The sequence below is a fragment of the Halorubrum laminariae genome (genome assembly GCF_024494655.1).
Classification (GTDB): domain Archaea; phylum Halobacteriota; class Halobacteria; order Halobacteriales; family Haloferacaceae; genus Halorubrum; species Halorubrum laminariae.
On record NZ_JANHDL010000006.1, the window covers coordinates 56,008 to 166,469 of the forward strand.

Below are 110,462 nucleotides of genomic sequence, written 5' to 3' on the forward strand. Positions count from 1 at the left end.
GTGATCGTCGGACTGTTCACCGACAACGTCGGCGGGCTCCTCGTCGGTGCGGGCTTCCTAGGTATCGTGGTCGGCATGGCAGCCAGACAGACGCTCGGCGCGGTGCTGGCGGGGTTCGTGCTGATGTTCTCCCGGCCGTTCGAGGTCGGCGACTGGGTCGAGGTCGGCGACCACGAGGGGACTGTCACGGAGATCTCGATCATGAGCACGCGCCTCCGCTCGTTCGACGGGGAGATGGTCACGCTGCCGAACGACGACGTGCGCGCCGGCTCGATCGTCGACCGATCGCGTCGGAACCGCCTGCGGATCGAAATCGAGGTCGGCGTCGACTACGACACCGACATCGATCGCGCGGCGGAAGTGATCGAGAGTGCGGTCGCCGACGTGGACGACGTCGCCGAGATGCCGGAGCCGAACGCCGTGACGAAGCGGTTCGCCGACTCCGCGGTCGTTCTCGGGCTCCGTTACTGGATCCGAAACCCGAGCATGCGGAAGCGTTGGCGGACCCAGACCGCGGCGATGAGCGCGATGAAGTCCGCTTTGGAGGCGGAGGGGATCCTGATTCCCTTCCCGCAGCAGACGCTCTCGGCTCGGGCCGAGGGCGCGTCCGGCCCCCAACTCGACGCCTCGGTCGAGGAGCGGGCGTCGGTGCGGGGCGGCGACCGTGGAACTGACGCGGACGGAACGACCGATGACGGCGGCGACGGCGACGCCACAGACGGCGATGCGAGCGGAGGATCGGACCGATGACCGACCTCGCCGAGCGACGTGGGCTCGACGACACCGTCGTCTACCAGCCGGCCGAGGACTCGGGGCTGCTCGCGGAGGCGGCGATCGCCGAGGCTGGCGGCCGCGTACTGGAAGTGGGAACGGGGTCGGGATGGGTCGCGGCGCAGATCGCCGACGAGCGCGGCCTTGAGGTGGTCGGCAGCGACCTCAACCCGCACGCCGCTCGACAGGCCGGAGAACGGAGCGTCGAGGCCGTCGTCGCCGACCTCCTCTCGCCGTTCCGAGCCGACGCGTTCGACACGATCTGTTTCAACCCCCCGTACCTCCCGACCGATCCAGACAACGAGTGGGACGACTGGATGGAACACGCGCTCTCTGGCGGGGAGACCGGTCGAGAACTCATCGAGCCGTTCCTCGCCGACGTGGGGCGCGTCCTCGCGCCCGCCGGCGTGGTCCTCCTCCTCGTCTCCTCGCTGACCGGCTACGACGAGGTGCTCGCGCTGGTCGACAACGCGGGGTTCGACCACGAGGTCGTCGACGAGGAGTCGTTTCCGTTCGAGACGCTCACGGTGTTGGCGCTCCGCCGATAATATTACTCAATAGCATAAACTCCATTAGCAAATATTATACGACGGCATATCCAATCGTCGGTGATGACTGAACGAGTCGCGGCCACGCCGGGATTGTATCCGCTCCCGGACTGGGCGAAAGAGACGCTCTCGGACCTCAAGGGTCACCAGAAGGGCGACCTGCTGAGCGGTGACGAGAGCGAGGCGATCGTCGAGGAGTACGACGAGGTGCGCGCCGAGTACGTCGACGACCAGCTGGAGGCCGGCCTCGACCTGATCTCGGAGGGACAGGGCCGCTGGGACGACATGATCGCGCACCCGCTCACTGTCAGTGACGCCGTCGAGACCGGCGGAATCGTCCGGTACTACGACAACAACAACTTCTACCGCGACCCTCGCGTGGTCGACGACCTCGGCTTCTCCGGCGATGTCGCCGCCGAACTGGAGCGGGCGAGAGACCTCGTCGACGGCGACGCTCCGCTCGCGGCGACCCTCCCGGGGCCGTACTCGCTCGCCGACCTCGCGACAGACGAGCACTACGGAGACGACGCCGAGTTCCAGGCCGCGATTGCCGAGTTCCTCGCCGCCGAGGTCGAGGCGTTCCCCGCCCACGAGACGCTGTTCCTTCTGGAGCCGTCGCTCGTGACGAACCCGCCCGCCGAGGGCGACGAGGAGCGCGCGACCGACGCCATCGCGACGGTCTCCGACGCGACCGACGCCGACGTCGTTGTTCAGACCTCGTACGGCGCGCTCGACGAGAAGCTGTACGCCCACCTCGTCGACGAGGCTGGCGCGGATGCGCTCGGCCTCGATCTGGTCGCCGGCGATCGCGATGACACCGTCTACAACGTCCAAGAGTTCGGCTCGACAGATTCGCTGTCGCTCGGCCTTGTCGACGGGCAGAACACGCTTGTCGAGGAGCCGGAAACGGTCGCAGAGCGCGTCGAGTGGTTTGAGTCGCAGATCCCGGCGGAGGGGTTCGACCGGACGTACCTGACGCCGAACACCGAGCTGTTCTACCTGCCTGCTAACAAGTATCGCGCGAAGCTGAACGCGCTCGCCGCCGCCGCGGAGGTGCTCGACTAATGGTCCGAAATCCGTCAGCCAACCGTGAACAGTTCCGCCCGAACGACCACCCGAACGACGCGTTCCTGCTCTCGACCGTCGTCGGCTCGTACCCGAAACCCAAGTGGCTGAACCGCGCGGACGAACTGGTCGACGACCCCGATTCGAAATTCGACGAGGAAGATCTGGAGGAGGCGCACGACGACGCCTGTCGACTCATCACGCACGAGCACGAACGCGCCGGGCTCGACACGGTCGTCGACGGCGAGATGCGCCGCAACGAGATGGTCGAGTTCTTCGCGGACCGCATCGACGGCTACGAGTTCAACGGCCCGGTGAAGGTGTGGGGTCACAACTACTTCGACAAGCCGAGCGTCGTCGAGGAGGTCACCTACGACGAGCCGTGGCTCGTCGACGAATTCGAATTCACCTCAAACGTCGCCGAGAAGCCGGTGAAGGTGCCGATCACGGGGCCGTACACGCTCGGCTTCTGGGCGTTCAACGAGGCGTACCCCTCCACCGAGGATCTCGTCTACGACCTCGCGGACCTCGTGAACGAGGAAGTCGAGAAACTCGTCGAGGCCGGCGCGCGCTACATCCAGATCGACGAGCCCGCGCTGGCGACGACGCCGGAGGACCACGCCATCGTCGGCGAGGCCTTAGAACGGATCGTCTCGGGAATCGACGAGGAGGTCCGGATCGGCCTCCACGTCTGTTACGGCGACTACTCGCGGATCTACCCCGAGATCAACGAGTACCCGATCGACGAGTTCGACGTGGAGCTGTGTAACGGTGACTTCGAACAGATCCCGACATTCACCGATCCCGAGTTCGAGCCAGACCTCGCGCTCGGCGTCGTCGACGCCCACACCGCCGAAATCGAACCCGTCGAGGAGATCAAACAGAACATCCGACAGGGCCTGCGCGTCGTTCCGCCGGAGAAACTCACCATCTCGCCCGACTGCGGGCTGAAGCTGCTCCCCCGTGAGATCGCCTACGGCAAGACCGAGAACATGGTGACTGCGGTCCGCGAGGTCGAAGCCGAGATCGACTCCGGCGAGATCGACATCGACAATCCGCTCGACGACTGAAGCGGGTCTGTTGAGGTTTTATTTCGGTTGATCTCCTACTGAGACAGCCGTGAGAACGCGCTTGCGAAATGAGCAAACTGTTTCTCCTTGGAATGTAACTCTCTCAACGTGATCGATCAGGAGTTACGGAGGAACCTCTGTAGGGTTGGAATCATCGTTGTTGCTTTCTTCGGAGCGGTTTTTGTTTTCGTCTACCTCGATTCGTATTTCCTCAGTTCCCTGTTCTCGTTAATTGCCGTCGCTGGTGTGTTCCTGCTCCTGAATCTTCAGAAGGCGTACTCAGTCATTATGATCGTCGTTGGAGTTCTCGCACTTGCGTTCGCCGTTCTCGGCTATCTGAATCTCGGTCTCGTAAATATGCCCGTTCTGTATGTCCTCCTCGCAGTACTGGGAATCGTTCGTGGAGGTCAGGCGTATCGAGCAACGGAATAACTGTGTTGAGCGATCCGTGATTTTCCTGTACTGAGCGATTGTGGTCCCAAATACGACCAACTGAATTGTAACAGAATCACTACCCCGGCGACACCAGTTATACAAAGACGCCGCACCCACCGCTGCCATGGACATCGGTCTCACGGTCGGCGACGACCTCGACCGGCTCGCAGCGTCGCCCGCGCGGTTCGACTTCTGCGAGCTCGGGGTCGGCGAGCCGACGCTCGTTCCGGGCGATATCGACCCCGATCGGCTCGACGGCGCGCTCGACGGCCGCGACCTGTGCGTTCACCTGCCGTACAGTCAGCGCCTCGCCAGCTACGCGCCCGAGATCAACGACGCGATCGTCGCGTACCAGCGTCGGCTCTTGGAGGCGGCCGGCGACCTCGGGGCGACGAAGGCCGTCCTCCACGCCACCTCCGCCGACCGCGACGACGTGGCCTTTCGCGAAGTGGCCGCGGACCAGCTCCGCCGCGTCGCCGATGCCGGCCGCGGCGCGGGCGTCGATATCGTCGTCGAGAACGTCGGACACCAGCACGAGGGGCTCCAGCTGTCCGTCCTCGCCGACATCGCCGCCGAGACCGACACGCCGATCTGTTTCGATGTCGGCCACGCCTACATGGAGGGCGGCAACGACGCGATACAGCGGTTTCTCCGTCGCCACGGCGACCGCGTCTCCCACCTCCACTGTCACGACGTGCGCCGCCGCGGCGACACCCATCTCCCGATCGGCGCGGGCGAGGTCGACTATGACCACGTCGAGACGCATCTCCCGACGTTCGACGGAACTGTCGCCCTCGAAGTATTTACCGACGACGAGACGCTACTCCTCGACTCCGCAGAACGCATCGCGGACCGGCTCGGCGCGGAGTTTTGAGCCGGGGCGCTCGCCGTCAGGTCGGGTCAGTTCGCGTCGCTTCCGGTGTCGCTCTCGTCCTCGCGTCCGTCTCCGGACTCGCCTTTGTCATCGCTTCCGTCCCCGGACTCGTCTTCGGCCCCACTGTCTCCGGTGTTGCGTGTGCCTTCGGTCCCACGGTCGATATCGGATGTATCGTCTCTCTCGCCGTCCATCTGTCGTTTGATCGACTCCAGTTCTGACTCGACATCGACTTCGGGGCCTGACGGCGTGTCTTCGTCCGCGCCGTTGTCGTCTCTACCCGCGGAACCGCCCTCTGCGTCCGGGTCGGTCACGTCGATCCGGACCGCATCGTCGGTCGTGGATTCGGTCTCCGATTCGTCATCGATCGGTGGCTCGGTCTCCGCATCGACGGCGCGTCGACTCTCGTCGATCCGCGATTCGATCTCCGCGGTGAGGTCTCGCGCGTCGGCGACGATCGAACGAGAAGCCGCGTCCTCGGGGAGGTCAGCCTCCGAGAGCGCAGTCCGCAACTCCGCGAGCGATCGAGAGAGTCCGGCGGTCGCGCCGTCGCGCACGTCTGCGAGGCGGTCACCGGTCGACTCCGCGCCCTCGGCGACGCCCCGCCCCGGGTCGGCCAGCCGAAGGGTCCCCTGCAGCAGTTCGAGCGATTTGATCGTCGTCTCTAACAGCGCGATGACCGTCGGGATGGTGTACTGCTCTGTGAATCGAAGGAGTTCGGACAGTCGGGGGGGACGCGGCGGGCTAGGTAGGCGCGGCGAACCGGGCGGGCCCCGCCGGCCGCGCTCGGTCTCGCGGAGGTCGCGCCGAAGTTCGCTCAGGACGTCTTCGAGCTCGTCGAGGCGCTCTTCGATGTCGTCGTCGCGGCCGTCGCGGGAACTCATGGCCGCTCGTAGGCGACGAGCAAACAAAAACCCCGGCGGGGCGTCGATCTAACCGGGTTGCAGCTGCTCTCTGGCCGCGTACCTGCCGGGATCATCGCTCCTCAGTCGAAGCGACCGCGGCGGTACTGCACCGGCCACTCGATGTCCGCGTCGAGCTCGTGGGCCGCTTCGAGCGCCCAGTACGGGTGCCGGAGCAGTTCCCGTCCGAGCGCGACGAGGTCGGCGCGGTCGTTGCGCACGAGCGCGTCGGCGTGAGTCGGCTCCGTAATCCCGCCGACTGCGGCCACCGGCACGTCGGTACCGTCGCGGATCGCCTCTGCGTAGGGAACTTGATAGCCCGGTCCGGTGTTCGGTAGCTGTTGGGCCGGATGGATCCCGCCGCCGGAGACATCGATCAGGTCCGCGCCGGCCTCGGCGAGCAGGGGTGCCAGCCGGACCGAATCGTCGACGTCCCACGAGTCGCGATCTGGGAGCCAGTCGGTCGCGGAGATCCGGACGAAGACGGGCTTGTCGTCGGGCCAGACCTCGCGGACCGCGGAAACGACCTCGCGGACCAACCGAGTTCGGTCTTCGAAGCTCCCGCCGTACGCGTCGTCGCGGTCGTTGGTGACCGGCGAGAGGAACTGGTGGAGCAGGTATCCGTGCGCGGCGTGGACCTCTGCGATCTCGAAGCCGGCGTCGAGCGACCGCGCCGCCGCGTCGGCGAACGCGTCGATCACCTCGGGAATCTCGTCGGTCGACAGCCGGCGAGTCGCGGCCGGATCGCCTGATTTCTCCGATCGGCCTGATTCGTCCGGTTCATCTCGGTCGGCGTCGGGATACGGATCGTCGGTCGCGGAGACGGTCTCCCAGCCGTTCGGATCGTCGACCGATATCGGTGCGCCCCCCTCGGCGGGCGGACGGTGTGACCCCTTTCGACCGGCGTGTGCCAGTTGAATTCCCGGAACCGCTCCCTGTGATCTGACGAACTCGACCGTCGGCGCGAGCGCCTCGGCGTGCTCGTCGGACCAGATCCCGAGACAGCCCGGCGTGATCCGACCGCGCGGCTCGACGGCGGTCGCTTCGGTCATCACGACGCCCGCGCCCCCGACGGCGCGGCTCCCGAGGTGAACTCGATGCCAGTCGGTCGGAAATCCGTCGTCCGCGGAGTACTGACACATCGGCGACATCATCACGCGGTTCCGGAACTCGGTCCCGCGCAGCGAGAGTGGCGTGAAAAGCGACTCGGTCATGGTCTATCGAACGGCCAGTGTCGGGTAATATGATCCGATCACACCGGTCGATGGCTGCTTTCGAAGGAATTAGCCGCGTCCGATTTAGGTCCACCAAAACCCATATGTGCGCAGGTCGCTGACGGACCGCTAATGAGCACTGGAGATCGGATCGGACGCGACGCCGACGAGCAAACAGACGAGCGGCCGGCCGTCGCGGCGAGCCGCTGTTCACCCGACAGAACCGTCTTCACGGAACACGGCAATACGGACGCGTGGATCGCGACCGACCTGACGGTCGAACTCGAACGCTGACGGAGCCATCTATTACGGAGGATCGAGGAGAAAGCCTCGCGCTTCAGCGCGAGGAGGATGTCAAGGAGCGGACTTCCGATCACTTTGCTCGCCGCTGTGACTGATAGCGTTCATATCATTCGGTGATTTCGCCCACTTCATTCACAAGTTGCCCCGGCCGAGACTCCCGTGAGCGAAGCGAACGGGAGTAAGGGCGGTGTATCTTCGAGCGCAGCGAGAAGATGCACCGGCCGAGATTTGAACTCGGGTTGCAACCATGGCAAGGTTGCGTGATACCACTACACTACCGGTGCGTGCTCTGCACGCTCAGGTTGCGGGGAGAGTCACTTAAACCTGTCACATTCGGGCGACGGCGTGCAGTCGTCGCCGACTGAGCGGCGTGTCCGCGTCCGGTTTTCGGACTACTCTCCGCGGCTTGCGGCGATCGCCTCGCGGTGCGCGTCGACGAGGTCGGCGAAGGCCGCCGCCTCCGCGCGCTGTTGTGCGCCGTCCCTGTGGCGGTCGCGTATCCGACGCTTGATCGTCCGCAGCGCGTCCGGCTTCCCCGAGGCGATCTCCTCGGCGACGGCGCGCGGGTCGTCGACGACGCGGGAGACGAGCCCCGCCCGAAGCGCCTCCTCGGCGTCGAGGACGCGCCCGGAGAGCGCGAAATCCAGCGCGTCACCCTCGCGCATCACTCGGGGAAGCCGGACGGTGCCGCCCCACGCGCCGAACAGCCCGAACGAGACGCCCGGTTCGCCGAAGGTCGCGTCGGGGGTCGCGACCCGAACGTCGGCCGCCAAGGCCATCTCGACGCCGCCGCCCCGTGCGGCCCCGTCGATACCGCAGACGACGACGGTGTCGGCGTCCGCGATCGCCGACGCCGTTCGCTGCCCCCGGCGTGCGAACTCGCTCGGGTCGTCTGTGGCGGCGACGGCGTCGAGATCTGCCCCGGCACAGAAGGCGGTCCCCGCTCCGCGGAGGTACGTCACCGGCGTCTCGGCGGTCTCGACGGCGTCGCGTAGGTCGGCGAGGTCGGCCGGTCGCAGTGCGTTTCGGCTGTCGGGGCGATCGAGCGTTATCATGCGCACGTCACCGTCGTCACGGACGCGAATCATGGCTACGCGTCTCGTTCGTTTCCAAAGGTCTTTGCCCCTCGATCGCCTATCGTACGGTGATGGACGATGCCTCGCGAGCGCGTGACGCAGCCTGTGAAGCGCTCGCGGACGTCGAGCCCGACCGGCTGCGCGAGGCCCTCGAAGATAGGCTTCTCGACGCCGCTGTGACACCGGGCGTGTTGGCGCTGATCACGGCCCGTGCGATCGATCCGGACATCTCCCTTGACGGCGTCCTTGACCGCGCGGCTGGCGTCCAACTCATCTACGAAGGGCTTCGCCTCACCCGCGCCGTGGCTCACGAAGAGCCGTGGGTGACCGAGCCGACTCGGTCGTCCGACATCGACGCGGACATGGACGTGCTCACCGCTGACGTGCTCGTCTCGCGGGGGTTCTCGCTTCTGGCCTGTACCGATGCGGCAGGGGCTGCTGTGGAGGTGGTGCGCGCGTTCGGTCGCGATCAGACGCTCAGGGATCGCGAGGAGACGGACTCGGCGACGGCGACCGCGTTCGACCGAAATCTCGAAGTCGACGCCCTCGAACTGGCCGTCGTCGCCGGGACGACCGCCGTCGGCGGTGACGCCCCCGAGGAACTGCTGGCGTACGCTCGGGAGTTGGCCGCCGACTACGATGGCGAGTTCCCGCCGCCGGGACGCGCACTCCCCGAGGCGACTGCCGACCGGATCGCCGACATCTCCGATCGCACGGTGAGCGTGACGGACCGCTGACCGGCGTCCCTCTCGAACGGCGCGCACCCGGCTTCATCCGGCGATGCGTCGCCGATGGATCGAAACCCCTAAAGTCGAATCCGGGTAACGACTGATTGCGCGCCTGGGTAGCTTAGCGGTAAAGCGCGTCCTTGGTAAGGACGAGAGCCGGGGTTCAAATCCCCGCCTAGGCTCTTTCTGCCGTACACTCCTTGTACGCATACTTTACGGATTAATCTGTCTTGAACACAACGTGGTCAAAACAGCCTTCTCTCACTAAATAGAGGCTGTCACGCCGTCCTGCGATTCGTTAAATTGTCAGGACACACAAACCAAGTCGCAGACTGCGGTGGATTAGACCCGAAATTGACCGGGAGCGCATCCCTCAGGGACACACCTGATTTCGCTAATCCGCGCTCGCAGAGGAACGAGTGAAGCGTAGTCAGGAACCTGATAGAACACCCCTCGATGCGGCTATCCACGACGATTACGCGGCAAATGGGGTTCCGCCGAAACGACTATTGGTAAGACCAGCGTATTACGTCTATATGTCTGAAGCGGCCACAAATGACGACGGCGGGGACGACATCGCCACGGTGAACTTCAAACTCACCGAGTCGTTCCTCGAACAGATAGACGACACGTGGCAGGGACGCGGGTTCAACAGTCGGAGCGAGTTCATCCGGTACACGCTTCGGGATGCCGTCGAGTTCCCGACGTTCGACCGCGACGAACTCGTCGCCCTGCTCGAAGCCGAGGAGGACATCCGCGAGGGGCGAACGACGAGCGCCGAGGAGGCCCGTGAGCGGTTCGGCACGAGCGATGAGTGACGACGGGTGGACGTGGGAACTATCCTCGAAAGCCGAAGACGACCTCGACGGACTATCCCCCGCCGAGCAAGACCGGATACTCGACAAGCTCGATGAGATCGTCTCCTCGCCGTGGCGCGACCCGCCCGACTACGGCGAGCCACTCCATAACAGCCCGCACAAGAAGATTCGCATCGGAGAGTTCCGGCTCTCCGTGACATTCCGTCAGGACGACCAGCGGCTTGTCGTCGCACGTACAAAACGTCGAGACGGCGCGTACACTGCCGACGACGACTAAATAGTTGGCTTTATTGGATAATTATCTTTTATATATGATATTGGATAAAACCGGCGAAAGATACCCCCGCTTACTGAGCGGAGCTACCCTTACTCCTCTGTAGTTAGTCAGAGTCGCTCGAAGTGAAATAGAATTTACATGAGAATGTACGCGTAAGGGATACCAGTCCCGACAGTAACGACGATACTGAGAAACACCAGCCATTGAACCAGTACCGAACGCTTTGACGCCGTTTCAGTCCACGCCGATGAGTGGCGATGGACACTATAGGCGAACAGCGCACTCGCCGAGATGAACACCGCCGGCAGTAGCGCGACCGACAGGGTCGACTCGCCACGGCCCGGGAACAGCCCCAGCTGGCTGAACGGGATGAACAGCGCAAGAAAGGCAACGTTCCACTCTGAACGGAAGTTGAATTTGGGCCTCAATTGTGTCTCATATATGTGTAAGTTATGAAATGTGTTTTATCCACGGGCCGTTTCAAACGAGGTGTGCAGGTACGATCTACCCTCCAGCGAACTATGCGACACGCCGTTAGCCGTCGAATGCTCCAGTTGCAACATCAGTCTACGTCAGAACGGATGGTGGCCCGATGAAGGCTCGCCGACTCCTTCCGGGTTTTCTCGCGGTACTCATGCTCGCCAGCGCGGCGATCGGCGGTGCAACCGTGGTCTCCGCCCAAGAGCAGGGTGTTACTGTATCCGTGGAATCCTCAACAGAAGAGCCGGTCGTCGGTGAGACGGTCACGTTCAACGTCACCGTGACGAATCAAGAAGGCGGCAACGGTGTCGTCGATGTCTCAAGTATCATGCTTCGAACGAACCAAGAACACTACGAGCGGGTTGAAGACATCGGCTCGCTTGCACCGGGCGGTAGCCTGACCGTCCAAATGACGAGCACCTTCGAGGAGGCAGGGCAGAAAAATCTCAAGGCACATGTCTCTGCTGAACGCGCCGCCGGCGGAAATCTCCGTGCATACTACAGTCCTGTGACGGTCGACGTTCAGGAACTCGATATCAACGGCGGGCTCTCGGCGACGACGAACAACTCTGACGAGACCACGGTCTCGTTCACCAACTACGGGAACGTCGAACTTTCCGACATCGAAATAACTGCTTCGGTGGACGACGCGGTGCGTGATCGTCGAGACGCTTTCGATGTCGATCCCAACGAAGCCGACTCGGTGACATTCGATACGGGAGAGTACGGAACGGACAGCGTCACGTTTATGGCGGCATATACTGCGCGCGGCGACCGACACGAAACGACTCGTACAGTCACCCTCGATCAGGAAGTCGCGGGGGAGATCCGGCTGACCGGTATCGACGTAACGGGAAGTGGATCGGCCACATCGATCGACGGAGAGGCAGCGAATGTCGGAGGCACCGATGTCGAATCCGTTCTCGTCAGCATACCAGACACGGACGGTATCTCTCCCTCTGGCGGGTCGGGCGAGTACTTCGTCGGCTCCGTCGACGCTAGTGAATTCGCGACGTTCGAACTTACGGCAAACATTGAGAGCGACACCGTTCCGATCGAGATCGCGTATATTGTTGATAATGAGCGTGTCACATTGACACAGACGATTGATGTTTCGTCCGTCAACACTACCACCGGCACAGCAGGGCAGAATCAGCCAGAGGCCACCTCTACTGGCACTGGACAGGATCCGCCCGGACTACCGATACTTCCAATCGTCGTTGGATTACTGGTTATCGTCAGTCTTGGAGGTGCCGGATTCTATCTGTGGAACCGCGAATGAGCGTAATCCAGCTTGACGATGTGCTCAAGCGGTACGATACCGGGGCTGAGACGATCGAAGCGCTGAAGTATATCGATTTTTATGCCGACCGCGGTGAAATGGTCGTCGTGACCGGCCCGTCAGGGAGTGGAAAGAGCACGATGCTCAACATGATCGGTCTCCTAGACACGCCGACGGAGGGTGAGATATTCCTCGACGGTCGCAACGTTACTGATTTTGGCGAAGACGAACGAACGGAGGAGCGTCGGTCGCAGCTCGGGTTCGTCTTCCAAGACTTCCACTTGCTTCCAATGCTCACGGCCGAAGAGAATGTCGAGTTACCATCGATGTGGGACACTGATGTCGATCGCCGGGAGCGCGCTGTCGATCTGTTAGAACGAGTCGGACTCGGTGACCGACTCACCCACACACCCGACGAGCTCTCTGGTGGCCAACAGCAGCGGGTCGCTATCGCACGGTCGCTCATCAACGAGCCAGATATCCTGCTTGCGGACGAGCCGACCGGAAACCTCGACCAAGACACTGGGAGCACGGTTCTCGACGAGATAACGCGACTGAAACGAGAGGAGAACATCGCGGTTGTCTCGATCACTCACGACGAACAGTTAGTGGAATATGCGGACCGGGTCGTCCGTATCGTTGATGGGGTGGTCCAGTGATGGGGCTTGCAAGCGTCCTCCGTCGTTTTCCGAGCGTTCTCATGGCGTGGCGGAATCTGGGACGTAACCGGACTCGGACTGCGCTTGCGGTGCTCGGCATCGTGATTGGCGTGATCGCAATCGCGTCGCTCGGGATGGCTGGTGTGGCGCTCGAACAACAGGCGACCTCAAGCCTTGGCGGCCTCACAGACGAAGCGAGTATCTCTCCCGGTGACGATATCGATACGGATGGTATCACAGATGAACAGGTCGAAACGGTCCGGAACATCGCACCTGGAACGACGGTTATCCCGCAAAAAACGAATAGCACGGAGCTTTCCGCACGGAACGGCGAAGAAGCGAATGTACAGGTGACCGGCGTGACGAACGCCGCACCGCTGTACGAGATTGCAGTTGGTGACGAACCCACGCGCCTCGAAACTGGGGCCCTCATTTCGGAAAGCACTGCACAGACGCTCGGACTCGAGATAGGTGATCCCGTCGAGTACGAGGGGAAGATCTTCCGCGTTCGCGGGTTCATCGCTTCAGATAGTGGATTCGGTCCGGATGGTGGTGGCGAACTCGTGCTTCCCCTGTCGGCACTTAATGAACAGGACTACTACGACTCTGTCACTGTTATCGCTGAAGACGGGGATGCCGCGACTGAGGCTGCAAACTCGATCGAGGACTACTTCAACGACGAAGACGAGGAAATTCTCAGCGTGACTACGTACGGGAGCGTGCAAGAAGATATTACATCGTTTACTGATACATTAGAACTTGCGCTTCTCGGTATCGGCTCGATTTCGCTGTTCGTGGCCAGCGTCGCCATTTTGAACGTCATGTTAATGAGTACCATCGAGCGACGTGGAGAGATCGGCGTGTTGCGTGCTGTGGGAGTACGCCGCGGAGAAGTGCTCCGTATGATCCTCACCGAGGCTGCTTTCTTGGGTGCGGTCGGTGGGGTCCTCGGAGCTGCTGGATCTCTTGCCGTCGGATTGGTGATCTTCTACGTGTTGGTCGGTGATCCGGTCCTCGCGTTGGGATGGTCGAGTTCAAGGTATCTCCTATACGGATTCACGTTTGCCCTCGTCGCAAGCGTTCTGAGCGGGGTCTATCCCGCGTGGAAGGCCGCCAACGAATCACCGGTCGATGCGCTCCGGGGCTAGCGGTTTCTTTTTGTCCGTGTGGTCTGTTCGCTACCAGAACCTATTCGGTCCTGTGGGCCCTCTTCCGAGCCAACTCGTGACACGCGACGCCGGACCGACGCCGCCCTCCGAACGGATCGTCAGCCTCGACGCGCTCAGAGGCTTCGCCCTGCTCGGCATCTTCCTCATCAACGTCTGGGTGTTTGCGATGCCGGAGCAGACGCTGCTCAATCCGAATATCTACGCCGACTCGACCGTCTACGGCGAGTTCTCCGGCGCGAACTACTGGGCGTGGTTCGCCGGGCACGTGTTCGCCCAGTCGAAGTTCATCACGCTGTTCTCGGCGCTGTTCGGCGCGGGCGTCCTGCTGTTCGTCGAGAGCAAAGAGGAGAAGGGCCAAGACGCGGTGCGGCTCCACTACCGTCGGACCGCGATCCTCATCGCGATCGGACTCCTGCACGCGTACCTCCTCTGGTACGGCGACATTCTCGTCGCGTACGGACTCTCTGGGCTCTTCATCGTCACGCTGCGCGACTGGGACGCGAAACGGCTTGCCGGACTCGCGGTGGTTTTCCTCGCGTTCGTCCCTCTTCTAGAACTGTTCGCGGCCGTCACCGTCGGCGGCGAGGCGATCGCCGGCCAGTGGATGCCGCCCGAATCCGTGCTCCGTCAGGAGGTGGCCACGTACCGCGGCGGCTGGATCGAACAGATGAGCCATCGTGTCTCCTCCTCGTTCCAGCGGCAGACCACCGGATTCATCGGATCGAGCTTCTGGCGGATCGGTGGCGTCATGCTGCTCGGCATGGCGCTGTACCGGAACGGGGTGTTGACCGGCGAGCGGTCGGACCGGCTCTATCGGTGGCTCGTCGGCGGCGGCGTCGTCGGCCTCGCACTCGTCGTCGCCGGTGTCGCGTACATCGAGGCCAACGACTGGAGCGCCGGCGCGGCGCTGTACTGGCGACAGTTCAACTACGTCGGGAGCCTCCTCCTCGCGGGCGGCTATCTCGGAGCCGTCACCCTCTATACCCGCCGCCGATCCGACGGTCCCGTGACGAACGCGCTCGCCGCGGTCGGTCGGACGGCGTTCACGAACTACCTGCTCCAGACCGTCATCGCGACCACGATATTCTACGGCCACGGGCTCGGGCTGTTCGGCTCCGTGAGTCGCGTCGAGCAGTACGCGCTCGTCCTCATCGTGTGGGCGGTCCAGATCGCCTTATCGGTGCTCTGGCTGCGCCGCTACCGGTTCGGCCCCGTCGAGTGGGTCTGGCGGACGCTCACGTACGGGGAGGCACAGCCGATGCGGAAATCGGGGTAGGCGTCAGGCGCGCGGAGGCGTGTACTCGTGCGACGCGCGGCGTGCTGTCGCGGCGGCGATCACCACACCGGCGCGAGCAGTACCGCGACGGTGAGCGAGATGAAGAGGAGCTTCAACGCGGTGTTGACGGCGATCACCTTCGTCCCGAACTCGGCACCCCAGATCCCGTACTGGAAGGGGATCGACCGCCGGAACGTCGAGACGGCGAATGAGAGGATGCCGCCGATGAGAAGCGTCGCGACCGCGGTTCGCGTGGTGAACGTCCCCGGCTCCGCCCCGGCGATCGTCACGGCACCGGCGGTCGTGTCGAGCGTGTAGACGGCGATGACGGGGATCGCCTCTCCGGGGAGTCCGAGCACGCCCGTGACCGGCTCGGCGACGCTCGTCAGCGCACCCACGTCGTAGTTCGTGACGAGTCCGATCACGAGGACGTACACGACTGCGAGCCGCGGGACGATCCGCCGGAGCGTCGACCACGATTTCTCGGCGGCGTCGCGGACGCGCTCGCGGGAGTCGCGGTCGTCGTCTTCGGCTCCGTCGGCGTCGACGTTCGCGAGGGCCGTACGATCTACATTGTGCTCTGAGAGGAGTAGCCCGCCGAGCAGGACGCCCGTGACCGTGATGGCAAGCGCGATGCCGGCGCGCGCCGAGACGTACACGATACCGATCTCGGTGCCGAGGATCGGTATCATCACGGGAACGTAGTAGGTGAACACGTGCTGGACGAATCCGAAGAACGTGTTGATGACCACCGCGACGAGCGTGGCGCGGTCGTCGAGGAGTCCGGTGTCGCGGTACTCGGCGAGCGTCGCGTAGCCCGCGGTCGTCGACGCCGCGGTCGTCAGAATCGCCGTACCGACCTCGTCCGGGAGGTTGGCGGGACGGGTGAGCCACCCGGCGAGCCCGGCGACGTAGCGGACGAGGCCGAACGCGACCGCGACGTTCGCGGCGAAGACCCCGGCCGCGATGAACGCCGTGATGCGCGTCAGCCGCGGAGCAACCTCGGCGAGCAGCGAGAGGAACTCGGCGACGACCGATTGCACGGATACGATCACGCGGCCGCCGGTCAAATGCGCATCGGAACTGCCGGGATGCCGACCCGTCGCGAACGCGGATCCGCACTTCGAAGAGGATAGTCCACGCGGGGCTTATGCCTCCCCCCGCCGAAGCCCCCGCCGATGGCACCCGCGGAAGACGACATCTCGATCGAAGAAAAGCGCGTGTACGCCGGAAACGCGGGTCGAACGGACGCGTTCGTCGCCACTGAGACAGGGATCGTCAGAGTCGCGTTCTCAGCCGACAAGATCGGCGCGTTCGACATGGTCGCGCGCGAACCCGCCCGCGACATCGCCGTGCTCCCGGGAGGCGAGGATCGGGCTCTCATCGGCGTCGCATCCGCCGACGGGCTCCGCGTCGCTCCGGTCGGCGACGAGGTCGACTTCGTCACGGTCACCGACGAACCGACCGTCGCGCTCGGCGTCGACGACGCACGCGACGACGCCTTTCTCGTCGGTACCGCAGACGGCGGGATCGATCGCGTCGCGATCGAGACGACGCCCGGATCGGATGCGGGTGAGGCGGTCGCGAGCGGTGCAGACGCGAGTGGTGCAGACACGATCGATGCAGACGCGAACGATGCGGTCGCGATCGACGGCGATTCGACGACGCTCTCGGCGACGACGACACGGGTTGGCACCGTCTCCGAGCCGCGCGCGATCGACGGTCCGCTCGTCGCGGCCGCGGACGGCATCCACCGCGTCACGAGTGATCGCGCGGCCGCGTCGGCCGGAGATACGGGATACGCCCTCGCGTCGGTCGGCCTCGACGACGCACGCGACGTTGCGGGCACGGGAATGCCGCTCGCCGCGACCGCCTCCGGCCTCTACTGGCTCGGAAACGGCTGGATGACGGTACAGGAGGGCGACGCGACCGCGGTCGCGGCCGACGGCGACGGCCACGCGACGGCGGTCGTGGACGGAGACCTGCTCGTACGCGACGATGCCGGCTCTGGCGGCTGGGACCGAGACGCGTGGCGCGAGACAGCCCTCCCGGTCGACGAGGAGGCAGTCGCGCTCGGCTACGGCCCGGGCGTTGCCGTTGCAGTCACGGCGGCCGGCACGCTCTGCGTCGACGCCGGCGACGGCTGGCGACACCAGGTGATCGGCGTCCGCGACGCGGCGGGCGTCGCGCTCGCGAAACGGGAGTGAGGTCGCTCTCGGTGAACAGGAGCGCGAAACGCGTACACGGCGGAAGCGAGACGACGAGACGGTCAGGCCGTCGGCAGTTCCACCTCGTCGCCGTCGGCGTAGACGGTCGGGTTGCGGATGATCCCGTCGAGGTGGATCGGCGCGTCGGTGTCGCCGCCGATGCCGGCGTTGTCGCCGATTGCGATGTGGACCGTGCCGGCCGCCTTCTCGTCTAAGAGGACCGAGCCGACCAGTTGCTCGACGCCGACGTTGGTTCCGATCCCGAGTTCCGCGAGGTTGCGGGCTGCGTCGCCGACCAATTCGGCTGCGGCCTCGACGTCTGCCCGGACCGCGTCGTCGTCAATGGCCGTGACGAGCCCGTCGTCGACCTCAAACCGCAGCGTCTGGTCCGGATCGAGCAGGCCGTGCGGCATCATCGTCCCGTCGACGACGAACGTCCCGCTGGTCGTCTCCGGGGCGACGAACACCTCGCCGGCCGGAAGGTTCGAGAAGTCGCCCGGATCGCGGACCATGCCGGTGTCCGCGAGCCACTCGCGGTCGCCGATCTGCACGGTGATGTCGGTGCCGGCGGGCGCGGTGACTCGGATCTCGGAGGCGTCGCCGACCCGTTCCATCATCTCGTCGCAGGCGGCGTCGATCGCGGCGTAATCGGCGTCGAGCCCCGTCGTGAACACGTCTTCCGTGATGCCGGGGAGCGTCGCGCCGCGCGAGCCAGCCTCACAGGCCGCCCCCCGAGCGCGCGTGTGACTCAGGCTCTTCGCGGTCGGCGCAAGGAATGCGTCGCTCTCGGCCATCGCGGCTGCGACCGGTGCGGACGGTTCGGTTCCGTGCTGCTCTGCGGGCGGATAGCGGAGGATCGTCGCGTCGTTGGTGACGGCGGTCGCGGCCGCGTACAGCGCCTCGCCGATCGCCTCGCGACTGTCGTCGGTGACCACGACGACGGACTCGCCCGCGGCGACGTTGAGACACTGTTCGACGGCGGTTTCGGCGGCCTCGGCGAGGTCGGCTGACATGTACCGGACTCGACGGTGCCGGGCGTTAGTCCTTGTCATCCCGACGCGGCGGCGGTCGCATCGCGTGCCGGTGATGTTCGATCCCGCAGCGTTGTCGAGCAACGGCGGCTACGCGTTCTCTTTGAGATACGCGCCGATGAGGCCACCGAGCGCGCTCAACGCGACAGTGAACCCGACGGCGATCGCGACGACCGCGAGTACGAGGACGAAGCCGCCGATCGCGACGCCGACGTCTCCCGTCAGGGGGAGGAAGACGAGCGCGACGGCGAGGATCACGGCGACCGGAAGCGAGGCGATCAACCCGGAGAGCGCACCGATCCGAACGCCGTCCTCGCTTTCGCTGCCTTCAAGGTACGCCGCGATCGCGCCGCCGATTATGGGCGAGATTCCGAGAAACGAGAAACCGATCGTCGCGACCGCGCCGATGACGGCGTTGAGGAGGGTGTTGTCCGTGTTCATATGGTAGCCTCTCGCGGCCACGAGATACGTCTTGTGGACGAGTGGTAGCGAAACGGGCCTGATCGGGAGATCGGAGCCTCACGGACGGTCCCGATCGCGGGACGGAGACGCCGCGCCGCGGTGCGAACTTCGTGTGTCGCCGTAACACACTTAAGAGCGGACTCTATACACGTAGTCAGTGGCATCCCGACAGGGCGGGTCGGGGGACGCAGAGCCCCTCGGGCCCGGATCGACGGATCGTCGGACCGCTTCCACGGCCGCTCCCGCGACTCCCGACACGCGGCGGGACGACTCGCCGGCGGACTCGCGGCCGGGCGCACCCCAGCGGCGTCGGTCTCGCTCTCGTTCCCACCCGTATCCCGGCGAGCGCCGGCCATCGGGAGCCGAGCCGTCGAGAGATGCAGTCGCTCGAACGCCTGAGGACCCGCCGCTGCGGGACCCGGGGCTGTACGCGCTGACCGACCACTTCCGCGAGCGGCTCGAACAGCCGGGTCGGTACGTCTCGACGCGGATCGTTAGCGACGCGATCCGGCGCGGCCAACTGCGCTGGAATCGCACCGACGGCTGGCGGTTCGCGCTCGTCGACAGCGGCGTCCGGTTCGTCGTCGTCGTGGGCGACACCGAGACGAACTCGCCGGTCGTCGTCACCGGCTGGACCGAAGTGGCGGACCGCGAGGCCGCTCTCGACGCCTCGCGCTGGGACGCGGTCGACGTTGACACGATCACCGTGCGGACCGCACTGAGCGAGTCCGCGTCATCGCCGATCCCGGACCGGATTCGGCCGCGCGTCGTGACGCGCCCCTTCGAGGTTGGCGACCATCGCCTCGAAACCGCCCCCGGCGATCCGTTCGTCCGCTGTACCGCCTGTGGCTGCCGGTTCCGCTCGAAAGAGGCGATCACGTCTCGCCGATGTCAGGACCGGTCTGTGGGTCGGTAGCGCCCGACGATCGACCGCTTCACGCGTCGACCGCTTCACGCGTCGATTGCTTACCTTTCGGCCGCTTCGCGATCCGGTCGCTGACGCTACCCATTTCCGCGTCGCGGCCAAAGCCTCACCGATGACCGACGACACCGGCGACGCCGCCGGAGACGATCCACCGACCAGTGATGCCGCCGGAGACGATCCACCGTCCAGTGATGCCGCCGGAGACGATCCGTCCGTCAGGGACGACGAAGCCACCGCTGACCTCTCGCTCGACCGGTTTCACGAGGCGCTCGAAGCCGAGGAGCGACCGGTCGCAACCGCGAGCGAGGTCGCGCGGCGACTGGGAACCACGCAGGCGGCCGCCCGCGACGCCCTCGCGACGCTCGTCGACCGCGGTGACGTCGATCGGATCGACGTCGAGACCGACCCGGTCGTCTTCTATCCGTCCGACTGGGGTCGCTTGGCGACCCGTGAGCGCATCGTCGCGTTTCCGGATCGACGCGAGATCGTCGTCGACCGATCGACGCAGTTCACCCGCGCCCGACTCTCGCAGTTCGCGTACCTCGTCGACACGACGGGGACCGAACCCGGAACCCGCGGGTACCTCTACCGGATCCGTCAGGAAGACGTCTGGGCCGCGCCGTTTGAGGACGCCGACGCGCTGATCGCGAGCCTCCGCTCCGTGCTCCCCCGCCGGTATGAGCACCTCGAAGAGTGGATTCGCGACCAGTGGCGGCGCGCGCACCGCTTCCGGCTGTACTCCCATGAGGACGGCTACGTCGTGCTTGAAGCCGCAAACGAGAATCTGCTGGGCAACGTCGCCGATCAGCACCTCGACGACGACCACCTCCGCGCGCCGATATCTGAGACCGAGGCGTGGGTGAACGAATCCGCCGTCGCCGCGGTGAAGCGCGCGCTCTACGACGCCGGCTATCCGGTCGAAGACGACCGCGACCTAGAGACGGGCGACCCGGTCGACATCGAACTCACCACCGACCTCAGAGACTATCAGGAGACGTGGGTCGAGACGTTTCTCGACCGCCGCTCGGGGGTGTACGTCGGTCCGCCGGGATCGGGAAAGACCGTCGCGGCGATCGCGACGATCGCGGCTGTCGGCGGCGAGACGCTCATTCTAGTCCCGTCCCGAGAGCTGGCCGACCAGTGGCGCGCCGAACTCGCGGCGCACTCGACGATCGACCCCGCCGATGTCGGCGTGTACCACGGCGGAACGAAGGAGGTCCGACCGGTTACGATCGCGACCTACCAGATCGCCGGAATGGACCGCCACCGGAGCCTGTTCGACTCCCGGAAGTGGGGCCTGATCTGCTTCGACGAGTGCCATCACGTCACCGCTCCGGTGTACTCGCGTACCGCGGAGCTACAGAGCAAACACCGGCTCGGGCTCTCGGCGACTCCCGTCCGCGAATCCGGGTCCGAAGAGGAGATCTACACCCTGATCGGCCAGCCGATCGGCGCGGACTGGGACGCCCTCTTCGACGCCGGCTTCGTGCAGGAGCCCGAAGTCGAGATACGGTACGTCCCGTGGCGCGACGAACTGGCGCGAAACGAGTACGCGAGCGCAGACGGTCGCGAGCGCCGCCGCCTCGCCGCAGAGAATCCGGCGAAGATAGACGAGATCCGCTCGTTGATCGCGACCCACCGCGACGCGAAGGCGCTCGTCTTCGTCGAGTACCTCGATCAGGGCGAGGTGATCGCCGACGCGCTCGACGTGCCGTTCGTCAGCGGCGAGACCCCTCACCGCGAGCGCCGACAACTGTTCCGTCGGTTCCGCGCGGGCAGCGACGCCGGCACCGACAGCGACGACGACCGCGTCACCGCCGGCACTGACAGAGATGACGACCCCGACGCCGCCGGCACCGACGACGGTCTCGACGCCCTCGTCGTCTCTCGGGTCGGCGACGAGGGGATCGACCTCCCCAACGCCGGACTGGCGGTCGTCGCGAGCGGACTCGGTGGCTCTCGCCGACAGGGCTCACAGCGCGCCGGGCGCACCATGCGGCCTTCGGGATCGGCGCTCGTCTACGTGCTCGCGACGCGGGGGTCGAGCGAGGAGGAATTCGCCCAGCGGCAGATGCGACACCTCGCGCGCAAGGGCGTTCGCGTGCGAGAGACGAATGTCGCGGAGTAACGGACGCGACGCGGACGCCGCGGAAGCGGGTCCGGCGGCTCGCGAGCGGTCGTCGCTGCGGGCGGGTCGCGTTTCACCTCGCTGCAACGAACTCTATATGCTCGGACGAACGAAGTGGTCCATGCGCAACCCATGGGTCCACGACGACATGTCGGACGCGGCCAGCGGCGGATACGACGGCAACGTCCGACTGCTCGCGGTCGGCGTCTGGGGAGTGCTCGCCGCCGCAGTGGGCGGGTTCGTTCTTCTTTCGGCTGGTGGGTTCGTCGACATCGGGACCGACGGCGCTGCGCTGCAGACGGCCGTCACGTCCGTTGTCGCGGGAGTGACGTTCGTGCTCCTCGTTCCGCTTTTGCTGAAGCTTCTCACGATCTCGCGGCTGCTCGCGACGGTCGCGTTCGCCGCGACTGCGCTGGCGCTGGGGCGGTTCGTGTGGGAGCGAGAGGCGGGGCGGATCGAGCGCCTCGCGGCGAGCGGTGAATCCCTTGACGGTTCGGGCGCGGCGGGCGTTCCGAGTGCGTCGGCCGAGAAGCTAGTCGACCTGCTCGACGTGCTGTTCGGGCTCGTTGGCGTCGTGTGATACCGCGGCCGCCGGGCGACCCAGTGCTCGACGCGACCGATGCGTCGACGGCGGCAGTAGACGCCTCTGTCGCCGCCGAGGGGACTCAATCGGGAACAAAGAGTTTTGCCACCGGGGCGACCACGCACGAGGTATGAGCATCGACGAGTACGACGTCGTCGTGGCGGGTGCTGGCACCGCCGGCTGTTACGCGGCCGCGACGATCGCGAACGAGGGGCTCGACGTCGTGATCGTCGAGCGGAAAGACGCCGAGGAGGCGGGCCACATCGCCTGCGGCGACGCGCTGAAGGGCGCGGACGCCTTCCCGGAGGCGATCCCGAAATCGCAGCTCGAACCGGCGTTCACCAACACCGGCGTCGACCACGGGCGCTTCGAGATCCCACAGGAGGACACGGTCCTCGAGATCCCCGTTCCCGGCGAACTCGCCGTCATCGACCGCTGGGAGTACGGCCGTCGGATCATCGAAGGGGCCGAAAACGCTGGCGTCGACTTCCATTACGACACCGTCATCAACGACGTGATACAGACCGACAGCGGCCGCGTCACCGGACTGCGGGCCAAACGGAAGGGCCAGCCGAGAACGTACGCGGCGGACGTCGTCATCGACGGTGCCGGGTCGCTGTCGCTGCTTCAGGACAAGGCAGACTTCTCGGAGACGACGTTCGACACGAACGTGCGGTACTCGCAGTTCTGTTCGGCCTACCGCGAGATCGTCGAGGTGCCGGAGCCGGTGGAGTGGGACGACGCCTTAGTGTTCAAAGCCACCGACCGCGCCGCGGGCTACCTCTGGTACTTCCCGCGGACCGCGACCGAGATCAACGTCGGGCTCGGCTTCCAGATGAACGAGGAGCCGATGCAGCTCGTCGAGGCGCTGAAACGCGACCTCCGGAACCGCCCCGAGTTCGAGGGCGCGGAGGTCCGCGACAAGCTCGGTGCCGCCCTCCCGACGCGCCGCCCGTACGACTCCGCGGTCGCACCGGGATACATGGCGGTCGGCGACGCGGCCGGGCACGTCAATCCCACCACCGGCGGCGGCATCGCCGGGGCGGCGTACGCGGGCAAGTACGCCGGCGAACAGGCGGTGAAGGCGATCGCCGACGGCGACGTGAGCGAGGAGAACCTCTGGCGGTACAACACGCGCGTCATGGACCACTTCGGCGGGCGCTACGCCGGCCTCGACGTGTACAACGTCCTCTCGACCGCGGTCGACGTCGACGACCTGATGGGATTGCTCGCGTCGCTGCCGGGCGAGAAGCTCGCCGAGGCGCTGTACGAGGGGTCGACATCGATGTCGTTCGGGCTGAAGGTGAAGGCGGCTATCCAGAGCTTCGGCTACTGGGGAACCATCCGGAACTTCTATCAGACGAAGTCGCTCGCGGACGAACTGCTCGACCACTACGACTCGTACCCGACCAGTCCGGCCGCGATGGCAAACTGGACGAGCGAGCGCGACGCGATCATGGACCGCGTGTACGAGACGACCGGCGCGGACCCGAAGTACTGAGTGCGATCGGGCTGCGGTCCGAATTTTCCCCAATTAATCCCACGTCACCCACAGCAGGAACGCGAGCGCGAGCGTCTGTAGCGCGTGGACGATGACTCCCGCTCGCCACGCGAGCGGCGGCATGTCGGTGGCGAACCAGCCGGACAACACCGGATGAAACGAGTAGATATACACCGAGATTGCGTTCTGCGCGAGCAAGAGCCCGCCGAACACCGCCAGCCCGGCCGCGTGTTTCGACCGGATTGTGAGGTAGTTGCGCGCCCAAATGTACGTGAGCGCGAACAGCATCGCGACGTTGAGAGCGACGCTGATCCGCGCGACATCTATCCACGGCATCGCAGTAGTCGCCTCCGATGAGCCGCTCCCGCCGTCGGAACGAAATCGCTCACAGCGGTCGTCCCTCCGCGATCTCCTCGACGAGGTCCCAGTGGCGCTGGGTTCCCTCGGTAGGGTAATACACCGTCCCGTAGCCATCACCGGTGCGTGTCACCACGTCGTGGTCGCGGAGTACGTCTAAGTGATGTCGCACCGTCGTGTAGTCCAAATCGAGTCGGTCTGCGAGCTGGTTCGCGTTCCGCGGGCGCTTGTCTATCGCCCGGAGAATCCGGACTCGATTCGGGCCGCCGCGGGTCCCGGTGAGCACGTACCAGAGGACGGCCTCCATACCCGGACAGAAGGGGCTCGCGACGCCTAAACCTACCGCCACGGCGGCTCGATATCCCCCGGATCATGTGGCTAGCTCGCCCCACCGATTCCGTCACCGACACGCCGGATCGCGCCGGCGAGCACGTCGACGCCAATCTCGATGTCGGCCTCGACGACGTCGAACTCGCTCGTGTGGTGTCCGCTCGGGTGGTCCGTCCCGACGCCAACGTAACAGGCGAGTCCACCGCGGTCTTGTACCCGCTGCATCATGTAGGTCGCGTCCTCGGAGCCGCCGAGGTCGCCGCGGTCGCGGACCGACGTGACGCCCTCGACGCCAGCGGCGACCGCGCCGATCACGTCGGCGAGCGCGTCGTCGCTTTTCGCGCTCGGAGCCTCGCCCTTCGTGGCGATCTCCACGTCGCAGTCGTGCATCGCCGCGGCCGAGGTGAGAATTCGATCCGCGTGCTCGGACGCGTACTCGGCCAACTCGGTCGTCGCACCGCGGACCTCACCCTCGATGTACGACTCTGCCGGGATGACGTTCGTCGCCGTGCCGCCGCCGACCAGTCCGGCGTTCACTCGGGTCGGGCCGTCCGCGTGTCGGGGGATTCCGTAGAGATTCTGGATCGCCGCGGCCATCGCCTGTACCGCGTTGCGGCCCGCCTCGGGTCGCGCTCCCGCGTGGGCGGACTCGCCCGTGAAGTCGGCGCGGAAGTGCCGGACCGCGAGGAACCCGTCGATCCCGCAGACGATCTCGCCGGAGGGGTGATCCAACCCGACGTGGACCGCGTAGAGGTAGTCGACATCGTCGAGGTGACCGGACTCGGCCATCGGTCGCCCGCCAGCGACCTGTTCTTCACCCGGCTGGAAGAACACCTTCAGCGTGCCCGAAAACGCCGAATCGAGGACGGCGTCGAGCGTCGCCAGCCCGATGGTCGCGTGGGCGTCGTGGCCGCAGGCGTGCATGTACCCCTCGGTCTCCGAGCGGAACCCTTCCCTCGCGGGGAGGTGGAACTGTTCGTCGGACTCCGTGACCGGCAGCGCGTCGATGTCGACGCGCAGGCCGACCACGGGGCCGTCGCCGCGTTCCGCGACGGCGACGCACCCGGTGTGGCCGCCCGTCATCCGATCGAGGACCGCGGGATCCGCGCCGGCGTCGCGGGCGCGAGCCTCCCACTCGGCGAGCTCGTCGTCGGCGGGGACGTTCATCCGATCGCCGGTTGCGAGCGCGTCGGGACCAACATGTAGTTCGGTCAGATCCCGCTCGCGGAGCGCAGAGACGATCCGGGAGGTCGTGTAGAACTCACACCACGCGGGCTCCGGGTGCCGGTGGAGGTCGCGGCGGAACGCGCAGTACTCGTCGCCGTCGTGGACTGGCATACGTACCTGGTGGCCGGGATGGGGCTTAAATTCTAGTCGCGCCGGTGCCCGAGCGGCTTCTTCTGGTCGACCTCGACCTCGACGTGGATCGAGTCGGGGAAGTCGCGCGCCACCACGTCGCGGGCGATGTCGTCGGAGCCGTGGATCTCCATTGACCGCTTGTACACGTCGTAGCTCCACGGCGAGAACTCGTCGCCGGCGCGCAGCTGTTTATATAGTGGCACGTTGAGCTTCTCGGCTGGCGTGGCGTGCGGCCCTTTACACTCCGCGCCCTTGCGTTCAAGAGTCGTCTTCAGCTCTTGGACGGTCTCAGATAACACGTCTCGGTCGCCGGAGGCGAACGAGAGTTTCGTGACGAAGGTCATGGGGGTTGTGCATGTGTGGTGGCCCGAAGGCTAAAAGCGCACCTACCTGTCTGGCTATCTGTGGTGGATCGTCTGGCTCGGGGGGAGGCGCTAAAAAACGGACACACATCGGCTGCTGCTGGGCACGCAAATCCGCCGATGGCGGCTGAAACGGTCGGTGGGTTCGTGAGTCCGACACCCTCTTTAGGGGTGATTGCTTACCTGACGCTAATGACGGTCGAAGCGACAAGCGCTGGAGCCATCCTCTTCCGCGACACCCGCGGCGAACGGGAGTATTTGCTCCTGAAGAGCCGACCGGGGGACTGGGAGTTCCCGAAAGGCGGGGTCGAGGGGGACGAGGAGCTTCAGCAGACGGCGATCAGAGAAGTCGGCGAGGAGGCCGGAATCGAGGATTTCCGGCTGATAGACGGCTTCCGCGAGGAGTACGACTACGTGTTCGAGGCGAACGGCAACACCATCCACAAGACGGTTCACCTGTTCATCGCGCGCTCGTTCGAGGCCAGCGCCGAGATCTCGAACGAACACCGCGACCTGCAGTGGCGCGACTACGACCAGGCGATCAACACGATCACCCAAGACGGCCCCCGCGAGATCCTCGAAGACGCTCACGAGTACCTCGACGAGCGAAAAGACGACGAGACGGACGAGTACGTCTGACCGACCGCGGCAACCGCGTCGGGCGGACCGTTTTTATCCGCCGGAGCCGACTCCCGAGTCGTGACTCCGGACGCCGAGTTCGGCTACGAACTCCTCGTCTGTCGGTACGCCGAACTGGCGTGGCATCCGGGAGACGGTCCGCGTCCGGCGATCGTCTCCCGCCAGCTCGGCACCCGCGAGCGCCGCTGGGACACCGTCGTCGTCGAGGTGGACCCCGCGTCGCTCGCGGCGCGCCGGAGGTTCGGCGACGAGACCATCGGCTCGGACCTCCTCCACGTCGTCCGGCACGCGCCCGCCGACTGGGCGTGGTACCGCGACGCGCTCCCCGACCCCGGCTACCCGTGGCGATACGTCCGAGAGGCGATCCACCGGGCCGCCGGTCGGGACCTGATCGAGACGCGCCGCGACGGCAACCGGATACAGATCCGTCGGCTGCGACCGTATCCGGACTGGGTCGAGCGGATCGTCGCGGTCGAGAACAAGCCGGACCTCGACGCCAGCGCGGCCGACAGGCTCGCCGACCAGCTCGCACACGATGTGGAGACCGCCCTCGCCGACGAGGTCTGGCTCGCGACCGAGACGACCGGCGACCGGATAGAGCGCGCCCTGCTGCGCGAGATGCCCGTTGAGGCGGGAGTGCTCGCAACAGACTTCTCCGCGGGCGTCGACGTCGAGAGCGGCGACGTGGCGTGGCACCCGAGCGATCTGTCGCCGACGGGCCGCTCCCGAGATGACGCGGCGACGATCCGCCGACTGGAGATCGCGGAGCGGGCGTACGGGAAGGGATGGCGGTCGTTTCACGACACGATGCGGCCCGACTGTCGGGGCTTCGAACTCCGTCGAGAGGGACGCGCGCTGGTGCCCTACTGTACCGCCAAGGAAAAACTCCCGACCGCCCGGGAGTGTTCGGGGTCGTGCCCGCAGTTCTCGCCCGAACCGCCGCAGTGGCGCACGAACGGGTGGCCGATCGAGGGCGGTCCCGGAAAGGGAGTTCGGCAGCTTCTGGACCGTCGCCGCGAGCGGGAGCGCGACGCGGTCGCGGACGCCGGCTCGGACCCCCGTTCGAATGGGACCGGCTTCGATGGCGACGCCTGACGAGATCGGTTCCGATCGCGACGCCGAACGTCCGACAGATTCCGGAGTGACGGATCGCCGCCCGGTCGATGCCGCCGGAGCCGACTACGCCAGCGCCGCCGCCAGCTTTTCGACGGGATGCGGCGGCTCGTCGGCGTCGCCGTCGCGGTCCTTCAGCTGCGTCCGACAGGAGGCTCCGGGCGCGACGACCGCGTCCCCGTCGCTCGCGTCCACCTGCTCGTAGAGCGTCTCGCCGATCGCCTTGCTCATCGCGTAGTGCTCAGCCTCGTAGCCGAAGGATCCGGCCATCCCGCAACACGAGGAGTCGAGCGGGTCGACGCCGTAGCCGGCGCGGCGGAGCACCCCCACCGCGTGGTGGTCCTTCTTCGTCGCCTTCTGGTGGCAGTGGCCGTGATACGTGAGTGACTCCGTCGGCACGTCGAGCGTCAGCGTCTCGTCGAGGCGGTGAGCGTCGACGAACTCCATGATTCCGTAGGTGTTCTCCGAGACGGCCGCAACGTCGTCGTCGGGGACCGGACTGGCGTCACCGTCGAGCAGGTCGTGGTAGTCGGACTGGAGCATGACGGCGTCGGTCGGCTCGACGACCACCACGTCTTTGCCCGCTCGGACCTCGGGCGCGAGCGTCTCGACCGCGTCTCTCGCCGTCGCGCGCGACTTCTCTAACATCCCCTTCGAGTGCGGGGGCCGACCGCTGCCGTCGATGTCCGGAATCCGCACGTGACAGTTCGCGGCCTCCAACACGCGCACCGCGGCCTTGCCGGCACCGGGGTTCGTGTACGTCGTGTACACGTCGGGGAACAACAACACCTCGCGGTCGGCCTCAGCGCGCGGGACGCCCGCCCCGCCGCGGGCCTCGAACCAGTCGGTGAGGCTCTCGGACCGGAACGTGGGGAGGTTCCGCTCTCTGGCGACGCCGAGGAGCTTCTCGCCGATCACGCCCGCGCCCGGCAGCTTGTTCGGGAGGTTCGACAGCGGCGCGAGCTTCGACCCCAGAGGAGCGAGCGACTCGAAGCTCCCCAGCAGCCGGGTCCGGAGGTCGACCCCGTGCTCCTCGTGGTGGGCGTGCTCGACCTCGGCTTTCAGCTTCGCCATGTCGACGCCGCTCGGACAGTCGACCTTACACCCCTTACAGCCGACACACAGGTCCATCACCTCGGTGACGAACTCGTCGTTCGTAGGATCCTCGGGGAGTTCTCCGCTCATCGCCCCACGGAGCAGGTTCGCGCGTCCGCGGGTTGCCTGTATCTCCTCGTCTGCGGCGCGGTAGGTCGGACACATCACGCCCCCGGTCGTCTCCTGTGGACCGCGGCAGCCGCCGCAGCCGTGACAGAGTTCGACCATCCCCTGCATCCCGTTGTCGACGGCCCATTCGAGCGCGGGGTCAAACCCCTCGTCGTACTCGTACTCCGAGTCGAATCGGAGATCCGCGCTCATGTCGTGGTCGCCGCAGACGTTCCCGGGGTTGAGCAGCCAGTCGGGATCGAACGCGGTCTTCAGATCGCGGAAGGCATCCCACAGGTCGTCGCCGTAGAGCTTCCGGTTCCACTGCGTCCGCGCGTGACCGTCGCCGTGCTCGCCCGACACCGACCCGCCGAGTCGGACGACGGCGTCCGTGACCCGGTCCGCGATGTCGACCATTGCGTCCACCTCCTCGACGTTCTTCGTGTTGATCAGCGGACGGATGTGGAGCACGCCGGGACCGGCGTGCGCGTAAAAGGTCGCGAACGTGTCGTTGTCGTCGAGAATCTCTTGGAACTCGCGGGTGTACTCGGGGAGGTGCTCCGGCGGGATCGCGCAGTCCTCGATGAAGGAGATGTGCTTCTCGTCCGTGGTTCGCGAGAGCAAGATCGGGAGCCCGGACTTTCGCATCTTCCAGAAGCGCTCGCGGTCGTCGGGGTCGTGTGCTTCCATCGCGTCGACGGCGCGGCGAGGCTGGCTCGTCTCCTCCGCGGCCCCCGCACTGGGCGTTTCGATCGTCTCCGGGCCGCCCTCGGCCGCCGTCCCAACGCGATCGGCGACGAGGTCCGCGACCTTCTGTCGCCCTTCCGCGTCGCTTTCGGCGTAGAACTCGACCAAGAGCACGGAGTTGGTCCCGTCGGGCAACATGTCGACCACGTCCGCGAACTCCGGCGTGTCGGCCGCGAGCCCGAGCAGCACGTCGTCCATTACCTCGACGGCGGCGGGGTCGTGTTCGAGGATCGGAGCCACGTCCTCCATCGCGTCCAACAGGTCGTCGTAGGTGAGCAGCGCGACCGACTTCGTCTCGGGAATCTCCACGAGTGAGACGGTCGCCTCCGTCACCGTCGCGAGCGTCCCCTCGCTGCCGGCCATGAGTCGGCCGAGATTGACGACGCCCTCCTCGCCGTACTCGCCGCGGTACTCCGCGAGCAGCCGGTCGAGGTTGTAGCCGGAGACGTTGCGTTTCATCTCCGGGTAGCGCTCGTCGATCTCCGACGCTTCCTCGTCGAGGATCTGCACGATCTCGGCGTGGATCCGCGGGAGGAGGTCGTCGCTCTCGGAGTCCGCAGAGTCGCGCAGGTCGTCGACCCGCTCCTCGCCGAAGGTCGTCACGGTGCCGTCCGCGAGCACGACTTCGAGTTCTTCGACGTAGTGGTCCGTCTTCCCGTACTTCAGCGAGTGCGACCCGGTGGAGTTGTTGCCGATCGCACCGCCGACGGCGGACTTGTCGCGCCACGCCGGGTCGGGCGCGAACTTCAGTCCGTCCGACTCGACTGCGGCGTTGAGATCGCCGACGTACGCGCCGGCTTGCACGCGGGCCGTCGCCGCTTCCGCGTCCGTCTCGATCACCGCGTCCATCTCGCCGGAGAGGTCGAGGACGACCGCCTCGTTGACGGTCTGGCCCGCGAGCGACGTGCCGCCGCCGCGCGGGAGCACCGGAATCCCCTCCTCGAAGCAGTACTCGTGGACGGCGGCGATATCGGCGGTCGACTCGGGAATCACCACGCCGATCGGGGTGACCTCGTACGCCGAGGCGTCGGTCGCGTACAGCCGCTTCGAGTACTCGTCGAACCGCACGTCGCCGTCGACCCGGCGGTCCAGCGCGTCGACGAGGTCCGGTCTATCGACCGATCCCCCGGTGTAATCGAAGTCCCCCCCGTCCCGCGGGTCCGGCGTGTTAGTTGCCATGCAGATCTGTCACGGTCGAACGGTCAAAAACCTCCTGACGTCGGCGAGACGACCGCGCCGGAACTGACGGCCGAACGACGGGTTTCGGAATCAGTCACGAACGATCGGCATAACACCCATATGCGTCCCCTCGGAACGTCCGGTATGTCACTCGCCGACCGATCGACGTTCAAACGTCGGCTCGACGATCTCGGGGTCACCGTCAGCGAGGGCCCCGAGAGCGCGTGCCGAGATCTGATAGCCGAGGCCGCAGGCGACCCGGCCGTCGGCGTCTCTGACGCGCCACTTCCCGACGGGATCGAGACGGAGCCGACGACAGCGGATCTACGAGCGGCACACACCGGCGTCACCGACGCCGAACTGGGCGTCGCCGAGTACGGCAGCGTCGCGATCGAAGCCGATGCCGCGGGCACCGAGCCGGTGAGCCTCTTCGTCGACCGCCACGTCGTCGTCCTCCGCGAGCGCGACCTCGTCCCGGACATGCCCGACGCCTTCGACTGGCTTGGTCCCAAGGCCCGCGAGGGGTCTGTCGACGTGGTGTTCGCGACCGGCCCGAGCGCGACCGCCGACATGGGCGGGCTCGTCCACGGCGCGCACGGCCCGAAGGAGGTCCATGTGGTGTTGCTTCGGGAGGAGGCGGCGGACGGCGAGGCGACGGACGAGGGACTGGAGGCCGAGGCGGAGGAAGCCGATGAGTAGCGACGCCGCGAAGGCCGATCGGATCCGGGAGCTGATGGCGACCGAGGGCGACGCGGTCGCCGAGAACACCCGCGGATTCAACAAGGGGCGATACGACTCTACGTCGCGGCTCGACGACTACGAGGAGCTGAAGGGGGCCGCACGAGACATAAAAGAGGACGCGATCGCGCGGCTCCCGGAACTGATCGAGGAGGTCAAAGAGACAGTGGAGGCCAACGGCGGCACCGTCTACGTCGCCGACGACGCCGCGGACGCCAACCGCTACATCACGGAGCTGACCGCCGACGAGCGTGACGCCGACCGCCTCGTAAAATCGAAGTCGATGACCTCGGAGGAGATCGAGGTCAACGAGGCGCTCGAAGCCGAGGGCGTCGAGGTGATCGAGACCGACCTCGGCGAGTGGGTGCTCCAGCTGGCCGACGAGGCCCCGTCGCACATCGTCGCGCCGGCGATTCACAAATCTCGCGAGGGGATCGCGGAGCTGTTCGAAGAGCGGTTCGACCCGGACGACCCGCCGGAGACCGCAGAGGAACTGACGATGTTCGCCCGCGCGCGCCTCGGCGAACTCATCGAGGACGCCGACGTGGGGATGACGGGCGCGAACTTCATCGCGGCCGACTCGGGCACCATGCTCTTGGTCACGAGCGAGGGGAACGCCCGGAAGACGGTGACCGCGACGGACACCCACGTCGCGGTCGCCGGCGTCGAGAAGATCGTCCCAAGCGTCGAGGAGTTCGCCCCCTTCGTCGAGCTGATCGGCCGCTCCGGGACCGGCCAGGACGTGACCTCCTACATCTCGACGCTCACGCCGACGATCGACTCACCGGTGCCGGACTTCCAGAACGACGACGACCCCCTCGCCGACGGCTCCGGCGACGACCGCGACTTCCACCTCGTGTTGATCGACAACGGTCGGCTGGCGATGCGCGACGACGAGGAGCTGAAGGAGACGCTGTACTGCATCCGGTGTTCCGCCTGTTCCAATTCCTGCGGGAACTTCCAGAGCGTCGGCGGCCACGCCTTCGGCGGCGAGACGTACTCCGGGGGCATCGCCACCGGCTGGGAGGCTGGCATCGAGGGGCTCGACACCGCCGCCGAGTTCAACGACCTCTGTACCGGCTGTTCCCGTTGCGTCCCGGCGTGTCCCGTCGAGATCGACATTCCGTGGATCAACACGGTCGTCCGCGACCGGATCAACCGCGGCGAGGCCGACCGGAGCCAAGTCGACTGGATGTTTGAGGAGCTGGTGCCGGACGAGGAGCCGGCCGGCCTCGACATCGGGACCCGGATCGTTGGCAACTACGAGACGCTCGCGAAGTGGGGGAGTCGGACCGCACCGATCGCGAATCGGCTCGCGGACCTCGGCCCGCTGCGGGCGCTCGGCGAACGGGTGGCGGGGATCGACCGCCGCCGCGACCTCCCCGACTTCGCGAGTCAGTCACTCGTCGACTGGTTCGGTTCCCGAGGGGGATCTGCCGTCCCGACCGAAGAAGCGAGCCGCGAGGCCGTCCTCTACCCGGACACCGCGACAAACTACGTCGACGTCGAGCGTGGGAAGGCGGCCGTGCGCGCGCTGGAGGCGCTCGACGTACACGTCGAGATTCCCGATTTGCCGGGAAGCGGTCGTCCGCCGCTCTCGCAGGGTATGGTCGAGACGGCGGAAGCGAAAGCCGAAGACGTGTACGCCGGGCTTGCGCGCCACGTCGACGCCGGCAGCGACGTGGTCGTCATCGAGCCGAGCGACCTCGGTATGTTCCGCCGCGAGTACGAGAAGTTCCTGCCCGCCGCATCCCACGAGCAGCTCTCCGACGCCAGCTACGACGTGATGGAGTACCTCTTCGGCCTGTTAGACAACGGCGGCGATCCCGCCGCGCTGCGCGCGCCGGCCGAGGGGACCGGCCCTGTCGCGTCCGGGGCGCGCGTCGCGTATCACCCGCACTGTCAGGCCCGGACGATCGGCGTCGGCGAGCACGCGACCGCGGTGATGGAGCGGCTCGGCTACGACGTGCGGGTCTCCGACACCGAGTGCTGCGGGATGGCCGGCTCGTTCGGCTACAAACACGACTACTACGAACTGAGCATGGACGTTGGCGAGCCTATCAGAGAGCAGTTCGGCGACACCGACCGGACGGTCGTCGCCGCCGGCACGTCCTGTACCGAACAGATTGACGCGCTGCTCGGGGACGCGCCGATGCACCCGGTCCAGTTGGTCGCGCCGCGGGAGTAAGAACGTCTATCTGCGCCGCGGCTCGTCCCGGCGTCTGACGGGCGTCGTTCGACAACGAACGCTTATTAGGCGCGCTCGTGACCGTATCTGATATGAACGCGGCTCCACAGGAGATCACGTCGCTCGTCGGCCGTGAGGTGTACTCGAACAACGGGGTTTTCGTCGGTGAGATCGAGGACGTGCGCCTCGACTTGGACGCACAGGCGGTGACCGGACTCGCGCTCGCCGAACTCAACCACGAACTGTTCGCCGGGCGCGTCGAGCGGAACACGGGTGTCATCGTCCCGTACCGCTGGGTGCGCGCCGTCGGCGATGTCGTGTTGGTCAACGATGTTATCGAGCGGTTCGACACCGAATCAGACGAACAGGAGGCCGACGCCGGACAGTCGCCCCGGTGAGGGGACGCCAGAGAACGGTCTCAGAACGGTAGCGCGTCGCGCAGGGTCGATAAGACGCCGCCGCTCGTCCGGCGCTTTTCGTCGAACACGGGGTACACCGCGTCGAGCAGTTCCGTCTCGTTCTCGAACCGCCGCTGGGGGAGTTCGTCGAACACCGCGTCGATCGAAACGGTTCGCCCCGCGGCGTCGTACGGGATCTCGGGGTCGTCGAGCGCGCCGACGATCTCCTCGCTCGTCGCGGGGAACGACACGCCAGCCTCCTCGATCCGGGCGTCGAGCACGGCGATCCCGAACTCGATCGCCTCCGGTTCCGAGGATCCGCCGCCGGGTGGGCGTGCTGCCATCGCCGCGGCCTACTCGCCCCGAACGCTTGAAACCCATGCTCTCCGGGAGGGATCTCCCACTCGGACGGCGTCCTCGCCTCACTCCGGCAGCGACTCCTCCGGCGGCGCGGCGTCGAGCACGCCGAGTTCGATCCCGTCGCCGGCGCGGTCGAACGCGGCGACCGCGTCGTCGTCGTACGGCGGGACTGCGACGATCACGACCGCGGCGAGGTCGTCCGTCTTCGAGACGCCGAGGAACCCCTTCGGGTGCGAGAGGAACCGCGCTCCGCCCCGGTCGACTGGCGTCCCGAGGTCGACGCCGAACACGGCGTTCACCGCGCCGCCCACGCTGGCTGGCGTGAAGTGGGTCAGCACGGGCGTCTCCGGATCGAGCCCGGTGTCGGTCTCGAAGTCGCCGGCTCGTGTCGACGAGAGCCGGAGGTTCGTCTCCGCTGGGTCGCGGTCGTCGGCGCGATCGAGCAGGACAGTCAACAGGTCGCGCGTGATGTGAATCACGGTGACCGGAATTCGCCCGCGATGGACGGCGATCGAGTTTCAGTCACGGTCAGATCCCGATCGCGTTGCGGAGCGTCTTCGCGTATAGTCCCGGTGCCTTGCATCTGGACCCGGAGAGCGCGTCCTCGACCGCGATCGCGGCCCGCTCGTGAACGCCGACGCCGTGGCCGACCAGCACGCGGTCGGGGTCGCGGCCGGACAGCGCCACCGTCGGGGGCGTGAGCCGGAGCATCGGGTGGACGCCGAGCCGCTCGCGGTCGCCGCGGAAGTACGACGCCGAACCGAGCGACTCGGGAACGACGAGCGTCTCGCCGTCGAAGAAGCCGACCTCCTGCCACGGCGGCACGGTGCTGTCGCGGATTCGAAACGCCTTGAAGCCGGTGTCGGCCAGCCGAGACCCGAACCGCTCGACGGGCGCGTCGAGACCCTCCGCGACGCCGGTCATCCAGTCCGCGACGTAGACGGAGACCTCGTGGCGGTTCGCGATCTTCGCCGCGTCGCGCTCGTGGCGGTCGAAGCCGACGACGACGCCGGCGACGGTACCGAGGTCCGCGAGGAGGTCGTCGACGCCCGGCGCGTCGACCGGGTCGAACACCCACACGTCGTCCGCGTCGGTCTCGTCGTTCGGTACCGCGACCGCGTGGCTCGCACGCTCCATCGTCTCGTTCGGGTAGGCGATCCAGCCAACGCCGCGATCGTGTCTGTCGATCTCGTGGATGTCAGCCTCGCCGTCCGCTTTCATTCCCATGCCTCTATTCGGGGCCGAATCCCTTTCAACCCGTCTCCGCGGGCGCGGCTTCACCCGTGGTGTCGCAGTCGCGACGCCGAACGCCCTCGGTCCCTACGAGTCCGCCTCGTCGACGATCCGGTCGCGGATGTCGCCGGCGTCGACCGGTGCCCACGCCTCGATGTCGTACGTCACGTCTGCGAGCGTCTCCAGTCGCTCGGTGTCGCTCTCGCCGATGGCTGCGATGGCGTCTGCAGAGAGGCGATCGAGCACCGCTGCAGCGAGCGCTTCGCGGTCGACGCTCCGGTCCGGCACGTCGAGGATGTGCGGGAGGTCCTCAGCGTCGGCCGGCAGTGACGGGAACGCGGCGGGACCGACCGCGAGCGCGACGGCGTCGCGGTCCGCGTCGGGATCGGCAACGGCGTCGGTGTCGCCGCCGTTCGCTCCGCTTGGCGGCGCGACTGTCTCCGGCGTCGCTCCCGCTTCCGAGAGGGCGGCCGGCGGCGCGGGAACGAGCGCGTACTCCGCGACGGCGATATCGATGGCGGCGGCGATGGCTTCGTCGTCGACCGCCGCGCGCTGTTTGAACGCGAGTTCGGAGAGCGCCCGGGAGAGTTCCGCGCGGGTGAGCCAGCCGAACAGGTCGACGACGCCGGCGAGGTCGTCGCGGGCCGCCACGCTCGGCGCGTCGTCCGCCGTCACGTCTCGTCACCCGGCGCTGCGTCCGGTTTGTGGTTCTCGGCGGGCCGGTGACCGTTCTGGTGCTGGCGAACGCTCTGGGTGTCTCTCCTTCCACGGTCGTCGTCGCTGTCTCCGCCGTCGCCGTCGCCGCTGTCGCCGTCGTCCGTCATCGATTCGGCAGCGGCGGCGACCGATGTGGCGTCCGCGTCCGTGACGTCCGCGATGTCGGCGCGGGCCGCGTTCGCGACATCTGTTGGCGATATCGGCGCGTCTCGCCACGCCGGAAGCCGGGTGTCAGGCCCCGGTCGGCCGAGCGCGTCGGCGTACGTCTCGACCTGCGCGCGCTCGTCCTCGCGGTCGTACGCGAGTCCGTTGAACGCGGCGTCGGTCTCGTATCCCCGAATCAGGTCGGCGGCTTCCTCGCGGTAGCGCGCTGCGAGGGTGTCATACTCGACTGCGACGCCCGCGTTCTCGACCGCGCGCAGGGTCGCCGCGCCGACCGCCCGGCTCATGTCGGCGAGTCCGGTCGGGCCGTCGACGGACCGGTGGTCGTGTTCGTACCGCCCGAGGTCGACCTGCGCGCTGTCCGTGAACCCGGCGTGTTCGAACGCCTCGCCGAGCGTTCCGACCTCCAGCCCCCAGCCGCGCTGGAGTCGGAGCCGCGAGACGAGGTCGCTCGTCGCCGCGAACTCGCCGGCGAGCGCGTAGCGGAACGCGTCGAGGTACGCCACGATGCCCGCACCGTTCGCACCGGCCTCGCCATTCGCGTCGGTAGCGCCGCCAGTACCGTCGGTGTCGCCGCTGTCGGCGAGCGCCCGCACGAGCGGGCGGAAGAACAGCCGGAATAGCCGCCCGTACAGCGACCCGTCCTCGACCCGGGCGTAGTATCCCTTCGCGAAGTCGTGGCCGCGGGCGAGCGGGAACAGCAGGCGGTTGACGAACGCCGGCGAGTACGTCTTCGTGTCAGCGTCGTGGACGACGACGTACTCCGAATCGAGGGCGCGTCCGAGGCCGAGCCACACGTCGCGGCCCTTGCCGCGGCTGCCGTCGATCCCATGGTCGCGGAGCAGGTCCGCCAGCCGGGGACCGCCACACCAGAGCGTCTCCACGTCCACGTCGAACCCGTCGAGCCAGCGGACGAAGGGCTCCACGCGCTCCGCCGACGCGCGAAGAGGGACGATCACGCGGGCCGGCGCGACGGTTTCGAGCGCGGTCAGGACGTGTTCGGACGCGAGCGTCCCGTACTCGCGCTCCGTCATCGGCACCACGACCGCCGCCCGGCCGGTGGGGGCGTCCGGCCGGTGATCGGTCAACGCGTGCAGCGTGGTCACGCGTTCTTGCACGTATTCCATTGAGAGTCTGCAGGGACGCGACACCCTAAATAGGTGCGATACCCGCGGAGCGTTCCGGTCTCGGACGGTCGCGGCCCTCGCGTGTCGAGGATCCGGGCAGCCGTCCCCGCGATCGCGTCATGTTGTCGGTTCCGCGCCGGCCGCGCCGCCCGGCACGCGGCCCGCTCGATCGAGGAGCGCGTAGGCGACGACGAGCACGGCGAGCCCGCCGGCGAGCGCGAGGAAGACGGAGTCGTAGGCGGCACCCGCCTCGATCGCCTCGCCGACGACCCACGAGCCGGCCGCCTGCGCAGACATCATGCCCGCCGAGAACACGGCGTACGCTGACGCGCGGGACTCGTCCGGCAGCGACGCGAGGAGGTAGGTGTCGCCCGCGGGAAACAGCATGTGGATCGCGAACCCGACGACGACGCTCGCGGCGACGACCGGCACGATCCCCGACGCGAGGACGACGAATACGACGCCGACGACGAACGTCGAGACGATCCCGAGGAGGTACGGAACGTGCGGGAGCCGGTCGGCGAGGTCGCCGGAGACGAGGAATGCGGGGACTCCCGCGGCGAAGATCACCGTAAGCAGGTTGCGAGCGGTCGTCTGTGGGAGTCCCTTGTCAACCATGTACAGCTCGTAGAAGTTGAACAGCCCCTGCCAGACGAAGCTCGTGAGTCCCATCAGCACGACGCCCGCGAGGATGAGCTTCCACTCTCCCCGCGCGGCACCGGCGAAGTCGGTGTCGCGCGAGCCGGCGTCCGGGAGATCGGTCCGGCTCGCGAGCGCGACGAAGACGAGCGTGCCGGCGGCTGCGACCGCGGCGAGCCCATAGAAGGCGGCGCGCCAGTCGTACCACAGCGCGACGGTGACGACGGGCGCGGCGGCGACGGCCGCCAGCTGGCTCGCCATCCCGTGGACGCCCATCACGCGACCGACGCGGCCGGGAAACAGCTCCGCGATGAACGGGTTCGCGGCCACGAAGTAGACGCCGGAGGCGCAGCCGATGGCGAACGCGGCGACCATCAGCGTCGGCACGCCGGGAGCCAGCGCGACGCCGAGCGCGCCGAGCGTCAACACCGCACCGGACCCGAGGATGACGAACCGGCGAGAGACGCGAGTGAGCGCCCACCCGGCCGGGATCCGGGGCGCGGCCGAACCGAGCCACGCGAGCGTGACGATGAGTCCGGCGGTCCCTTCGCCGATCCCGAACTCGCCGATGAACTCGCCCACGAGCGGGGCGAACACGACCCGCGCGAAGTTCATGAGGAAGACGAGGGCACAGAGCGAACCGAACAGCCGAGTCCGTGACACGAGCGAACTTCTCGGCGACGGGAGACAAGCGTTGCGAAAGGCCGCAACGTCGCGTCGATCGAGGCGCGTGGACGGGGATCGATGCGACCGATCGGCGGCCGCAACTGCCCGCGCCGTCCGACCGGCGTCGTACGGGGTTTTTATACAGCCGCGTGATCAATCCCAACTCATGCAATCGACACGGAAGGGACTCCGGGACGGCGACCTGTTCAAGGACACGTACGAGCGGCTCAACTGCGCCGACTGCGAGATGGTCTTGAAAAAGCAAAACGACCCCGACGAGGTGTTCTCCGTCCGCGTCTGCCCGGAGTGCGGTGCCAAGTACAAGGAACTCCGCTGAGCCCCTCTCGGGATCCGCGAGTCCGGATCGTCAGTCGCCTACGTCCCCGCCGATCCGTCGCGCCGCGGTCAGCGACGGTCCGCCTTCTGCCCTCTCCACCCGCTTCCGATCCACGCGCTACTCGAACACCGCGTCGAACGCGTTCGCACCGAGCGGATCGAACGTGCCGGCCGCGACGTTCTCGCGGACGTGAGCGAGGTCTATCGTCCCGACGAGAGACGACGTGACTCCCGGCGCGCTCCGCGCGAAGTTGAGCGCCCGCTGCGCCGGCGTTTCGCCAGAAAGCGTCGCGTCCACGTCGGCCGGAATCGCGCCGTCAACCGCGAGATCTCCCTGCCCGATGCTCGCGCTCGTCACCACGGAGAGACCGGACTCGTGAGCGAATTCGAGCGCCGAGAGCGGACCGTCGGCGTCGGCACCGGGCGGCGCGGGGTGATTCGCCCGCGTGAACGCGTCGGCCATCGCGACGTTGAAGGGGAGCTGGATCGCCTCGAACCCGTGGGTGTCGTCGGGACCGACGGCCTCGCCGGCGGCCTCGGCGCGCGCGAGCACCTCCCCGAGCGAGAGGTACGCCGCGTCGTCCGTCGGAACGCGGAACGCGTCCCACGTCGCGACGCCGTAGCTCCCCACGTCGCCCGCGACCCGCCGTCGCTCCAACAGCTCGAAGGCGGCCTCCAGCTGGTCGTACACCGCGTCGCGGGAGCGGACCGCGAGCTGCGTCTCCGGGTTGTGGACGTAGTAGCAGTCGACGGCGTCGAGACCGAGCCGCTCCAGCGACCGGTCGAGCGACCACGCCAAGAAATCGACGGAGATCGCGTGCGCCCCGTCTGCGAGGTGAGCACGGTCGACGATTCCCGGATCGAGGAACCGCTCTCGGACGTACGCGCCCGGGTCGTCGGGGCGGTCGCCGTCGAACGGGAGGAACCCGCCCTTCGTCGCCACGACCACCGCCTCGCGGTCTATCGGGGATCCGCGGATCGCCTCGCCGACGACGCGCTCCGCGCGCCCGGCGCGGTAGTTTATCGCGGTGTCGACGTGGTTCACGCCGGACCGGAGCGCGAGCTCGATCGCCTCGCGGGAAGCGTCGTCGACCGCGGGCGTCGGCTCGCCGAGGTACGTGCCGATCCCCACGCTGGCGGCCACGCCGGGGCCGAACCGCCTGAAGTAGGTCCGCCCGAAGGCGTCGCCGAACGCGTTGCGGTAGTCCCAGAGGGCCTCGCGGGTCGACATGCGTGTCGGTTCCGGCTTCTGTGTGATAAGTCGCGCGCACGCCTCGGTCGTGAGTGGTCCTGAAACCTGAACCGCGACGCAGATCGGAAGTATGGCGTCAGACGCCCGTACGACGGTGTCACAACGATTATACGTTGTCCGAGAGTCCGTGAAACAATGGCCTCGCTCACTGACCATCTGTCCGATCTCGTCGAGGACGCGGACGCCGCGCTGCTGTTCTCGCCGACCAGTTCGTTCCACGAGCGGTTCGTCGACGACGGCGGCGACGATCCCGATGTCGTCGTCGTCGCCCCCGACAACGACGTCGACGCCGAGGTGTTCGTCGAGCTACCCCTCCCCTTCGACAACGTCAAAGACCGGATCCGGTTCGGCATCGAGGGTGCGATGGATGCCGACCTCGTGACCGAGGGCGACGAGGTGGTCTGTATCGCGTCCGTCTTCGACGGCGGGTCGGACGCCGTGATCCGCGTCACCGTCAACGAGACAGTCCACACCGGGATCTACGACCTGTTCGTCAACTCCCGAGCCGAACCGAGCGTCATCCGCGATGTCTTCGAGGTCGCGATCGAACTCGGACAGAAGGGACAGAAGGGGAAGCCGGTCGGCGCACTGTTCGTCGTCGGCGACGCGGGCAAGGTGATGAACAAGTCGCGGCCGCTCTCGTACAACCCCTTCGAGAAGTCGCACGTCCACGTCGGCGACCCCATCGTGAACGTCATGCTCAAGGAGTTCTCGCGGCTCGACGGCGCGTTCGTCGTCTCCGACTCCGGGAAGATCGTCTCCGCGTACCGCTACCTCGAACCGGGTGCAGAGGGCGTCGACATCCCGAAGGGGCTCGGCGCGCGCCACATGGCCGGCGGCGCGATCACCCGAGACACGAACGCGACCGCGATCGTGCTCTCGGAGTCCGACGGTCTCGTCCGGGCGTTCAAGGCGGGCGAACTCGTCTTAGAGATTGATCCGGAGGAGTACTGAGACATGTCCACGGTCACGAGCGCGCTCGTCGGGGCGGTCGCGGCCGTCCCCGACCGGCTCTGGCTCGCCCTGTTCGTGCTCGCGTTCGGGCTCGTCGCGGCCTACGTCGTCGGCGTGATCAACCGCCGGCTGCTGACGCGGGCCGGCGTCCCCGAGGTGATCGAGGGGACCGCCTTCGAGCGGACCGCTCGGGAGTTCGACACCTCGACGGTCCATATCCTCGCGCAGCTGTCGAGCTACTTCATTGCCGCCGTCACCGTCATCGTCGCGCTCACGGTCGCCGACGTGAACTACCTCGAACAGTTCTGGTCGGGCGTCGCGGCCTTCCTCCCTCGCGTGTTCGTCGCCGTCATCGTCCTCATCGTTGGCGTCGTCGTCGGCGACAAGGCTGAACTCCTCGTCACGGAGCGGCTCCGCGGGGTGAAGCTCCCCGAACTCGGCGTGTTCCCGCCGCTCGTCAAGTACAGCGTGGTGTATGTCGCCGCGCTCGTCGCTCTCGGACAGATCGGCGTCCAGACGCTTGCGCTCGTCGTGTTGCTCGCGGCGTTCGCGCTGGCTGTCGTGGTGTTCGCCGCGCTGGCGACAAAGGACCTCGTTGCCTCGGCCGCCGCCGGCGTGTTCCTCCTGTTGCGCCAGCCGTACGGCGTCGGCGACGAGGTCCGCGTCGCCGGCGAGCGGGGAATCGTCCAAGAGGTCGACCTGTTCGTCACACGCATCGAGGCCGACGGCGAGGAGCACGTGCTCCCGAACCACTTGGTGTTCCGCGACGGGATCGTCCTGCTCCGAGAGTAGACGAGAACATCCGTTCCCGACGCGCTTATCGCCGTGCGACCGTCAGTGGCGCGTTTGTCACCGACCCTCGTCAGCGCGGCCGTCGGCGCGCACGGGGCGCGCCGTCCCTACGGCGTGATCACGGCTCGGCCGTCGATCTCGCCGTGTTCAAGCTTTTCGGCGACTGCGTTCACGTCGTCGAGGTCGTACCGACTCGTGTGTAAGTCCACGTCGCCCTGCTCGACGAGCGCGACGAGTTCCTGTAGCTCTGCGTACCGCCCGACGATGTTGCCGACGAACGAGAATTCGCCGTTGACGAGCGCCTGTGCCGGCTCGTGGATGTGGCCGCCATAGCCGATGATGTGGTGATCGCCGCCGGCGGCGGTGACATCGGGGGCGTAGGCGGTCGTCTGGTCAGCGCCGACGAAATCGAGTACCTGCGCGGCACCCGTGCCGTCGGTTATCGACTCGACTTCCGCCGGCACGTCGGCCTCGGTCGGGTTGACGAGGTGGTCGGCACCGTACCGGTCGGCGAGGTCCAGCGCGGAGTCTTTCACGTCGACGGCAGTGATCCGCGCCGCGCTCATCGCGTCGAGACACTGGAGCCCGATGTGTCCGAGACCGCCGATGCCGATCACGACCGCGTGATCGCCGGGGTTCAACTCGTCGACCGCCTTCTTTGCCGCGTGGTACGCCGTGATGCCGGCGTCGGCGTGCGGCGCGATGTCGATCGGATCCACGCCGCTCGGCAGCGGGATCACGGAGCGCTCGCTGGTGTGAAGGTAGTCGGCGAAGCCGCCGTCGGTCGTCAGGCCGTTGAACGCGTCGTTCTCGCAGTACATCGTCTCGCCGAGTCGGCAGGGACGACAGGTGCCGCAGGTCTGGACGGGGTGACAGATCACCGAATCGCCCTCGGAAACGATATCGACGTCCTCGCCCGTCTCGACGACGGTCCCAGCGTTCTCGTGACCCAAGGTCATCGGGAGATCTTGGGGTACGTACTCGTTCCACATTCCCTCGATGATGTGGTTGTCAGTCTGACACCATCCCGCGCCCTCGACCTCGACTATCACGTCGCTGGCCCCGGTCGCGTGCGGTCTCTCGACCTCGTCTATCTGCAGCCCCTCCGTCATGTCGTCCGTGTACTCGTGAAGTCGCGCGGCTTGCATGTGCGTCATCGTCCTCGTCCCTCCCGCATAAACGTTCGTTATAGTTCTGTAATTATACTGAATGATCCTTATTGTTATGTGCAGTCACTCCCCACACAAAGACACATGTACGAGAAGGACGGAGAGGAGATCTTCGTTATCGACGGGCACGTTCACCTGTGGGACGCTCGCACGGAGAACATCACTCACGAGGGGGGAGAGCAGTTCATCCAGTGTTTCTACGACTACCATACCGGGTTCACGCCCGAGGAGAAACAGTGGGATATGGATGAGTACAGACACTACGGGGCAGACCGGATGGCGTCGGACCTGTTCGGCAACGCGGCGGCCGACATGGCGATCTTCCAGCCCACGTACCTCACTGAGTTCTACGACGAGGGGTTCAACACGACCGAGCAGAACGCCGAACTCGCGGAGGAGTACCCGGAGCGGTTCGTCTTGAACGGGAGCTTCGACCCCCGCGACGGCGAGGAAGGGCTCCGGTACCTCGAACACCTCAAGGAGGAGTACGACATCCCCGGCGTGAAGCTGTACACGGCCGCGTGGCGCGGCGACTCGAAGGGGTGGCGGCTCGACAGCGACGACGCCTTCGAGTTCTTAGAGAAGTGTTCCGACCTCGGCATCGAGAACATCAACGCCCACAAGGGGCCGACGATCCGCCCGCTCAACCGCGACGCCTTCGACGTGAAGGACATCGACGACGCCGCCTCGTCGTTCCCCGAACTCAACTTCATCGTCAACCACGTCGGCCTCCCGCGGCTCGACGACTTCTGTTGGATCGCGGCGCAGGAACCGAACGTCTACGGCGGGCTCGCGGTCGCGTCGGCGATGTCGACGAACCGGAAGCGCAAGTTCGGCGAGATCATGGGCGAACTGCTCTACTGGCTCGGCGAAGACCGGATCCTGTTCGGCTCCGACTACGCGCTGTGGAACCCCGACTGGCTCGTCGATCAGGTGATGAACGCCGAGCTCACCGACGAACAGCGCGACGAGTACGGCGTCGAACTCGACGTCGACACGATGAAGAAGGTCATGGGCGAGAACGCCGCCCGGCTGTACGACATTGACATCGAGGAGAAGAAACGCCAGTTCCGCGACGACGCGATGACCGAGCGGTTCGATCTGGCCGACCACTACGGCGGCGACGCGGGGGCCGCGGCGGACTGATGTCGGGGAGCCGAACTGACGCCAGCGGGGGCGACGCTGATATGCCTGACACGGGCGACACGACCGATCCTGCCGACACCGCGGAGTCCCCGGCCGAGTCCCCCGATTCGAGCGGGGCGGGGGCAGTCGGCCCGCGCGTCGAGGCGGTTCGGAACAGGCTCGACCGCGTCGAGGACCCCGAGCTGGCCCGGTCGATCGTCGAACTCGACTACGTCGACGCGATCGAGACCGACGGCGGACGCGTGCTCGTGCAGTTCACCCTCCCGACCGCCTGGTGTTCGCCGGCGTTCGCGTGGATGATGGCGACGGACGCCCGCGACGAGGTCGAGTCACTCGCGTGGGTCGACGAGGTGCGGATCGAACTGTGCGATCACATGCACGACGAGGAGATCACGACCGGCGTCAACGCCCGCGACTCCTTCGGCGAGACTTTCCCAGACGCCGACGGCGGCGTCGCGGAAGTCAGGGCAGCCATCGCAGACAAGGCGCGTGTCTCACGCCAGCGGGAAGCGGTCGCGACGCTTCTCGACGCCGGCGTCGACCCGGAACAAATCGTGGCGCTCGACCGCGACGACGTGACGCTTGACGGCGCGGACGCACACGTCGGACTGGATGGGCTCTCGGTCGTCGTCGACCGCGATCCGATCGAGACGTACCTCGGGCGGGCGGCCGAAAGCGACCACGTCACCACCGCCGGCGACACGCTGTTTCTGACGCCCGAAGGCGACTCGATCGCGCCAGAGAGACTCGATCAGGTCCAGAAGCGCTCCCGGCTCGCCGACGTCAACATGAGCGGGCAGGGCGCGGTGTGCGACGCGCTCCACCGGGCTCGTCACGGCGCAGACGACGCGAGCGGGTGACAAACTGCGGCTCCTCTGGGCTCACCGTATCGGGCCGAGCCCGCCGAGTCCGCCCCCGGCTCCACTCGTTTTCCCGTCTTCCTCGGGCTCGCCGTGGCCCTCCGTCTGTAGGCCGTGACGACCGTCGTCTGCCCACTCGTCGCGGCTCCAACCGCACGCCGGACAGTCGCCTTCGTCCCAGTCGAACGGCTTGCCACAGCCGAGACAGGCGGTGTCAGTGTTCACGAGTCACGATCCGAGCCGATCGACAAAAGCGTTCGCCGTGGTCCGTGCGCTCACCGCCGGCCACGCGCGGTAGTCTCACCGCCCGAATCCGGTCGGTGGATCGGCGTGACGGGAGCGACGCTCTCGGCGGGAACGAGGGGCTCGGTCTCGCTGATTCGCCGCGCCGCTTTCCCGCGACGTTTCGCCGCCCGGGTCGCCGCGATCGCCGGCGTGGTTGCGAGCGGTCGCGTACGCCTCGCGGACGCGTCGAAACGCCTCCTCGTCGCCGCCCTGATCCGGGTGCGTCTCCTTGACGCGCTCGCGGTACGCGCGCTTCACCTCGTCGCCGTCGGCGTCGCGCGGAACGTCTAACTCGTCGAACGCGGCCGCGACCGGATCGGGGGTCGGGGCGTCGACGTACCCCTTGCGGGTTCCCCAGTCGGGCTCGGTCACCTCGAAGGGCAACCGCCGGCCGAGCCCGCGGCCGGGCATCTCGTGCTCACAGAGGACGGTGTACACGCCCTCTCCCTCCAGTCTGAAGTAGTCGTGTGCGTCGAAGGTGATGGCCACGTCGCGGTCGGGGAGGTAGAACGGAACTCTCACCTCGCCGAGCGCGTGGTCCTCGGTGAAACGGACCTCTGTCGCGGTCAGATACTCGCGGATCTCGCGGCGGCGGCGCTCATCGCCGGTGTGCCCGCTCTCGTCGTCTGCCGATCCGCCGGGAGCGATGAGCCTGTCGCCGAGATAGAAGACGAGCGCGACGACGACGGAGGCGACGACGCCGGCGGCGACTCCGAGGAGGACCCACGCCGGCAGCGCGGTGACGGATTCGACGACCACGACACCAGTTGCGGCTCGGCGCGTATCAACCCCTCGCTCAGATCAGGCCCTTCGCTTCGAGCCCGTCGAGGATGTCGTCGACGAGGGCATCCGCCGACTCGTACGGAAACTCCTGTTCGCCGCCAAGCTTCGAGGCCAGTTCCATCGCGGTGACGCGCACGTCGCCCGCCTCGAACGTCGTTGTCGGGCCGTCGGGAAGCACGGGCACGAGGTCCATCTGGGACTCGACCGGGTAGTCCGCGCCGTCGAAGGCGTCCAAGAACTGTTCGCGAAGTTCCGATCTCACGTCGCTCATACACGCCTGTCCCGAGAGTGGCCGCAAAAGCGTTGCGACACGCAGAGTCTTTTCGACACGTAGAGACCTCACGACACGCGGTACGCGTGTCTGTGAACCTCAGTCGTCGTCCGCCCGCGGCGTCTTGGCGACCGTCTCCGCGTCAGTCTCCGCTCGCGGGCCGCCCGCGTGCCCCTCGTGGGTGACAGCGGTCGCCGCGAGTTCGGGCGTGATCGCGGGCACCTCGGCGGGGTCGACCGGCCCCTCGCGAGCGATCGACTCCTTCGAGCGGGGGAACTCGCGGATCTCCTTGTGGATCGCGAGCCCGGCTTTCGCGCCCTGCCCCATCGCGACGGGGACCTGGTTGTGACCGGGCGTCACGTCGCCGACGGCGTACACGCCGTCGACGCTCGTGTGGCCGTGGTCGTCGACGTCTATCTCCCCGCCCTCGGTGAGGTCGCAGCCGAGCCCCTTCGCGAGCCCGGTGTTGTAGTCGGAGCCGTACATGGGGAAGCCGCCGCGGTACTCGCGGGTCGTCCCGTCCTCGAATTCCAGCGCGTCGAGCCAGCCGGAGTCGGGGTCGTTCTCGACGCCGACGATGTCCTCGCGGACCACGTCGATCGGATGCGCCTCCAGTTGGGCGGCGGTCTCGTCGCTCCACGTCGGCTCCGCGCCGCGGGTCAGCAGGTCCACCTCGTCGGTGACGTTGAGCATGATCATCGCGACGTGGGCGGCCGCCTCGCCGTGACCCATGACGTACACCGGCTCGTCGACGAACATGTAGGCGTCACAGTGGAGGCAGTAGTGTAGTCCCTTTCCGGTCCGCGGAAGCGGCGGGTCCGGCCGCTCGTCGGAGAACCCGGTCGCGAGCACGACCCGATCGGCGAGCAGTTCGTCGTCGTCGACGGCGAGTCGGAAACGGTCGTCGTCGGTGCGTTCGACATCGGTGACGAACCCGCGCTCGAACGTTCCGCCGTACGACTCCACCTGCTCGCGGCCGGTCGCGAGGAACTCGTTGCCGGAGGTCTCCTCCGTGACGCCGATCACGTTGTGGGTGTCGGCCATCATCGCCGCTCGGCCGCCGCCGCGGTCGACGAGCACCGTGTCGTGGCCGAGTCGCGTGCCGTACAGCGCGGTCGTCAGCCCGGCGGGACCACCGCCGACCACCGCGATATCGTAGTCGTCGTCAGACGAACTCATTACCGGTGATACGGCGTCCTCCGGTTTAAATGGCGTCGTGGTGTGCGCGCGCCGCGGCCAGCCCCGTCTCTCGGGAGTCCGCCCGACAATCGTAACACGCCGTCGGCCGAACCGGCGTACGTGACCCCCTCTCTCGATCCGCTCTTCCCGCTGCCGAGGACGGTAGTCATCGGCCTGCTGGGCGGGCTCGTCTCGCTGTCGGTCGCGAGCGCGCTGTGGCTCCGATTCGGCTTCACGACGCGGACCGCCGGCAACGGTCAGTTCCTGATCTACGTCGGCCTCGGGGCGATCGCTCTCGGTGCGGTCCCGGCCATCCTCGCGGCGGCCTACGGCCTCGTCGCCCCGCTCGTCGTACACCTCGCGATCGGGGGCGCGGCGGCGTACGGAACGTGGACGCGGTACGTGGCTCCGGAGACCCCGCCCGCGCCCGTCGGACCGACGCCGTTCGGGTGGTTCCTTCTCGGGTGGGTCGCGGTCGTCGCCCTCGGCCTCGTGGCCGGCTGGGGAGAACACCGACTGCGGAGACGGCGAGTCACCCGGTGACCTCGGAGCGACAGCGCATCGCTCGGCGACGGAACCCGACCGACGACCCGCCCCGCGTCCCGAAAATCACGCGGCCGGCGACGATCCGCACCGCGTCCCGGAGACTTATTTGCCCGCACTGCGTTCTCCCGCCAGTGCCTTCCCACCTCGCCCTCGCCGTGGTCCTCCTCGTCGTCGGCACCGTCGCCGACGTGGGATCCACGTATCTCGCCATCACCGGCGGCGAGTACGTCGAGGGGTCGCCGGTCGGCGGCGCGCTGATCACCCTGCTCGGCCCGCTTCGCGGGATGCTCGTCACCAAGGCCATCGGCATGGTGCTCATCGGCGTTCCGGTCGCCGTCGCGGGCGGCTCCCGCCGCCTCGTCGCAACGCTGATGTGCGGCGGCGTCGGCCTGCTCTCCCTCCTCGCTGCCCTCCGGAACGCCCTCCTCCTCGCCGGCGTCTGGTGAGCGCGTGTCGACACCGACCCCCCGAACCGCTCACTTTCCTCTGTACAGCCGGTCTGCGGTCCGCTCCGGGAGCCCGGCCTTCGCGACCGCGTCGCGGACGCGGTCGATGTCATAGCCGACGCGGCGGAGGTCGACCTCGTCGCTCGCGGAGTCGAGCATGGCGTAGGCGGCGTCGGGGTCGCCGTCTCGGGGCTGGCCGACGCTCCCGGGATTCACCACGACGCCGCCGGCCACGGCGCGCGCGCCCTGCACGTGGGTGTGCCCGAGCACGATCCCGTCGTAGTCGCCCATGTGGCGGTTCAGATTCTGAAACTCCTCGGGGTAGACGTAGGCGTCTTCGCGCGCTGCCGCGGGATGTGAGTGCGCGAGGAGATACCGCCCACCAGCGATCTCGGCAGTCCGCGGGAGCCCGCGGAGCCACGCGAGTTGGTCGTCCGACAGCGACGCCTTCGCGTGTTCGAGTCCGGCCTCGGCCATCCGGTTCGCCCGGTAGCGCTCTGGTGTCTCGACCATGCGATCGTGGTTGCCGCGAACGGTCGCGGCCGCGACATCCTGCACGCGGTCGACGCACTCGACCGGCCATGGGTTGTAGCCGATCACGTCGCCGCCACAGACAATTCGGTCGACTGCGGGCATGTCGTCGAGGACGGCTTCGAGCGCCGGGAGGTTCGCGTGTACGTCCGAGATGAGCCCCACCTTCATCGGGTCGGCGTTGGAGTCCGAGACCGGAATAGATTGGCCCCGGACACGGGCACATCTGGAGATCCGCGGAGTCGGCCCGAACGACCCGAGAACTAAACGGCATTCTGAAAACTGTTAAGTCCTGTTCGCCACTCGGTCTCAATAATGTACGATCCTGACGAACTGGACGCCATCCGCGAGGCCAAAGCGTCGTGGGAGGAGGGGACCTACGGTGAGACCGTCGACCGATTTGGTGAGCGAAAAGAGACATTCACCACTGACACGGGCGGTCAGGAGGTCGATCCGCTGTACACCCCCGCCGACGTTCCCGACCACGACTACCGCGAGGACGTGGGGAATCCGGGCGAGGAGCCGTACACGCGCGGCGTCTACTCGACGATGCACCGCGGGCGGCTCTGGACGATGCGCCAGTACGCCGGGATGGGAACCGCCGCGGAGACAAACGAGCGGTTCAACTACCTCATCGATCAGGGGTCGTCGGGACTCTCGATGGCGTTCGACCTCCCGACGCAGATGGGGTACGACTCCGACGCCGCGATGGCCGAGGGTGAGGTGGGCCGTTCGGGCGTCGCCATCGACACCTTAGACGACTTCGAGACCGTCTTCGACGGAATCCCCCTCGACGAGGTGTCCACGTCGATGACGATCAACGCCCCGGCCGGGGTCCTGCTCGCGATGTACGTCGCGATGGGCGACAAACAGGGCGTCCCCCGAGAGCAGCTCCGCGGGACGATCCAGAACGATATCATGAAAGAGTACATCGCGCGGAACCTCTACATCTACCCGCCCGAGCACTCGATGCGGCTCATCACGGACATCTTCGAGTTCTGCGCCGCCGAGACGCCGAGTTTCAACACCATCTCCATCTCGGGATACCACATCCGCGAGGCGGGCTCGACCGCGGCCCAAGAGGTCGCGTTCACGCTCGGAAACGGTATCGAGTACGTGCAGGCGGCCATCGACGCCGGGCTCGACGTGGACGACTTCGCCCCGCAGCTCTCCTTCTTTTTCAACGCGCACAACAACATCTTCGAGGAGGCCGCGAAGTTCCGCGCCGCGCGTCGGATGTGGGCACAGATCATGGAAGAGCGATTCGGCGCGGAGAATCCCAAATCGAAACAGCTCAAGTTCCACACGCAGACCGGCGGATCCACCCTGACGGCCCAGCAGATCGAGAACAACGTCGTGCGAGTCGCGTATCAGGCGCTCGCGGCGGTGCTCGGCGGCACGCAGAGCCTCCACACGAACGGCAAAGACGAGGCGCTCGCGCTTCCCACCGAGCAGTCGGTTCGCACCGCCCTCAGAACGCAACAGATACTCGCACACGAGTCGGGCGCGGCGGACACGATCGACCCGCTGGCCGGATCGTATTACGTCGAGAACCTCACCGACGGAATCGAGGAAGACGCCTTCGAGATCTTGGAGGAGGTCGACCGCCGAGGCGGGATGTTAGAGGCGGTCAAGAGCCAGTGGGTCCAGCGACAGATCCAAGACGTCGCCTTCGACCGTCAAGAGGAGATCGAGGAGGGAGACCGGATCATCGTCGGCGTCAACGAGTACGAGGTCGATGAGGAGCCCGAGATGGACCTCGAAGAGGTCGATCCCGAACAGGAGCAGGCCCAGCGCGAGCGACTGCAGGAGGTCAAAGCCGACCGCGACAGCGACGCCGTCGAGGACGCGCTCGGATCGCTGCGCGAGGCGGCGCGGGGATCGGAGAACGTGATGCCACATATCGTCGACGCGGTGAAGGCGTACGCGACGGTGCAAGAGATTTCGGACGTGCTCCGCGAGGAGTTCGGCGAGTACAAGCCGGGGCGGTGAGGCGGCGAGTCGAGCCGATCAGTTCGCCCCGCGAACGACGTGCCCGTACTTCAGCGCGGCGACGAAGATTCCGCCGCCGACCGCGTTGCCGAGGGTCGCGAGCGCGAGGAACTGGAGATAATCGGTTACCGTGATCGCGGGGGAGACGAACAGCCCGAAGAGAACCTCCACGTTGCCCGCGATCGAGTGCGGTAGATGGAGCATCCCGATGGTTCCGGTCACGATCACTACAAGGAGCAGTCGCCCGGTCGTCTCTTGGGCGGCGGTGACGAGCCACGCCAAAAGCCCCATCAGCCACCCGGCGAAGACGCCGCCGACGAACAGCCAGCGGAGGTCGTGGCTGACAAGCTTGTGTGCGATGGCCTCGAAGGCCGCGGGCTCGACGACGCCGAGACCGGGCGTCAAAAGCACCGCGAGCAGAGTGAATAAGATTCCGCCGACGAGGTTTCCGACGTACACCAGCCCCCAGAGCCGACCCAGCTCTCGGACCGACGCCTGCCCGTCTAACACGGGGATCACCGCCAGCATCGTATGCTCGGTGAACAGCTCCGAACGGCCGAGGATCACGAAGATGAAGCCGACGGAGTAGACGCTCGCCAGCAGGAGTTCGGTCGGGAGGTCGCCGAACCCACCCGGTGAGAGCGTGAGAACCACCGCCATCAGCAGCGGGCCGAACCCGATGTCGAGGCCCGCGGACAGCCCTGAGAGGAACAGTCCGGACCGCTCGCGGTGCATCTCGTGGAGCGCGCTGTCAAGGATGGAGTCGAGGATCGTCCGAGAGGATTTCTGCTCCAGTCGCGTGTCGCGTTCTGAATCGCTCACGGCGGTGAATCCTGTGGGATTTGTCCCCGCCACCACCCAAGCCTTTCCCTCTGCGAACCTCGGTTCTGGTATCGGTCCGTCCGGGGCACTTTATACACGCCGGGTCGCGACGTGTCCCCATGGACTTCGATCACATCGGGGTCGCCACGCGCGACGCAACCGACCTCGCGGAGCTGTTCGACGGCCTGCTCGACGCGCCGATCGCCCACGAGGAGACGTTCGACGGGATGGCAGTCGTCTTCCTCAAACTCGACGGCGGCGGCTACTTCGAACTGCTCGAACCGGCTGAGGAGGGCGCGATCGCCGACTACCTCGACCGCGAGGGGCCGGGGATCCACCACGTCGCGCTCGCGACCGACGATCTTCCCGCGGCGCTCGATCGGGCCCGCGAGTTCGGCGTCGATCTCATCGACCACGAGCCCCGTCCCGGCGCGTGGGGCCACGATGTCGCCTTCCTCCACCCGCAGTCGACCGGCGGCGTGCTCGTCGAGTTCGTCGAACACTGATCGCGATTGACGATACGGATCACGGCGGGGCTTACGCCGGCTTTTACCCGGAGCAGTCGTCATTTCCGGTATGTTCCGGGACCTCTCGCGGCCGATCGAGACGGGGATGCCGACCTATCCCGACGATCCCGCGGTGATGCTGTCGCCCGCCGCGACCCACGCGGCGGACGGCTACGCGACGAGCGAATTCCGCACGGGGACCCACGCCGGCACCCACGTCGACGCCCCTCGACACACGCTGGCCGACGGGGAGTCGATCGACGGGGCCGCCGTCGAGTCCTTCGCGCTCGACGCCCGCCTCGTCGACCTCGCGGGCACGATCGGTGCCCGCGAACCGATCACGGCTGCGACGCTGCCGAGTCCCGGATCGGTCCGCGACGAGTGCGGTGTTCTCGTCGTTCACACTGGATGGGCGGACCACTGGGGCACCGATCGGTACCGCGACCACCCGTACCTGACCGAGGCGGCCGCGGAGCTGTGTCGCGAAGCGGGCGTCGGCATTGGACTCGACACCTTCGGGCCGGATCCGACGCCGTCGGCGGGCACGTCGGTCTCGGGAGATCCGTCCACCGAGGAGCCACAGGGAACGCCCGCCCACGACGCACTGTTGGGGGCTGGTCTTCCGATTATCGAGAACCTCTGCTCCCTCGACGGCCTCCCGGAGCGGTTCCGGCTGTACGCCTTTCCCCTCCGCCTTCGCGGCGGCGACGGTTCCCCGGTGCGGGCGGTCGCAGAGTGGGAGGCGTGACCGAGTGAGAACGAGACGTGACCAGCAGGGGACGCGACGTGACCTGCCGCAGACGGGACGTGATCGCCTCACACGGTGATCGCCGGGCGGGGGACAGACCAAACCCGTTTTAAGCGTCGGTGACGAATCGCGTCTCAAGGTCGATATCCATGGAGATGCCACGTCGTTTCAACACGTACTGTCCCAACTGTGACTCCCACCAGGAGCACGAAGTGGAGAAGGTTCGATCGGGTCGGGCGACCGGAATGAAACGCGACGCGCGCCAGCGACGCCGCGCGCTCGCGACGATCGGCAACGCCGGCGGGTACTCGAAGGTCCCCGGTGGCGACAAGCCGACGAAGAAGACCCACCTGAAGTACCGCTGCGGCGACTGCGGCAAGGCCCACATGCGCGAGGGCTGGCGCGCCGGTCGACTCACGTTCCAGGAGTAAGTATGGCAGGAAGCTTCCACCGCGTCGCCTGCGGCGACTGCGAGAACGAACAGGTCGTCTTCGGCAAAGCCTCCTCGACCGTGTCGTGTGCGGTCTGTGGCACGACGCTCGCGACCCCGACCGGGGGAGAGGCCGAGCTCCACGGCGAGATTGTCGAAACCGTTGAGGCACGGTAACCGCCTCACCACCCCGTCATGAAGTACAGCGGCTGGCCCGAACCCGGTGAGTTGGTTGTCGGCGACGTCGACGAGATCGCCGACTTCGGCGTCTTCGTTGACCTCGACGAGTACGAGGACAAACGTGGCCTCTGTCACATCAGCGAGGTCGCCTCCGGCTGGATCAAGAACGTCCGCGACCACGTCCGCGAGGGACAGACGGTCGTCGCGAAGGTGCTCGAAGTCGACGAGTCCGCAAGCCAGATCGATCTGTCGATCAAAGATGTCAACGAGCACCAGCGCAAGGACAAGATACAGGCCTGGAAGAACGCGCAGAAGGCCGACAACTGGATGCTCATCGCGCTCGGCGAGGACGTCGACGACGACCGATACACCGAGGTCGCCAACGCGCTCCTCGACGAGTACGACACGCTCTACGACGCCTTCGAAGCGGCCGCGATCAGCGGAGACGAGGCCTTAGAGGACGTAGATGTCGACGACGACGCCCGAGAGGCGATCGTCGAGGCGGCCCGCGACAACGTCTCCGTCCCGTACGTCGACGTGACCGGATACGTCGATCTCGAATCCACGGCCGCTGACGGCGTCGACGACGTGAAAACGGCGCTCGAAGCTGCCGAAGGAAACGGTGAGATCCCCGACAGCGTCGACCTCGAAGTCGGCTACGTCGGATCCCCGGAATACCGGATAAAAGTCCGCGCTCCCGACTACAAGACGGCCGAGGACCAGCTCGAAGCCGCGGCCGACCGCGCCCGCGAGGCGATCGAGGCCGTCGGTGGCACCGGCGGATACCACCGCGAGCGCCGCGAAGACGACGAGTAACCCGCGTTTTCCGTGTTTTTTCTTGTGAAATCTGACATCCGTGTTTGTGCGAGTTGGGAGACCGTCCACGACCGGCCGGTGTACGCGCTCGGCGACCGCTGTCCGGCGTGCGGCGGCGAGACGGAAAACAGCGCGCCAGCGCCGTTCAGTCCCGAAGACCCTCACGGCGAGTACCGCCGCCGCGTCCGGAAACGGGCGGACGATCGGTAGCGACGAGAGTTGCTTCGCTGCTCGCATCCGGAGCGCGCGCCGTCCGAATAGCCACCCTCTTGTGAACGCCGCCCTGACGGACCCGACATGGACGACATCGAGATCGACGCGGTCGCAACGCCGGAGCTCGACGATCCGGTACTCATCGAGGGACTACCGGGCGTCGGTCACGTGGGGAAGCTCGCGGCCGAACATCTGTTGGAAGAGTTCGACGGCGAGTTGGTGCGGCGCGTGTACGCCACCGAATTCCCGCCGCAGGTGAGCGTCGACGGCGACGGGGTCGCCGGGTTGACCTGTGCGGAGTTCCACGCTATCGAGACCGACGGCGCGGATCTTCTGGTGTTGACCGGCGACCACCAGGCCGGCTCCAACGCGGGTCACTACCGGCTCACCACGACGTTCCTCGACATTGCAGAGGAGTTCGGCGCGGCGCGCGCGTACGCACTCGGCGGCGTCCCGACCGGCGAACTCGTCGAAGAGTACACCGTGCTCGGCGCGGTCTCGAACGCCGATCTCCTCGACGGGCTCGAAGACGCCGGCGTCGAGTTCCGCCCCGACGAGCCGGCCGGCGGAATCGTCGGCGTCTCGGGGCTCGTGCTCGGACTTGGCGACCGTCGCGGCTTCGATGCAGCCTGCCTGATGGGCGAGACGAGCGGCTACCTCGTCGACCCCAAGAGCGCGCGAACTGTCTTGGAGACGCTCGAAGACCTCCTCGATTTCGTCGTCGACTACGAGAGCCTCGAAGAGCGCGCCGAGGAGATGGAGGAGGTCGTCGGGAAAATTCGCGAGATGCAGGACGGCCCGGCGGTGCCCGACGACGACCTGCGGTATATCGGCTAAATTGTTCGGGTTTCGCTGCGTGGTCACCGGTGAGTCGCGTCGGGCCGGTGGCTCGATCGCCTGAGATCTGACTGTTTCCGGCAGGGATAAACCGGTCACGGATCATCGTTCGTGTATGACAGACGTACGCGTCGCGGGGGTCGGGCTCACGCGGTTCGGGGATCACCCGGATCGGACGGGTCGCGACCTCTTCGCGACCGCCGCGCTCCGTGCGTTCGAGGACGCTGGCGTCCCCCGCGAGGATGTCGAGGAACTGAACTACGGCAACTTCATGGGATCGCTCGCCGAGCACCAGGGCCATCAGGCCCCGCTGATGGCGGAAGCGGCGGGCGTTCACTGTCCGGCGACCCGGTACGAGTCGGCCTGCGCCTCGGCCGGCGTCGCCGTCCGCGAGGCGGTTCGAACCGTCCGCGCCGGCGACGCCGACGTGGTGCTGGCTGGCGGGATGGAGCGCATGACGAACCTCCCGACCGCCGAGGTGACCGAGGGGCTCGCCATCGCGGCGGACGACCTCTTCGAGGTCCGCGAGGGAGTGACGTTCCCCGGCGCGTACGCGCTAATGGCTACCGCGTACTTCGACGCGTACGGCGGCGAACGCGAAGATCTCGCGCACATCGCATCGAAGAACCACGCGAACGCGGTCCCGAACGAGTACGCCCAGTTCCGCTCTGCGGTGTCCGTCGAAGAGGCGATGGACGCCCCGCCGGTCGCCGAGCCGCTGCACCTCTACGACGCCTGTCCGATCACCGACGGCGCGAGCGCGCTGGTGATTGTCTCAGAGGAGTACGCCGCCGAACACGATGTGGACGCACCCGTGGCGGTGACGGGCGTCGGTCAGGGAACGGACCGGCTGGCGCTCGCGGACCGCGACCACGTCGCGCGGACGCCCGCCGCGGAAGACGCGGCGGAAACGGCGTACGCGGCCGCCGGCGTGCGTCCTGCCGATGTCGACGTAGCCGAGGTCCACGACTGCTTCACCATCGCGGAGGTGCTCGCGATCGAGTCGCTCGGACTCGTGCCGCGCGGTGAGGGGATCACGGCCGCCCGCGACGGACGCACCACCGCCGACGGCGACGTGCCGGTGAACCTCTCCGGGGGGCTGAAGGCGAAAGGCCATCCGGTCGGCGCGACCGGCGGCTCGCAGATTGCGGAGCTGACACGACTGCTCCGCGGCGATCACCCGAACAGCGACCACGTCGACGACGCAGAGATCGGCGTCGCGCACAACGCTGGGGGAACCGTAGCCAGCGCAGTCGTCCACGTGCTGGAGGTGGCAGAATGAGCGACGACGCGGCCGACGCGGCCGACGCGGGCCCCGTGCCGGCGACGAACGCCGGCTACGACGAGTGGGTCGACGCGATCGCCGACGGCGAGGGGTACGCCCTCGTCTGTTCGAACGGACACGGGTCGCTTCCGCCGCGCCGCGTGTGCCCCGAGTGCGGATCGACCGACCTCTCGCGCGAGCCGCTCGACGCGACGGGCACGGTCGAAACGTACAGCGTCGTGCACGTTCCCGCTCCGCGGTTCGCCGATGACGCGCCCTACGTGACCGCCATCGTCGACTTCGGACCGGTTCGAGTCACGGGCGTCGTGCGGGGGATCGATCCGGAACCGAACGCGATCGAGGCCGGCGACGAACTCGAAGCGTCCGTCGGAACGCGAGAGACGGACGGCGAGCGCATCGTCGTGTTTCGGCCGACGGACGGGGCGTGAGGCGTCGCGGGACGGCAGGGAAGGTGAAACGGACTACTCGGTGACGAGCAGTTCGACCTCGTGGCCGTCCTGATCCTTGGTGAACGCGTAGTTGTGGTCGCACGACTCCGGATCGCGGTAGTCCGGCGCTTCTCGGCGCATGAGCGTCTCCCACGCGTCGTCGAGGTCGTCGACGCGGACGCAGACGTGTCCCCAGCCGTCGCCCATGGTGTACTCGCGGCCGTCGTAGTTGTAGGTGAGTTCCAGTTTCATCGCCTCCTGCGGGGCGTCGTCGGGGGCTACGAAGTAGTTCGAGAAGGAGTCGGCCTCCCAGCGACCGGGGACCTCGGTGTGCTCGAACTTGCGGGTCCAGTAGCCGAGCGCCTCGTCGGCGTCCTCGACGCGGATCATCGTGTGGTCGATGCTCCACGTCGCGCCGTAGTCGCGCTTGACGATCTCGATCTCGTGGCCGTCGGGGTCCTTCACGAACGCGTAGCGGTTCCCGCAGGACTCGGGGTCCCGGTAGTCGTCGACGCCCTCCTCCATCAGCTGGTCGTACGACTCCTGCAGGGCGTCCTCCGGAACGCGGACGGCGATGTGCCCCCACGCGTCGCCGTTCTCGTAGGTGTGGTCGCCGTGGTTGTAGGTTACTTCGAGGAGCGCGCCGTCCTCGTGCATCTCCTCGGGACCGAGGTAGACGTTCGTGAACGTGTCGGCCTCCCAGCGGTCCTTCTCCTCGTAGTTCAGGTGCGTCTGGTACCAGTCGAGACTCTCCTCTAAGTCCTCGACGCGGATCATCACGTGATCGAAGGTTCCGTCCATACACCCCGGATATCGGGCGCTCGCCTCAAAAGCGTACTGAACCCCGTACCCACCCCCACGGGAGGGGGCCGACCGCACCCGGCTCGCGGACCGGTTGCGGTCGCAGGTCGGTGGAAACTTGTCGGTCCCGCTCGTCGTTCCGACATGAACGCCACGTATCTCCCGTACGCCCTACTCGCGATGGGGGCGTACGCGTTCGTCCCCCCGCTCATGCGCGTCGCCACCACGGGTCAGAACGGTGTCCCGAGCGATGTCGCCGTCGTCGTCTCGAATACGGTTCTCGTCGCGATGGCGCTCGGGGTACTGACGTACACGGATCAAGGTGTCACAGAGCCCCTCAGCTCGCCGAAGATTGGGTACGTGCTCGCGGCCGGACTGTTCCTCGGTATTGGTATCCTTGCGTTGTATCGGTCGCTCTCACTCGGACCGGTAAGCGTCGTGAGTCCGATCTTCGCCATGTTCCTCGTCTTCTCGTCGGTGGTCGGGTTCCTCCTCTTGGGAGAGACGTTCACGGCCCGAAAGGCGCTCGGGATCGTTCTCGCGGCCGCGTCGGTCTATCTCGTCTCGGGCGCGTGACGAAATTCCTTTACTCGGCACGGCAGTAGCGTCGACCCCGCAGTGGCCCGCCTCCCGAACCCCTTCCGCGCCGCGATCTGCTACATCGGCTTCGCGCTTGCGCGCGTCGGCCTGATCGACCGCCACCGAGTGGTCCGGACGGCCGACCTCGCGTGGCCGCGGATCGTCACGGGGATCGCCCGCATGTCGAAAAACGCCGTCGACGTGGCGATGGTCGGCGTCGCCGTGGGAACGAGCGCTGTCGCCGGTGTCGGATTCGCCGGTCCCTACTGGGGGCTCGCGTTCGCGATCGGCGGTGGCGTCGCCGGCGGCACCATCGCCCTAGTCTCACAGCGGTACAGCGCCGAGGCGTTCGCAGAACTCGGTGACGCTGTCCGGGCGAGCGTCCTCCTCGTCGTCGCCGTCACCGTCCCCGTCGCGGCCGGCTTCTGGACGTACTCGGCCGCCCTCATCGACGTCCTGAGCAGCAACGAGGTCGCGATCGCGTACGGCTCCGCGTACCTTCGGATCGTCGGGCTGGGCGTCCCTTTCGCCGCGTTGAACCTCGTCGGGAGCCGCGCGCTCGTCGGTTGTGACGACGCCTACACCGCGATGCAGGTCCGCGCCGGGGGCGCGCTCGCGAACATCGTCTTGAGCGCGCTGTTCATCTTCGGTTTCGGGTGGGGCGTCGAGGGGGCCGCGGTCGGGACGGTGCTCTCGAACGTCGTCGCTGCGAGTGCCTTCGCCGTCGGGCTCGTTCGCGGCAGCGTGCCGGGGATCGGGTCGTTCCCGGTCTCGATCGACCCGTTCGGATCGTACCTGTCGCCGGATATGCTCCGTGACCTCGTCGAGATCGGGCTGCCCGTCGGCGCGCGCAACCTCGTATGGACCGTCGCGGAGTTCCCGATGTTAGCCATCCTCGACGTGTTCGGGGAGAACACCGTCGCGGCGTTCGTCATCGCACGGCGCATCTGGGGGATCATGAACGCACCCGGCTGGGGCTTCGGGCTCGCGTCCTCCAGCCTCGTCGGTCAGGAACTCGGCGTCGAGCGCGTTGCCGAAGCGGAGGCGTACGCCCGCGACATCATCCGGTTTTCGGTGGCGACGTACATCGTCTTTGCGGCGCTGACGGCCGTCTTCGCGACCGACATCGTCACGCTGTTCGCCGAGAGCCCCGACAGTCCCGAGATCCCGATCGCCGTCACCCTCGTGTACGCCGCCTGCGTCGCCGTCGTCTTCCAGGGCGTCTCCGGCGGGGCGGCGGGGCCGCTCGACGCCGCGGGCGACACGAAGATACCCTTCGCGAGCCAGTTCCTCGGAATGTTCTGCGTGTCTATCCCGCTCGCGTACGTCGGCGCGCACGACACAACGCCCGCGATCGACGTGCCGCTCGTCGGCATAACTATCCCCGAAATCGCGCTGCCCGCGATCGGGCTGTGGGGGCTCTATCTAGCGTTTCTCGCCGAGACGACGATCCCCGCCGCGATCAACTACTGGCGGTTCCGGTCCGGGAAGTGGAAGAAGATAAGCGAGGCGTACCGGCCCGACGCTGCACCGGATGCTGACGCGGCTTCGGACCCGGCTCCAGACGAGTAGACTCGGCCGGTGATTCACAAATAGTCGCCGTTGGAACCAGAATAGCTTAGATAACATCGCTGGCGGAGCGGCGGTGATCCCCGGAATCCAGCCGGAAGATTGCCGCCGCGAAGCAGCCGCGCCGCACCGTCACACAGCCTCCGCACCTCACGCCTCCCCAGCCTCGCGGTTCGCGCTCTTCGAGCGCTCACCGCGTCCCTCGCGCGGTGCTGCTCGGCCGCGAGACGGCCTCGCAGGCACGCGCCGACCGCATTACCACGCGGCTCGCAACACGCCCTCGATCCCTTTTGGGGTCGCGTCGAGTCCGTCCGGCGCGCGGTCCATGCACCAGTCGTCGACGACGTACTCGGCGATGACCGGCAGGTCGTTCTCGGCGGTCTCCGGGAGCTCGCGCAGTCGCGAGGGGACCGCGAGGTCGTCGCGGACGGCAGCGACCGCGGTGACGACATCCTCGGCGACCGCCTCGTCGGAGCGCCCCTCGGCGGCGACGCCGAGCCCGGCCGCGAGCGCGCGCCGGCTCCCGTCGACCTCCTCGAAGAGGTACGCGAGGACGTGGGGCGCGACGATCGCGTGGACGGCCCCCTGCTGAACGTCGTACCGCCGGGCGAATCCGTGGCCGACCGCGTGGATCACGCTTATCTTGCGGTCGATCTGGACGAGCAGCGCGCCGGCGACGGCGCGGTCCATCGAGGCTTCGGGATCTGGGTGGGAGCGGTCGCCCGCGACGCCCGGCAGAGAGTCAGCGAGAAGCCGCAGCCCGTGAATCGCGGTCGCGTCGCTCACGGGCGTCGCGTCGGCGGCGTAGGGCGTCTCGATCCCCTTGTCGAACCCGTTCATCGCCGACCCCGCGAGCACCGACTCGGGGCTGGTCTCAAACAGCGCCGGGTCTGCTAGGTCCGCGATCGGCATCGGCGCGTCGCCGCTGACGGTCAACGGCTGTCCGGTCGGCGAGGCGTCCGCCGACCGTACCACGAGCGACCCGCCCGTCGAGAGGTCGGCCCCCGCGAACGTCGTCGGGATCACGACGACCGGGATGGTCGCTTCCGCGTCGGGGGCAAGCGGCCCGAGGTCGTCCGGCGACTCCTCGGCGGCCGCCCGGATCCGTTCGAGGTCGCGGCCGTCCGCGTCGAGCATCGGGGCCTGCCGCGCCGTGTCGAGGCTGCTCCCGCCGCCGACGGCGACGAGGACGTCGGCTCCCGCGGCCGCTCGCTCGTCGAGGAGGTCGTACGCGTCCTCGATCCGCTTGTCGGGCGTCGTTCCGTCGAAGACACCGGCGAGCCGGTCGCCGAGCCCCTCGCGGATCGGGTCCATCAGGTCGTCGTTCGCGCCGACGTTCGACCCGCAGACGACGAGCGCGTCGTCGAGGCCGCGGTCGCCGAGGAACGCGCCGAGGTCCGCGGCGCGACCGCGCCCGTACAGTATCTCACAGCCGTGATACCCGTGCTCGAACGAGTCCGCGATCGGTAGCATCGGCGAGGGGTACGGCGGGAACCGGCTTGTAGCTGTGGGAGGGCGCGTGTCGGTGCGGGTCGGACGCGCCGACACACCGCCATCCGGCCGACTGGTCTCGGCCGCGATCGCCTCGGTCGCGTCCGCCGTGTCCCAAAGACCCAACCCGTTCGGGGCCACACCCTTCGAGGATCACGCAGCATGCGCTCGTTTCCCTCGCTTCCGGTCGTCACCGGACCGCACGCTCCCGACGACCTCCTCGACGGCCACCTCTGGATCCTCGAACTGATCGACGGGACTGGGCTCCGCTTCCGGATGGACGAATCCGGGCTGCTCCGATTCGGCGGTCCGGACGCGACGTACGCAGACGACGAGGACGTTCCGCTCGCGCTCCGACCCGCGGTCCGCCATGTCCGCGAGGCGTTCGATCGGGAGGCGCTCCGGGCCGCGGTCGACGACCCCGAAGGCGTCACGTTCCTCGGCGTTGCGACCCACCGCCGCGGCACCAACTACGACTGGGACCGCCTCCCGCCGTTCCTCGGGACCGATGTGTACTCGGCGGACGCGGACGCCTTTCGCCCGCCGGACGCTGTCGCGGCGATCTTCGACGGCGTGGGGGTCACCGCGGTAAACGCCGTCGAGCGCGAGGTGCACGCCCGAGACTTCGACCCGACTGACTACGCGATCCCGGAGTCGGCGTGGCGTGACGGTCCTGCGGCTGGAGTGGATGTCCGGAACAAGCGCGGCGGCCGCGGGAAAATCGCTGGAGACGGCTGCGGTCGGGGCACGGCAGAAGACGAGGAGACAGACGCAGCGACGGACGGCAACGCGCTCGCTGAAACCCACGCGACGCCGGAACGGTTCGACCGCGTCGTCGCCGTCCTCGACCGGCGCGGCGATCCGGTGACGGTCGACGAACTCGCGGACCGAACCGTCGAGTCGATCGCTCGCGAGACCACCGTCAGCGTCGGCGACGGGAACGGAGTCGATACCGAGGCGCTTCGCGTTGCGGTCGTCGAGCGAGCGCGGGCGTATCTCGACGAGCGGACGGAAGAGTGGTGAGCCGGCGGAGCGCCGGTAGCGACTCGGACCAAGGCGACCGATTCGACGGGAATCTGCTAGTTTCTTGCGCTGCTTCTCGCTCACACGCCCGCGCGCGTGCGCCGGCTTTATAAGCAGGCACGAACTACCTCGGGTAAGTTCTATGTCAGAGGAGAGTGAATACGGAGCCGGCCAGATTCAGGTCCTCGAAGGCCTCCAGGCCGTCCGTAAGCGACCGGCGATGTATATCGGTTCCACGGACGGTCGGGGACTCCACCATCTCGTCTACGAGGTCGTCGACAACTCGATCGACGAGGCGCTCGCGGGTTACTGCGACGATATCTCCGTCAAGATCCATGACGACGGTTCCGTCAGCGTCAGCGATGACGGCCGCGGGATCCCGGTTGACACCCACGAGAAGTACGACCGACCGGCTCTCGAAGTGATCATGACCGTCCTCCACGCCGGCGGCAAGTTCGACTCCAAGTCCTACCAAGTCTCCGGCGGCCTCCACGGCGTCGGCGTCAGCGTCGTCAATGCCCTCTCCGAGCGGCTGGAAGTCGAAGTGAAACGCGACGGCGGCGTCTACCACCACGCGTTCGCGCGCGGCGAGCCCGAAGAGGACGGCTTTGAACGCGTCCGCGACATGGCCGACGACGAGGAGACGGGGACCGAGATTCGCTTCTGGCCCGACACGGAGATCTTCGAGGTCACCGAGTTCGCCTTCTCGACGCTGGCGAGTCGGCTGCGCGAACTCGCTTTTCTCAACTCCGGCGTCGCCGTCACGCTCGTCGACCAGCGCGAACCCGATGCGGTCGACGACGCTGGCGACGAGACCACCTTCGAGTACGAGGGCGGCATTCGGGAGTTCGTCTCGTACCTCAACGAGGCCCGCACGCCGATCCACGACGAGGTGATCTACTTCGAGGACGAGGCGGACGACATCCACGTCGAGGTCGCGATGCAGGCGACGGAGGAACTGCAGGGCTCAGTCCACGCATTCGCGAACAACATCAACACCCGCGAGGGCGGCACCCACCTCACCGGGTTCAAGACCGCGCTGACGCGGACCGTCAACGACTACGCCAACGAGCACGGTCTCGTCGACGACCTCGACGCGAATCTCAAGGGCGAAGATGTCCGCGAGGGGCTCACCGCGGTCATTTCGGTGAAACACCCCGACCCGCAGTTCGAGGGGCAGACGAAGACCAAGCTCGGAAACAGCGAGGTCCGCGGTATCGTCGAGTCCGCGACCCACGACAAGCTCGGGACGTTCTTCGAGGAGAACCCCGACACCGCCCGAAAGGTCGTCCACAAGGCCGCGGAGGCCGCGAGAGCGCGCAAGGCGGCGAAGAAGGCTGAGGAGCTGACCCGGCGGAAGTCGGCGCTGGAGTCGACGGCGCTGCCCGGCAAGCTCGCCGACTGTCAGACCCGCGACCCCACCGAGGCGGAGCTGTTCGTCGTCGAGGGAGACAGCGCCGGCGGATGCTTTACTGGTGACACGGAGATCGCACTCGCCTCCGGCCGATCGATCACGTTCGAGGATCTCGTCGAAGAGCACGAATCCGGCCGGACACACTACTGTTACACGGTCGATTCCGATGGGAAAATCGGAATCCAGCAGGTCGCAAATCCACGTGTCACGAAAACAGATGCAGATCTCGTCGAAGTTACTCTCGACAACGGCGAGACGATACGGTGTACTCCCGACCACGAGTTCATGCTCAGAGACGGGAGCTACTGCGAGGCTCGATATCTCGAAGGCGGTCAGTCACTCATGCCTCTGTACCGCAAGACATCAGATACTGACGAGGAGAACATCACAATTGACGGCTACGAAATGGTGAAACAGCCGGTAATGCGTGACTTTTGGGAGTTCACTCATCTTCTCGCAGACCGGTATAATCTGGAACACGGCCGGTACGACGAGGGTGAGGGACAACACAAACACCACGTCGACTTCGACAAGCGAAACAACCGTCCGGACAACATCGAGCGGCTCGCAAAAGACGAACACATGCAGTTACACCGCAAGCACGCGGAACAGACGCTACACACGGAGGAGGTGTTTGAGAAGCTCCGAGAACTCAAACGAACCGAGGAGTTCCGCGAGAAGATGAGCGATCGCATGCAGCGAGAGGAGACGGTGGAGATCCTCCGCGAGAAGGCGATAAAACAGTGGGAAGACGAAGAGTACCGCAAGGAGATGCGGGAAGCGTGGCAGGAGTACTACGATACGCACCCCGAATACAGAGAGCGGGTACGCGAGCGTCTCACCGAGGAAGCTCGGAAGTACTGGGCAGACGAGTCACACCGCGAAGAACAGTCTGAGCGGGTCGAAGCGTATTATAAAAACAACCCAGAGGCAATCAAAAAACGACGGGAAGAGGCGAACGAACAGTGGGACGACGAAGACCTACGCGAATGGCGGAGCCAGAAGACGGAAGAACAGTGGGACGAGGAGTTCCGAGAACAGCGTATGGAGGCGTACAACCAGACGTACTTCGAACACACGATTCCGTTCATGAAGGAGGTCCTCGAAGACGAAGGCGACCTAGGAAACTACGACGAACGTAGACAGGCAGAGGCCGGGCCGAACGTCCTCACGAAATCGACGACGATAGAGAAATTCTTCGAAGACGAATCGGCATTGATCGAGACCGTCCAAACACACAACCACTCGGTTGCGTCCGTGGAACCGATCAGAGAGACTGAAGACGTGTACGATCTCGAAGTACCCGGAACCCACAACTTCGCTCTCGATTCCGGTGTGTTCGTTCACAACAGTGCCAAGCAGGGCCGCAACCGCGAGAATCAGGCGATCCTCCCGCTCAAGGGGAAGATCCTCAACGTCGAGAAACACCGGCTCGACCGCATTCTGGAGAACGACGAGATCCGCGCGTTGATCACCGCGATCGGCGCGGGGATCGGCGAGGAGTTCGACATCGAAGATGTCAGGTATAATAAGATAATTATAATGACAGATGCCGATGTCGACGGGGCTCACATCAGAACGCTCCTGCTCACCCTGCTGTACCGCCACATGAAGCCCCTCTTGGAGGCCGGCTACGTGTACGCGGCGCAGCCGCCGCTGTACCGGGTCCGTTATCGCGGCGAGACGTACGACGCGATGACGGAGGCGGAACGGGACCGGATCGTCGAGGAGGAGTGCGACGGGAACCCGACGCAGGTCCAGCGGTTCAAGGGGCTCGGCGAGATGAACCCCGACCAGCTGTGGGACACGACGATGGATCCGGAGAACCGCCGGCTCAAGCGGATCACGATCGACGACGCGGCCGCGGCTGACCGGATGTTCAACGTGCTGATGGGCGACGCCGTCGAGCCGCGCAAGCAGTTCATCAAGGAACACGCGACTGAAGCGGAGTGGGTGGACATATGAGCTCGGACGTCCCCGACGCCGACCCCGACGACATCCGCGCCGCGCAGGTGACGAACGCCCGGATCGAAGACGAGATGGAGCAGTCGTACATCGACTACGCGATGTCGGTGATCGCGGGTCGGGCGCTCCCGGACGTTCGCGACGGGCTCAAACCCGTCCACCGGCGCATCCTCTACGCGATGCACGAGGCGGGCGTGACGAGCAACTCTGCGCACCGCAAGTCCTCGTCGGTGGTCGGCGAGACGATGGGTGATTACCACCCGCACGGCGACAGCGCCATCTACGACACCCTCGCGCGGATGGCCCAAGACTTCTCGATGCGGTACCCGCTCGTCGACGGGCAGGGGAACTTCGGCTCCGTCGACGGCGACCCGCCCGCGGCGATGCGATACACCGAGGCCCGGATGTCTCCCATCGCGGAGGAGCTTCTGGCCGACATCGAGCGCGACACGGTCGATTTCTCGTCGAACTACGACGACCGACTCGAAGAGCCCGAGGTGTTGCCGTCGGCGTTCCCGAACCTGCTCGTCAACGGCTCGTCGGGGATCGCCGTCGGGATGTCGACGAACATCCCGCCGCACAACCTCGGCGAGGTGATAGACGCCACGGTCGCGCTGATCGACGACCCCGACTGCACCGTCGAGGATCTCATGGAGCACGTCAAGGGCCCAGACTTCCCGACCGGCGCGAACATCGTCGGGCGGAACGCGGTCCACAAGGCGTACAAGACCGGCCGCGGCCGCGTCCGCGTCCGCGCCGAGTTCGAGGTCGACGAGGAGGAGGGTCGGATCGTGATATCGGAGCTTCCCTTCCAGCAGAACAAATCGCGGCTCGTCGAGCGGATCGCCGAGGACGTCAACGAGGGTGCGATCGAGGGTATCCGCGATCTGCGCGACGAGTCCGACCGCGACGGCATCCGCGTCGTCGTCGAACTCAAGCGCGACGCGATGGCCGAAGTGGTGAAAAACCAGCTGCTGGAGAGCCACCTCGAACGGACGTTTGGCGTCATCAACCTCGCCTTAGTCGACGGCTCGCCGCAGGTCTTGGACCTGAAAGAGACGCTCGAACACTACGTCGCACATCGCCGCGACGTGATCCGGCGGCGCTCGGAACACGAACTCGCGGAGCGCGAGGACCGCGCACACATCTTGGAGGGGCGGCTGAAGGCGCTCGACAACGTCGACAGCGTGGTCGAGACCATTCAGAACTCCGACGACCGCGACGCGGCGAAGGCGGCGCTTGAGGCCGACTACGAGTTCAGCGAGGCGCAGGCCGAACACATCGTCCGGATGCAGCTCGGCTCGCTCACCTCGATGGAGACCCAAGAGATCGAGTCGGAGTACGAGGACGTTATCGCTCGGATCGAGCGGCTGGAGGCGATCCTCGACGACCCCGACGAACTCGATCAGGTGATCGTCGATGAGTTGCAGGCGATCAAAGCCGAGTACGACGACGAGCGCCGGACGAGCTTCATCGAAGACGTCGGCGACGTGACCCACGAGGATCTCATCCCCGAAGAGGAGTGCGTCGTCGTGATGAGCGAGGACGACTACATCAAGCGGATGTCGCTCGACACGTTTCGCGCGCAGAACCGCGGCGGGAAGGGGATCATCGGCACCGGACTCAAGGAGGGCGACCGCGTCTCTTCCGTGTTCGCTGCCAACTCTCACGACTACCTCCTCGTCTTCACGAACCACGGACAGATCTACGAACTGAAGACGTACGAGATCCCGGAGATGTCGCGGACGGCCCGCGGCAAGTCTGCGATCAACCTCTTCGATCTCGACGACGGCGAAGAGATCGAGTCGGTGGTCAACACGGAGGACTTGGACGACGACGAGTTCCTCACGATGGTCACCCGCGACGGGTACATCAAACGGACCGCAGTCGACGAGTTCGAAAACATCCGGTCGACGGGAATTCGCGCGATCCGGCTCGAAGACGGCGACGAACTCGTCGACGTGGAGGTAACCGGCGGCGATCGCGACATCGTCATCGGAAGCCGGAACGGGATGGCTATCCGCTTCGAGGAGCCGGATGTGCGGGCGATGGGCCGCACCGCCCGCGGCGTGATCGGTATCGACCTGCGCGACGGCGACGCCGTCGCCGGGGTCGCCGCGATCGACGAGGACCGACACAACTGGGTGCTCACCGTCACCCAGAACGGGTACGGGAAGCGCTCGGACCTCGACGAGTACCGCCCCCAGTCCCGCAACGGAAAGGGGCTCGTCGACATCAAGACCGGCGACCGCAACGGCGAGGTCGTCGCCATCGAGGCGGTCACCTACGGCGATCACCTCCTCGCGATGAGCGCCGACGGGCAGATCATGCGAACCCGCGTCGAGGAGATATCGACCGTCGGACGCAACACGATGGGCGTCATCGTGATGAATCTCGATCCGGACGACGAGGTCGCGTCCGTGGACATCGTGCCCGAATCGGCATACGCCGACGACGGGGACGCCAGCGACGCCGAGAGCGACGACGCCGCCGGCGACGCCGAGTAGGCGCGCCGCCTGAACTACTCATACAACACGCGTCGCGTTCGAAACGCCGCGTGGGCGGGATTCAAGTCCACCAGCGACGAGTCGCCACTATGCATCGGCGTGAACTCCTCACCGCGACGGCCGCGCTCGCGAGCATGGCAGCGGTCGCGGGCTGTCTCGGATCCGATGAGAACGACTCCGGACGACTCGACCTCACGGTCCGCAACGACGGCGACGCACCGGTCGATGTCGACGTGGTCGTGCGAGACGACGACGGGACAACGTACGAGGAGACGACTGACCGCGTCGACGCTGGCGTCGCCCGTGCGTTCGAGGTGACCGTCGGCGCGACGGGACGCCACGAGGTCGTCGTCTCCGGAGGAGATTGGGAGGGACGGCTCGCGTGGGACACCGGCGTCTGCGCCACGTACGCCGGGACCGTCGCGGTCGACGCCGACAACGTCTCGGTCGCCGGCGAGTGTCTCGATCCTCAGTAGGTATCTCCGAGAGTAGTCCGCCTACGACGCCTCCGCGATCGCTGCCGCGACCGCGTCGTAGTCGGGCTCTTGGCCCGAGTGCTCGGCGAGCCAGTGGTAGGTCACGACGCCGTCGGTGTCGATCACGAAGATGGCCCGCTGTGCGACCGTGTCGACGCCGTAGCGCTCGAACTCCTCAATCACGTCGTACGCCTCGATAGCGCGGTGGTCTGGGTCGGCGACGAGCGCGAACGGCAGGTCGTACTGCACTCGGTAGGCTTCGAGTGCGTGCGGGAGGTCGGTGCTCACGCCGAGAAGCGTGCAGCCGTCGCGGTCGAACTCGTCGCGAAACGCCTCCATCTCGTCGGTGCAGGTGTTCGAGAAGGCGGCCGGGAAAAACGCCAACACGACCGGCTCGTCGCCGATGCGGTCGGCCAACTCGAACGACTCGATGTCACCGTCTACGATCGACGCGTCGAAGCTTGGAGCATCGTCGCCGATATCGGTCATACCGTCCGATCGGCGGCGAGGCGTATCACAGTTTCGGCGTCGATCGGAAGGAGAGACGGCCACCGCTCACGATCTGCACCGTCCCGCTCGGCGACGACGACGCACGCTCGGGAGCCTCGAACCTATCGAGGCAAAAAGACTATAGTCGCCAGAGAGCTACGCCCGTATAGAGATGGCAAGCGCGATTCCACTGATCGGCGGCATTCCGGCGGGGCCGGAGCTCCTCATCATCCTGCTCGTCTTGGTTCTCCTGTTCGGAGCGAACAAGATTCCGAAGCTCGCCCGGTCTACCGGGCAGGCGATGGGCGAATTCAAGAAAGGCCGCGAGGAGGTCGAGGACGAACTGAAACAGATGCAGGGCGAAGACGACGAGGCGGACTCGACGCTCGATGACGACGACGAGGAGTTTGAGGACATCGACACCGAAAAAGAGACGAGCGCGTAACCCCGCCTGCGACGCCGACCGATTTCCGGACGCGGCGGTTTTCTCTATTCGGGCGCGTGGCCTAGCGGACAGGGCGAGAGGTTCCTAACCTCTCGATCGCGGGTTCGAATCCCGCCGTGCCCGCTGTCTGCGAACAATGTGAGCAGCAGCGGCACAGGGGTTCGAACCCCGGAAGTCGCAGCGGCCGAGCGAAGCGAGGCCGACCGTCTTCCTCCGGTTCGAATCCCGCCGTGCCCGCTCCCTCACTTCCGTTCAGTCACGTGCGCGGCTGACCCCCGCTCGTTCACTCCGCTCACTCGCGGGGATCCCGCCGTGCCCGCTGTCTGCGAACAATGTGAGCAGCAGCGGCACAGTGGTTCGAACCCCGGAAGTCGCAGCGGCCGAGCGAAGCGAGGCCGACCGTCTTCCTCCGGTTCGAATCCCGCCGTGCCCGCTCCCTCACTTCCGTTCAGTCACGTGCACGGCTGACCCCCGCTCGTTCACTCCGCTCACTCGCGGGGATCCCGCCGTGCCCGCTCTTCGCTCACGCTCGCTCGCGTGGATCCCGTCGCGCGACGGTGTCACTTATCAGTCGTCGTCGCGTTTCGTACCCGTATGGAACTCCGGCAGCTCGTTCGCGGTCGCGTCAACTGGCCCGACATCGAACGGGTCGTCCGCGAGCTGGCGGACCGGTACGACCGCGAGACGATGCGCGTGCGCTTTCTCGACGCCGACAACTGGCTGTCGACTCCCATGGTCGTCGACGACGACCTGTTCGTAAAGGTGATCACGCGGCAGAACACGCTGGTCCATACCCTCTTTACCACCGGACGGAACCTCGGGGCCTTTTCCGCGGGCACCGAGGGCTTTTTCGAGCGCCACGAGACCCCCTATGAGATGGCTCGCCACGAACTAGAGGCCACCCGGAGAGTGCGCGAACTCGGCGTGAACGCGCCCGAGCCGGTCGAGGCGTTCTCGATCGGCGACCTCGGCGTGCTCGTGTTGGAGTATCTCCCCGAATTCCGGACCCTCGACGAACTTGACCGCGAGGACATCAGCGCGCTCGCGCCGTCGCTTTTCGACACCCTCCGAACGATCCACGACGCCGACCTTGCACACGGCGACCTCCGCGCCGAGAACGTCCTCGTCCGCGACGGCGACCTCTACGTCATCGACGCGACGAACGTGAGCGACGACGGTCGCGAGTCGGCGCGCTCGTACGACTTGGCGAGCGCCTTGGCCGCCCTTGAACCGCTCGTCGGCGCGGCCGACGCCGTCGACGCCGCGCTCACCAGCTACTCGACGACGGAACTGCTCGCCGCGCGACGGTTCCTCGACTTCGTCGCCATCCGGCCCGACCACGACTTCGACGCCGCGGCGCTGAACGGGGAATTAGAGAAACGGGCGACCGCGACCGACGCGAGCGACGGCGTGGCTGCCACCGAGGAGTAGCCGGTCCCCGACTGCGCCGTCGCGGAGTGTCTTTTCGGAGGTGATCTTTTGTCCGTACCCGCAGACATCTATCTATGGTAGACTTACACAGACACTACGTCGACGGTGAGTGGATCGACGGTTCGGGCTCGCGGACATTCACGAGCGAGAACCCGGCGACCGGCGAGCCGCTCGGCGAGTTCCGTCGGGGGACGCCGGCCGACGTTGACCGCGCGGTCGAGGCGGCCACCGACGCGTTCGGCGCGTGGCGCGAGAGCTCGCGGATCGACCGTGCCGAGTTCCTCTGGGACGTGTACCGCGAACTCCGCGAGCGGACGAACGAACTCGGTGAGATAGTCACCAGAGAGTGCGGCAAAGAGATCAGCGAGGGGAGAGCCGACGCCGTCGAGGCCGCCCATATGGTCGAGTGGGCCGCGGGCGACGCTCGACACCCGAACGGCGACGTGGTTCCGTCCGAAATCGCCGCGAAAGACGCCTATATGCGGCGGAAGCCGCGGGGCGTCGTCGGCTGTATCACGCCGTGGAACTTCCCGGTCGCGATCCCCTTCTGGCACATGGCCGTCACGCTCGTCGAAGGAAACACGGTCGTGTTCAAGCCCGCCGAACAGACCCCGTGGTGTGCCCAGATCATCGCGGAGCTGTTTGAGGACGCTGGACTGCCGGACGGCGTGTTCAACATGGTTCAGGGGTTCGGCGACGCCGGCGAGGCGATCGTCGAGCACGACGGCGTTTCGACGATCCTCTTCACCGGCTCCGCGGAGGTCGGCCAGCGGATTCAGGAGACGCTCGGGGGCGTCCCGGGTAAGCGCGCCGCCTGCGAGATGGGCGGGAAGAACGCGGTCGTGATAACCGAGAACGCCGACATCGACATCGCGGTCCACTCGGCGGTGATGTCGAGCTTCAAGACGACCGGTCAGCGTTGCGTCTCCTCGGAGCGACTGATCGTCCACGCCGACGTGTACGACGAGTTCAGAGACCGATTCGTCGAGGTGGCGGAGTCGATCGCCGTCGGCGATCCCCTCGACGAGGAGACGTTCATGGGGCCGCTCATCGAGGCGGCACACCGCGAGCGGGTTACCGCGTACAACGACCTCGCCCGCGAGGAGGGGGTGAACGTGCTCGTCGATCGAACCGATCTCGACGACGCGGCGCTCCCCGACGGCCACGAGGAGGGACACTGGATCGGCCCGTTCGTCTACGAAGCCGACCCCGACGCGGATCTTCGGTGTACCAGCGAGGAGGTGTTCGGGCCCCACGTCGCGCTCCTGAAGTACGATGGCGACATCGAGCGCGCGGTCGAGATCCAGAACGACACCGACTACGGACTCGCCGGTGCGATCGTCTCCGAGGATTATCGCCAGATCAACTACTACCGAGACCACGCGGAGTTGGGGCTTGCGTACGGGAATCTGCCGTGTATCGGTGCGGAGGTGCAACTCCCGTTCGGCGGCGTCAAGAAGTCTGGCAACGGGAACCCCTCCGCGCGCGAGATCATCGAGGCGGTCACCGACCGGACCGCTTGGACGCTCAACAACTCGACGGACATCCGGATGGCACAGGGGCTCTCGGCGAACATCAAGACTACCGACGAGTAGTCGCCTCCACTGCCCCTGTTGCCTTATATATTGTTAATATTCATTATCTATTTTCACGAAGGGTTAATGCGGCGTTCGTCGCAAGCGACGTGCAACATGAGCGACCGCGACACGATGAAGACTGTTTCACACACGGCACCGAACGAGACCTCCGCTCACTCCGTCTGGGAGCGAGGGCGCATTCCGGTCGAGGAAGCGGAAGAAGAGGAGTAGCGGCCTCGTACGGTCACTCGTCACGTGACCCGTCGGGCGGTGTCGCGTCCGGTTCAGATAGATCGTCGGGCGGTTGACGGCCGATCATCGCGCGGAGCGACGACCACGCTTCGCTGCGGTCTGCCCCCTTCGAGAGCTGCACGCCGTCGAACGACGCCGCCGGATGCCGCGTCTCGGGGCCGAGGTGATCCATGTGCGCGGCAATCCACGTGAAGCCGCCGGCGAACAGGCTTAAAACGGCGAACGTGAGCCACGATTCCGTAGACGTGAGTCCCATCGCGCCGGTCACGACGCCCGCAACGACGTAGACGAACGCGAGGAAGACCATGAGGACGGTCACGGTTGCGAGCAGGTCGTTGACCGCCATGACGCGGGCGTTGTAGTCGATCCACTCCGCGTAGCTGCGGAGCAGTCGCTCGTCAAAACCGGCCACCGTCTCGTCGTTTGCGTCGCCGTTCGCGACGGTGGCAGCGTCGCGCGTTCGTTCGGCGGCGATCAGAGCGTCGACGTCGGCGATGGTGAGCCCGCCGCGGAGGTCGGACGCGGTGTACGTGACGGCGGCCAGTCCGGTCGAGACGAGCAAGATCGCGCCGCCGGCCAGCGTGAAGGGGTTGAGGAACCCCCCGAGTTCGAATTCGGTCTGGACGACGATCGAGCCGCCTGTGACGACGATGCCGATGAGCACAAGGTTCGCCTTCAGAATCTCGATGGCCTTGGTGTCGATCTCGCGGAGCCGCTCGACTTGGTAGGTAAACGTCGTTCGCAGCTCTTCGCGGGCCGTCGCCGCGACCGCCGGGTCGATGTCAGCCTCGCGTTTCCTACCCGGTTCGGATTCGTCACCAGCCTCGCGGTCGTCACCGGCCTCGCGGTCGGTATCGGCCGCTACGTCTCCGGGCTCCGTCATTGGCATCGGGTTCGTCAAGCGGTCCTGTAAGCGTACCGCTGTTCTCGCCGGCGATAACCGCGGAGGTGGGTTTAACCCGTGGGAGAGCAGAGTGCGGCGCATGATCGAGGTGGCGGGCCTACGGAAAACGTACGGGAACTTCGCTGCCGTCGTCGACAGTACGTTCTCCGTCGGGGAGGGAGAGGTGTTCGGCATCGTCGGCCCGAACGGTGCAGGGAAGACCACGACCCTCAAGGTTCTCTCTGGGCTCGTCGAACCGACCGCCGGCGAGGTGACAGTCGCCGGCTTCGACTCCGGCAATCCCGAGATGCGCCACCGACTCGGCTTTCTTCCCGAGGAGTCGCCGCTGTACGAGGAGATGACGCCGCGCTCGTATCTGCGGTTTTTCGCCGACCTCTACGACGTACCGAGCGATGTCGCAGACGACCGGATCGAAGCCACACTGGACCGGCTTCGACTCGACCACCGCGAGCGCCGGCTGGGAGACATGTCGAAGGGGATGAAACGGAAGGTCGCCATCGCGCGATCGCTCGTCAACGACCCAGACGTGCTCGTGTACGACGAACCGGCCTCCGGGCTCGACCCGGTGACGACCGACTCCGTGCTCCAGTTCACCCGCGAACTGCGCGATGCCGGAAAGACGGTCGTGTTCTCGGCGCACAACCTCTATCACGTCGAGTCCGTCTGCGACCGCGTCGTCGTGATGAACGAGGGACGAATCGTCGCTCGCGGGAGCGTCGACGGGATCCGCGAGCGACACGGCGAGACGACGTACCACGTGTTTTCCGATGTCGCGCCGAATCGGACGGACGCGCTGGCCGATATCGCAGACGCCGACGGTCCGGCGGCCCGCACCGAGGAGGTCGGCGACCGGTTCCGGACCGCGGTTCCGACGATGACGGCGGTCGAGGCGGTTCGCGAGGCGGTGACGGCCGCGGGCGGCGAGGTGGTCGATATTCGCACGCGCGAGCCGAGCCTCGAAGATGTCTTCCTCGACATCGTCGGCCGCCCGATGCCGGGACGGTACACCGCCGGCACGGACGGTGTGCCCTCGGATGACGAGTCCACAGACGACGAAACAGACGGCGGACGGGTATCGGGAGAGCCGGAGGGTGCCAAGTGATCGACCGGCTCCGGAGGGTGCTCCGGGTCGCCCGATGGGAGGCCGCCCGCGCCGGCGGCGGCGTCGACCGCCGGACGCTGCTGGCGGCGCTCGCACTTCTCACCGTCGCGGGCGGCGTGATCGGCGGCGGCCTCGCGGCCGGTGTCGTCGGCCTCGACGTCGACCGCGATGTCTACCGGGTGGCCGTCGACGACGACTCGCCGTATGCGGACGCGGTCGAACGCGCGCCTGCGCTCACCGCGGTCCCGACCGAGGGCGCGTCGCTGGGGACCTCGGCGGACCTGATCGTCCGAGACGTTGACGGTATTCCGGCGAACGACGGGACCGCCGATCGAACGACCGACGGCGAGGCGACCGGCGGCGGGACGACCGACGGTGGCAGATCGTCCGTCATCGGCGTCGTGGTCAGCGCCAGCGACACGCGAAAGGGAGCGGCCGCGGCGGCCGAGTTTCGGAGCGCTGTCGAGGCCCACAACGAACGGTTGATGGCCGCCGAGGAGAACGAGACGGCGGCGTTTCCAGTCGCGGTCACCCTCCGCTACGTGAGTCGGACAGACGGAGTCGACGACGGCGCGACGCTCGGTGGCTCCGGGGACGCCGACACGTCGGAAACCGACGGGACGGACGCCACCGCTGACGCGTCTGATTCCTCCGACACGAGCGGCGACGAGACGGACGGTGTTGATATCGATGCAAGCGGCGGCGACACCGACGCGGGCGGAGACGACGCGGGGAGCACGGACACCGGCGACGGGGACACGGCGACGGATGGGAGCGGTTCCGACGCAACCGATAGCGGTGATGACGACGCGGCGGGAGACGACGGAACGGTATCGGATGACGGCACGAACGCGGGCTCCGCCGGTAGCGACGGCGACGGCACCGGTAGCGACGGCGACGGCACCGGTAGCGACGGCGACGGCCTCGCGGTTCCCTCCGTTGGCGGGGGGACCTTCGGTGCCGACACGGTCGGATCGCCGGGGTCGATTTCGCCGCCGTTCCCGTTCGTCTCGCTGCTTCTAGCGTTCGTCTTCCTCGTCCCGATGAACTTCCTCATCCAAGCTTATGGGTCCTCCATTCTCGACGAGCGGACGAACCGCCGCGGGGAGCCGCTGCTCGTCACCCCGCTGTCGCCGGCCGAGATCGTTGCGGGCAAGACGCTCCCGTACGTCGCGCTCGCGGGAGCGATCACGACGCTGATCGCCGTCGCGGTCGGCGGCGGCCCGCTCTCCGTGGTCGCCGTGTTCCCCGTCGCGATGGCGTTTCTCGGCGCGACGTTCGTTGGCGCAATGTTCGCTCGGTCGTTCAAGGAACTCACCTTCGTCACCGTCGGCGTGAGCGTCCTCCTTACGACCTACGCGTTCGTCCCCGCGATATTCACCAACGTCACGCCGGTCGCGCTCGTGTCGCCGCTCACGCTCGTCGTCTTCGACCTGCAAGGGGAGGCCGTCTCCGCCGGCGACGTGCTCTTCTCGACGACGCCGATGTCGATCGGGGCCGGACTCCTGTTCGCGCTCGGCCTCGGCGTCTACCGCGAGGAGGACATGTTCACGCAGAAGCCGATCGGCCGGAAGTTCCTCGACGCGCTCGCCGTGCGGCTCGCCCCGGTGGGAGTCGCCGGACGGACTGACACGGCCGCGCGAAGTGTGGCCGAAACTGACGCATCTCCACGCCCCCGAACGCGAGTTCGCACGTGGGGCCGGGCGCTCGCTCCGGTGGCGCTGCTCACCGCCTGCACGATACCCTTCGTGTTCGTCGCGGAACTGATGGCTGTCGCGCTGCTTTTCGCGCTGCCGATCACCGTCTCGATACCCGTGTTACTCGTCGCGATCGCTTTCATCGAGGAGGTCGCCAAGAGCGTCCATCTCTACGCCGGCTTCGAGCGCGGTGTGTTCGCCCGCACCGACCGGGTCGCCGTCGCAGTCGGGGTGGCCTCCGCGACGGGATTCTTCCTCGCGGAGAAGGCCACCGCGGTCGTGCAGGCCGTCGGCCTCACGGAGTTGTACGTCGGCCGGGCTGCCTTCGGGAGCGTCGCCGGACTGGAGGGGCTGTCCGCGCCCGTACTGGTTGCGTTGGTGTTCGCGCCGCTCGCGCTCCACAGTGTCGCAACGACGGTGACCGCGGTGGGCGCGAGCAGGGATCGAACCGGGTACGTCCTGACGCTCGCGCTGGCGACGCTGCTCCACGCGGCGTATAACTTCGCGGTGGTGAGCATCCATGGGTAGCCGCCTGACGATCGCCGGCCGCGAGCTGGCGGGGCTGCGCGCGGAGAAGACGATCTTGCTCGCGATCGGCATCCAGCTGTTCATCGCGGCGTTCTCGTCGTTTCTCGTCGTCGGACTCGTCTCCATGTACGACCCCGGCGCGCTCGACGCCGCGGAGATCGAGGTGGCCGCGAGCGGCGACGCGGTCGACGGGCTTGAACGAGCCGCCGCCGAGGTCCCAAGTGTCGGCGTCACGACGTACGCCGACGTCGGGGCCGCGAAACGCGCGTTCGACCGCAACGCCGCCGACGCGGTGGTGGTCGCGGACCGGGTCGACGCCGGGGACGGAGGCGGCGAGCGGATCGCGGTGCGGGTCACCGCGCCGGACGCCACGGTCGAGACGACCGTCCTCGTCGTCCAGCTACGGGAGGTGTTGCGCGCCTACGAGCTGGACGAGCGTCGAGACCGCGCCGCCTACCTCGACGAATCGCCGCTTCCGCTGCCGGAACGGACCGGCTCCAGTCCGTACTTCACGTTCACGTACACCGTGTTGATCCCGGTGTTGGTGTTCCTGCCGGTGTTCATCTCCGGCTCGCTCGTCGTCGACTCGATCACGGAGGAGATCGACGAGGGGACGCTCGAACTCCTCCGCGTCGCGCCCGTGACCCTCGGCGAGATCGTCGACGGGAAGGCGCTCGCGGCGGTCGCCATCGCGCCCGCACAGGCGCTGCTGTGGCTGCTGTTGCTCCGCGCGAACGGGACGCCCGTGGCGAACGTCCCCTCGATCCTCGCGCTGATGACCGCGCTCACGGCGCTCGTCGTCGCACTCGCGGTCGCCCTCTCGGCACTCGCGCCCGATCGTCGGGCCGCGCAGTTCCTCTACTCGATCGGCGTCCTCGCGCTCTTCGGCGGCGCGACGGCCATGGACGGCGGCCCCGCCAACGCGGTCGCGCGGCTCGCGATCGACAGCGCAGATGTGACGACCACGGCGCTCGTCGTCACGTACGTGGCTATCGCGGCCGTCGCGTACGTCGGCGTCAGGCGGATCGTCGCCGAGAACGGGTTCGATCGGTGAGGCGCGTTCTGGAGCCGCTGTCTCTACAGGTCGCCGACCACGGCGGCGACGCGGTCGACCGCGGCATCGATGTCCGCTGCGTCGACATCGCGGTGCGTCGTGAACCGCGTGGTATGCGTGTCGAACTCGACGCAGCCGACACCGGCGTCCTCGCAGGCCGCGACGAGGTCGGCGGCCGCGATATCGGCCGCCTCGGTGTCGGCGACGACGATGTTCGTGTCCGGTTCAGGGGCGTCGACGCCCGCTATCGCGTCCAACCCCGCGGCCAGCCGCTCGGCGTTGGCGTGGTCGTCAGCGAGGCGATCGACGCTTTCCAACGCCAGTAGTCCGGGAGCGGCGATGATCCCGGCCTGTCGCATGCCGCCGCCGAACAGCTTCCGGACCCGTCGCGCCTCCTCGATGAACGCCGCCTCGCCCGCGAGTATCGAGCCGACGGGCGCGCCGAGCCCCTTCGAGAGACAGAACGCCACGCTGTCGACGGGCGCGACGATGTCGCTCGCGTCGACGCCGAGCGCGACCGCAGCGTTGAACACCCGCGCGCCGTCGAGGTGGACGGGAATCTCGGACTCGTGTGCCGCCTCTGCGGCCGCGGCGATCCGGTCAGCGGGGACCGCCGTCCCGCCGCGGTAGTTGTGCGTGTTCTCCAGTGCCAGCAGGCCGGTTCCGGGACGATGAAGGTCCTCTGTCACGGTCTCCGACCGCACTCGATCCGCGGACGGCACACAGCGCGCGCCGGCGTCGACCAGCCGGGTCTGGACGCCGGAGAGCGTCGCCGCGCCCGCAAGCTCCCACCGGTAGAGGTGCGACTCCCGGTCCAGTAAGAGCTCCTGACCGGGGTCGGTGTGCACGCGAACGGCGATCTGGTTGGCCATCGTTCCCGAGGGGACGTACAGCGCCGCCTCGGTCCCGACCGCGTCGGCGGCGCGTCGCTCCAACTCGTTGACGGTGGGATCGTCGCGGTACACGTCGTCGCCGACCTCGGCGGTCGCGGCCGCCTCGCGCATCGCCTCGGAGGGTCGCGTGACGGTGTCTGATCGCAGGTCGATAAAATCGTCGTCTGTCATTCGTTGGCGGCGATTCGGCGGCCGGAGAGAAATAGGTCGCGCTCGTCGCCGAGGCGACTGGACGAATTCACCCGCGCCGGCGCGGCCGACGCCGGCGGTCAGTTCTTATGTCGCGCGATCCATCCGTGTCGTATGGGAACGGAAGCCGTCGAAGACGACGCAGACGACGCCGACACGTCAGACGCCCACGACGCGTACGACGCCCTGCTCGATCGCGTTCGGCGCTGGAACACGGTCGGGAGCGCGGCCGGCGTGCTCGGCTGGGACCAGCAGGTGATGATGCCGGAGGGCGGCACGCCCGCCCGATCGAGACAGCTCTCCACGCTCTCGTCGATCCGTCACGAGATGATCACCGACGCGGAGACCGGTGACCTGCTCGACACGCTCGCCGACGCCGACCTCACGGACGAGCAGGCGGCCGTCGTGCGGGAGGTCTCACGCGAGTACGAGCGCGCGGACGCCGTTCCGCGACGGCTCGTCGAGGAGATTTCGGAGGCGAGCACCGAAGCGCTACAGGCGTGGGAGAAAGCGAAAGACGAGAACGACTTCGACCGGTTCGCGCCGCATCTCCAACGGCACGTGGAGTTGAAACGCGAGTACGCCGACCACATCGACCCCGATCGGGACCCCTACGAGGTGCTGTTCGAGGAGTACGAGCCGTGTCTCTCGATGGAGCGCACGGAGGCGATCCTCGACGAACTCCGGGAGACGCTCGTCCCGCTCATCGACGCGATCCGCGCGTCCGACGCCGACCTCGCCGTCGACACCTTCGAGGGGAAGTTCCCGGAGGACGAGCAGGAGGCGCTCGCGCGCGACGCCTTGGATCTGGTTGGCTACGACTTCGACCGCGGCCGGCTCGACGTCTCCTCGCACCCGTTCACGTCGGGCAACCAGTTTGACTGCCGGATCACGACCAGATTCGACGAGTCGGACCCGCTCGCCGCGGTGGGCTCGACGATCCACGAGTACGGCCACGCGCAGTACGCCCTCGGACTTCCACAGAAGCACTTCGGCACGCCCCTCGGCGACGACCGCGACCTGTCCGTCCACGAGTCGCAGTCGCGGCTCTTTGAGAACCACGTCGGCCGGAGTCGGGCGTTCTGGGAGCGGTTCCTCCCGACGTTTCAGGAGCAGTTCCCCGAAACGGATGACGCGACCGTCGAGGACGCCTACGAGGCCGTAAACCAAGTGTACGAGGACAACCTCATCCGCGTCGAGGCCGACGAGCTGACCTACCACCTCCACATCGTCGTCCGCTTCGAGATCGAACGCGACCTGGTCCGCGGCGATCTCGCGGTCGAGGACGTGCCCGAGACGTGGAACGACAAGTACGAACAGTACCTCGGGATCCGCCCCGACACCGACAGCGAGGGCTGTCTCCAGGACATCCACTGGAGCCACGGGAACTTCGGCTACTTCCCGACCTACTCGCTGGGCTCCGTGATGGCCGCCCAGCTGTACGCGGCCGCCGAACACGACATCGACGACCTCGACGACAAAATCACCGCGGGCGAGTTCGAGCCGCTTCAGGAGTGGCTCGCCGAGAACGTCCATCAGCACGGCTCCCGCTACGAGACGAACGAGCTCGTGAAACGCGCCACCGGCGAGGCGCTCTCCGCGGACGCCTTCACCGACTACGTCGAGGCGAAGTACGGCGAGCTGTACGGCGTATAAGCTACGTCGATCAGTTCCACCGATCGCGTCTAAACAGACCCACCGATCGCGTCTAAACAGACCCACCGATCGCGTCTAAACAGACCCACCGATCGCGTCTAAACAGACCCACCGATCGCGTCTAAACAGACGAGCGGTGCGGTGGCGCGTGCCGGTTCGGCCCTTTATAAAGGGCCGAATCGACCGCGCGAGGGAGGGCAGGGGCGGCCGCGATGCGGTGCGGTCCGGCGGCCGCCTCTGACCGAGGCTGGGGAGGTGTGAGGCTGCGGGGACGGAGCGGTTCGGGATCTAGATCTCGATTGCCAAAACCGATCGGACCGCGGTCGCCGTTCTCACAGCCTGAACCCGGTCATCAGCGCGATGAGAACGAGCATCACGGCCGTCTCGAACAGGCCGACGACGAGGTTCTTCTTCTCGATCGATTCGAGCCGCGAGGTGTCCGGATCCGGCGACTGACTCTCGTAGTACGCGCTGAGTTGGAGCCGGTGCGGGACCGCGAGCCCGAAGGCGAACAGCCCCCAGCCGACCCCGAGGGCGGCCGACGACAACGTGCTCGAAAAGCCGTAGCCGAGTCCGAGACCGCCGGTCAACAGCACCGTTCCCGACAGCACCGTCGTGAGCGAGAAGCCGACGAGGAAGAAGACGGCCTTCGGCACCAAGGTCCCCATTACGGCGGCCGAGGACTCGTCGTCGAGGCCACCGAGCGTCGGCCCGATGAGCGCGGGGAAGATCAGCGCGAACCCAAACCACACCGCGCCGGCGGCGACGTGGGTATAAAAGAGCAGCGTGGTGCTCGACGCGATCACACTCGCCGCGAGGACCGCGAGCGGGACGAGAAGACATCCGGCCGCGAACGCCGGATTCGCGGCGTCCGCGAGATGACGGACTCGGTCGAAAAAGCCCTGCTCCGGGACGCGGCGACTCTCGTTCGCGACTGCCATGTGCCCCGATTCCGAGTGACACAAATATCCCTTACGGTTGACACAATATGCTGTGGCTGAGCTTCGGTCTCCGCCTGTCGTACGGCCACATCACCCACTCTCGGCCACACCACCCACTCCGGACCGCGCCTCTCAAACGGTCGCGTTACTTCTCGATGATGCTCTCCTCGACGGCCTCGCCGAAGTGGCGTGCCACGTCTTCGTAGTAGACGAGCACCTCGTCGCCGGCCTCTAGGTCGGTAACGGCGGTTTTTCCCTCGCTCGTCGCGACCTTCACCGTCTCGGCGTTCTGGATGAGCGTCTCGACGCGGTCAACGCCGTCGTCGGTCTCGACTTCCGCCTGCAGCCGGAACATCGGCCGCTTCTCGATTTTCACCCGCCCGACGATCGCCTCGCGGGTGTGACCGTCGGTGTCGACGACCTGGACCTCGTCGCCGCTCGACAGTTCGGCGAGGTAGTTCGTGCCGCCCTCGGGGTTGCGGACGTACGCGTGGACCGCGCCAGCGTTCACGCGGAACGGCCGCGACTCGACGTACGGCGATTCGGCGGTCTCGGCGTGGACGAAGAAGAGCCCGCGCGACATCGACCCGATCAACATCCCCTCGTCGTCGTCCATCAGCGAGCCGGTGTCGATGCAGACGCGGTCCGCCATCCCCGTCTGCTCGACCGCCGTCACCTCGGCGTGTCGGAGATCAAGCGTCTCGCGGTCGGCAGCGTCGCGAGCGTCGACTGCGCCGCGGATCTCGTCGGGCGCGTCCGCATCGAGCAGGACGCCGTCGGCACCGATCTCCAGCGTCTCGAAGGCGGTCTTCGCCTCGGCCGCGGTCGTCGCACCGGCGACGAGGTGCGTCTCCTCGCCGACGCGGGCGATCAGGTTTTCGAGGGGAATGATCGACCAGTCCTCGCCGACGATGATAGTGAATTCAGCGTCCGTTGCGGCGGTCTCGGCGAACCGCTCGTACTCGGTCCCGAGCACGCGGACGTACGCCCCCTGCGCGCGGTCGTCTCGCCGCCGAATCGTCGAGAGGTCGGCGGAGCCGGAGAAGTCGTCGGGGAGGTCGATCGTCCCGTCGCCCTCGCCCCCTTTGCCGACGAAGTAGGCATCGGCCTCCGCGTCGCTCTCGGCGTCGTCGATGACGTCTGCCTCCGAGCGGAACGCGGCGATGTTCACGTCGCCAAGCTCGCGGACGCGTCCGACGTCGCCCTCGTCAACGAGAACCCAGTCCGCGCCGGCCTCGATGGCGGCCGTGATCCGTCGTTTACGCGCCTCCCAGTCGCCGACGCTTCCATCGGCTTTTACCCAGACCGTGCGTGTCATTGTCGGAGTCTCACGGCGCGCGGGCTTGAAAACTGCGAAAGGGTCGGGCGTTGCGGGCGACGGTGAACGCCGAAGACGACAAAGCACTTATCGCTGAGATCGTATCGTACGACGTACGCATCCGAATGACGACACCACGCCAGCGGCTCTCGAACGCGGGCTCCCGATACGCGGCGGCGCGCGAGTCCCTCCGCGAGCGCGCCACGCCACACCTCGGGATTGATTCGCGAGCGCTCGGCGCGTTCCGGATCGCGCTGGCGCTCGTCCTCCTCGGCGATCTGCTGGCCTATCGGCTTCCGGGGATAGAGGCGTTTTACACCGACGACGGGGTTCTTCCACGTTCGGCGCTCGCCGAGGCCTATCCGCTGCTAGAGACTGTCTCGCTCCACGCGATCTCCGGCTCGGCGCGGGTACAAACTGGGCTGATCGCGGTCGCCGCCTGTATCGCCGTCTGCCTGCTCGTCGGGTATCGAACGCGGGCGTCGACGGGTCTCTCCCTCGTCTTGCTCGCGTCGCTGTACGCTCGGAACCCGTACGTGATCAACGGCGGAAACACGATTCTCGTCGTGTTCCTCTTTTTGAGCCTCTTCCTCCCGCTCGACGCTCGCTGGTCGCTCGACGGGTCCCACCGGAGCGGCGGTAGCGCTCGCGATGATGTCGGTGGACGCGGATCCGACGAACGGGGACCTGACGATTGTGCTGACGAGCGAAAAGACGGCGTTGATCGGCGACTCTGTTCGGTCGGGACGGCTGTCCTTCTCCTGACGCTCGTGTCGATCTACGCGGGGAACGCGGTCTCCAAGTACCGGAGCGACCCGTGGATGTCGGGCACTGCGGTCCCTCGGATCTTCCATTTGGAGGAGTTCATCGTGCGGCTGGGGCCGTTCGTTTCGGACCACGTCGCAGTCCTCACGATGGTAAACTGGCTCTGGATCGCGCTGCTTTCCTCGTCCGTTCTGCTGATCGTCGCGACCGGACGGCTCAGGGTCGGACTGGTCGTTGCGTTCGTCTCTGCACACCTCGGCATGGCCGCGACGATGCGGCTCGGCGTGTTCCCGTTCGTCATGGTCGCGATCCTCCTCCTGTTTTTGCCGACTGAAGTCTGGAACCGCGTCGAGGCCGTCACGTCGACGCTCCCCGCCCCCTCTCGACCGACGGTGGACGCGTACCGAAGTGACGGCGGGAACGCGAACGAGACCGTGTCTCCGGCTCCGTCACGGACTCGGCGCGGGATCCGGGTCGGAGCCACCTTACTGCTCGTGGGGGCCTTCGTGGCGCTCGTGTGGTGGCAGGCCGCAGGGGTCGGACTCGTCGACCTCCCGGCGGCGGAGTCGAGCGGCGAGCTGTCGGAGGTGAGCTGGTCGTTCTTCGCGCCGAACCCACCGGACGCCTCAAGCTGGTACGTCGTCCGCGGAACGCTCGAATCGGGCGACGCGATCGACGTGCGCGACGGACAGGCGGTCACGTACGATCGGCCGCCGGACGCGGCGGAGACGTATCCGACGACCCTCTGGCATCAGTTCGGGTTCAGGATGAAAAGTGCCGGCGAGTCACAGTATCGACCGGTGGCGGCGTACGCCTGCGCGCGATCGGACCGCGACGTGACATCTGTGACTGTCTTCCACGTCGAGCAGCCGGTCGGTCCGCACGGACCGGTCGGAGAGCCTGAAAAACAGGAACGGACACACACCGCCTGCTAACCCGGTATCCGGGGTCGTGCGAGCCGCTACACCTCGATGAACCCGCCTGCGGCGAGTGCCTCGTCGACCGTCGCGTCATCGTGAACGATCGCCGAGACCGCCCGAGCGATACCCTCGGGGTCGTCGTGCTGGAATATCGATCGACCCATCGAAACACCGGCGGCGTCGCCGTCCATCGCGCCGCGGACCATCTCGACCGTCTCGCGGTCGGACCCCTTCGAACCGCCGGCGATCACGACCGGCAGCCGAGTCGACTCCGTGACGCGCTCGAAGGAGTCGCCGTCGCCCGAATAGCCCGTCTTCACCACGTCCGCACCGAGTTCCTCTGCGAGCCGGACGGCGTGACCGAGCGACTCGGGATCGCTTTCGTCGACGCCGGGACCGCGGGCGTACGCCATCGCGAGCACGGGGAGGCCGAGCCGTTCGGCGTCCGCGGTGAGTTCGGCGAGCCCTTCGATCTGATCCGGCTCGTGGTCCGAGCCGACGTTGATGTGGAAGGAGACGGCGTCCGCGCCGGCCCGGACGGCGTCCTCTACTGTGCCGGTGACGCGCTTGTCGTTCTCGTCGGGCCCGATCGTCGTCGAGCCGTTGAGGTGGACGATGTACCCCGCGTCGTTCTTGTTGGGATGGACGCGTCCCGCGATGCCGCGCTGCGTCAGTACCGCGTCCGCGCCGCCGCTCGTCACGCCGTCGATGGTCGATTCGATGTCGACGAGCCCCTCGACCGCGCCCATCGTGATCCCGTGGTCCATCGGGACGATGAGAAATCGGTCGTTCGTGGAGATGCGCCGGAGTCGTGCTGTGAGTCCTGCTGTCATTGTGAGGTCAGTCGTTGTGTGAACGTGTGGCAATCGAAGGTAAGTCGGTTTCGTTCGGGGACGTATTGGCTCGAACCGGTCCGCCGGCCGGGCCAGTTGGCAGATTGGTGGGGTGGTGTCCGTCAGGTGGACTCCGCGGGCTCGATCCGAGCGGCGTAGCCGCGCTCTGCACCGGCTTTCAGCTCTCGTGAGAGCGCTTCCAGCTGTTCGGCGACCGCGTCGGTCGCGAGGTCGTTCTCGACGCCGTCGGCGACGATGTCGACCAGCGCCGAGCCGACGATGATCCCGTCGGCACCGCCGGCGACGATCCGCTCGGCGTGGTCCCCGGTCGAGATGCCGAATCCGACGGCCTTCGGCACGTCGTAGTCCGCGAGTCGGCCGAGGCTCTCCGTGGTCTGGTCGGAGACATCCTCGCGCGCGCCGGTCGTGCCGAGGCGCGCCTGCACGTAGACGTAGCCGGAGACCTGATTCAGGATCCGATCGAGTCGATCGCCGACGGTGGTGGGCGCGACGATAAAGACGAGATCCAGCCCGAACTCGTCGCACGCCGCGCGCAACGGCTCCGCCTCCTCCGCGGGGAGGTCCGGGACGACGAGCCCCTCGATGCCGGCGGCGGCCGCGCGCTCGACGAAGGGGCGGGGACCGGCGCTCCCGGCGTCCCCGTTCGCGTCCGAGACGCCCTGTCCGTCGCCCGACCCGTACTGGTAGATCAGGTTGTAGTACGTCATGCAGACGAGCGGCGCGTCCACGTCGAGCTCCTCCGCGAACTCGAAGAACCGATCGGGCGTCATCCCGGCGTCGAGCGCGCGCACGAGCGCCCCCTGGATCGTCGGCCCCTCCGCGATCGGCTCCGAGAAGGGGAGCCCGAGTTCGATCACGTCCGCACCGCCGCGGTCGAGCGCCTCGACGTACGCCTTCGACGACTCGTAATCGGGGTCGCCGACGGCGAGGTACGGGATGTACGCGGGGCCGTCGGCGAAGGCCGCGGCGATGGCCGCGGAGTTGCCCGTTTTCGTCTCTGTCTCCGTCTCCTCGTCTGAGTTCGCGTCCGACTTCCCGCGTCCGCCCGCCATCTCAGATCCCCCCCGTGAACATCGACATGTCGGGAGCCTCTGGCACGTCGCGTTTGTCCGTCTCCTCGATGGCGGCGTCGAGGTCCTTGTCGCCACGGCCGGAGACGGTGACGACGACGCGGTCGCCCAGTTCCTCGTGGTGCTCCTCCAGGAATCCAAAGGCGTGTGCCGTCTCCAACGCGGGGATGATCCCCTCGGTCCGCGAGAGGCGATGGAACCCGGCCAGCGCGTCGTCGTCGTCGACGGCGACGGGGCTCACACGCCCCTCGTCGACGAGGTAGGCGAGCTCGGGGCCGACGCCGGCGTAGTCGAGCCCGGAGGAGATCGAGTGGCTCTCCATGATCTGGCCGTCCGAGTCCTGCAGGAGCTTCGTCCGCGCGCCGTGAAGGACACCCTCCTCGCCCGCGTACAGCGACGCGGAGTTCGGCGCGACGCCGGCCTCCTCGTCGACTTCGAGGGTGGAGCCGCCCGCCTCGACGGCGTGGAGCGCCACGTCCTCGTCATCGACGAACGCCGCGAACGACCCCATCGTGTTCGAGCCGCCGCCCGCGCAGGCGACCACGTCAGTCGGGAGTTCGCCGGCCTTCTCGATCGCCTGTTCGCGGGCCTCCTCGGAGATGACCGCTTGGAAGTCGCGGACCATCACCGGGAACGGGTGTGGGCCGACGACGGACCCGATCACGTAGTGGGTCGTCTCGACGGTCGTCGCCCAGTCGCGCATCGTCTCCGAGATGGCCTCCTTCAGCGTGCCGCGACCGGCCGTGACCGGATTCACCTCCGAGCCGTTGAGCTTCATCCGGAAGACGTTGGGGCGCTGGCGGTTGATGTCGCGCTCGCCCATGTAGATCTCGCAGGGCATGTCAAGGTGGGCGGCCGCCATCGCGGTCGCGGTGCCGTGCTGGCCCGCGCCGGTCTCCGCGATGATCCGCTCTTTGTCCATGTACTTCGCCAAGAGAACCTGCCCGAGGGCGTTGTTCAGCTTGTGCGCGCCGCCGTGGAGCAGGTCCTCGCGTTTGAGATACACCTCGCGATTGTACCGCTCCGAGAGCCGGTCGGCGCGTTGGAGCGGTGTCGGTCGGCCGCCGAAGTCTGCGAGCCGCTCGCGCAGTTCGTCCATGAACCCGTCCTCGTTGCGGAGGACGTAGCGCTCGTAGGCGTCGGTCAGTTCTTCGATCGCCGGCATCAACGCCTCCGGAACGTACTGGCCGCCGTAGCGGCCGAACTTCCCATCGTCGCGGCCGCGCTCGCGACCTTGGCGTCGCGACGGTACCGCCGCGTCCGGTTCGTCAGTCGTTCGCGTGTCGGATTCGCTCATGTGGATGTCTCCGTGGGGTCCGCCTCCGTCTCTTCACTCTCGTCCGTCTCTTCACTCTCGTCCGCCTCGGCCCGCGTCAACGCGTGGGTGTTCGCCGTCACGTCGCCGTCCATGATCGCACTGCCGACGAGCAGCGCGTCGGCACCGGCCGCGCGCATCCGGCGGGCGTCGGCGGGCGAGCCGATCCCGCTCTCGGCGACGAGCGTCACGTCGTCGGGAACCTCGGGCGCGACCGACTCGAAGGTTTCGAGGTCGACCTCGAGCTTCGCGAGGTCGCGGTTGTTCACGCCGACGAACGTCGCGCCCGCGTCGATCGCGGCGGCGAGCTCCGCGCGATCGTGGACCTCAACGAGGACCTGAAACCCGCGGTCGCGGGCCGCGTCGAGCAGGGCGGGAAGGTCGTCGCCGACAAAACGCGCGATGAGCAGGACCACGTCGCTCGCGACCGCATCGAGTTGCGACTCGGCGACGACGAAGTCCTTCCGGAGCACCGGCACGTCGACGGCCTCGCGGACGCGTTCGAGCGTGTCGACGCTCCCGCCGAAGTGCTCCGGCTCCGTGAGCACCGAGAGCGCCGCGGCTCCGCCCGCGACCATCCCCTCGGCGAGTGCGACGGGGTCGTCCTCGCGGCTTCCCTCGGTCGTCGGACTCGTCGGCTTCACCTCGGCTATCACGGGCACGCGACCGTCGGCTTCGGCGCGGTCAAATGCGGCGCGCAGATCGCGGGGATCGACGGCCACGCGGTCGGTCCCCCCCTCGGCGGCTCGCTCCCTAGCGGTCGCCAGTATCGACTCGACCGCCGGAGCCAGCGCAGAATCGTCCTCCATTAGTGTACACTAATGCACGTATCTGTTCATAAGACTTGCGGGCGATCGGCAGCGTCCGGTCGCTCGGCACGCCCGGTATCGAGGCGATTCTCCCCTCGATTTAACCGTCGGGACCGCGGAAGGAGAACCATGCAATCGACGGACACGTCGGGCGTGTTTGCCCGGTACTTCGACGAGATCGGCCGCGCTGTCGAGGTCGGCTTCGCCGGCGGCCGCGTGATCGCGGTGTCATTTCCGCCCGAGACGCCGACCGACGCCGAGGCGGACCACGAGCTGCTCGATCGGATCGGCGCGTCTCTGCGAGGCGACGCGGCCGACGACGGCGACACGTCACCCGGCGACGGACCCGAGCGGCTCGACGACGTGCCCGGTCGCTTCGACGACGTGCAGATCGGGCTGACGGTCCCGACGGACCAGCGGCGCGTCCTCGACGCGCTCCGCTCGATTCTCCCCGGCGAGTCGATCTCGGTCAGCCGGCTCGCGCGGTCAGCGGGGTACGACGACAATGACGCCGACGACCTCGATACGGTGACCCGCGCGCTCCGCGAGAACCCGATACCGATACTGATTCCCGATCACCGGGTGCAGGGTGGTCCGTACGCCACACCCGCACCAGTCCGCGACGTGTTGCGACGGAACGAAGGCTGTGAGGTCCGTTAGGGTGCGGCCTGTTTCGTCGATATCAGTTCGATCACGTCGCGGTGGGAGAGCTCGTGGTCGGTCCCGACCTGACGGCCGTTGCGGCAGTCGGTACCATGGAGGAGCCCCTCGCCGATGTCCGAGTGGATGTGGAACGCGAAGTCCTCCGTTGTAGAGTCCTCGGGGAGGAGAAAGCAGTCGCGGAAGACGCCCTTCTCGTCTTTACTCCCGTTCGCGGAGCCCGGGAAGACGGCGATGCAGCCGAGCACGTCGAAGACGGCGGATTCGAGCGCGCCCTGCACGCCCGTGCCGTCGTACTCGTCGACGAACTCGGCGATCTGATCGAGGCCAGCCGCCTGATCGCCGGACACGTCGCCGACGACCTCGAAGTCGGACTCGCCGGGCGTGTAGTCGACGACGCCCGCCTCGTCAGCGTTCTTGAGCGCCTTCTCGGCGTGAGCGCTCGCGGGAACAAAGGAGAGGTGGTCGTAGTCGGGGTCGGTCGTAATCTCTTCCCAATTGTCCTGCGCCTCCGGCGTGTCCATCTTGTTGGCGGCGACGACCATCGGCTTCGTGCGCTTGCGGATCTCGCGAGCCAACTCCGCCTTATCCGCGTCGTCCCACGTCTCGGGGTCGAGTTCGAGCCCCTGCGCGAGGATCACCTGCTTCATCCGGTCCTTGTCGATGCCGAACGCCGACATCTGCTCGGCCAACTCCTCCTCGATCGCGGCGTCTGCGCCGTGATATCGCGTCTCGAACTTCTCTAAGCCCTTCTCTAACACGTCGAGGTACCACTCGTCGAGTTCCTCCTCCAAGAAATCGATGTCCTCGCGGGGGTCGTGGCCCTCGGTGGTCTCGCCCTCGATATCCGTCTTCCCGGAGAAGTCGACGACGTGGATCAACACGTCGGTCTCGTTGAGGTCGGTGAGGAACTGGTTGCCGAGCCCGCGCCCTTCGTGAGCGCCCGGAACGAGTCCGGCGACATCGACGAGTTTGACCGGGACGAAGCGGGTCCCCTGGCGGCAGACGCCGACGCTCGGCGTGCACGTCTCGTCGAACTCGGGGGCGGCGCAGTCGACGCGGACGTACGCCTCGCCGACGGTTGGGTCGATCGTGGTGAACGGGTACGCGCCCTCGGGCACGTCGTTCATCGTCGCGGCGTTGAAAAAGGTCGACTTCCCCACGGAGGGCTTGCCGACGAGGCCGATACGATAGCTCATTAGGCTCACTGCGCGAGCCACGGTAAAAAGCGATGCGAGACGCTCCGTGACGTGTGTACGGGTGACGTGGACCGGGACGTACGGGTGACGTGGACCGGGACGAACCACCCCGAAACGCCGATTGTGCGCCCGATCAAGCGTCCCCGTCGGACTGTCCCGGTTCGCCGAGCGCCTCGATCGGCAGGACGTTCTGGAGCGCGGTGAACGCGTCCTCGGCGCTCTCGAACTCTCGCTGATCGATGTCGGTGACGAGGTCGCCGAGGTCGGCGTCGCCGTCGGCGAACAGTACGGTCGTTCCCGCGCACGACTCGGCGAGGTCCTCGCGGGCCGCGGGGTAGGCGTAGTCGCGGAGTTCGTCTTCGAGGCGGGAGAGAGTGATCTCGGTGGTCATGTCCGTCAATGGACGCCAAGAGGCTTAACTACACGTCTCGCTGCGATCGCCCGCGTGCCCGATCCCGCATCCGAAGCCGTGTCGCTGGGCCTTCGGCAACCAGGTCGGCTAGCTGTCTTCGCTCCGGAGGTGCTCACAGTCGCCCGCGTGAACCCTCTGGGCCCCCTCGCCCGTCTCGATCACGAGCGCGCCCGGCGGCTCCACGTCGACCGCGATACCCGTCACCGGGCCGTTCGAAGTGTCGACGCGCACGCGTCGACCGAGCGTGCTCGCGCGCTCGCGCCACGCCGGGAGGATGCCGTCCATCCGGTCTGCCGTCCCCGCGAGCGCGTCGAACCGTTCGAGAAGCGTCGCGGCGAATTCCCGCCTGTCGACGGGTTCGCCCAGCTCCCCGCGCAGGGACGCCGCACCCGGCGGGAGCGCCTCGGGATCGAGGTTCGCGTTGACGCCGATCCCCGGGACGATCCACGAGATCCGGTCGGCCTCTCCCTCCATCTCCGTGAGGACCCCGGCGAGCTTTCGGCCGCCGCGACCGGCGGTCGCGTCGTCGCCCGCAGACCCCACCCCGTTTTCGCTCGTAGCGCCGACGAGCACGTCGTTCGGCCACTTGATGTGCGCGTCGACACCCGCCTCTCGGCAGGCGTCGGCGATCGCGACCGCGGCGGCGAGGGTGAAGAGGGGCGCTCGCGCGGCCGGCACGTCGGGGCGGGTCGCGAGCGAGAGCCAGACGCCGCCGCTCGGGGCGACCCACTCGCGGTCCAGCCGTCCTCGGCCGCCGGTCTGTTCGTCGGCGATGACCGCGACGCCGTCCGCTCCGTCGGCCGCGAGTTCGCGCGCGCGGTCGTTCGTCGACGGAAGGCTGTCGTGGTACTCGATGGCGTACGGCGCGTCGAGCCCGAACTCGATCCCGGGCCCGCAGTAGTTCGGATCGTCGGGCGCTTCGTAGCCCGCCGCGGTCGACTCGACGGCGAATCCCGACTCCCGAAGCCCCTCGACCGCCTTCCAGACCGCCGCTCGCGAGACGCCCAGATCGTCGGCGAGGGCCGGCCCCGAGACCGGCCCGTCCGCGAGCGCGTCGAGGAGCGCGCGACGCGTGTCCATGTCCCGAGAATCGACATCGGGACGCAAAGCGGTTCCGGGTGAGAGGCAGACGACATATCCGACTCGGCCGCCAGTGATGGAACATCGACACCGGTGAGCAACCGAGACGCGAGCGATTCGGCGGACGACACCGTCGCCCTCGTCGTACGTGACGGCGACGCTCGCGCGGAACTGTCCGACGAACGGGGACGGAAACTCCGGTGGGAGTTGATCGAAGCGGGCCTGTCGCCGTACGCCGCCGCGACGAGACGGCTCAACTGCGGCGGGCGCGGGCTCTGTGTGACCTGCGGCTCCGGATCCGAGAGGGTCCCGACCCGAGTCACTGGCACGACCACCTCTCCGACCGGTTCGGGTAGCCGCGGCTCTCCTGTCAAGTGGGCGTCAACGGTCCGCTGACCGTCGAACTCATCGACAAGCACGTATGGGAACCGCGAGAGCCGGACAACGAGTGATTCGCGCCGTAGACACCGGATTTCCGGTGAAACGATGCGTGGTATCGAGGGGCGCGAAACGGCGCGTCGCGGTGGGTGGCAACAGGTGGATCCGGCGACTGTGACACCCCCTCCACCGACCGCGACAGGTTCTCCACCGACCACGCGACCTCCGACGGCCGGAACATGTTTCTCGCCGGCCGCCGCGGGCACAAGAGCCAAGGGCTCACGCCCGAACGCTCGGGTATGCAACCCTCCAAGGAGCGAGAGTCGTCGGACGGGGATCCCATGGACGACCTCGACGACCTCCTCGACGACGATCTCGCCGAGGGACAATCGGGGTCGGCGTCCCCCGGCGACACGACCGACGGAGACGCCGACCTCGGCGACGCGGCTGCCGGTGCTGGCGGCGGATCCGCGGCGAGCGGTGGGAGTCGTATCGGCGCGAGCGGTCGGTGGTTCTCGGCGAAGGCGTTCGCGATCGCGCTCGCCGTCGTCGCCGTTGCGACGTTTCTCGTCGGTGCGATTCCGCTCGTCGGCGGCGCTCTCGGCTCCGTCGGCGGCGTCTTCGTCGGAGCGTTCGCGCTCGGGGCGGTCCTCTCGTCGCGGCGGTACGCCGAGACCGGGCTGGCGGGCACGCTCGCGGGAGCCGGCACCGCCGTGACGAGCGTCCTCGGCGTCGGGTTCCTCCCGATCGGGATCGACTACCTCCAGCAGTGGGGCCCCTCGCTCGTCGTTCTCGGCGGCGGAATCGGGCTGGCGGTCGCCCTGCTCGGACACTACCTCGGACGCGACCTCCGAGCGGGGCTGACGGCGGATCTCGGGGACTGACAACCGATATCGACGACTGACGAGCGTCGACAATTGACGAGTGATCTCGGGAAGGTGAATCCCGCTTGAATCGCGATTCGATCACCTACTCAGGCGGTCTACCGTCCGATCGAATCCGACGTAGGCGGCGATCTCGCGGCGTTCGAGCGCGAGGAACCCGGCGAGGATCGCGAGGAACCCGACCACGGCCTCCCCCTCGACCACCTGCCCGAGGAGCGCCCAGCTTCCCACCGCGGCCACGACCGGCTCCGCGTAGCCGACGAGGTGCAGCTGGGCCGGCCCGACCGTGTCGAGCAGCGCGAAGTAGATCAGGAACGCGACGACGCCGGACAACAGCGTGAGGTACGCGAGAGACGCGAGAGACGAAGCGGTCCAGACGATCGACGCCGGCGACTCGCCGAGCAGTCCCGCGCCGACGAACAGCTGCCCGGCTCCGAGCACCATCGCCCACCCCTGCAGCGCGGCGACCGGGAGGTCGGTGCGAAGCGGGCGGAGCAGCACCGCGCCGAGCGAGAACGCGACCGCGCCGGCGAACGCGAGCGCGACGCCGATCAGAGCCGCGCTTCCGAGACCGGACGCGACCGGATCGGCGATGACGACGACGCCGACGATCCCGAGCGCGAACCCGCCGATCTCGACCGGACCGAGCCGCTCGCTCGGGAGCAACGCGGCGGCGAACGTAGCGGTCAACACCGGCGAGAGGCTCACGATGACGGCCGCGACCGCGCCGGTGACGTACAGTTCGCCGACGTACAACAGCCCGTGATACGCCGCGATCACGAACGTGCCGGCCACGGCCACGCCGAGCCACTCGTCGCGGCCGCGAGGCACCCATCGATCGGAGACGAGGACCGCGAACGCGAGGACGACGGCACCGGCGACCGCGTACCGAATACCTGCGAACAGAAGCGGCGGGAAGTAGTGGAGGCCGGCCTCGATGGCGACGAACGACGTGCCCCAAAGAGTCGCGAGGAGGACGAACGCCCCCGCGATCGATTCGGGAGAAGAAATCGGTGATCGTAGGTTCATTAGTTATCAGTTCAAACTACGCCTAGATAGTTAAACTATCCTCTCGAATAAGGGTTATTTTGAGATGAAAAATCACACATTTGGATATAATACAATAGAGGCCTAATATACCGTGTCGTATTCGAATACGACTCCAAGTATGTCGGTCGAAATATATACCAGTCCGTCACGCGAAGCGGGGGTATGGACGAACGCGACGTGCGGCTGGTGAAGGCCATCTCCGATCTGGGCACGGGGAGCCCCGAGCGGCTCCACGAGGAGACGGGCATTCCGGTGTCGACGATCCACTATCGGCTGAACAACCTCCGAGAGGCGGGCGTGATCGAGAACGACCTGTACGACCTCGATCACGAGGCGCTGGGTCTCGGAGTGACCGTCATCGTCGAGGTGCTCGCGGACTACGAGGGCCCGTACGACGAGTTCGCCGACGAACTGCTCGCCGTCGAGGGCGTCACGGAGGCGTTCTTCACGATGGGCGAGACGGACTTCGTCGTCCTCGCGCGGCTCTCCTCGTCGGACACCGTCGAGCGGCTCATCAGCGATTTCGAGGCCATCCCCGAGGTCGAGCGCACGAACTCGACGTTCACGATCGCGACCCTCCGCGACGAACCTCGCGCGCCGGCGACCTACGAGTTGGAGACGCTGGTCCAAGAACTGACTGACTGACTGACCCTATCTCACCCGTCGAACTGACTGAAACTCCCTCTCAGCCGTCGAACTCCGACTCGCTCACGCGAACGACGAGCGTCTCGTCAATATTTTCTCCGTCGTGTGTCGATGACTCTCCTTGTGTCCGGCGAACGTACACCGGATCGACCAGTTCGCCGTCGACGAGGCCGAACACCTTCAGTCGCTGGTCGGTCTCCTCCGGCGGAACCGCACCGTCGCGTACCGCCCGAGCGAGGTCGCGAGAGAGCCACTCGTCGGTCGATATCGACGGTTCGCGGATGATCGCCTCGTCGACGAACCGCACGAGGTACCAGTTGAGGTCGTTGAGAAGCGAGACGGCAGCGCCCAAGCTCACCGTGTCGACCGCGAGGCTGTTCGCGAACGGCTCCTCGATGTCGTAGGTCGCGAGCGCGTCCCGCGCCGTCTCGCGAGACAGCAGCTCGTAGGTGAGATCGACCGCCGGATCGCCGAGGAGACACACCCGCGTCACACCTCATCCGACTCGCCCGCTCGGCAAATCGGTTGCGGTCGGACGACCGAGTCGCGATCGTCCACCGCGATCGCCCCTCCCGCCCGGCTCAGAACGTCGAGACGTCCCCGTCGATGACGCTTCGGGTGATGTCCGTTACGTCGGCGAGCTCCTCGTCGACGATAGCGAGGACATCGTCCTCGATGTCGGCGAGGTCGACGCCGTCGGTGGTGACGATCTGCGCGTCGGCGACGTGCGGCTCGTCGATCGGGCGACCGATCTGCGAGAGCAGTCGGACCTGCAGGTCGCGGATCCCGTCGACCTCGTCGGTGACCGACTCCGCAATCCGTGTCGACAGGAGGTTGTAGATCTTCCCAATGTGGTTGACCGGGTTCTTGCCGGAGGTGGCCTCCATCGACATCGGACGGTTCGGCGTGATGAGCCCGTTCGCGCGATTCCCGCGCCCCACGGAGCCGTCGTCGCCCTGCTCCGCCGAGGTACCGGTGACGGTGAGGTACACCGACCCCTCGTCGTAGTCGTCGGCGGTGTTGACGTCGACGCTGACCGCTCGGTCGGTGTGACTCTCAGCGAGTTCCGTGACAAACTCTCGAACGTCGCTCACGGCGTCGTCATAGTCATCGAGCCCGTCGACGTGCCGATCGACCATCGCGGCCGCGACCGTGATGTCGATTCGGTCGCCCTCGCGTTTGCCCATGATCTTCACGTCGGGACCGAGTTCGGGATGCTCGTCGTGGTACGTCGTGTTGAGTTCGCGCTCCGCCTCGGAGACGATCGTCTCCGTCTCCGTGAGCGGGGCGTGACCGACGCCGAACGACGTGTCGTTGGCCATCGGAACTTGTTGGGTCTCCTCACCGAAGACGTCCTGTAAGTCGCCCGAGCCCTCGCCCAGTTTCACGTCCACGATGACGTCCGTTCCGTACTCCAGTTCCGGGATCGCCTCGGTGAGGTAGTCGCGGGCGGCCGCCAGCGCGGTCGAGTCGACCGGGAGCTGTTGCCCGTCGTATTGCTTCGTGGCCCGTCCGACGATGAGCAGGTAGATCGGCTCAACGACCTCGCCGCCGCCGTAGGCCGGTGCGGCGCGCCCCGCGACCAACTGCGTCTCGTCGGTGTTGTAGTGGAGCACCTTGCCGACGCGGTCCAAGTAGAGCTGTGAGAGCGCCCGCGAGACCGACTCCGCGACGCCGTCGCAGATCGAGTCGGGATGTCCGATTCCCTTTCGCTCGACGATCTCGACCTCCTGGTCCTCGACCGCCTGCCGGTCGAGGCGGCTGACCTGAATGTTCCGGTCCATTGGCACCTCATACTCCGTCGGCGGCAGTATAACTTGCGGAAACCTCCGGGCGTTCGTTAATGCGTGAGGAGAATATTCTCACCGCGGTGGATCTTCTCGCCGCGGCGTCAGATCAGTTCACGGCCGCGTAGGCGTCGGCCATCACGTCGAGAGCCTCGCGCAGTTCGGCCTCGTCGGTCGCGTACGAGATCCGAGCGTGTCCGGCACCGTGGTCGCCGAACGCCTCGCCGGGGACGACGACCACGCCGCGGTCGAGACACTCCTCGACGAACCCGTCGGGGACGCGGGGCATCGCGTAGAACGCCCCCTGCGGCGTCGGACAGTCCAGCCCGATCTCCGCGAACCCCTCTAACAGGAGGTCGCGCCGGCGCTCGAAGGAGTCGGTCATTTTCCCGACGAACTCTCTGTCTCCGCGCAGCGCGGCCTCTGCGGCGTACTGCGCCGGGGCCGACGCACACGCCTGTGCGTACTGGTGGACACGGAGCATGCGCTCGACGCGCTCGCTCGACCCGTACACCCACCCGAGCCGCCAGCCGGTCATCGAGAACAGCTTCGACGCGGAGTTGACGACGACGACGTTGTCGCTGTCGGCAAACTCGATCGGCGATCGGTGGTCACCGTCGAAGACGGTGTACTCGTACACCTCGTCGGAGACGCAGAGCACGTCGTGCTCGTCGGCGATCCGCGCGAACTCGCGGACATCCTCCTCTGAGGAGACCGCACCGGTGGGATTTCCGGGGGAGTTCACGACGAACGCGGCGGTGTCATCCGTTATCGCTGCCTCGATCGCGGCCGGATCGATCGTGAGGTCGTCGCGGAGCGAAACCGGGATCGGCTCGCCGCCCGCGAGCTTCGTCAGCGCGTCGTAGGAGACGAAGCCGGGGTCCGGGATCAGCACCTCGTCGCCGGCGTCGACGTGCGCCTCCAAGGCGATATGAAGCGCCTCGCTGCCGCCCGCGGTCGCGATCACGTCGCCCGGGTCGAGGTCGATCCCCTGATCGGCGCGGTGCTTCTCAGCGATGGCCTCGCGCAGCGACTGAGTCCCCTTGTTCTCGGTGTAGGCATCGGCCTTTCCGGTCTCGATGGCGGCGACGGCGGCCTGCCGCGCGTGCTCCGGCGTCGGGAAGTCGGGCTGTCCGAGCCCGAGGTTGATCGCGTCGTCGCCGGCCGCCTCGAACACCTCGCGGATCCCGCTGATGGAAATCCGTTCGACTCGATCGGAGAACGTCGTCATACGCGTTCGGGAGCGCTGCCGGCAGTTAGGTCTTGTCACGTCGCCCGCGGGGCTAGTGATCTGACCGCGAAGCGTTTCGTCACAGCCCGCCCCGGTTAGGGCGCGCGCCCAAACACCAGGTAGCCGGTATGGCCCACGCCCGCGGTCGACGGGCGCGACCCCCGGTCGGAGAAGTCCATCTCGCGCTGGATCGTTTCGAGCGTCTCGACGCCCCCGAATCCCGCCTCGCGAGCGGCGATCGCAGCCTCGCGGGTCCCCTCGATGAACGGCGAGTAGACGGCGAGGTATCCGCCCGAGACGAGCAGGTCCGCGGCGCGCTCGACGACCGTCGGCGCGTCTCCCGTGTCGAGCGTGAGCGCGTCGAACGGCTCCTCGTCCGCGAGGTCGTCGAGCGCCTCGGTGAGGTCGCCCGTCCGCACCTCGACGCGGTCGGCGACGCCCGCCGTCTCCATGTTCGCGCGGGCGACCTCGGCGAAGTCGGGATCGACCTCGTAGGTGGTCACGTCCGCGCCGGCGCGGCCGATGTAGGCGGCGAGGATGCCGGTCCCCGTCCCGGCGTCGAGGACGCGGTCGCCACCCGAAATTCCCGTGTGGCCCATCACCAACCCCACGTCGCGAGGCATCATGGGCGCGCCCGTTCGTTCGAGGTGATTGAACAGGTCGGGACCGCGAAGCTCGCGGACCGCGAAGACGGTCCCGAGATGCGTCTCGACGGTGTCGCCGCCGGCGACGTCTTCGGGCACCTCGATCACGCCGAGGTCGGTGCCGAACTCCTCGCCCGGCTCCAAGAGGTACTCCCGGTCGTCGTGGACCAGCAGGTACGCGGCGTCGGTCACTCCAGCTCCGCGATGGCGGTCGCGAGGTCGCCGTCTGCGGCCTCCAAGGCCTCCCGGGCCGTCGACTCCGGCACGCCGGCGCGCTCGGCGACGAGCGCCACGTCCTCCTCCGGGATCGCGTCGACCACGCCCGCGTCTCGCGCCGTCGCGTCCGGGTCGCCGGACTCGACAGCGGGCGCGCTTTCGCCCGTATCTCCGCCCACGCCGGCGTCTTCTACCTCCTCGGGCGATCCAACGATCTGGTAGGTTTCTTGGCCCTGCGCGTCCATCTTGGTGACCTGCGCGCCGTCGAAGACGAGGTCGCCGTCAGCCGTCTCGATGACGACGCGCTCGGCGTCGAGCTCCTCGACGTCGATCCCCATCTGTTTCATCATCTGTTTCATCTTCCGCGGATTCATTCCGCCTCCTCCGAACATGGACCGGAATTCGGCTGGACGGCACAAAAAGGGTGACGACACGAGACGACGGGTAGCGACCCGCCGCTCCGCTAGCCAGCCAGTTTCGATTCGCTCTACCGGCCTCGCCGTTCCGTCAGTTCCGGTTCGTTCCGCCGAAGACGGCGGTTTGATACGTCCCGACCGCGACTCGTCGGTATGTACATCGCCGACCAGACGTGGCCCGAGCTACGCGAGTCGCTCGCGGACGAGTCCGTCGCCCTCGTCCCGCTCGGGTCGACGGAACAGCACGGACCGCACCTCCCGCTCGCGACCGACCACCTGATCGCCGAGGCGCTCGCGACGGCGGCCGCCGAGGAGACCGGTGCCGTCCGCACGCCGACGGTCACCGTCGGCGTCAGTCCCCATCACCGCCAGTTTCCTGGGACGATGTGGGTCGACGCGCCGGAGTTCCGCGACTACGTCGAGAGCTTCACCCGCCACCTCACCTACCACGGGATCGACCGCGTCGTGTACGTGAACGCCCACGGCGGGAACGTCCAGCACCTCCGCGAGGTCGGTCGCCGGCTCCACGAGGACGGAGAGGCCTACGCGATCGAGTGGATGTGGGACGAGTCGATCCCGGACCTCGTCGACGACCTGTTCGAACACAACGGTCCCCACGCCGGTCCGAAGGAGACGGCGATGATCACGCACATCGCGCCCGAACTCGTCCGCGACGGCCAGTTCGAGAACGCCCGCGACGACGGGCTCGTCGACCTCGAGTCCGCGGACACGATGGTCCACGGCGCGCGGACGTTCTACGACTCGGTCGACAACTCCGCAAACGGTGCCTTCGGCGACCCGACCGACGTGACGCCGGAGAAGGCCGAGCGGCTGTTCGAAGCCGCGGCCGATCAGCTCGTCCAGCTGACGGAGTGGCTCCGAGCGCGCGACAGCGAGGAACTGCTGCCGAAAGACCGAGTGGAGTAGCACTCTCGTCGAGCTGCGATAGCGATCTCGGCGTGCTACGACACGATTCTGTCGAGCGCCGCGTCTAGTTCGTCGCGGTCGCGGTCGTCGAGTACCACGAACCGCTCTCCGCGGCGGCGTTCGAGCCACCGCAACAGCCGCGCGGCCCAGTCGAGCTTCCGCTCCTTCATCGGCCCCACGCTCGGGTCGTCAAAGTCCCAGCCGAGGAAGACGAGCCGACCGGCTCCGACGTGGTCCGCGAGGAACGCGGCGCGGTCGCCGTCGGTGAACCCGCCGAGATTTCGGACGGGTCCGCTCGGAGCCGCCTGCGTCGTCGCCAGCGTCCACGCGGACTCGAACCGCGGGAGCCACTCGCGGACCGCGGGGACGTTGTCGCCGTGCGCGTGCGCCGCGACGGGCGTCCCTTCGCGAGTCAGCCGCTCCGCAGTCTCCGGGTTCTTGTCGAGATCGGTCACCATGCAGTCGATGTCGACGCCGCTATCGACGAGAACGTCGGCGGCAGTGGAGGCGGCGACAACCACGTCGGCGTCGCGTGCGACGGCGACCTCATCTGTGAGACAGGGGGCCGCGCCGGCGACGGCGACGGTCTCTCCCCGCCAGTCGCCAAGCCGATCGAGGTCGAACCGCGACGACCGCACCGCGGCGATGTCGCGAGCGCGTTCGTCCGCCTCGCGTCCGAACCCGAAATCCGCGAGGATGGTCTCGTACACCGGCTCAAACGTCTCGAAGTTCACCGTCTGTACCCCCCGATCGCGGGGCGATCGGCCCGTCGGCCGACCTCACTGGTAACCGACCGACACGTCAGCCCTCCGGGAGGCGCACAGTGCCGCTGCTCGCGGGTTCGAATATGGTATGGACCGGAGTAGCACAGAGTACCCCTACCCGCGTGCCCCTCCGGCGTCCACTGGATGGGTTGTCTGCACGACGGCATAAACTTTCTCTTACCTTGAGCCCGAATCGATCGATTCGAGTGCAGCGTCGAGCGGTTCTGAAATCCCCGATACCGCCGTTTGAACCGTAGCGATCGCCGTCGGCGTTCCGACGAGGATCCCGGCATGCGCGTTCGACCCGCGATCGCCGTCCGATCGGCCGGTCGAGCCTCGGTCGCACGGACTCCCGCCGTCGGTCGCTGACGGGGAGGCGGCGGTCTCGCATTCGGTCCCTGCGACCGCGAAAGACGCACCAGTCGCGGAATCCGCGTCCGCGGCGGTCGTCGCGGCCCGGAGTGCTCCGACGGCCTCAGCGGTCAGCCCGCCGAGTTCGTAGGTGCAGACGACGGCGTCGCGAGCGACGGAACGGTCGGCGGCGAGCCGATCGAGGTGGCGTTCCGCCTCGCGGACCGTCGTCACGTCGAGCTCCTCGACGGTGACCGCAGCGGTTCCCGTCCCGTTTCGACCGGTCCGCCTGCGGTTTCGAGTGAATTTCGCGCCGACGAGCGCCGCGTCGCGCGTCTCGGCCACGTCGTGAGTGCGGATCACGTGTGCGCCGCGTTCGACGGCCATCGAGGTGGCCGCGAGGGAGACTGGCAAGGCCTCCTCGGTCGTCCGCCCCGCGATCTTCTTGAGGAAGCTCTTGCGGTTGATCGAGACGAGCAGGGGGCGGCCGTACCCGCGGAACTCACGCAGCCGGTGAAACGTCTCGCGGTCGTCACCGTGCGTCTTCGCCTCGGACCACCCGCCGAACGCGGGATCGAGGATCGTCTTGTCCGTGAATCCGTTCATCGAGAGCGCCTCGTAAATCTCATCGACGTCCTCGATCGCGCCCGGACGCACTAGGTCGGGCGGTGAGGCCATCTTGGAGACGGCAGCGTCGTGTTCGCGGCAGACGCGGGGCATCTCGGGGTCGGCGAACCCGCAGATGTCGTTGACCATGTCGAAGCCGCGTGAGAGCGCTTCGTCTGCGACCTCGTGGTACCTAGTCTCGATCGACCAGACCGCGTCGCCGGAGGTCGATTCGAGCGTCTCGACCGCGGTGTCGAGCCGCTCTAGCTCCTGTTCGGCGGAGAGCACGTCGAGGTCCTTGTTGGCCGATTCGAGGCCGACATCGACGATGTCTGCACCCTCGCCGATCAGCTCGTCGTCGACGTACGCGGCGGCCTCGCCGGGATCGTCATACACGCTCGGGTCGTACGGCGACTCCTCGGAGACGTTGAGCACGCCCATGATCCGCGGCGGGTGGTCGTCGCCGATCCCGAGTCCCGCGGCGTCCACGTTTCGCATACGCTCACCACGGGCGCGAGCGACATAAACGAGGCGTGTACCCGACGCCCTCGCCGGCGGACCCGTTTCTGTCTATCGAAATACGGAGATGAATGGACGATATCTGGTGTCAGAAGACGTGAGAGGGTGAGACACGACGGAACCTGTCATCCACGCGTTAACCGCGTCCGGCACGTAACGGGAGTCCACAGAAGCCGAAGATCGGTTTCTCGGAATCGCGGTCACGGCCCTCCTCATGACGTTCGGAGGCGAATTACTCGCGGTCCCGCTCCTCGTCACGATCGGTGTGGGCGGGGTCTTCGCCGACCGGGCTCGATAACAGGAATTGACTCGATAACAGGAACCCCTCGGTTGGCGCAGACTGCGTTTGATCGGTGGTGAGAGCGCGTAATGCAGACGCCGCCGACGAGGTACGTAAGCGGACACCCTCGACAGCCACGCTACGTACACTGGAACGTGCGATGTGGTGGCGTGCCTCCGAGCGTCCGACAGGGCGCGAGGAGTCCGCGAGGGACGCGGTGAGCGCTCGGAGAGCGCGAACCGCGAGGCTGGGGAGGTGTGAGGTGCTGGGCTGTGCGGTGTGGTGCGGTGTGGTGCGGTGTGGTGCGGTGTGGTGCGGTGTGGTGCGGTGTGGTACGGTGTGGTGCGGTGTGGTGCGGTGTCGTACGGTGTGGTGCGGTGTGGTGCGGTGTGGTACGGTGTGGTGCGGTGTGGTGCGGTGTGGTACGGTGTGGTGCGGTGTGGCGCGGGGCTCTGGGGGTGTTCACCGCGCCAGCAACGATAGACAAACAGCCGCCAGCAACACCACTCGACCGCGTATACTCCGCCACTCCAACCGCGTGCACCACTCACTCCCGTCGTCAACCGCCGCTCCGCCCGACTCTCACAGCTCGAACGCCAGCGAGTCTCCGACTCCGACGCCGTTTCGGTCGGTCCACTCGTAGGGGACCTCCAGCACGTACTGTCCGGATCCGGGGTACTGCTGCTCGCTCCCGTCCTCGTTCGGTCCCGGCTCGGACGCGTGATGAATGCGAACGATTTCTCGATCGCTGTCGACGTAGACGATATCGATCCCGAAGCTCATGTCTGGCATGATGTATGTGAGCGACTCGCGGGGCGAGTCGTACACGAACAGCATGCCGGCGTTCTCGGGCAGCGACAGGGCGTCGCTGAGCCCGAGAGTCCGCTTGTTACTGGTGTTTGCGACCGCGGCTCTCACGGTTCCGAGGGTTGCGCCGCTCTCGCCGTCCTCGACCGTCACACGCGTCGCCTCGTAGTCGGCGTACGGACCGGACGGCCAGTCGATGGGCTCGTCGCTGTCGGCGGTCTCCTCGCTTCCGTCGGTGTCGTCTGCCACCGGGGCGCTCCCGGCACAGCCCGCGAGCCCGCCGACGGCGACGGCACCGACCGCACTCAGGTATCTCCGGCGTCGCATTGGCGTGACCACGCGACGCGCGCGTAAATGTCTCACGAGGATTTCTCACGAGGAGTTCGGCACGCCACGAGGCCGCTTGCACGGACGAATCTGGTCGTTCGTTCCCGGAAGGACGCGCTTTTATCGCCGCCTCGCGTACGCTCGCGCATGTCGAAAGTGAGCATCGGCCTCCGCGGATGGCGGTTCGATGAAGACGAGATATTCACCGGCGACGAGGAGCTGAAGCCCCTCGACGAGATTCCGGAGGAGCCCCGAGAGCGACTCCTCAGGCTCGTCGCCCTCGTCGAAGAGCCCTGCGACGTGTGTTACCTCGAACACGGCGAAGGAGAGGTTCACCGCTGTAATCAAGCCGAGATCGTGTACGGCGAGCCCAAAGGCGAGGTGTTGTTGTGCCCCGAACACGAGCCGGACTTCATCTACTGGTTCCGCGAGGAAGACGGCAGCGAGTATACCGGTGACTTGGAGTTCGGCGACCGCTTCCACGAGTGGGTCGCCGCGGGCAACGAGGCTCCCGAGGGATACGGCTCCGTCGAGCACGTCGAAGAGGACCCCGACGGCCTTCCGGATCTCCCCGACCAGCAGGACATTCAGGAGCGCGTCGAGCAGGGCTTCGAGGGCAAACGGATCGACATTCTCGAACTCGCCGGGCAGACCGACGACGAGGAGGAACTGAACGAAGACGACCTCGCCAACTCGGATGTCGACCTCTCGACCGACTACCCGTCGAACCGATGAGCGGAATGGAGACGGACGACACCGAGATGTCGACAGAGCGAGACGACACTGAGGCGGAGCGCGATGGTGCGAGCGGCCGCGACGACGACACCGAGACAGACCACGACAACGACCCGGCCGCCCGCCGGAAGCCCCTCGTCGTCGTCGTCGAGCCGGAAACACCGGGCAACGTCGGTACCATCGCCCGGGCGATGAAGAACTTCGGACTCGACGACCTCAAGCTCGTGAATCCGCCCGAGCTGGCGGAAGACGGCGAGGCCTACGGATTCGCGGGCCACGCCCGCGAGGACGTGCTTCCGAACGCCGACGAGGTGACCTTCGACGAGGTCGTCGAGAGATACCACACCGTCGGCACCACGGCTATCACCGGCGAGGACGACCAGAGCCACGAGCGATTCCCGTTCAAGACGCCCGTCGAACTCCGGGAGTCGCTGAAGACCGTCGACGCTCCCACCGCGATCGTCTTCGGACGAGAAGGCCGCGGACTCAACAACGAGGAACTTTCGCGGCTCGACGAGGTGTGTTCGATCCCGGCGGACGATGACTACCCCGTGCTCAACCTCGGTCAGGCCGCGACGGTGCTGTTGTACGAGCTTCGCGAACTGACCGTCGGAGAGACCCAACTGCCCGACACCGCGGTGACGCGCGCGCCGGAGGCCGACGTGGAACGCTTCCACGAGTACTTCGGCGAGTTCCTCGCGTCGACCGGCCAGCGCGAGCACGTGCGCGAGAAGAACGCACTCCTGATGCGGCGGCTGATCGGTCGGGCGCATCCTACGGAGCGCGAGATCCACTCGCTGCTCGGCACGTTCCGCAAGGCGAACACGAAGCTGTCGCACGCGGATCACCTCGCCGCGAAGCACGACGAGCCGGTCTACCCGACGGAGTAAGCCGGATGGACGGGATCCCGCTTCACGACGATCTGCTCGCCGGCATGCGCGACGTCTCGCCGCTCATGCTCGGGATCGTTCCCTTCGCGCTCGTCGCCGGAATCGCCGCCGTCGACGCGGGACTCGGGCTCGCGGAGGCGGTGGGGATGTCCGTGATCGTGTTCGCTGGCGCGTCACAGCTCGCCGCGCTCGACCTCATCGGGTCGAGCGCGCCACTCGCGGTCGTGATCGGCACGGCTGTTGTGATCAATCTCCGGATGATGATGTACTCGGCGTCGATCGCTCCCCACTTCGCCCGGTACGCACGGGGAATCCGTGCCGGGCTCGCGTACTTCCTCACCGATCAGGCGTACGCGCTCTCAGTCGCGGAGTTCAGCGGCAACGACGACCGAAGCAGATGGCGGTACTACCTCGGTGCGGCGGCGTCGCTGTGGATCGTTTGGCAGATCGGCACGGTCGTCGGTGTCGTAGTCGGTGCGGGCGTTCCCGACGCGTGGGGACTCACGTTCGCGGTTCCGCTGGTATTCCTCGCCCTTCTCGTTCCGGCGATGAAGGACCGACCGACCACCGCCGCGGGCGTGGCCGGCGGCGCGGTCGCCGTCGCCGCGGCCGGCCTCCCGCTCAACCTCGGGCTGCTCGCGGGAGCCGTTACCGGCATCCTCGTTGGACTGCTGACGGAGGCCCGAGAGCGATGACGGGTGTCGCACTCACTCACGCCGTCCTCGCTCAGGGAGTCCTCGCTCAGGGCCTGTTCAGCGGGTCTCTGGACGTGTGGATCGCCATCACGGCCATCGGCGTCGCGACGTACGGCTTCCGGCTCTCCTTCATTCACCTGTTCGGCCGGATCGACGAGGTACCTCCGTCAGTGAAGCGCCCGCTCCGGTACGTCCCGCCGGCGGTGCTCGCGGCGCTCGTGTTTCCTGACTTCGTGACGCTCGAACCGTCGGCGGTCGCGACGCTCGCAGATGAGCGGCTGATCGCGGGCGCGGTCGCGGGTGCGGTCGCGTGGCGCACCGAGAACGTGTTCGCGACGATCACGGTCGGGATGGTCGTGTTGTGGCTGTTCCGCTTCGTCGTGTTCGCGTAGGTCGGGCAGAGAGACCGCTCCTCAGTCGATCCGTCCCCCGGAGTTCATCGTTCTCGGACACTCATCGTTCCCGGCCGCCGACTCGCTCCGGCGATGACTCGCGCTCGCGGGCCGCGGCGATCCGCTGTGCGGCGTCGGCGACCGCGTCGAGGGCAGCGAAGAGTCGATAGCCGAGATACGGGCCGATCGAGAGCACTGCCACCGCGACGAGACCGAGCAGGATCTGCGCGACGACGACCACGGAGTACGCGAGTGCGAGCAGACTCACCGCGCCCAGCGTCGCGCCGATCGGCGTGGTGAGGGCCCCGGAGGGAGAAAGCGGGTCATGTGCCATACGCAGCGCTACCGGCGGCGGTCACTTAAAAATGGACGGCGCTGGTGGACCCGATCGTCAGTCGTCGGCCGGTGCCGCGGAGTCGCCAGCGGAGACGCCGGTGCCGGGACCGATGTCGATGCCGAGGTCCGCGAGCTTCTCGTCGGGGACGACGCCGTCGACCCAGTCGCGGGTCTCGTAGTACTCCGCTTTCATCTGGTCGAGTTCGACCAGTTCACCCTCGCTCGCACCCGTGCCGGGGATGGCGTCCGGGTGCCCCTCGATGAACCGGTTCGGCAGCGTGTCGTCAGCGCCGTCGAAGCCGGCGAGGTTGTTGAAGTACCGTTCGAGGTTGTACACCCGCTCGCCGGCCTCGAACAGCTCGTCTTCGCTGACGTCGCGGCCGGTCATCCCGTTGTACTGGAGCACGTACTCTTCGATCCCCTCGGCGAACGCGCTGAACTTGCAGATGTCGAAGGAGTCGGAGACGGCGTGCAGGTTCTGGAAGGTGGCGGTCAGTTCGCCTTTGCCCTCCCACTCGTACGGGTCAACCTTCTCCGGAATGCCGAGGATTTCGGCAGCCGGCGTGTAGCCGCGCAGGTGACACGCGCCGCGGTTGGAGGTCGCGTACGCGATCCCCATCCCCTTCATGCAGCGCGGGTCGTAGGCGGCCATCGTCTGTCCCTTCACGGAGAGCTTGTTGCCGTGTGCGTCCTTCGAGTCCGCGACGCGCTCCGGCCCCTCCGCGAGCAGGTCGCCCAGATCCGACGATCGGAGGCCGATCTCCTCGATGAGATCGATCATCGCCTCTGAGTCGCCCCAGTCGAGGTGACCGACTCCCTCCAGCTTGCCCTGCTCACTCATCTCCATCGCCATCGCCATCATGTTGCCCGTCTCGATGGTGTCGATGCCGAGATCGTTACACTGGTCGATCATCACGGCGACCTCGTCGCGGTCGGAGTGGCCCGAGTTCGGACCGAGCGCCCACGCGGACTCGTACTCGTACGACTCCATGCGGACGTTCATATCCTCGCCTTTGTGGGTGACGTCGACCTCGACCTCCTTTTTACACGCCACGGGACAGGAGTGACACGTCGGCTCGTCCACGAGGATGTTCTCGCGGACGTTCTCTCCCGAGACGCGCTCCGCTTGGACGTCGACGCCGTCGGCCTCGCTGTACGCTTCGGTGGAGGTGTGTTTCGCGTTCTTCGTCGGAAGCCCGTCCATCTCCTCGGTCGCGTTCATCAGGACGTTGGTGCCGTACATCGAGAGCCCGCCCTCGTTGGGCGCGGTCACGTCCGACTCGCGGATGACCTCCATCGCCTGCTGGTAGCCCTCTTGGAACGTCTCCGGATCGGCGGGTTTGGGCATATCGGTGCCCCCGCGGACGACGACCGCTTTCACGTTCTTCGACCCCATCACGGCACCCGTGCCGCCGCGGCCCGAGGCGCGGTCGTCCTCGTTGATGACGCAGGCGTACCTGACGCCGTTCTCGCCGCCCTGTCCGATCGCCATCACGGAGAGGTTCTTGCCGACGGAGCCGTCGACCTCCTCGCCGAGCGCGTCGATCGTGTCGTGAACGCCCTGTCCCCAGAGGTGGGAGGCGTCGCGTACCTCGACCTCGCCGTCCTCGACGAGGAGGTAGACGGGGTCGTCGCTCGCGCCGTCGAGCAGGATGCCGTCGAGCCCGGCCCACTTGAGCCGCGCCCCGGACCAGCCGCCGTGGTGCGAGTCGGTGACCGTCCCCGTGAGCGGGGACTTGGTCACTAGGGCGATGCGGCCGCTCATCACGGTCTGGGTCCCCGTGAGCGGTCCCGTCATGAACGCGAGCCGGTTGTCGGGGCCCAGCGGGTCGACATCGGGCCCCGCGTCGAAGGCGTACTTCACGCCGAGCCCGCGCGCACCGATGTACTTTTTCGCGTCTTCGTCGTCGATTCCCTGATAGTTGACCTCGCCCGCTCCGAGGTCGACCTGTGCTACTCGATTTCGGTAGCCGCCCATTTCAGTCATGTAATGTTCTACCATTATATTAGAGCCGTAGCGGGTTAGGTGTTGATTCGCAAAAGTAACCGGAACCTATTACACGTCGGAATCCTCTGTCGCGGCCCCTCA

General features: G+C 67.0%; 114 protein-coding genes, 3 tRNA genes and 1 pseudogene (1 of these 118 running past the window's edge). 67 read left to right on the plus strand and 51 right to left on the minus strand.

Going from position 1 to position 110,462, the window contains the following annotated elements:
- The 6 genes from NO887_RS11565 to NO887_RS11590 all read left to right on the plus strand — a co-directional run.
- Positions 1 to 750, plus strand: partial view of a mechanosensitive ion channel family protein gene (locus tag NO887_RS11565; protein ID WP_256418444.1) — the 3' portion only. It extends 456 nt beyond the left edge of the window; only the last 750 of its 1,206 coding nucleotides appear in the window; its start codon lies off the left edge, out of view; it ends in the stop codon at positions 748 to 750.
- Complete coding sequence (locus NO887_RS11570) at positions 747 to 1,319, plus strand: HemK2/MTQ2 family protein methyltransferase (RefSeq protein WP_256418445.1); 573 nt, start codon at positions 747 to 749, stop codon at positions 1,317 to 1,319. Before NO887_RS11565 ends, NO887_RS11570 begins: the two co-directional genes overlap by 4 nt.
- 63 nt (positions 1,320 to 1,382) lie before the next feature.
- Positions 1,383 to 2,384, plus strand: coding sequence for a 5-methyltetrahydropteroyltriglutamate--homocysteine methyltransferase (locus tag NO887_RS11575; protein WP_256418446.1), 1,002 nt, complete (start codon positions 1,383 to 1,385; stop codon positions 2,382 to 2,384).
- Positions 2,384 to 3,454, plus strand: a complete 1,071-nt coding sequence (locus NO887_RS11580) for a methionine synthase (RefSeq protein ID WP_256418447.1) — start codon at positions 2,384 to 2,386, stop codon at positions 3,452 to 3,454. Before NO887_RS11575 ends, NO887_RS11580 begins: the two co-directional genes overlap by 1 nt.
- Before the next feature lie 108 nt (positions 3,455 to 3,562).
- Positions 3,563 to 3,886, plus strand: coding sequence for a hypothetical protein (locus NO887_RS11585; RefSeq protein WP_256418448.1), 324 nt, complete (start codon positions 3,563 to 3,565; stop codon positions 3,884 to 3,886).
- Positions 3,887 to 4,013: 127 nt separating this feature from the next.
- Positions 4,014 to 4,763, plus strand: a complete 750-nt coding sequence (locus tag NO887_RS11590) for a sugar phosphate isomerase/epimerase family protein (protein WP_256418449.1) — start codon at positions 4,014 to 4,016, stop codon at positions 4,761 to 4,763.
- Between the two features lie 26 nt (positions 4,764 to 4,789).
- Here NO887_RS11590 and NO887_RS11595 read toward each other — a convergent pair whose 3' ends face one another.
- The gene (locus NO887_RS11595; protein ID WP_256418450.1) at positions 4,790 to 5,647 is read right to left on the minus strand and encodes a DUF7547 family protein; all 858 of its coding nucleotides are present in this window, start codon (positions 5,645 to 5,647) and stop codon (positions 4,790 to 4,792) included.
- A 101-nt stretch (positions 5,648 to 5,748) separates the two neighbouring features.
- Positions 5,749 to 6,879, minus strand: a complete 1,131-nt coding sequence (locus tag NO887_RS11600) for an NADH:flavin oxidoreductase/NADH oxidase (protein ID WP_256418451.1) — start codon at positions 6,877 to 6,879, stop codon at positions 5,749 to 5,751.
- Positions 6,880 to 7,011: 132 nt separating this feature from the next.
- Between NO887_RS11600 and NO887_RS11605 the strand changes: the two genes are divergently transcribed.
- Positions 7,012 to 7,173 carry a hypothetical protein gene (locus NO887_RS11605; RefSeq protein WP_256418452.1) on the plus strand — a complete coding sequence of 54 codons (162 nt, stop codon included), beginning with the start codon at positions 7,012 to 7,014 and terminating at the stop codon, positions 7,171 to 7,173.
- Positions 7,174 to 7,395: 222 nt separating this feature from the next.
- Here NO887_RS11605 and NO887_RS11610 read toward each other — a convergent pair.
- Positions 7,396 to 7,466: transfer RNA gene (locus tag NO887_RS11610), tRNA-Gly, on the minus strand.
- A 108-nt stretch (positions 7,467 to 7,574) separates the two neighbouring features.
- Positions 7,575 to 8,270 carry an enoyl-CoA hydratase/isomerase family protein gene (locus tag NO887_RS11615; protein WP_256418453.1) on the minus strand — a complete coding sequence of 232 codons (696 nt, stop codon included), beginning with the start codon at positions 8,268 to 8,270 and terminating at the stop codon, positions 7,575 to 7,577.
- A gap of 59 nt (positions 8,271 to 8,329) precedes the next feature.
- Between NO887_RS11615 and NO887_RS11620 the strand changes: the two genes are divergently transcribed.
- The 8 genes from NO887_RS11620 to NO887_RS11655 all read left to right on the plus strand — a co-directional run bounded on the left by NO887_RS11620 (position 8,330) and on the right by NO887_RS11655 (position 14,947).
- Positions 8,330 to 8,995 carry a DUF7114 family protein gene (locus NO887_RS11620; RefSeq protein WP_256418454.1) on the plus strand — a complete coding sequence of 222 codons (666 nt, stop codon included), beginning with the start codon at positions 8,330 to 8,332 and terminating at the stop codon, positions 8,993 to 8,995.
- Positions 8,996 to 9,096: 101 nt separating this feature from the next.
- Positions 9,097 to 9,168 (plus strand) — tRNA-Thr (locus NO887_RS11625).
- Positions 9,169 to 9,522: 354 nt separating this feature from the next.
- The gene (locus tag NO887_RS11630; RefSeq protein ID WP_008307424.1) at positions 9,523 to 9,804 is read left to right on the plus strand and encodes a ribbon-helix-helix domain-containing protein; all 282 of its coding nucleotides are present in this window, start codon (positions 9,523 to 9,525) and stop codon (positions 9,802 to 9,804) included.
- Positions 9,797 to 10,081, plus strand: coding sequence for a type II toxin-antitoxin system RelE family toxin (locus NO887_RS11635; protein WP_256418581.1), 285 nt, complete (start codon positions 9,797 to 9,799; stop codon positions 10,079 to 10,081). Before NO887_RS11630 ends, NO887_RS11635 begins: the two co-directional genes overlap by 8 nt.
- A 592-nt stretch (positions 10,082 to 10,673) precedes the next feature.
- Positions 10,674 to 11,843 (plus strand): CARDB domain-containing protein, encoded by a 1,170-nt coding sequence (locus NO887_RS11640; protein ID WP_256418455.1) that lies wholly within the window; start codon positions 10,674 to 10,676, stop codon positions 11,841 to 11,843.
- Positions 11,840 to 12,502, plus strand: a complete 663-nt coding sequence (locus NO887_RS11645) for an ABC transporter ATP-binding protein (RefSeq protein WP_256418456.1) — start codon at positions 11,840 to 11,842, stop codon at positions 12,500 to 12,502. The genes NO887_RS11640 and NO887_RS11645 overlap by 4 nt, the downstream gene beginning before the upstream one ends.
- Positions 12,502 to 13,650: an ABC transporter permease gene (locus tag NO887_RS11650; RefSeq protein WP_256418457.1), complete on the plus strand. Its 1,149-nt coding sequence runs from the start codon at positions 12,502 to 12,504 to the stop codon at positions 13,648 to 13,650. Before NO887_RS11645 ends, NO887_RS11650 begins: the two co-directional genes overlap by 1 nt.
- Positions 13,651 to 13,726: 76 nt before the next feature.
- Complete coding sequence (locus NO887_RS11655) at positions 13,727 to 14,947, plus strand: DUF418 domain-containing protein (protein WP_256418458.1); 1,221 nt, start codon at positions 13,727 to 13,729, stop codon at positions 14,945 to 14,947.
- Positions 14,948 to 15,006: 59 nt separating this feature from the next.
- On the opposite strand, the gene NO887_RS11660 is transcribed toward NO887_RS11655, so the two are convergent.
- Complete coding sequence (locus NO887_RS11660; protein WP_256418459.1) at positions 15,007 to 15,990, minus strand: nucleoside recognition protein; 984 nt, start codon at positions 15,988 to 15,990, stop codon at positions 15,007 to 15,009.
- A 135-nt stretch (positions 15,991 to 16,125) separates the two neighbouring features.
- Here NO887_RS11660 and NO887_RS11665 point away from each other — a divergent pair, with 135 nt between their 5' ends.
- Complete coding sequence (locus tag NO887_RS11665) at positions 16,126 to 17,154, plus strand: HVO_0234 family beta-propeller protein (protein ID WP_256418460.1); 1,029 nt, start codon at positions 16,126 to 16,128, stop codon at positions 17,152 to 17,154.
- A gap of 62 nt (positions 17,155 to 17,216) precedes the next feature.
- On the opposite strand, the gene NO887_RS11670 is transcribed toward NO887_RS11665, so the two are convergent.
- On the minus strand, positions 17,217 to 18,167 hold the full coding sequence (locus NO887_RS11670; protein ID WP_256418461.1) for an aminopeptidase: 951 nt from the start codon (positions 18,165 to 18,167) through the stop codon (positions 17,217 to 17,219).
- A gap of 108 nt (positions 18,168 to 18,275) precedes the next feature.
- Positions 18,276 to 18,626, minus strand: a complete 351-nt coding sequence (locus tag NO887_RS11675; protein WP_256418462.1) for a DUF5518 domain-containing protein — start codon at positions 18,624 to 18,626, stop codon at positions 18,276 to 18,278.
- Between the two features lie 178 nt (positions 18,627 to 18,804).
- Here NO887_RS11675 and NO887_RS11680 point away from each other — a divergent pair, with 178 nt between their 5' ends.
- The 4 genes from NO887_RS11680 to NO887_RS11695 all read left to right on the plus strand — a co-directional run bounded on the left by NO887_RS11680 (position 18,805) and on the right by NO887_RS11695 (position 23,784).
- Positions 18,805 to 19,563, plus strand: a complete 759-nt coding sequence (locus NO887_RS11680) for a hypothetical protein (RefSeq protein WP_256418463.1) — start codon at positions 18,805 to 18,807, stop codon at positions 19,561 to 19,563.
- A gap of 121 nt (positions 19,564 to 19,684) precedes the next feature.
- A complete protein-coding gene (locus NO887_RS11685) occupies positions 19,685 to 21,700 on the plus strand; it encodes a DEAD/DEAH box helicase family protein (protein WP_256418464.1) in 2,016 nt (671 codons plus the stop codon).
- Between the two features lie 121 nt (positions 21,701 to 21,821).
- Positions 21,822 to 22,280 (plus strand): hypothetical protein, encoded by a 459-nt coding sequence (locus NO887_RS11690; RefSeq protein ID WP_256418465.1) that lies wholly within the window; start codon positions 21,822 to 21,824, stop codon positions 22,278 to 22,280.
- A gap of 133 nt (positions 22,281 to 22,413) precedes the next feature.
- Positions 22,414 to 23,784, plus strand: a complete 1,371-nt coding sequence (locus tag NO887_RS11695; RefSeq protein ID WP_256418466.1) for a geranylgeranyl reductase family protein — start codon at positions 22,414 to 22,416, stop codon at positions 23,782 to 23,784.
- 33 nt (positions 23,785 to 23,817) lie between these two features.
- Here NO887_RS11695 and NO887_RS11700 read toward each other — a convergent pair whose 3' ends face one another.
- The 4 genes from NO887_RS11700 to NO887_RS11715 all read right to left on the minus strand — a co-directional run bounded on the left by NO887_RS11700 (position 23,818) and on the right by NO887_RS11715 (position 26,174).
- Complete coding sequence (locus tag NO887_RS11700; RefSeq protein ID WP_256418467.1) at positions 23,818 to 24,120, minus strand: DUF8036 family membrane protein; 303 nt, start codon at positions 24,118 to 24,120, stop codon at positions 23,818 to 23,820.
- Positions 24,121 to 24,169: 49 nt separating this feature from the next.
- On the minus strand, positions 24,170 to 24,448 hold the full coding sequence (locus tag NO887_RS11705) for a winged helix-turn-helix domain-containing protein (protein ID WP_256418468.1): 279 nt from the start codon (positions 24,446 to 24,448) through the stop codon (positions 24,170 to 24,172).
- A gap of 71 nt (positions 24,449 to 24,519) precedes the next feature.
- Positions 24,520 to 25,809, minus strand: coding sequence for an amidohydrolase (locus tag NO887_RS11710; RefSeq protein ID WP_256418469.1), 1,290 nt, complete (start codon positions 25,807 to 25,809; stop codon positions 24,520 to 24,522).
- 32 nt (positions 25,810 to 25,841) lie between these two features.
- A complete protein-coding gene (locus NO887_RS11715; RefSeq protein ID WP_256418470.1) occupies positions 25,842 to 26,174 on the minus strand; it encodes an uS10/mL48 family ribosomal protein in 333 nt (110 codons plus the stop codon).
- A gap of 210 nt (positions 26,175 to 26,384) precedes the next feature.
- Here NO887_RS11715 and NO887_RS11720 point away from each other — a divergent pair, with 210 nt between their 5' ends.
- Together NO887_RS11720 and NO887_RS11725 are read left to right on the plus strand one after the other, a co-directional pair.
- Positions 26,385 to 26,831 (plus strand): bis(5'-nucleosyl)-tetraphosphatase, encoded by a 447-nt coding sequence (locus NO887_RS11720; protein ID WP_256418471.1) that lies wholly within the window; start codon positions 26,385 to 26,387, stop codon positions 26,829 to 26,831.
- A gap of 60 nt (positions 26,832 to 26,891) precedes the next feature.
- Positions 26,892 to 27,926, plus strand: coding sequence for a DUF5787 family protein (locus NO887_RS11725; RefSeq protein ID WP_256418472.1), 1,035 nt, complete (start codon positions 26,892 to 26,894; stop codon positions 27,924 to 27,926).
- An 84-nt stretch (positions 27,927 to 28,010) separates the two neighbouring features.
- On the opposite strand, the gene NO887_RS11730 is transcribed toward NO887_RS11725, so the two are convergent.
- Entirely contained in the window at positions 28,011 to 31,073 is a 3,063-nt protein-coding gene (locus NO887_RS11730) for an FAD-binding and (Fe-S)-binding domain-containing protein (RefSeq protein ID WP_256418473.1), read from the minus strand.
- A 144-nt stretch (positions 31,074 to 31,217) separates the two neighbouring features.
- Here NO887_RS11730 and NO887_RS11735 point away from each other — a divergent pair, with 144 nt between their 5' ends.
- The 3 genes from NO887_RS11735 to NO887_RS11745 all read left to right on the plus strand — a co-directional run bounded on the left by NO887_RS11735 (position 31,218) and on the right by NO887_RS11745 (position 34,397).
- Positions 31,218 to 31,772, plus strand: a complete 555-nt coding sequence (locus tag NO887_RS11735; RefSeq protein ID WP_256418474.1) for an LUD domain-containing protein — start codon at positions 31,218 to 31,220, stop codon at positions 31,770 to 31,772.
- Positions 31,765 to 33,999 carry an LUD domain-containing protein gene (locus NO887_RS11740; protein ID WP_256418475.1) on the plus strand — a complete coding sequence of 745 codons (2,235 nt, stop codon included), beginning with the start codon at positions 31,765 to 31,767 and terminating at the stop codon, positions 33,997 to 33,999. The genes NO887_RS11735 and NO887_RS11740 overlap by 8 nt, the downstream gene beginning before the upstream one ends.
- Positions 34,000 to 34,091: 92 nt before the next feature.
- Positions 34,092 to 34,397, plus strand: a complete 306-nt coding sequence (locus NO887_RS11745) for a PRC-barrel domain-containing protein (protein WP_256418476.1) — start codon at positions 34,092 to 34,094, stop codon at positions 34,395 to 34,397.
- Positions 34,398 to 34,417: 20 nt separating this feature from the next.
- On the opposite strand, the gene NO887_RS11750 is transcribed toward NO887_RS11745, so the two are convergent.
- The 6 genes from NO887_RS11750 to NO887_RS11775 form a co-directional block, all read right to left on the minus strand.
- Positions 34,418 to 34,741 carry a hypothetical protein gene (locus tag NO887_RS11750; protein ID WP_256418477.1) on the minus strand — a complete coding sequence of 108 codons (324 nt, stop codon included), beginning with the start codon at positions 34,739 to 34,741 and terminating at the stop codon, positions 34,418 to 34,420.
- A gap of 78 nt (positions 34,742 to 34,819) precedes the next feature.
- Positions 34,820 to 35,236, minus strand: coding sequence for a JAB/MPN domain protein-containing protein (locus tag NO887_RS11755; protein WP_256418478.1), 417 nt, complete (start codon positions 35,234 to 35,236; stop codon positions 34,820 to 34,822).
- 49 nt (positions 35,237 to 35,285) lie between these two features.
- The gene (locus tag NO887_RS11760; protein ID WP_256418582.1) at positions 35,286 to 35,978 is read right to left on the minus strand and encodes a hypothetical protein; all 693 of its coding nucleotides are present in this window, start codon (positions 35,976 to 35,978) and stop codon (positions 35,286 to 35,288) included.
- A 99-nt stretch (positions 35,979 to 36,077) separates the two neighbouring features.
- Entirely contained in the window at positions 36,078 to 36,665 is a 588-nt protein-coding gene (locus NO887_RS11765; RefSeq protein WP_256418479.1) for a DUF7109 family protein, read from the minus strand.
- A complete protein-coding gene (locus NO887_RS11770) occupies positions 36,662 to 37,996 on the minus strand; it encodes a glycosyltransferase family protein (RefSeq protein ID WP_256418480.1) in 1,335 nt (444 codons plus the stop codon). Before NO887_RS11770 ends, NO887_RS11765 begins: the two co-directional genes overlap by 4 nt.
- A gap of 117 nt (positions 37,997 to 38,113) precedes the next feature.
- Positions 38,114 to 39,298, minus strand: coding sequence for an MFS transporter (locus NO887_RS11775; RefSeq protein WP_256418481.1), 1,185 nt, complete (start codon positions 39,296 to 39,298; stop codon positions 38,114 to 38,116).
- Positions 39,299 to 39,467: 169 nt separating this feature from the next.
- Between NO887_RS11775 and NO887_RS11780 the strand changes: the two genes are divergently transcribed.
- Positions 39,468 to 39,638, plus strand: coding sequence for an HVO_0758 family zinc finger protein (locus tag NO887_RS11780; protein WP_256418482.1), 171 nt, complete (start codon positions 39,468 to 39,470; stop codon positions 39,636 to 39,638).
- 117 nt (positions 39,639 to 39,755) lie between these two features.
- Here the strand turns inward: NO887_RS11780 and NO887_RS11785 are convergent, their stop codons facing one another.
- Positions 39,756 to 40,868: an aldo/keto reductase gene (locus NO887_RS11785; protein WP_256418483.1), complete on the minus strand. Its 1,113-nt coding sequence runs from the start codon at positions 40,866 to 40,868 to the stop codon at positions 39,756 to 39,758.
- A 156-nt stretch (positions 40,869 to 41,024) separates the two neighbouring features.
- Here NO887_RS11785 and dacZ point away from each other — a divergent pair, with 156 nt between their 5' ends.
- Positions 41,025 to 41,843: a diadenylate cyclase DacZ gene (dacZ, locus tag NO887_RS11790; RefSeq protein WP_256418484.1), complete on the plus strand. Its 819-nt coding sequence runs from the start codon at positions 41,025 to 41,027 to the stop codon at positions 41,841 to 41,843.
- A gap of 3 nt (positions 41,844 to 41,846) precedes the next feature.
- Positions 41,847 to 42,635 carry a mechanosensitive ion channel family protein gene (locus NO887_RS11795; protein WP_256418485.1) on the plus strand — a complete coding sequence of 263 codons (789 nt, stop codon included), beginning with the start codon at positions 41,847 to 41,849 and terminating at the stop codon, positions 42,633 to 42,635.
- 107 nt (positions 42,636 to 42,742) lie between these two features.
- On the opposite strand, the gene NO887_RS11800 is transcribed toward NO887_RS11795, so the two are convergent.
- Positions 42,743 to 43,783 carry an NAD(P)-dependent alcohol dehydrogenase gene (locus tag NO887_RS11800; RefSeq protein ID WP_256418486.1) on the minus strand — a complete coding sequence of 347 codons (1,041 nt, stop codon included), beginning with the start codon at positions 43,781 to 43,783 and terminating at the stop codon, positions 42,743 to 42,745.
- Between the two features lie 105 nt (positions 43,784 to 43,888).
- Here NO887_RS11800 and NO887_RS11805 point away from each other — a divergent pair, with 105 nt between their 5' ends.
- Positions 43,889 to 44,950 carry an amidohydrolase family protein gene (locus NO887_RS11805; RefSeq protein WP_256418487.1) on the plus strand — a complete coding sequence of 354 codons (1,062 nt, stop codon included), beginning with the start codon at positions 43,889 to 43,891 and terminating at the stop codon, positions 44,948 to 44,950.
- Positions 44,951 to 44,991: 41 nt separating this feature from the next.
- Positions 44,992 to 45,810, plus strand: coding sequence for an iron-sulfur cluster assembly protein (locus tag NO887_RS11810; protein WP_256418488.1), 819 nt, complete (start codon positions 44,992 to 44,994; stop codon positions 45,808 to 45,810).
- 21 nt (positions 45,811 to 45,831) lie between these two features.
- Here NO887_RS11810 and NO887_RS11815 read toward each other — a convergent pair whose 3' ends face one another.
- The 4 genes from NO887_RS11815 to NO887_RS11830 all read right to left on the minus strand — a co-directional run bounded on the left by NO887_RS11815 (position 45,832) and on the right by NO887_RS11830 (position 48,328).
- Positions 45,832 to 46,035, minus strand: coding sequence for a hypothetical protein (locus NO887_RS11815; protein WP_256418489.1), 204 nt, complete (start codon positions 46,033 to 46,035; stop codon positions 45,832 to 45,834).
- A 75-nt stretch (positions 46,036 to 46,110) separates the two neighbouring features.
- On the minus strand, positions 46,111 to 46,854 hold the full coding sequence (locus tag NO887_RS11820; protein ID WP_256418490.1) for a J domain-containing protein: 744 nt from the start codon (positions 46,852 to 46,854) through the stop codon (positions 46,111 to 46,113).
- A 37-nt stretch (positions 46,855 to 46,891) separates the two neighbouring features.
- On the minus strand, positions 46,892 to 47,149 hold the full coding sequence (locus tag NO887_RS11825) for an MTH865 family protein (RefSeq protein ID WP_256418491.1): 258 nt from the start codon (positions 47,147 to 47,149) through the stop codon (positions 46,892 to 46,894).
- 99 nt (positions 47,150 to 47,248) lie between these two features.
- Positions 47,249 to 48,328, minus strand: coding sequence for an NAD(P)/FAD-dependent oxidoreductase (locus NO887_RS11830; RefSeq protein ID WP_256418492.1), 1,080 nt, complete (start codon positions 48,326 to 48,328; stop codon positions 47,249 to 47,251).
- A gap of 120 nt (positions 48,329 to 48,448) precedes the next feature.
- On the opposite strand from NO887_RS11830, the gene NO887_RS11835 reads away from it, so the two are divergent.
- A complete protein-coding gene (locus tag NO887_RS11835; RefSeq protein WP_256418493.1) occupies positions 48,449 to 48,871 on the plus strand; it encodes a hypothetical protein in 423 nt (140 codons plus the stop codon).
- A gap of 134 nt (positions 48,872 to 49,005) precedes the next feature.
- The gene (locus NO887_RS11840; protein ID WP_256418494.1) at positions 49,006 to 49,320 is read left to right on the plus strand and encodes a hypothetical protein; all 315 of its coding nucleotides are present in this window, start codon (positions 49,006 to 49,008) and stop codon (positions 49,318 to 49,320) included.
- Between the two features lie 30 nt (positions 49,321 to 49,350).
- Here NO887_RS11840 and NO887_RS11845 read toward each other — a convergent pair whose 3' ends face one another.
- Complete coding sequence (locus NO887_RS11845; RefSeq protein WP_256418495.1) at positions 49,351 to 50,022, minus strand: metallophosphoesterase family protein; 672 nt, start codon at positions 50,020 to 50,022, stop codon at positions 49,351 to 49,353.
- A 144-nt stretch (positions 50,023 to 50,166) separates the two neighbouring features.
- On the opposite strand from NO887_RS11845, the gene NO887_RS11850 reads away from it, so the two are divergent.
- On the plus strand, positions 50,167 to 51,843 hold the full coding sequence (locus NO887_RS11850; protein WP_256418496.1) for an acyl-CoA mutase large subunit family protein: 1,677 nt from the start codon (positions 50,167 to 50,169) through the stop codon (positions 51,841 to 51,843).
- 18 nt (positions 51,844 to 51,861) lie between these two features.
- Here the strand turns inward: NO887_RS11850 and NO887_RS11855 are convergent, their stop codons facing one another.
- A complete protein-coding gene (locus tag NO887_RS11855) occupies positions 51,862 to 52,665 on the minus strand; it encodes a formate/nitrite transporter family protein (protein ID WP_256418497.1) in 804 nt (267 codons plus the stop codon).
- A gap of 119 nt (positions 52,666 to 52,784) precedes the next feature.
- Between NO887_RS11855 and mce the strand changes: the two genes are divergently transcribed.
- The 9 genes from mce to NO887_RS11900 all read left to right on the plus strand — a co-directional run bounded on the left by mce (position 52,785) and on the right by NO887_RS11900 (position 58,108).
- The gene (mce, locus tag NO887_RS11860) at positions 52,785 to 53,171 is read left to right on the plus strand and encodes a methylmalonyl-CoA epimerase (RefSeq protein WP_256418498.1); all 387 of its coding nucleotides are present in this window, start codon (positions 52,785 to 52,787) and stop codon (positions 53,169 to 53,171) included.
- Positions 53,172 to 53,241: 70 nt separating this feature from the next.
- On the plus strand, positions 53,242 to 53,919 hold the full coding sequence (locus tag NO887_RS11865; RefSeq protein WP_256418499.1) for a cyclase family protein: 678 nt from the start codon (positions 53,242 to 53,244) through the stop codon (positions 53,917 to 53,919).
- A 149-nt stretch (positions 53,920 to 54,068) separates the two neighbouring features.
- Positions 54,069 to 54,350 carry a 50S ribosomal protein L44e gene (locus tag NO887_RS11870; RefSeq protein ID WP_008004085.1) on the plus strand — a complete coding sequence of 94 codons (282 nt, stop codon included), beginning with the start codon at positions 54,069 to 54,071 and terminating at the stop codon, positions 54,348 to 54,350.
- Positions 54,351 to 54,352: 2 nt separating this feature from the next.
- The gene (locus tag NO887_RS11875; protein ID WP_004050354.1) at positions 54,353 to 54,526 is read left to right on the plus strand and encodes a 30S ribosomal protein S27e; all 174 of its coding nucleotides are present in this window, start codon (positions 54,353 to 54,355) and stop codon (positions 54,524 to 54,526) included.
- A gap of 18 nt (positions 54,527 to 54,544) precedes the next feature.
- The gene (locus tag NO887_RS11880) at positions 54,545 to 55,345 is read left to right on the plus strand and encodes a translation initiation factor IF-2 subunit alpha (protein ID WP_256418500.1); all 801 of its coding nucleotides are present in this window, start codon (positions 54,545 to 54,547) and stop codon (positions 55,343 to 55,345) included.
- A 24-nt stretch (positions 55,346 to 55,369) separates the two neighbouring features.
- Positions 55,370 to 55,555 carry an RNA-protein complex protein Nop10 gene (locus NO887_RS11885; protein ID WP_256418501.1) on the plus strand — a complete coding sequence of 62 codons (186 nt, stop codon included), beginning with the start codon at positions 55,370 to 55,372 and terminating at the stop codon, positions 55,553 to 55,555.
- Between the two features lie 87 nt (positions 55,556 to 55,642).
- Positions 55,643 to 56,395 carry a proteasome assembly chaperone family protein gene (locus tag NO887_RS11890; protein ID WP_256418502.1) on the plus strand — a complete coding sequence of 251 codons (753 nt, stop codon included), beginning with the start codon at positions 55,643 to 55,645 and terminating at the stop codon, positions 56,393 to 56,395.
- Positions 56,396 to 56,510: 115 nt separating this feature from the next.
- The gene (locus tag NO887_RS11895) at positions 56,511 to 57,677 is read left to right on the plus strand and encodes a thiolase domain-containing protein (RefSeq protein ID WP_256418503.1); all 1,167 of its coding nucleotides are present in this window, start codon (positions 56,511 to 56,513) and stop codon (positions 57,675 to 57,677) included.
- A complete protein-coding gene (locus tag NO887_RS11900) occupies positions 57,674 to 58,108 on the plus strand; it encodes a Zn-ribbon domain-containing OB-fold protein (RefSeq protein WP_256418504.1) in 435 nt (144 codons plus the stop codon). The genes NO887_RS11895 and NO887_RS11900 overlap by 4 nt, the downstream gene beginning before the upstream one ends.
- Before the next feature lie 33 nt (positions 58,109 to 58,141).
- On the opposite strand, the gene NO887_RS11905 is transcribed toward NO887_RS11900, so the two are convergent.
- Complete coding sequence (locus NO887_RS11905) at positions 58,142 to 58,909, minus strand: VOC family protein (protein ID WP_256418505.1); 768 nt, start codon at positions 58,907 to 58,909, stop codon at positions 58,142 to 58,144.
- A gap of 144 nt (positions 58,910 to 59,053) precedes the next feature.
- Between NO887_RS11905 and NO887_RS11910 the strand changes: the two genes are divergently transcribed.
- Together NO887_RS11910 and NO887_RS11915 are read left to right on the plus strand one after the other, a co-directional pair.
- Positions 59,054 to 59,485, plus strand: coding sequence for an EamA family transporter (locus NO887_RS11910; protein WP_256418506.1), 432 nt, complete (start codon positions 59,054 to 59,056; stop codon positions 59,483 to 59,485).
- 42 nt (positions 59,486 to 59,527) lie between these two features.
- Positions 59,528 to 61,060, plus strand: coding sequence for an MATE family efflux transporter (locus NO887_RS11915; protein WP_256418507.1), 1,533 nt, complete (start codon positions 59,528 to 59,530; stop codon positions 61,058 to 61,060).
- Between the two features lie 252 nt (positions 61,061 to 61,312).
- Here the strand turns inward: NO887_RS11915 and NO887_RS11920 are convergent, their stop codons facing one another.
- The gene (locus NO887_RS11920; RefSeq protein ID WP_256418583.1) at positions 61,313 to 62,530 is read right to left on the minus strand and encodes an iron-containing alcohol dehydrogenase family protein; all 1,218 of its coding nucleotides are present in this window, start codon (positions 62,528 to 62,530) and stop codon (positions 61,313 to 61,315) included.
- Between the two features lie 180 nt (positions 62,531 to 62,710).
- Between NO887_RS11920 and NO887_RS11925 the strand changes: the two genes are divergently transcribed.
- The 4 genes from NO887_RS11925 (at position 62,711) to NO887_RS11940 (ending at position 69,933) form a co-directional block, all read left to right on the plus strand.
- Entirely contained in the window at positions 62,711 to 63,571 is an 861-nt protein-coding gene (locus NO887_RS11925; protein WP_256418508.1) for a hypothetical protein, read from the plus strand.
- A gap of 220 nt (positions 63,572 to 63,791) precedes the next feature.
- The gene (gene gyrB / locus NO887_RS11930) at positions 63,792 to 66,950 is read left to right on the plus strand and encodes a DNA topoisomerase (ATP-hydrolyzing) subunit B (RefSeq protein WP_321169357.1); all 3,159 of its coding nucleotides are present in this window, start codon (positions 63,792 to 63,794) and stop codon (positions 66,948 to 66,950) included.
- Positions 66,947 to 69,457, plus strand: coding sequence for a DNA gyrase subunit A (gene gyrA, locus NO887_RS11935; RefSeq protein ID WP_256418510.1), 2,511 nt, complete (start codon positions 66,947 to 66,949; stop codon positions 69,455 to 69,457). The genes gyrB and gyrA overlap by 4 nt, the downstream gene beginning before the upstream one ends.
- An 89-nt stretch (positions 69,458 to 69,546) precedes the next feature.
- A complete protein-coding gene (locus NO887_RS11940) occupies positions 69,547 to 69,933 on the plus strand; it encodes a hypothetical protein (RefSeq protein WP_256418511.1) in 387 nt (128 codons plus the stop codon).
- 21 nt (positions 69,934 to 69,954) lie between these two features.
- Here NO887_RS11940 and NO887_RS11945 read toward each other — a convergent pair whose 3' ends face one another.
- Complete coding sequence (locus NO887_RS11945) at positions 69,955 to 70,422, minus strand: redoxin domain-containing protein (protein ID WP_256418512.1); 468 nt, start codon at positions 70,420 to 70,422, stop codon at positions 69,955 to 69,957.
- A 172-nt stretch (positions 70,423 to 70,594) separates the two neighbouring features.
- On the opposite strand from NO887_RS11945, the gene NO887_RS11950 reads away from it, so the two are divergent.
- The 5 genes from NO887_RS11950 (at position 70,595) to NO887_RS18805 (ending at position 74,106) form a co-directional block, all read left to right on the plus strand.
- The gene (locus tag NO887_RS11950; RefSeq protein WP_256418513.1) at positions 70,595 to 70,867 is read left to right on the plus strand and encodes a Sec-independent protein translocase subunit TatA/TatB; all 273 of its coding nucleotides are present in this window, start codon (positions 70,595 to 70,597) and stop codon (positions 70,865 to 70,867) included.
- 50 nt (positions 70,868 to 70,917) lie between these two features.
- Positions 70,918 to 70,990 (plus strand) — tRNA-Arg (locus NO887_RS11955).
- 471 nt (positions 70,991 to 71,461) lie between these two features.
- Complete coding sequence (locus tag NO887_RS11960) at positions 71,462 to 72,298, plus strand: RIO1 family regulatory kinase/ATPase domain-containing protein (RefSeq protein WP_256418514.1); 837 nt, start codon at positions 71,462 to 71,464, stop codon at positions 72,296 to 72,298.
- A gap of 74 nt (positions 72,299 to 72,372) precedes the next feature.
- On the plus strand, positions 72,373 to 73,893 hold the full coding sequence (locus tag NO887_RS11965; protein ID WP_256418515.1) for an aldehyde dehydrogenase family protein: 1,521 nt from the start codon (positions 72,373 to 72,375) through the stop codon (positions 73,891 to 73,893).
- 66 nt (positions 73,894 to 73,959) lie between these two features.
- Complete coding sequence (locus NO887_RS18805) at positions 73,960 to 74,106, plus strand: DUF7989 family protein (protein WP_465261979.1); 147 nt, start codon at positions 73,960 to 73,962, stop codon at positions 74,104 to 74,106.
- 13 nt (positions 74,107 to 74,119) lie between these two features.
- Here NO887_RS18805 and NO887_RS11970 read toward each other — a convergent pair whose 3' ends face one another.
- Complete coding sequence (locus tag NO887_RS11970) at positions 74,120 to 75,010, minus strand: hypothetical protein (protein ID WP_256418516.1); 891 nt, start codon at positions 75,008 to 75,010, stop codon at positions 74,120 to 74,122.
- Positions 75,011 to 75,110: 100 nt separating this feature from the next.
- Here NO887_RS11970 and NO887_RS11975 point away from each other — a divergent pair, with 100 nt between their 5' ends.
- From NO887_RS11975 to NO887_RS11985, 3 genes are read left to right on the plus strand one after another with little or no spacing between them, the layout of a single operon-like run.
- Positions 75,111 to 76,133: an ABC transporter ATP-binding protein gene (locus NO887_RS11975; protein WP_256418517.1), complete on the plus strand. Its 1,023-nt coding sequence runs from the start codon at positions 75,111 to 75,113 to the stop codon at positions 76,131 to 76,133.
- Positions 76,130 to 78,358, plus strand: a complete 2,229-nt coding sequence (locus NO887_RS11980) for an ABC transporter permease family protein (protein WP_256418518.1) — start codon at positions 76,130 to 76,132, stop codon at positions 78,356 to 78,358. The genes NO887_RS11975 and NO887_RS11980 overlap by 4 nt, the downstream gene beginning before the upstream one ends.
- A complete protein-coding gene (locus NO887_RS11985; protein ID WP_256418519.1) occupies positions 78,351 to 79,412 on the plus strand; it encodes an ABC transporter permease in 1,062 nt (353 codons plus the stop codon). The genes NO887_RS11980 and NO887_RS11985 overlap by 8 nt, the downstream gene beginning before the upstream one ends.
- A 23-nt stretch (positions 79,413 to 79,435) precedes the next feature.
- Here the strand turns inward: NO887_RS11985 and NO887_RS11990 are convergent, their stop codons facing one another.
- Positions 79,436 to 80,476 (minus strand): threonine aldolase family protein, encoded by a 1,041-nt coding sequence (locus tag NO887_RS11990; protein WP_256418520.1) that lies wholly within the window; start codon positions 80,474 to 80,476, stop codon positions 79,436 to 79,438.
- 132 nt (positions 80,477 to 80,608) lie between these two features.
- On the opposite strand from NO887_RS11990, the gene NO887_RS11995 reads away from it, so the two are divergent.
- Positions 80,609 to 82,150 carry a carboxypeptidase M32 gene (locus NO887_RS11995; protein WP_256418521.1) on the plus strand — a complete coding sequence of 514 codons (1,542 nt, stop codon included), beginning with the start codon at positions 80,609 to 80,611 and terminating at the stop codon, positions 82,148 to 82,150.
- A gap of 332 nt (positions 82,151 to 82,482) precedes the next feature.
- Here NO887_RS11995 and NO887_RS12000 read toward each other — a convergent pair whose 3' ends face one another.
- Positions 82,483 to 83,091 carry a hypothetical protein gene (locus NO887_RS12000; RefSeq protein WP_256418522.1) on the minus strand — a complete coding sequence of 203 codons (609 nt, stop codon included), beginning with the start codon at positions 83,089 to 83,091 and terminating at the stop codon, positions 82,483 to 82,485.
- 145 nt (positions 83,092 to 83,236) lie between these two features.
- The gene (locus tag NO887_RS12005) at positions 83,237 to 84,409 is read right to left on the minus strand and encodes a 3-dehydroquinate synthase II (RefSeq protein ID WP_256418523.1); all 1,173 of its coding nucleotides are present in this window, start codon (positions 84,407 to 84,409) and stop codon (positions 83,237 to 83,239) included.
- Positions 84,410 to 84,534: 125 nt separating this feature from the next.
- Here NO887_RS12005 and NO887_RS12010 point away from each other — a divergent pair, with 125 nt between their 5' ends.
- Positions 84,535 to 86,109: an HTTM domain-containing protein gene (locus NO887_RS12010; RefSeq protein WP_256418524.1), complete on the plus strand. Its 1,575-nt coding sequence runs from the start codon at positions 84,535 to 84,537 to the stop codon at positions 86,107 to 86,109.
- A 26-nt stretch (positions 86,110 to 86,135) separates the two neighbouring features.
- Here the strand turns inward: NO887_RS12010 and NO887_RS12015 are convergent, their stop codons facing one another.
- The 4 genes from NO887_RS12015 to trpC all read right to left on the minus strand — a co-directional run bounded on the left by NO887_RS12015 (position 86,136) and on the right by trpC (position 90,142).
- The gene (locus tag NO887_RS12015; RefSeq protein WP_256418525.1) at positions 86,136 to 86,927 is read right to left on the minus strand and encodes a 2-amino-3,7-dideoxy-D-threo-hept-6-ulosonate synthase; all 792 of its coding nucleotides are present in this window, start codon (positions 86,925 to 86,927) and stop codon (positions 86,136 to 86,138) included.
- Between the two features lie 122 nt (positions 86,928 to 87,049).
- Positions 87,050 to 88,000 carry a tryptophan synthase subunit alpha gene (gene trpA, locus NO887_RS12020; protein ID WP_256418526.1) on the minus strand — a complete coding sequence of 317 codons (951 nt, stop codon included), beginning with the start codon at positions 87,998 to 88,000 and terminating at the stop codon, positions 87,050 to 87,052.
- Between the two features lies 1 nt (position 88,001).
- Entirely contained in the window at positions 88,002 to 89,315 is a 1,314-nt protein-coding gene (trpB, locus tag NO887_RS12025) for a tryptophan synthase subunit beta (RefSeq protein WP_256418527.1), read from the minus strand.
- On the minus strand, positions 89,312 to 90,142 hold the full coding sequence (gene trpC / locus NO887_RS12030) for an indole-3-glycerol phosphate synthase (RefSeq protein ID WP_256418528.1): 831 nt from the start codon (positions 90,140 to 90,142) through the stop codon (positions 89,312 to 89,314). The genes trpB and trpC overlap by 4 nt, the downstream gene beginning before the upstream one ends.
- 129 nt (positions 90,143 to 90,271) lie before the next feature.
- On the opposite strand from trpC, the gene NO887_RS12035 reads away from it, so the two are divergent.
- Complete coding sequence (locus NO887_RS12035; RefSeq protein ID WP_256418529.1) at positions 90,272 to 90,802, plus strand: MGMT family protein; 531 nt, start codon at positions 90,272 to 90,274, stop codon at positions 90,800 to 90,802.
- Here NO887_RS12035 and NO887_RS12040 read toward each other — a convergent pair.
- The 3 genes from NO887_RS12040 to NO887_RS12050 form a co-directional block, all read right to left on the minus strand.
- On the minus strand, positions 90,799 to 92,001 hold the full coding sequence (locus NO887_RS12040) for a redox-regulated ATPase YchF (protein WP_256418530.1): 1,203 nt from the start codon (positions 91,999 to 92,001) through the stop codon (positions 90,799 to 90,801). The genes NO887_RS12035 and NO887_RS12040 overlap by 4 nt on opposite strands.
- Positions 92,002 to 92,134: 133 nt before the next feature.
- A complete protein-coding gene (locus NO887_RS12045; protein ID WP_256418531.1) occupies positions 92,135 to 92,392 on the minus strand; it encodes a DUF5789 family protein in 258 nt (85 codons plus the stop codon).
- Positions 92,393 to 92,500: 108 nt separating this feature from the next.
- Positions 92,501 to 93,493 (minus strand): biotin--[acetyl-CoA-carboxylase] ligase, encoded by a 993-nt coding sequence (locus tag NO887_RS12050; RefSeq protein WP_256418532.1) that lies wholly within the window; start codon positions 93,491 to 93,493, stop codon positions 92,501 to 92,503.
- Positions 93,494 to 93,586: 93 nt separating this feature from the next.
- Here NO887_RS12050 and NO887_RS12055 point away from each other — a divergent pair.
- Positions 93,587 to 93,945 (plus strand): annotated as a pseudogene (locus NO887_RS12055) ((2Fe-2S)-binding protein).
- 225 nt (positions 93,946 to 94,170) lie between these two features.
- Entirely contained in the window at positions 94,171 to 94,755 is a 585-nt protein-coding gene (locus NO887_RS12060; protein WP_256418533.1) for a hypothetical protein, read from the plus strand.
- A gap of 81 nt (positions 94,756 to 94,836) precedes the next feature.
- On the opposite strand, the gene NO887_RS12065 is transcribed toward NO887_RS12060, so the two are convergent.
- Positions 94,837 to 95,784, minus strand: coding sequence for a DMT family transporter (locus NO887_RS12065; RefSeq protein ID WP_256418534.1), 948 nt, complete (start codon positions 95,782 to 95,784; stop codon positions 94,837 to 94,839).
- Between the two features lie 183 nt (positions 95,785 to 95,967).
- Between NO887_RS12065 and NO887_RS12070 the strand changes: the two genes are divergently transcribed.
- Positions 95,968 to 96,450, plus strand: coding sequence for an Lrp/AsnC family transcriptional regulator (locus NO887_RS12070; RefSeq protein ID WP_256418535.1), 483 nt, complete (start codon positions 95,968 to 95,970; stop codon positions 96,448 to 96,450).
- Positions 96,451 to 96,490: 40 nt separating this feature from the next.
- Here the strand turns inward: NO887_RS12070 and NO887_RS12075 are convergent, their stop codons facing one another.
- The 5 genes from NO887_RS12075 to NO887_RS12095 all read right to left on the minus strand — a co-directional run bounded on the left by NO887_RS12075 (position 96,491) and on the right by NO887_RS12095 (position 100,720).
- Positions 96,491 to 96,943: a DUF5804 family protein gene (locus NO887_RS12075; RefSeq protein ID WP_256418536.1), complete on the minus strand. Its 453-nt coding sequence runs from the start codon at positions 96,941 to 96,943 to the stop codon at positions 96,491 to 96,493.
- Between the two features lie 88 nt (positions 96,944 to 97,031).
- A complete protein-coding gene (locus tag NO887_RS12080) occupies positions 97,032 to 98,234 on the minus strand; it encodes a methionine adenosyltransferase (RefSeq protein ID WP_256418537.1) in 1,203 nt (400 codons plus the stop codon).
- A 112-nt stretch (positions 98,235 to 98,346) separates the two neighbouring features.
- Positions 98,347 to 99,468: a pyridoxal phosphate-dependent aminotransferase gene (locus tag NO887_RS12085; protein ID WP_256418538.1), complete on the minus strand. Its 1,122-nt coding sequence runs from the start codon at positions 99,466 to 99,468 to the stop codon at positions 98,347 to 98,349.
- Positions 99,469 to 99,563: 95 nt separating this feature from the next.
- Positions 99,564 to 100,304: a methyltransferase domain-containing protein gene (locus NO887_RS12090; protein ID WP_256418539.1), complete on the minus strand. Its 741-nt coding sequence runs from the start codon at positions 100,302 to 100,304 to the stop codon at positions 99,564 to 99,566.
- Positions 100,301 to 100,720, minus strand: coding sequence for a nascent polypeptide-associated complex protein (locus tag NO887_RS12095; RefSeq protein WP_256418540.1), 420 nt, complete (start codon positions 100,718 to 100,720; stop codon positions 100,301 to 100,303). Before NO887_RS12095 ends, NO887_RS12090 begins: the two co-directional genes overlap by 4 nt.
- A 177-nt stretch (positions 100,721 to 100,897) precedes the next feature.
- Between NO887_RS12095 and NO887_RS12100 the strand changes: the two genes are divergently transcribed.
- A complete protein-coding gene (locus NO887_RS12100; protein WP_256418541.1) occupies positions 100,898 to 101,671 on the plus strand; it encodes a creatininase family protein in 774 nt (257 codons plus the stop codon).
- A gap of 35 nt (positions 101,672 to 101,706) precedes the next feature.
- On the opposite strand, the gene NO887_RS12105 is transcribed toward NO887_RS12100, so the two are convergent.
- The 3 genes from NO887_RS12105 to NO887_RS12115 all read right to left on the minus strand — a co-directional run bounded on the left by NO887_RS12105 (position 101,707) and on the right by NO887_RS12115 (position 105,325).
- A complete protein-coding gene (locus NO887_RS12105; protein ID WP_256418542.1) occupies positions 101,707 to 102,405 on the minus strand; it encodes a 6-hydroxymethylpterin diphosphokinase MptE-like protein in 699 nt (232 codons plus the stop codon).
- Positions 102,406 to 102,612: 207 nt separating this feature from the next.
- Positions 102,613 to 103,890, minus strand: coding sequence for a dihydropteroate synthase (locus tag NO887_RS12110; RefSeq protein ID WP_256418543.1), 1,278 nt, complete (start codon positions 103,888 to 103,890; stop codon positions 102,613 to 102,615).
- An 883-nt stretch (positions 103,891 to 104,773) separates the two neighbouring features.
- Positions 104,774 to 105,325: a DUF192 domain-containing protein gene (locus NO887_RS12115; RefSeq protein WP_256418544.1), complete on the minus strand. Its 552-nt coding sequence runs from the start codon at positions 105,323 to 105,325 to the stop codon at positions 104,774 to 104,776.
- A gap of 147 nt (positions 105,326 to 105,472) precedes the next feature.
- Between NO887_RS12115 and NO887_RS12120 the strand changes: the two genes are divergently transcribed.
- From NO887_RS12120 to NO887_RS12135, 4 genes are read left to right on the plus strand one after another with little or no spacing between them, the layout of a single operon-like run.
- Entirely contained in the window at positions 105,473 to 106,060 is a 588-nt protein-coding gene (locus NO887_RS12120; RefSeq protein ID WP_256418545.1) for a DUF8114 family protein, read from the plus strand.
- Positions 106,057 to 106,950: an RNA methyltransferase gene (locus tag NO887_RS12125; RefSeq protein WP_256418546.1), complete on the plus strand. Its 894-nt coding sequence runs from the start codon at positions 106,057 to 106,059 to the stop codon at positions 106,948 to 106,950. The genes NO887_RS12120 and NO887_RS12125 overlap by 4 nt, the downstream gene beginning before the upstream one ends.
- Positions 106,951 to 106,955: 5 nt before the next feature.
- The gene (locus NO887_RS12130; protein ID WP_256418547.1) at positions 106,956 to 107,645 is read left to right on the plus strand and encodes an AzlC family ABC transporter permease; all 690 of its coding nucleotides are present in this window, start codon (positions 106,956 to 106,958) and stop codon (positions 107,643 to 107,645) included.
- Positions 107,642 to 108,037, plus strand: coding sequence for an AzlD domain-containing protein (locus tag NO887_RS12135; protein WP_256418548.1), 396 nt, complete (start codon positions 107,642 to 107,644; stop codon positions 108,035 to 108,037). The genes NO887_RS12130 and NO887_RS12135 overlap by 4 nt, the downstream gene beginning before the upstream one ends.
- 61 nt (positions 108,038 to 108,098) lie before the next feature.
- Here the strand turns inward: NO887_RS12135 and NO887_RS12140 are convergent, their stop codons facing one another.
- Together NO887_RS12140 and NO887_RS12145 are read right to left on the minus strand one after the other, a co-directional pair.
- Entirely contained in the window at positions 108,099 to 108,371 is a 273-nt protein-coding gene (locus NO887_RS12140) for a DUF8066 domain-containing protein (RefSeq protein WP_256418549.1), read from the minus strand.
- Positions 108,372 to 108,428: 57 nt separating this feature from the next.
- The gene (locus tag NO887_RS12145) at positions 108,429 to 110,360 is read right to left on the minus strand and encodes an aldehyde ferredoxin oxidoreductase family protein (RefSeq protein ID WP_256418550.1); all 1,932 of its coding nucleotides are present in this window, start codon (positions 110,358 to 110,360) and stop codon (positions 108,429 to 108,431) included.
- Between the last annotated feature and the right edge of the window lie 102 nt (positions 110,361 to 110,462).

Excerpts from the sequence above, each read along its gene's own strand:
- NO887_RS11570 (WP_256418445.1), top strand. The coding sequence starts at position 747 with ATGACCGACCTCGCCGAGCGACGTGGGCTCGACGACACCGTCGTCTAC.
- NO887_RS11575 (WP_256418446.1), top strand. The coding sequence starts at position 1,383 with ATGACTGAACGAGTCGCGGCCACGCCGGGATTGTATCCGCTCCCGGAC.
- NO887_RS11580 (WP_256418447.1), top strand. The coding sequence starts at position 2,384 with ATGGTCCGAAATCCGTCAGCCAACCGTGAACAGTTCCGCCCGAACGAC.
- NO887_RS11590 (WP_256418449.1), top strand. The coding sequence starts at position 4,014 with ATGGACATCGGTCTCACGGTCGGCGACGACCTCGACCGGCTCGCAGCG.
- NO887_RS11595 (WP_256418450.1), bottom strand. The coding sequence starts at position 5,647 with ATGAGTTCCCGCGACGGCCGCGACGACGACATCGAAGAGCGCCTCGAC.
- NO887_RS11600 (WP_256418451.1), bottom strand. The coding sequence starts at position 6,879 with ATGACCGAGTCGCTTTTCACGCCACTCTCGCTGCGCGGGACCGAGTTC.
- NO887_RS11605 (WP_256418452.1), top strand. The coding sequence starts at position 7,012 with ATGAGCACTGGAGATCGGATCGGACGCGACGCCGACGAGCAAACAGAC.
- NO887_RS11615 (WP_256418453.1), bottom strand. The coding sequence starts at position 8,270 with ATGATTCGCGTCCGTGACGACGGTGACGTGCGCATGATAACGCTCGAT.
- NO887_RS11620 (WP_256418454.1), top strand. The coding sequence starts at position 8,330 with ATGGACGATGCCTCGCGAGCGCGTGACGCAGCCTGTGAAGCGCTCGCG.
- NO887_RS11630 (WP_008307424.1), top strand. The coding sequence starts at position 9,523 with ATGTCTGAAGCGGCCACAAATGACGACGGCGGGGACGACATCGCCACG.
- NO887_RS11635 (WP_256418581.1), top strand. The coding sequence starts at position 9,797 with ATGAGTGACGACGGGTGGACGTGGGAACTATCCTCGAAAGCCGAAGAC.
- NO887_RS11640 (WP_256418455.1), top strand. The coding sequence starts at position 10,674 with ATGAAGGCTCGCCGACTCCTTCCGGGTTTTCTCGCGGTACTCATGCTC.
- NO887_RS11645 (WP_256418456.1), top strand. The coding sequence starts at position 11,840 with ATGAGCGTAATCCAGCTTGACGATGTGCTCAAGCGGTACGATACCGGG.
- NO887_RS11650 (WP_256418457.1), top strand. The coding sequence starts at position 12,502 with ATGGGGCTTGCAAGCGTCCTCCGTCGTTTTCCGAGCGTTCTCATGGCG.
- NO887_RS11665 (WP_256418460.1), top strand. The coding sequence starts at position 16,126 with ATGGCACCCGCGGAAGACGACATCTCGATCGAAGAAAAGCGCGTGTAC.
- NO887_RS11670 (WP_256418461.1), bottom strand. The coding sequence starts at position 18,167 with ATGTCAGCCGACCTCGCCGAGGCCGCCGAAACCGCCGTCGAACAGTGT.
- NO887_RS11675 (WP_256418462.1), bottom strand. The coding sequence starts at position 18,626 with ATGAACACGGACAACACCCTCCTCAACGCCGTCATCGGCGCGGTCGCG.
- NO887_RS11685 (WP_256418464.1), top strand. The coding sequence starts at position 19,685 with ATGACCGACGACACCGGCGACGCCGCCGGAGACGATCCACCGACCAGT.
- NO887_RS11690 (WP_256418465.1), top strand. The coding sequence starts at position 21,822 with ATGCGCAACCCATGGGTCCACGACGACATGTCGGACGCGGCCAGCGGC.
- NO887_RS11695 (WP_256418466.1), top strand. The coding sequence starts at position 22,414 with ATGAGCATCGACGAGTACGACGTCGTCGTGGCGGGTGCTGGCACCGCC.
- NO887_RS11700 (WP_256418467.1), bottom strand. The coding sequence starts at position 24,120 with ATGCCGTGGATAGATGTCGCGCGGATCAGCGTCGCTCTCAACGTCGCG.
- NO887_RS11705 (WP_256418468.1), bottom strand. The coding sequence starts at position 24,448 with ATGGAGGCCGTCCTCTGGTACGTGCTCACCGGGACCCGCGGCGGCCCG.
- NO887_RS11710 (WP_256418469.1), bottom strand. The coding sequence starts at position 25,809 with ATGCCAGTCCACGACGGCGACGAGTACTGCGCGTTCCGCCGCGACCTC.
- NO887_RS11715 (WP_256418470.1), bottom strand. The coding sequence starts at position 26,174 with ATGACCTTCGTCACGAAACTCTCGTTCGCCTCCGGCGACCGAGACGTG.
- NO887_RS11720 (WP_256418471.1), top strand. The coding sequence starts at position 26,385 with ATGACGGTCGAAGCGACAAGCGCTGGAGCCATCCTCTTCCGCGACACC.
- NO887_RS11730 (WP_256418473.1), bottom strand. The coding sequence starts at position 31,073 with ATGGCAACTAACACGCCGGACCCGCGGGACGGGGGGGACTTCGATTAC.
- NO887_RS11735 (WP_256418474.1), top strand. The coding sequence starts at position 31,218 with ATGTCACTCGCCGACCGATCGACGTTCAAACGTCGGCTCGACGATCTC.
- NO887_RS11740 (WP_256418475.1), top strand. The coding sequence starts at position 31,765 with ATGAGTAGCGACGCCGCGAAGGCCGATCGGATCCGGGAGCTGATGGCG.
- NO887_RS11745 (WP_256418476.1), top strand. The coding sequence starts at position 34,092 with ATGAACGCGGCTCCACAGGAGATCACGTCGCTCGTCGGCCGTGAGGTG.
- NO887_RS11750 (WP_256418477.1), bottom strand. The coding sequence starts at position 34,741 with ATGGCAGCACGCCCACCCGGCGGCGGATCCTCGGAACCGGAGGCGATC.
- NO887_RS11760 (WP_256418582.1), bottom strand. The coding sequence starts at position 35,978 with ATGAAAGCGGACGGCGAGGCTGACATCCACGAGATCGACAGACACGAT.
- NO887_RS11770 (WP_256418480.1), bottom strand. The coding sequence starts at position 37,996 with ATGGAATACGTGCAAGAACGCGTGACCACGCTGCACGCGTTGACCGAT.
- NO887_RS11780 (WP_256418482.1), top strand. The coding sequence starts at position 39,468 with ATGCAATCGACACGGAAGGGACTCCGGGACGGCGACCTGTTCAAGGAC.
- NO887_RS11785 (WP_256418483.1), bottom strand. The coding sequence starts at position 40,868 with ATGTCGACCCGCGAGGCCCTCTGGGACTACCGCAACGCGTTCGGCGAC.
- dacZ (WP_256418484.1), top strand. The coding sequence starts at position 41,025 with ATGGCCTCGCTCACTGACCATCTGTCCGATCTCGTCGAGGACGCGGAC.
- NO887_RS11795 (WP_256418485.1), top strand. The coding sequence starts at position 41,847 with ATGTCCACGGTCACGAGCGCGCTCGTCGGGGCGGTCGCGGCCGTCCCC.
- NO887_RS11800 (WP_256418486.1), bottom strand. The coding sequence starts at position 43,783 with ATGCAAGCCGCGCGACTTCACGAGTACACGGACGACATGACGGAGGGG.
- NO887_RS11805 (WP_256418487.1), top strand. The coding sequence starts at position 43,889 with ATGTACGAGAAGGACGGAGAGGAGATCTTCGTTATCGACGGGCACGTT.
- NO887_RS11810 (WP_256418488.1), top strand. The coding sequence starts at position 44,992 with ATGCCTGACACGGGCGACACGACCGATCCTGCCGACACCGCGGAGTCC.
- NO887_RS11825 (WP_256418491.1), bottom strand. The coding sequence starts at position 47,149 with ATGAGCGACGTGAGATCGGAACTTCGCGAACAGTTCTTGGACGCCTTC.
- NO887_RS11830 (WP_256418492.1), bottom strand. The coding sequence starts at position 48,328 with ATGAGTTCGTCTGACGACGACTACGATATCGCGGTGGTCGGCGGTGGT.
- NO887_RS11845 (WP_256418495.1), bottom strand. The coding sequence starts at position 50,022 with ATGAAGGTGGGGCTCATCTCGGACGTACACGCGAACCTCCCGGCGCTC.
- NO887_RS11850 (WP_256418496.1), top strand. The coding sequence starts at position 50,167 with ATGTACGATCCTGACGAACTGGACGCCATCCGCGAGGCCAAAGCGTCG.
- mce (WP_256418498.1), top strand. The coding sequence starts at position 52,785 with ATGGACTTCGATCACATCGGGGTCGCCACGCGCGACGCAACCGACCTC.
- NO887_RS11865 (WP_256418499.1), top strand. The coding sequence starts at position 53,242 with ATGTTCCGGGACCTCTCGCGGCCGATCGAGACGGGGATGCCGACCTAT.
- NO887_RS11870 (WP_008004085.1), top strand. The coding sequence starts at position 54,069 with ATGGAGATGCCACGTCGTTTCAACACGTACTGTCCCAACTGTGACTCC.
- NO887_RS11875 (WP_004050354.1), top strand. The coding sequence starts at position 54,353 with ATGGCAGGAAGCTTCCACCGCGTCGCCTGCGGCGACTGCGAGAACGAA.
- NO887_RS11880 (WP_256418500.1), top strand. The coding sequence starts at position 54,545 with ATGAAGTACAGCGGCTGGCCCGAACCCGGTGAGTTGGTTGTCGGCGAC.
- NO887_RS11890 (WP_256418502.1), top strand. The coding sequence starts at position 55,643 with ATGGACGACATCGAGATCGACGCGGTCGCAACGCCGGAGCTCGACGAT.
- NO887_RS11895 (WP_256418503.1), top strand. The coding sequence starts at position 56,511 with ATGACAGACGTACGCGTCGCGGGGGTCGGGCTCACGCGGTTCGGGGAT.
- NO887_RS11900 (WP_256418504.1), top strand. The coding sequence starts at position 57,674 with ATGAGCGACGACGCGGCCGACGCGGCCGACGCGGGCCCCGTGCCGGCG.
- NO887_RS11905 (WP_256418505.1), bottom strand. The coding sequence starts at position 58,909 with ATGGACGGAACCTTCGATCACGTGATGATCCGCGTCGAGGACTTAGAG.
- NO887_RS11910 (WP_256418506.1), top strand. The coding sequence starts at position 59,054 with ATGAACGCCACGTATCTCCCGTACGCCCTACTCGCGATGGGGGCGTAC.
- NO887_RS11920 (WP_256418583.1), bottom strand. The coding sequence starts at position 62,530 with ATGCTACCGATCGCGGACTCGTTCGAGCACGGGTATCACGGCTGTGAG.
- NO887_RS11925 (WP_256418508.1), top strand. The coding sequence starts at position 62,711 with ATGCGCTCGTTTCCCTCGCTTCCGGTCGTCACCGGACCGCACGCTCCC.
- gyrB (WP_321169357.1), top strand. The coding sequence starts at position 63,792 with ATGTATATCGGTTCCACGGACGGTCGGGGACTCCACCATCTCGTCTAC.
- gyrA (WP_256418510.1), top strand. The coding sequence starts at position 66,947 with ATGAGCTCGGACGTCCCCGACGCCGACCCCGACGACATCCGCGCCGCG.
- NO887_RS11940 (WP_256418511.1), top strand. The coding sequence starts at position 69,547 with ATGCATCGGCGTGAACTCCTCACCGCGACGGCCGCGCTCGCGAGCATG.
- NO887_RS11945 (WP_256418512.1), bottom strand. The coding sequence starts at position 70,422 with ATGACCGATATCGGCGACGATGCTCCAAGCTTCGACGCGTCGATCGTA.
- NO887_RS11950 (WP_256418513.1), top strand. The coding sequence starts at position 70,595 with ATGGCAAGCGCGATTCCACTGATCGGCGGCATTCCGGCGGGGCCGGAG.
- NO887_RS11960 (WP_256418514.1), top strand. The coding sequence starts at position 71,462 with ATGGAACTCCGGCAGCTCGTTCGCGGTCGCGTCAACTGGCCCGACATC.
- NO887_RS11965 (WP_256418515.1), top strand. The coding sequence starts at position 72,373 with ATGGTAGACTTACACAGACACTACGTCGACGGTGAGTGGATCGACGGT.
- NO887_RS18805 (WP_465261979.1), top strand. The coding sequence starts at position 73,960 with ATGCGGCGTTCGTCGCAAGCGACGTGCAACATGAGCGACCGCGACACG.
- NO887_RS11970 (WP_256418516.1), bottom strand. The coding sequence starts at position 75,010 with ATGACGGAGCCCGGAGACGTAGCGGCCGATACCGACCGCGAGGCCGGT.
- NO887_RS11975 (WP_256418517.1), top strand. The coding sequence starts at position 75,111 with ATGATCGAGGTGGCGGGCCTACGGAAAACGTACGGGAACTTCGCTGCC.
- NO887_RS11985 (WP_256418519.1), top strand. The coding sequence starts at position 78,351 with ATGGGTAGCCGCCTGACGATCGCCGGCCGCGAGCTGGCGGGGCTGCGC.
- NO887_RS11990 (WP_256418520.1), bottom strand. The coding sequence starts at position 80,476 with ATGACAGACGACGATTTTATCGACCTGCGATCAGACACCGTCACGCGA.
- NO887_RS11995 (WP_256418521.1), top strand. The coding sequence starts at position 80,609 with ATGGGAACGGAAGCCGTCGAAGACGACGCAGACGACGCCGACACGTCA.
- NO887_RS12000 (WP_256418522.1), bottom strand. The coding sequence starts at position 83,091 with ATGGCAGTCGCGAACGAGAGTCGCCGCGTCCCGGAGCAGGGCTTTTTC.
- NO887_RS12005 (WP_256418523.1), bottom strand. The coding sequence starts at position 84,409 with ATGACACGCACGGTCTGGGTAAAAGCCGATGGAAGCGTCGGCGACTGG.
- NO887_RS12010 (WP_256418524.1), top strand. The coding sequence starts at position 84,535 with ATGACGACACCACGCCAGCGGCTCTCGAACGCGGGCTCCCGATACGCG.
- NO887_RS12015 (WP_256418525.1), bottom strand. The coding sequence starts at position 86,927 with ATGACAGCAGGACTCACAGCACGACTCCGGCGCATCTCCACGAACGAC.
- trpA (WP_256418526.1), bottom strand. The coding sequence starts at position 88,000 with ATGGCGGGCGGACGCGGGAAGTCGGACGCGAACTCAGACGAGGAGACG.
- trpB (WP_256418527.1), bottom strand. The coding sequence starts at position 89,315 with ATGAGCGAATCCGACACGCGAACGACTGACGAACCGGACGCGGCGGTA.
- trpC (WP_256418528.1), bottom strand. The coding sequence starts at position 90,142 with ATGGAGGACGATTCTGCGCTGGCTCCGGCGGTCGAGTCGATACTGGCG.
- NO887_RS12035 (WP_256418529.1), top strand. The coding sequence starts at position 90,272 with ATGCAATCGACGGACACGTCGGGCGTGTTTGCCCGGTACTTCGACGAG.
- NO887_RS12040 (WP_256418530.1), bottom strand. The coding sequence starts at position 92,001 with ATGAGCTATCGTATCGGCCTCGTCGGCAAGCCCTCCGTGGGGAAGTCG.
- NO887_RS12045 (WP_256418531.1), bottom strand. The coding sequence starts at position 92,392 with ATGACCACCGAGATCACTCTCTCCCGCCTCGAAGACGAACTCCGCGAC.
- NO887_RS12050 (WP_256418532.1), bottom strand. The coding sequence starts at position 93,493 with ATGGACACGCGTCGCGCGCTCCTCGACGCGCTCGCGGACGGGCCGGTC.
- NO887_RS12060 (WP_256418533.1), top strand. The coding sequence starts at position 94,171 with ATGCAACCCTCCAAGGAGCGAGAGTCGTCGGACGGGGATCCCATGGAC.
- NO887_RS12065 (WP_256418534.1), bottom strand. The coding sequence starts at position 95,784 with ATGAACCTACGATCACCGATTTCTTCTCCCGAATCGATCGCGGGGGCG.
- NO887_RS12070 (WP_256418535.1), top strand. The coding sequence starts at position 95,968 with ATGGACGAACGCGACGTGCGGCTGGTGAAGGCCATCTCCGATCTGGGC.
- NO887_RS12080 (WP_256418537.1), bottom strand. The coding sequence starts at position 98,234 with ATGGACCGGAACATTCAGGTCAGCCGCCTCGACCGGCAGGCGGTCGAG.
- NO887_RS12085 (WP_256418538.1), bottom strand. The coding sequence starts at position 99,468 with ATGACGACGTTCTCCGATCGAGTCGAACGGATTTCCATCAGCGGGATC.
- NO887_RS12095 (WP_256418540.1), bottom strand. The coding sequence starts at position 100,720 with ATGTTCGGAGGAGGCGGAATGAATCCGCGGAAGATGAAACAGATGATG.
- NO887_RS12100 (WP_256418541.1), top strand. The coding sequence starts at position 100,898 with ATGTACATCGCCGACCAGACGTGGCCCGAGCTACGCGAGTCGCTCGCG.
- NO887_RS12110 (WP_256418543.1), bottom strand. The coding sequence starts at position 103,890 with ATGCGAAACGTGGACGCCGCGGGACTCGGGATCGGCGACGACCACCCG.
- NO887_RS12115 (WP_256418544.1), bottom strand. The coding sequence starts at position 105,325 with ATGCGACGCCGGAGATACCTGAGTGCGGTCGGTGCCGTCGCCGTCGGC.
- NO887_RS12120 (WP_256418545.1), top strand. The coding sequence starts at position 105,473 with ATGTCGAAAGTGAGCATCGGCCTCCGCGGATGGCGGTTCGATGAAGAC.
- NO887_RS12125 (WP_256418546.1), top strand. The coding sequence starts at position 106,057 with ATGAGCGGAATGGAGACGGACGACACCGAGATGTCGACAGAGCGAGAC.
- NO887_RS12130 (WP_256418547.1), top strand. The coding sequence starts at position 106,956 with ATGGACGGGATCCCGCTTCACGACGATCTGCTCGCCGGCATGCGCGAC.
- NO887_RS12135 (WP_256418548.1), top strand. The coding sequence starts at position 107,642 with ATGACGGGTGTCGCACTCACTCACGCCGTCCTCGCTCAGGGAGTCCTC.
- NO887_RS12140 (WP_256418549.1), bottom strand. The coding sequence starts at position 108,371 with ATGGCACATGACCCGCTTTCTCCCTCCGGGGCCCTCACCACGCCGATC.
- NO887_RS12145 (WP_256418550.1), bottom strand. The coding sequence starts at position 110,360 with ATGACTGAAATGGGCGGCTACCGAAATCGAGTAGCACAGGTCGACCTC.